The sequence below is a fragment of the Achromobacter sp. UMC46 genome (genome assembly GCF_014170335.1).
Classification (GTDB): domain Bacteria; phylum Pseudomonadota; class Gammaproteobacteria; order Burkholderiales; family Burkholderiaceae_B; genus Achromobacter.
This window is the reverse complement of record NZ_LZZS01000005.1, coordinates 336371-450602: the sequence shown is the minus strand read 5'-3', so window position 1 is coordinate 450602 and position 114232 is coordinate 336371. Positions and strand designations below refer to the sequence as shown.

The following is a 114232-nucleotide window of genomic DNA, read 5'->3' as shown; positions in this document are numbered from 1 at the left end:
TGGGCAGCCGGCTCAGGTTAAGCAGTGTGTTGGCGTAGGCTTCATAGACCGGCACACCGGGCTGATACAGCAAGGGCGGTTCGGCGCCCGGCGAAACGCCACCGGTCGGCGGTGTGCCGGGATCGGTCAGGGATGATCGCAGATACCAGCCGCCGTCGGCCGAGTCCTGTTGCAGGACGTAGCCGTAGGCGCCGGCCACCAGGGCCGGGCGGCCCTGGATGACATAGTCGCCGTTAGCCAAGTTGAACTGCCCCGCCGAGACCCCGTTGACCTGCACGATCTGTATGCCTCGTTGGGTCTGCGCCCCAACGCCTCCCATGTTCTGCACGTTGACCGGTGTCGCGCCCGCGGTGTCGCCCGTGACTACCAATTTATCGGTGGGCGAGTTGTCGCCGCCAAGCTGGGTGCGGATCTCCAGGTTCCCGCCCTGTGCCGCATAGTCACCGGCGACCGTCAGGATGCCATACCCGCTGCGCGGCCCCGGAGCGATCGTGCCTTGGTTGCCGGTCGCGCCGACGCGTCCCGTGCCGGTCAGCCTTGCTCCCGCCAGGACGTTCACCGGCCCGCCGAGCACGCCATCGACCTGCAATGTGCCAGCCTGGATATCGGTGGTTCCCGTGAAGGCGGCGCTGTTGCCCGACAAGGTCAACCTGCCGGCGCCCAGCTTATTGAGGCTGGAGGTTCCCGAGAACTCGGTCATCACGCCCACCTCGTACCCATTGGTGTCGAACGAGGCTCCCTCGCTTCCGATCGCCTGCGTCAGGAAACCATTCAGGAAATTGGCCTTGTCACGCCGAGCGCGCAGGACGCCGCCATCCAGGATGAAGGTGCCATTGCCGGCGCCCTTGATGACCGAGCCGGTCTCCAGCACGCCGCGGCCGCTCGCATCGCCAGTGAGGTTCAGCGTGCCTGTAGCGGTGCTGCTGACGGTAAGCCGCGTATCGCTGGTGGCAACCACCAGCCCGCCCTTGGCGATGTTCAACGTCCCAGTGCCTGCCGAGCCGATATCGATGCGATCGCTGGCGGTAAGCGTCGAGACATCGGCGGTCGTGCTCGATACGTTCACGGTGCCAACGCTGCCAGCCCGGAAGCCGATGTAGATCGTTGCGGCGGCGCCCGGCGCGGACGATCCGACGGTGCGCACGGCGGCGCCTTCCAGGACTTGCAGGTCGCCAAGGCCCTCGAAACCTACGTAGATATTGTTGAACGGGTTCCAGCTGGATGCATGTCCCAACACCGTTACGCTGCCCTGGCTACCGGGGCCGCCGCCGATCAGTGCCTGGCCGCTCTGGACGGTGCCGCCGTTGTCGATGTGCAGCGTACCGCTACCGTTCGCGCCGATTTCGAACGCGTAGGTCGTGTTGAGTTCCCAAGTTGATCCCGGCCCGGAAACGACAACGCTCCCGACGCTGCCGTTCTGGCCCCCAATGCTGCCCGATGTGCCTCGCGCGAAGCCGCCGTCCAGAATGCGGAGTTCGCCATTACTGCCAGACTCGTTGCCGATATACACCGGGGCCAGACTGGTCCAGGTGGACGGGGTGCCAAGGCCGTCACGGCCTGATACCGTAAGGGAGCCCACGCCGCCAGTGAGGTTGCCGATGAAGGCCCAATCGTTGACGACGGATCCGCCATTGCTGATGGTCAACGTCCCGTTGAGGGAATCGCCAACAATCAGATCGCCTCCGACTGTCCAATTCGGCGACTGGACCGCCCCAGGCGCAATCTCCCCAGTACTGGTAACTGACTGGGCATGGGCGGGAGGGGTGACACTGGCCGTGTAGAGTACGAAGGCTGCCGACGTTAACCAACCCGCCCTCATGCTATCGGTAGCGACCATGACAAATTTTCCTCAAATAGATACGTTATGTCTGGAAAAATTACATTGTGTCGCAGCGTATCGCCAGAAATAAAAAATCAAGAATGGCCAAGTGGTGGCTTGAACTCGCCGCGGGCCAAGCACTTATCCGCTAGTTCCTGACGAGCTTTGCTTGCCGGCAAGCTTTGCAAGTATTCCGATGTACACGTGGTGGCCCTTGGATCGCCAGATGTGGCCATGATGGTGCCAGGTGTGATGACCCAAGAAGCTCTTATCCCGTTCAACTCCCGCAGGAATCTCTGAAAGACTGGAATGATACGTATGGCCTTTCTTCAGATTTGTTGAACAGAAATAGACGGTCAAAACGTTCGTGTCCAGCTTGTAGGACGCAATAAAAAAGCGCCCCAGATTTGGGGCGCTGATCCATCTTCAGTTACGGTTTCGGGCCGTAGTCCGCGGTACGTAGCGGACGTGGCCCCCAGGCGGAGGCCGCCAAGAATTAGCTTCGTTCATCCATCCTGTTTCCCAGGCTTCGACTTTGCTGCGCCACTCTGCTATCGATTCCCCGGTATGACCGGGCATCTCGACTGCTCGATAGTAGGGGCAGTCCCACAACGTCAGTCCTTCGCGGGCGGCGCTGGCGCCCAGCTTTTGGATGTCTTCGCGGTGCATTGCCGTACCCTCCAAAAGTAGATGATCGGAAGGAAAGTATTGCGCAGGTCTGCAACTACTCGCAATAGTGTTGCGGCACTATCCGGGCTGGTATTACTGCTTGAGCCATTGCATTCATCGCCCTTGGTAGTCGCGCCGCCCGTCAATCTCTTCGAAACCGCACACCCACCATGCCGCAGTCGGACGAGAACGTCAGCAGCTCGGGCTGTAATAGGTCGGGGATCGCTCCCTTCTCTGTGGCGTCGAAAATTACTCAATAAAAACAGAGGGTTGTGCAGGGAAAATTCCCCAACAGGGGATTTCCTTATGCTTTTTCATTACTTCTAGTTATTTCAAGGGTTTGCCCGAGCGGTGCCGATACCCCTTTCCCGGATTAGCGCTTGCGTCCAGCGCCGTTCGGGGGCCGGATGAATGGTGCCATCGTTAGAGAAAGTAAGTGTGTGATACAAATGCCGGTTCCTGAATGCACTCATAAAGGCTGTAACGTGAAAAAGATGCTTTTGGCCGGCGCGATTGGCGCCTTCATATTGACCGGTTGCAAAATCGATGTCGAAACGAAGGTTCCGTTATCAGGCCTGATGTCAGAAGGGATAAAAGCCGGCAATGCAAATCTGCTGATCGAGGTGGCGGCCTGCAACGATCATAAGGACTCTCGAAACCCCTCCGACATGCTGATCAAGGTTCGCGATGCGGTGGCAAAGGCATTTCCTGTCGCGGTATACAAAGAGTGCTTCCGCAAGGAGTTCAACTCGTATGCCAACTTCGAGATTCCGGCCAATTATGGTCAAGGCAGCGACGCAGAATGGGCCGCGACCAAAGGCGTGCGCATCATGTCTCACCGCGCAAAGGACGGCACCTTCAGCATTTCGGCGGGCTTGCCCGAAGACGTTCGAAAGGGTTTAGAGGCGTCCAGCAAAGAGAAATACAAGATCGAAGCATTCAAGGTCGAGAATGTGCGGATGCATATCGCGTTCGGGAACGATACGGACCAAGACCTGAAGACGTTTGCTTTTGGGACATTCGTCCAAAACACGCCTGTTGTCGGATCAGAGCTGAGCATGCGCAAAGGTGCGACGTATAACTTCAGATTGTCCGACGTGGCCACCGCGTTGACTTTCCACGTCGGTCTTGGTCCGGTCGGGAGCACCAGTTTCCTTACCGTCTGGCCGCCGAACTGACGATTTCAGATACCATGAAGCATCCACACCCGGGAGGCTTCATGGATTGCTCTGTCGAAGGAAAGGTCGCTTTTACGGACGGCTATTCGTACCACTTCGCCACCGTGGACGACGCGCTGGCGTTTGCCGCCTGCGTGAAAAGCTCGCAACAGCCTGACCCGTGCGCGGCAACGCATGGCAGCACGCAGAAGGTCAAGCTGGAAGAGGTCAAGACGAAAGAGGAAGAGGACGAAGAAGAGCGAAACCGCTAGGGTTCGCTTCAACCGTTCATCCGGCGGGGCAGAGAAGAGACGCCCGTAAGCGTCCCAGCTCCCCGCTCTAGTGCTTGGGCAACACGAACTCCACCCGCCGGTTCTGCGCGCGTCCTTTCGGATTGTCGGCGCCATTGGCCAACGCATTGGGCTGCACGGGCCGGGTGTCCCCGTAGCCTTTGGCGGCCAAGCGCGCCTTATCCACGCCGTGATTCGCTAACCACTGCAATACGGCATTCGCCCGCTTCAACGACAGCGTCTGGTTATACGACGCGGTGCCCTTGGAGTCGGTATGGCCTTCAATGGCCACACGGGCCGGGCCAGCTGGCGCCGCCTGGATCGCGCGCGCAATATCCTTCAGGGCAGGTTCTGCCGCCGGCCGGATATCGGCCTTGTCGAAATCGAACAGCACGTCGCCCAGCATCGATACCGTGACGGCGTCCTTGTCCTGGCGCACGGATAAACCGTCGTGGCGGCCGGCCAGGTCGCCTATCTGCGCAGACAGGTCAGAAACGCCGCCGCCCGTGTCAGACGGAAACCCTTTCAGGTCCAATATCGTCGCGCGCAGGTCCAGTACTTCGGCTTTGTAGGGCGGTTCTTGCGCGTGGGCGCCGCTGGCCGCGAGCAGCAGCGCGGCAACGGCGGTCGACATGTTCCGGGCGGCGGCCATGGGCTATCGGTCGGTGATCTTGATGGCGTCGAAGGTTTCGACACCCGGTATCGTCAAGGACACTTCCGTAATTTCTTTAGGCGGCGCGGGGAATTTGCCCTGCCAGGCGCCGGCGATCGGGGCGTCTTTAGAGGTCTTGAGCACCAGTTTGGGATTGGTCAGCGGTTTATCGTTGCTGTCTTTCAGCAACAGGTGTTTTTTGTTGCCCGCAATGACATAGAAGCTGTCTTCGTAATCGTTTTGGGTGATCTGCGAATAGACCATCTCGGTCTTGCCGGGCACGATGGGTTTGAACCGGACCTTAAGGGTCAGGATATCGCCGCTGCGCACGGCTTCGACGACCTGGCCTTCGGCGCTGCCGGTCTCGGTCAGGCCCGTCGCCAACGGTTTGGCGGCCGTCGCATCGGCTGCGGCCTGGGCGTTGGCCGTATGGCCGAAAGTGGCTAGCGTCAGCATGGCGCCCAGCGCACAGGCCGCTACTGCGGGTCTGATCGGATTCACGATAAGTCTCCTTGATTCGCCCGGTCTAATCCAATGGGCGATGGTCGGCTTTCGTGTCGCATATTTCAATGCGATTATTTTCCAAATCGTTACCGTGATAAGGGGTGCGCGGCCACAGCGGGCACGGGTTTTCAGGTAGGAAGCGCAGGGGGCTTCACGCCATAATGGGGCGCAAGACGGCCCCGGCGAAAGAAACAAGTGGTTGTATTCTTTCGCCGCACTTTCGCAGTATTGCCGCAGGCGGGTCGAATATCTGCGGATATTGGCCGTCAACCGCCGCGATGCCCGCCGTGATAACGCGGCGCCGACATATTCCGCGGGCTTTCCTTGTGCTGGGCATTGGCCAGCGCCTTGCGCCGGGCCTCTTCTTGCAGGTGGTCCGCTTTGGCGCGGTCTTTCTCGGCGTGCGGGGAAACCGGAGCATCAGGCGTGGCTGATGCGGCGGGGGCGTGGGTCGGGCGGGAAGGTTGGGACGTCATGGTGCGTACCTTTTCAGGCGACGCGGCAAATGCCGTCCAACCACGTTACGCCTGGCGTGGCGGCGATTCCAGCTGCGAATTGCAACAGCGCGGAATGCCCGGTGTGCGCCAAGCCGGTAGACTGGCAAGCTCTTTTACGCGGCCGCCTTCATGCGGCGGCGCCCCGGCGCCCACGTCCCGCAGCCGGCTTGATAACCATAATCGGGGGATCCGAATCCATGAAAATAAGAAAACTCATCGAAGAACGACGCCGAGGCGAACGTGCCGCGGTCAGCGAACGCGCCGATCCTTCGGATGCCGATTTGCTGGCCGCGCTGGATCGGCTGGATGGCGCCGAATTCAGCTCGACCGCGTTCGTGACGGAAAACGAGACCGTCATGGCGGTTGGCGGCGGCAACGGGGCATACGTCGTATCCATCACGCTGGATGACGATGCGCGCATCTATACGCTGGTTGACCGGTCCAAGTCCGAAGACCACGACCAGAAGGTGGTCGTGGGCGGCCAGTCCGGCAGCTATCAGCAGTATCAGTGCGTGTGCCGCGATCTGGCCGTAGCGGCCATCCTGTATTTCCAGCAGCAGGGCGAGCCGTCGCCCGATCTGCAGTGGGTCAGCGAATAGGTCCAGGCAGCCGTCGGGTCACACCACCCGCGTCAGCACCTTTTCATCCCGGAACCAGCCGTCCAGGTTGGCGACCATCAAGTCGGCCATCGCGCGGCGTGTTTCATGCGTGCCGCTGGCGATGTGCGGCAGCAGCACCACGTTGTCCATCGCGTTCAGCGCGGCCGGCGTCGCCGGTTCGTGCTCGAACACGTCCAGGCCCGCGCCGGCGATGCGCTTGGCCTGCAAGGCGCGGACCAGCGCGGCTTCGTCCACGACCGTACCGCGCGCGATGTTGATCAACCAGCCCTGGGGCCCCAGCGCGTCCAGCACTTCGGCGTTCACCAGGTGGCGGGTCGCGCCGCCGCCGGGAACGGCCAGCACCAGAAAATCGCATTCGGCGGCCAAGGACATGATGTCCGGGCAATAGCGGTAACCGGCGGGCGCATCAGCGCGCGGCTTGCGGCTGGTGTAGAGGATTTCCATGTCGAAGGCCGCGGCGCGGCGGGCGATCTGCAGGCCGATGTTGCCCAGCCCCGCAATGCCGCAGCGCTTGCCGCTCATGCGCGTGCCCAGCGGGAAGCCTTCGTTCGGCCAGCGGCCGGCCCGCACGAAGCGGTCGGCCTCGGCGATGCGGCGGGGCGCGGCCAGCATCAACGCCAACGCCGTGTCGGCCACGCACGCGTCCAGCACGCCGGGCGTGTTGGTGACGACGACGCCGCGCTCCTGCGCGGCCGCCAGGTCGATGGTGTCGTAGCCCACGCCAAAACTGAAAATGCCTTCCAGCGCGGGCAAGGCGTCGATCAATTCACGCGTGGCGCCGAAGCGGCCGCTGGTGGCGATGCCGCGGATGGACGGCCCATGTTCGCGCAGCAAGGCTGCGGGGTCGGCGGCTTCCCACAAGCGGTGGACGCGGTAGCGGGACGCCAGGTCGGCCACCAGCTCGGGTAGCAGGGGGCCGACCATCAGCAGGTGGGCGGCGGAAGCGGGCAGGGGTTCTGTCATGGATACGGCTTTGAAAAAGGCCCGGTGAACGGGCCGGGTGGGATCAGTTGGTCTGGATGTTGCGGGTTTTGATGATCTGCCCGTAGCGTGCACGTTCGCTGGCGGCCAGCTCCTGCAACTGCTGCGGGGTAGAGCCGTGCGCCACGGCGCCCTGGGATTCCAGCTTGGTCTTCATGGCGGGGTCGGCGGCGACCTCGCGGATCGCCTGCGACAGCTTGTCGATCACGGCGGGTGGCGTGCCCGCCGGCGCCAGCACCGCGGTCCAGGAGCCGGATTGCGCGTTTTTGACACCGGCTTCGTCGATGGTCGGCACGTCCGGCATGGCGGGCGAGCGCGCGGCGCCCGTTACCGCCAGCGCCCGGAGCTTGCCCCCGGTGACGTAGGGCATGGTTTCCAACACCGAGGCGAACAGCATGTCCACCCGGCCCGCCATCAGGTCCGTCATGGCCGGACCGCCGCCTTTATAAGGCACATGCATCAGGTCCACCCCGGTGGCTTGCTGGAAGATCTCGGCAGACAGGTGCGGGGCGCCGCCGGTGCCGGAGCTGGCAAACGTGTGCTTGCCCGGTTCCGCACGCGCCAGCGTCACCAATTCGGCGACGTTCTTGGCCGGCAAGCCGGTCGGCACGACCAGCACGAAAGGCAGGTCCGAAAACAGCGACACGGGCGCAAACGCGGTGGCGGGGTCCGAGTGCAGCTTGTAGATCCACGGGTTGATGGCGAGCATGCCGGAATTGGCGAACAGCAGCGTATAGCCGTCGGCGGGTGACCGCGCCACCAGGTCGGCGGCGATCTGTCCGCCCGCGCCGGGGCGGTTGTCCACCACCACCGATGACGCCAGCTTGTCGCCCAGGGCGGCAGCCAGCAGGCGCGCCGAGATGTCGGTGCCCCCGCCCGGCGAGAAGGGGACGATCAGGTTGATCGGGCGCTCCGGATACCCGGCGGCGCTGGCGTTCCAGGGCAACGCGGCGGTGGCGGCCAGGGCCAGCGCCGCGGCGATGAGCCGGACGCGTTGGCGGGCGATGGGGGGTGTCTCCATGTCTCTTTTCTCTTTTTAGGCGTTGGGGGCGGCATCTGCCGCGGATGAAACGTGTTGCGAAAGCGCTCCTTTGGTTCCTGCGGGCCGGTGTGCGGCCTTGTCGCCGAGTATAGAAACGGCTGTTGATGGATAGCCGTTCGAGCTATAAATAGCATTGATCAATTCAAGAGTTGAATCGATGGAATTCCGTCAATTGGAGTGTTTCATCGCCGTCGCCGAGGAACTGCACTTCGGCCGGGCGGCCGAACGGTTGTGCATGACGCAGCCACCCTTGTCCCGGCAGATCCAATTGCTGGAACAGGATCTGGGCGTGACGCTGTTTGAACGCAATAGCCGGCAGGTGCTGCTTAGCGCGGCGGGCAGGCGGTTCCTGCGCGATGCACGGCATCTGCTGGAGTTCTCGGCGCGCGCGGCCGCGACGGCGCGGCGCACCTCAGGGGGCGAGGCCGGGCACATCACGTTGGGTTTCACCGCCGTCGCGTCGTATCGGCTGATGCCGTCGATGATCATGCAGGCGCGCAAGCTGCTGGCGGGCGTCGAGATCCAGCTTCGCGAAACCGTCAGCACCGATCTGGCGCGCCTGTTGCTGGCGCGTGAACTGGACGCCATCCTGGCGCGCAGCGTGCCGCAGCAGGCCGGCATCGAATCGCGGTTGATCGAACGCGAACCGCTGGTGCTGGCGCTGCCCGCCGGTTCCCCCTTGTGCGAACACGATACCGTGCCGTTGCGTCTATTGCAGGGCCAGCCTTTCGTGCTGTATTCGCCGCGTGAAGGCAAGTACTTCTATGACCGCATCGTGGGCGCTTTCGGGCTGGCCGACGTGCAGCCCGACTATGTGCAGCGGGCGGGGCAGACGCACACTTTGCTGGCGCTGGTGCGGGCGGGACTGGGCGTGGGCATCGTGCCGGATTCGGCGCGGGAGTTGCGGTTTGAAGGCGTGGAGTTCCGCCCGATCGGCCAGCGCGACCTTTACGCGGACATGTATCTGGCCTGGCACGCGCAGCACGACAATCCGGCGTTGGACGCGTTCCTGCAACGGGTGGTGGGCGTCGCGGCCAAGTGAGCCTTCCGTGGCCGCGACGGCGCCGTCACATCTGCATCTTCTTCTTGCCCAGCAAGGTCAGCGCCAGGCTCCTGCCTGTGCGCATGAAGGGGTAGAGCGCGGTCGACAGGCACCGGTTGCGGAAGACGGCGGCGTTGAAGCTGTTGAACAGGTCGTTGCCGGTGCTGATCAGCGCCAGCCGGTTGATGCAGTCGGCGCCCCAATAGTCCTGGCCGTCCAGGTGCAGCAGCATGCCTTGGTTCAAGTCGTACCCTTGGGCCTTGTACGCCACCGCCAGATCCGGGTGGTCGCGCATGTTGAGCAGATCGATCGGGCCCACGGCCTTTTGCAGTTGCAGCATCCGGACGTAGTTCGAGCAGAAGGGGCAGTCTCCGTCATACAGCAGGAAGTTCTTGGCGATGGCCATGGCGCACCCTATAGTTTGCGCGGGCGCGGAAAGCCCGCCCGCCTGTACCGATTAAAGCGCAATTCGCGCGAACACCCAAAGGGATGGCCCGAAGCTTGGGCATGGAGAAGATTCGCCTGGACCACTTCCCGGCGGTGCCGCTTGCCGGCGCACCGACGCCGATCCAGAAAATGGATCGTCTGGCTGCGGCACGGCCGAACCACCTGCAAGGCGTGCAGCGCTACGTCAAACCCGCGATCCGCGTGGATGGATCGCATCGAGGCGAACGCTACGGGGTGCCCACGCCAGGAATGTTCGGCGCTGTGACGGCCGGTGGCACGGTCCGAAGGTCGGCTGCTGGACCCGGTGTATAGCGGCAAGGCATTCGCAGGTTTGCTTGCCGATATCGAACAGGGCAAGCACGCACCCGGCAGCAATGTGCTGTTCGTCATGACCGGCGGCCCGCCGGGCCTCTTCGCCTATCGCAGCGCGTTCAAGACGGCGCTGGCGAATGGAACCGGCGTCGCCGACGGCGGTGGTTAAGCGGTCACGCTTCAGGCCCCGATCCCGGCAGCCCCGCAGGTCCCTGTTGGCCGCGCTGCGGCGCGCTGCGGTCCTGGGCCCGCCACCGCGCGCGAAGCACGGCGATGTGGCGCAGCGCCTTTTGCGACATCTTCCACCAGCCGAACGGCCGCGGGTCGGCCAGCATGCTCATGGCGCGGGCGTAGTCCAGGGTCAGCCCCGGCGTCCAGGCCATCGTGATGGCGCGCTTGCGGATCTGCGATGCCACCCACAGCTCGGGCGTCAGCAGCAGCCGGACCAGGACGCGCCATCCGGCCTGGCTGCCATGCAGGCGGCCGACCACGCCGTCCAGCGCGGCGTCCAGCGCGCGCGCTACCGAGCTTGAGCAGTTGCGGTGGGTCAGGTTGTAGGTGCTGTCCTGCCGGTATTCGTTCCAGAATGCGGCCAGCTTTTCGGCGTCGTAATTCCGGATGCGCACGCGCATGGTGGACGGGCACCAGGCTTTGGATTCGGTGGCGTAGTCCGGCTGGTACACGCCGGGGATATCGTTGTCGGGCGTGGCGCGCAGCAGGTTGCCGAACTCGTCGGGCGACCGGTCGATTTCTTCCTTGGGATACAGGCTGATGTAGATGCCCTCGGGGGACTCCAAAGCGGCGTGCCCGGTGGAAATCACCCCGTTCACATCGACGGCCGCGATGTAGCGGTCGACGACGGGGTAGGTGCGCGTTTCGGCCTTGGCCGACCCCGACGGCGTCCAGACGTGGACCGTAAGCGCCCGCTCGGAATCGGCGGGCGGGCCGTCCCAGACCGGTGTTGCGGCGGCGGGCGCGGCAGGCAGGTAATCAGACGAGTCGTTGGCCGCAAGGGCGGGATTCGACGCCAGGTGTTTGACGCGCCGCGCCAGCCACAGCAATTTCAGGCCCGCGATGGCCAGGAACAGCCCCAGGCAATACGGCACCGTGCCGACGTAATGCGTGGGGTAGGGCTGGAAAAAGAAGATGGCCAGCAAGATTTCGGCCACCCCGGCGCCAAAGGCATAGCGCCAGCGGTCGTAGCGCACGACATAGGCCGCCAGGCATTGCAGCACGCCGTCCATCAGGAACAGCGCGCCGAAAATCATCGACAGCACGAAATGCCCGTGGTGGTGCCCGATCAGGATCAAGCTGCCCGCCAGCAGCACGAACACGCCCTTGGTGTAGCGCAAGACACGCTGCCCGCCCACGCCGGACGAGGCGATCAAGAGCGTCGCCACCCCTTCAATGATGAAGAGCACGGCAAACGCATTCAAGGGGAAGTACAGGGCGTTGTCGAGCGCGTCGATGAAGACGAATATGCCTGACGCCAGGAAGATCGCGCCGACGGCGGATAGGGCGCGCCAGCGTTTGCGCAGATAGGGGACACCCAATAGCAGCAATACAAGTTGTGGCATGCAGCGATCCGGAGAGTGGGATGGTGAAGACGGACTCACCGCCCATGGTACCGAAACCCGCCGGATCCTGAACACGTTAATGCAGGGTCAATTCCATTCCGTCTCGATTGTCGTCGGCCACGCCAGGCTCATGGCGTAGGCGCGCACGTCTTGCGGCCACGTGGCAAGACACTGCGCAAAGCGATCGCGGTCTTCCGCGTACAACGCGCGCGTCGCTTCCTCGAAACCTGCCAGGTTGCCCGCCATGCTGGACATGAACCGGTAGGCGGCCTCTTGCCGTTGGCGCTGCTGGTCCCGCGCCTCGTTTTCGCGGCGCGCCTGTTCCACCAGTTTGCGCAGCGCCACCGAGGCGCCGCCGGGTTGCGCGCCCAGCCAGTCCCAATGGCGGGGCAGCAGGGTGACTTCGCGGGGCACCACGCCCAGTTTCGGCCTGCCGCGGCCTCGGGGCGCTGTTTCGGCCGCATCAGCGGCGGCGTCGGGTTCGGCGGCAGGCGCGTCTGCAGTCGGGGGCGGCGTGTGGCGCGCGATGATCTGCGCGTCGTCGCCGCTCAAGTCCAGGTCCGTCTGCTGGCCCGTGCCGTCCTGGAACACCAGCAGCGCCTGGCCATTCTGGCTGCCCTGCGCCTGTTTGACGGCTAGTGCCACCTCGGCCAACGGCCCGGCGGCAAGGATGCGGTGGCCTTCGAAGGCGGTGTAAGAGGGGGCAGAGGCGATGAGGTTCATGGCGATAAGGGCTTGATGCCCACGCTAAGAGTTAAGCAGGTTCGAATTATGATCCGGGTAAAAATATCCGTCAATATCATCCGGGTAAAATAAATTACCGGTGTCGTGAATCGTTGACGAATAATTAGGGCCGTATTGGTGCCGGATTGACGGCTTTCCCTGGCCCGTCAGGCTGCAAAAATTCCGTACAAACCTAGGGTCAACACCTAGTCAAAACATGCAAGCGGCGTATAATCTTGCTTTGCGCCCGGAGTTACCCATGCGTCTCGTTCAAAAAGCGCTCACCTTCGACGATGTGTTGTTGGTGCCTGCGTATTCCGAGGTGTTGCCGCGCGACACCTCCCTGGCCACGCGCCTGACTCGCAATATCAGCCTGAATATCCCGCTTGTGTCCGCCGCCATGGACACCGTCACCGAATCGCGTCTGGCCATCGCCATGGCGCAAGAGGGCGGCATCGGGATCATTCACAAGAATTTGTCCGCCGATGCCCAAGCCCGTGAAGTGGCTCGCGTCAAGCGCCACGAATTCGGCATCGTGATCGATCCGGTCACCGTCACCCCCCAGATGAAAGTGCGCGACGCCATTGCGTTGCAGCGCCAGCATGGCATCTCGGGCCTGCCGGTCGTCGAAGGCCGCAAGCTGGTCGGCATCGTGACCAACCGCGATCTGCGCTTCGAAGAAAACCTGGATCAGCCCCTGCGCAACATCATGACGCCGCAGGAACGCCTGGTCACCATGAAGGAAGGCGCCACGCTGGACGAAGCGCAGGCCCTGATGCACAAGCACCGTCTGGAACGCGTGCTGATCGTGAACGACGGCTTTGAACTGCGTGGCCTGGCCACCGTCAAGGACATCGTCAAGAACACCGAACACCCGATGGCCAGTAAAGACGGCCAAGGCCAGTTGCGCGTTGGCGCAGCGGTGGGCGTGGGCGCCGGCACCGAAGAGCGCGTGGAAAAGCTGGTTGCGGCAGGCGTCGACGTCCTGATCGTCGACACGGCCCACGGCCACTCAAAGGGCGTGCTGGAAGGCGTGCGCTGGGTCAAGCAGAACTACCCCAAGGTTGAAGTCATCGGCGGCAACATCGCCACCGCCGCCGCCGCGCGCGCGCTGGTTGAGTACGGTGCCGACGGCGTCAAGGTCGGTATCGGCCCCGGCTCCATCTGCACCACGCGTATCGTGGCCGGTGTGGGCGTGCCGCAGATCCATGCCATTTCCGAAGTCGCCAAGGCGCTGGAAGGCACGGGCGTTCCGCTGATCGCCGACGGCGGCATCCGCTACTCGGGCGACGTCGCCAAGGCGCTGGCCGCCGGCGCATTCGCCTGCATGATGGGCGGCATGTTCGCCGGCACGGAAGAAGCCCCGGGCGAAGTCGTGCTGTTCCAAGGCCGCTCGTACAAGTCGTACCGCGGCATGGGCAGCCTGGGCGCGATGACGGACGGCTCCGCCGACCGTTACTTCCAGGACCCGTCCAACAACGCCGACAAGCTGGTTCCGGAAGGCATCGAAGGCCGCGTCCCCTACAAGGGCAGCGTGCTGGCCATCATCTTCCAACTGGTCGGCGGCATCCGCGCCTCGATGGGCTACTGCGGCGCCGCAACCATTGACGACATGCGTACCAAGGCCGAATTCGTGGAGATCACCTCCGCCGGCGTGCGCGAGTCCCACGTACACGACGTACAGATCACCAAGGAAGCGCCTAACTACCGCGCCGACTGATCCAGTACAGTCAACCTCCATGCCACGCATTACGCACCGGCAGAATCGCGAAATCAATGCGCGGTTCTGCCGGTGCGGTTTTGTCGACGGGCCGCCCCTAGACAAAACAGCCCCCTCGGGGGGCAGCAAGCCCGCTCAGCGGGTGCGGCGTGGGGGCATTTTTTATTTCTAACGGGTAGAGTCTCCATGCACCAGCGCATCCTCATTCTTGACTACGGTTCGCAAGTCACCCAGCTGATCGCCCGCCGCGTGCGCGAAGCCGGCGTCTATTCTGAAGTCCACCCCGGCGACGTCGACGACGCCTTCGTGCGTGAACAGATGGCGCAAGGCCTGAAGGGCATCATCCTGTCGGGCAGCCACGCTTCCGCCTACGAAGAAGGCTCCATGCGCGTGCCCCACGCCGTGTTCGAGCTGGGCGTGCCTGTCCTGGGCATCTGCTACGGCATGCAGTCCATGGCGCAGCAATTGGGCGGCGTGGTCAGCTTCTCGGACCACCGCGAATTCGGCTATGCCGAAGTCCGCGCCCACGGCCACACCAAGCTGCTGGACGGCCTGGCAGACTTCACCACGCCTGAAGGCCACGGCATGCTGAAGGTCTGGATGAGCCACGGCGACAAGGTCACCGAGCTGCCCCCGGGCTTCAAGATCATGGCGTCCACGCCGTCGTGTCCCATCGCCGGCATGGCCGACGAAGACCGCCGCTTCTACGCTGTCCAGTTCCACCCCGAAGTCACGCACACCGTCCAAGGCAAGGCCATGCTGGCCCGCTTCGTGAACGAGATCTGCGAATGCCAGGGCGACTGGAACATGCCCGACTACGTCTCGGAAGCCGTTGCCCGCATCCGCGAGCAAGTCGGCGCCGACGAAGTCATCCTGGGCCTGTCCGGCGGCGTGGATTCGTCCGTTGCCGCTGCCCTGATCCACAAGGCCATCGGCGACCAGCTCACCTGCGTCTTCGTCGACCACGGTCTGTTGCGTTTGGACGAAGGCAAGCAGGTCATGCAGACCTTCGCCGAAAACATGGGCGTGAAAATCATTCACGTCGATGCCACCGCGCAATTCATGGGTAAGCTGTCCGGCGTCGCCGACCCGGAAGCCAAGCGCAAGATCATCGGCCGCGAATTCGTCGAAGTGTTCCAGGAACAAGCCGGCAAGCAGCAAAGCGCCAAGTGGCTGGCCCAGGGCACGATCTACCCCGACGTCATCGAATCCGCCGGCGCCAAGACGGGCAAGGCTACGTCTATCAAGTCGCACCACAACGTGGGCGGCCTGCCGGACACGCTGAACCTGCAACTGCTGGAGCCGCTACGCGAACTGTTCAAGGACGAAGTCCGCGAACTGGGCGTGGCCTTGGGCCTGCCGCCGCAGATGGTCTACCGCCACCCGTTCCCCGGCCCCGGCCTGGGCGTGCGGATCCTGGGCGAAGTGAAGCATGAATATGCCGAACTGCTGCGCCGCGCGGATGCGATCTTCATTGAAGAACTGCGTAATACCAAGGATGAAGCTAGTGGCTTGACCTGGTATGAGCTGACGTCGCAAGCGTTTGCGGTTTTCCTGCCGGTGAAGTCGGTGGGTGTGATGGGCGACGGGCGGACGTATGAGTATGTCGTGGCGCTGCGTGCCGTGCAGACGTTCGACTTCATGACGGCCGACTGGGCGCCGCTGCCGCATCCGTTGCTGGCTCGGGTTTCGTCGCGGATTATTAATGAAGTGCGCGGGATTAATCGCGTGGTTTATGACGTGTCGAGCAAGCCGCCGGCGACGATTGAGTGGGAGTAATCCTGCTGCAGTCCTTCGGTGAGTAAAAAAGGCGCTTCGGCGCCTTTTTTTATACTCAATCACTATCTGTCGGTTGGGGAAATGTAGTCTGACACCATAAATTATAGGGCGCTTCAGAGGACAGTCAGTAGGCTGACGCCTGGCTCAGTCACGGATTCGCATTAATATTGGATGGTGTAAAGGTTTTACAATGTCAAACTCTATTGCCCATCCGGTATTCGGGCGGAGCTTCTGAGAAAATGGTTCATGATTGACGAAAATCGGCGCATCCAATCCTTGGAGCGAGCTATGCTGCTGCTCGAAGCCATTGCTGCGGCAGGAGGCGAAGCGCGTTTGGTCGATCTCGCCGCGCAGCTCAACCTGCACAAGAGCACGCTGCATGGGTTACTCAACACCCTGGCCGCGATGGGATACGTTTCCCGCTACGGCACGCGCTACGCGCTCGGGTTGCGCCTGCGCGAGATTGCTCAGCCGTTGGCAGATGCCGATGCAGGCTTGCGTACCGCATTTGCACCCGCGTTGCGCGCACTGGCCGAGCGCAGTGGCGAGACCTGCTACCTAGCGGTGCCCTGCGGCACGCGGGAATACCTCTACATCGATGCCGTGGAAGGTCACGGTAGCCTGCGTGTGGCCAGCCCTCGTGGGCGGCGCGAAGGCTTGACCACATCGGCCATCGGCAAAGTCTTCCTCGCCCACGACCCCGCATTGTTACGCAGCCTGCGCCGGGCCGAATCAATGCCGGCGGCGCTGGAGAAGGAATTGGCAGCCATCACCGAACAGGGCTATGCCCTGGACTTGGAGGAAGCCGAACCGGGGTTGAACTGTCTGGCCCTGCCTCTGCGCCGTCAAGGGCGTGTCGTTGCAGCGCTTGGGGTGGCCGGGCCATCCCAGCGCCTGCGCAAACCAGCCCTATGCCGCTTGGCCGCAACAGCCATGCGAGAAATGTTCGACATTCTCAAACTTTAGTGGCCAACCGGCCAAAGAGCCTTTCCACGCAAGTCATTAGTGGGAATCATCGAAACCTCCTGCAATCTTTATGGAGTCTTCGCGATGTCTCACGCTTTGAACGAATCGACCATCCAGCACGTCATCGAGCGTGCCCAGACGCTCGCACGGGAACAGCACTTCGCCATCAACATTGCCGTCGTGGACGGGGCCGGGCTATTGCGAGGCTTCTTGCGCATGGATGATGCGGTGCCTGGTGCGATTGATGTGTCCATCAAGAAGGCCCGCACAGCGGCGCTGTTCCGTACCGACAGCTTGGAGCTTGGAGCGGCAGCCCAGCCTGGCGGCCCGATCTACACGCTGGAGGCTACCAATGGCGGCCTGATCAGCTTTGGTGGCGGCGTGGTGCTGCACGACGAACAGGGCCAGGCAATCGGCGCCGTCGGCGTCGCCGGCGCCACGGTCGAAGCGGACCAGGTCATCGCCTTGCACGCCGCAGGCCGCGCATGAGCCAAGCGCATCACACCCATCCCGGCGTCTGGGCGCTGGCGGTCACGGCGTTTGCCATCGGCGTGGCCGAATTCATCGTGGTCGGCGTGTTGCCAGCCATTGCTAACGACCTGGGTGTGCCGTTGGCGCGCGCCGGCGGGCTGGTTGGGCTCTACGCACTGGCGCTGGCGTTGGGCACGCCCATTGTCGTGCTGGCACTGGCGCGGCTGCCGCGCAAGCCGTTACTGCTGGCGCTGGTGGCGGTGTTCCTGGCCGGCAACCTGCTGTCGGCGCTGTCCGCAAGCTACGAACTGCTGCTGGCCGGGCGCATCCTGACCGCCGTGGCGCATGGCAGCTTCTTCGCCATCGGCGCCACCGTCGCGGCGCGGCTCGCGCCCGAGGGCCAGGCCAGCCGCGCAATCGCGGTGATGTTCGCTGGCTTGACCCTGGCGATGGTGATCGGTGTGCCACTAGGTAGCCTGATCGGCAACGCGCTGGGTTGGCGCCTGCCGTTCTTCGCAGTGGCAGTGCTGGCGGCACTGGCTTGGCTGGCGACAGCGCGCTGGGTGCCGGCGCTGCCGACGCCGGCGGCCGGCCCGGCGGGCAAGCAGTTGGCGTCGCTGACCAGCCCGACCATCCTGGCAATGATGGCCATTACCGTGCTCGGCTTCGGCGCGAGCTTCGCTGCCTTTACCTTCATCACGCCGATCCTGACCGAGATCACCGGCTTCTCGACGCATACGGCCAGCCTCCTGCTGGTGGTGTTCGGCATCGCCACGCTGGTCGGCAATCTCGCCGGCGGGCGCTGGGCGGCCAGCCTGGGCTGGGCGTTAGCGCTGCAGCGCATGCTGGCCGGACTGCTGCTGGTACTGGTGGTCTTAGCCGTGGCACTGCCTTGGAGGTGGGCGATGGTGCCGCTGCTGTTTGCCTGGGGCGTCCTCGCCTTCGGCATGTCGCCGGGCTTCCAGGCCGGCATGCTGGAGACGGCCCAGCGCTGGACTCCGCGCGCGGTGGATTTCGCCTCTGCGCTGAACATCTCGGCCTTCAACCTCGGCATCACCCTGGGCGAGACACTGGGTAGTGGCCTGGTCGCACAAGGACAGATGGCGATAACGCCGTGGGCCGGCGTGGCTCTGGTGCTGCTGGCACAAGCGCCGCTGTGGTGGTTGGCGCGAAGGCATGCACGCCCCGAAGTCGATCCCGTTCGATTACAAGGAGGATGAGGTGCGGGCTGTCGATCTCATCGTCGCGCTGCAAGCGTCGGAAGGACGCATCGAGGAACTGCACGACACGCTGCGGACATTGCGTGAAGCGAGTCTGGAAGAGCCAGGGTGCTTGGATTACCGGATTGCCCAAGGAAGCCATTCGGTCAACCGATTCTTCCTGCTCGAACGCTGGGCCGATGCCGAAGCATTGTTCCGACACGAGCATACGCAGCACTTCCTGGATGGAGCAGCGCGCGTGCGTGCGTGCTGCGAGTCTGTGGACCTCCAGCCGATTGCTTGGCTGCTGGAATGAGGATGCGTCTTGCGGTAAATAGAAAAGGCGCCTCGGCGCCTTTTCTATTCTCAATCATCATCCAGTGGCCGCAGAAATGTAGTCATGACACCATGGGCCGCCGGCTCTGGGTCAGCATCACCCCAGCAGTTCCTTCCGAACAATTTCCGCGCCTTCGCTCAGCGCCAGCAGCTTGCCTTTCGCAATAGCCCGCGACAACGGGGCCATCCCGCAGTTCGTGCACGGATACAGCTTGTCGGCGTCCACAAACTTAAGCGCCTTCCTCAGCGTATTGGCCACTTCTTCCGGCGTTTCAACCTTGTCGCTGGCCACGTCAATGGCGCCGACCATGACCTTCTTGCCGCGAATCAGTTCGAGCAGATCGATCGGCACGTGCGAGTTGTGGCATTCCAGCGAGATGATGTCGATATTGGATTGCTGCAGCTTGGGGAACGATTCCTCGTACTGACGCCATTCCGAACCCAACGTCTTCTTCCAGTCGGTGTTGGCCTTGATGCCGTAGCCATAGCAAATATGCACGGCGGTTTCGCACTTCAGGCCTTCGATGGCGCGTTCCAGGGTGGCAATGCCCCAGTCGTTCACTTCGTCGAAGAAGACGTTGAATGCCGGTTCGTCGAATTGGATGATGTCGACGCCTGCGGCCTCCAGCTCCCGAGCTTCCTGGTTCAGGATCTTGGCGAATTCCCAGGCCAGCTTCTCGCGGCTCTTGTAGTGGGCGTCGTACAGCGTGTCGATCATCGTCATGGGACCCGGCAGCGCCCATTTGATGGGTTGCTTGGTTTGCTGACGCAGGAACTTGGCGTCTTCGACGAAAACCGGCTTTTGGCGGCTTACGGCGCCCACGACGGTCGGGACGTTCGCGTCATAGCGGTCACGGATCCGGACGGTTTCGCGTTTTTCGAAATCCACGCCGCTGAGGTGCTCGACAAACGTGGTGACGAAGTGCTGACGGGTTTGCTCGCCATCGCTGACGATATCGATGCCGGCGTGTTGTTGTTCTTGCAGCGCCAAGAGCAGGGCGTCTTGCTTGCCTTCGACCAGCTCCTCGCCTTCCAATTTCCAAGGCGACCAGAGCTTTTCGGGCTGGGCAAGCCAGGAAGGCTTCGGCAAGCTGCCGGCGGTCGAAGTGGGCAGTAGTTTTTTCATGATCTGTAGTCTTGTATGTGTCGGGTGATTAGAGGGCGTAGTTGGCAGCCCAGCTTTCGAGCGTCTTTGCGTAAGGTTTGATGAAGTTCTCTTCCGTGAACTTGCCTTGCTTGACGGCCAGCTGGCTGCGTTCTTCGCGGTCATAGACAATCTGCGTCAACGAGTAGTCCTGGTTCTTCAGGCTTGGTTGATAGAGCTTGCCGGCTGCGGAATTGGCGTTGTAGATCTCGGGGCGATAGATCTTCTGGAACGTTTCCATCGTGCTGATGATGCTGATCAGCTCAAGATTGGTGTAGTGGCCAAGCAGATCGCCCTGGAAGTAGAAGGCCAACGGTGCCGCACTGCCCGGGGGCATGAAGTAGCGGACCTGCAAGCCCATCTTTTCGAAGTACTGGTCCGTCGGGGAGAATTCATTTTGCTGATATTCAACGCCCAGGATGGGGTGCTGATTTTCAGTGCGATGGTAGGTCTTGCTGCTGGACGCGCTGATGCAGATGACAGGCGGCTTGCTGAAGTGCGCTTTGTAAGTGCTTGAATTGACAAAGTGTTTGAACAGCTTGCCGTGCAACTCGCCGAAATTGTCGGGCGTGCTGAAGGTGGATTTATTGTTGTTGTGTTCTGACAGCAGCACGCTGAAGTCGTAGTCGCGCACGTAGGACGAGAAGTTGTTCCCGGTAATGCCTTCGATGCGCTCGTTGTTTGTCCGGTCGACGATATTGGTTTTCAATATCTCGATCAGCGGAAAAACGTCACTGCCGCCTTCGGCGCCGATGTTCATTTCAACGGAAATGATCTCGAGTTCGACCGCGTAGCGATCGCCCTTGGGGTTGTCCCAATGCGCCAAGCTATTGAAACGCCGGTCAATCATCCGCAGGGTGTTGCGCAAATTCTCTTGGCGACTCGTGCCCCGGGCCAGATTGGCAAAGTTGGTCGTGATACGCGTACCGTCTGACGGCTGATAGTTTTCATCAAAAGCAATGCTCTTGATGCTGAAGGTGAAATCTTTGCTCATGGTGATTGGGTGCGCTGGTGATTGTGAAAATTCTGCAGGGTGTGAAAGCCGGCCTTTATTAGGCGCAAGGATTGGGCGCAAGGGGTGAAAAATGCACCGCTTGGTTGGCGTCCCGGGTCTTTCTTTTAGGCTGCGACCGCTTCTTCCGCGGCGACAGATCGTGGCTGGCGCATCAATTCGATCAGGGGCAGTGCGCGTTGGACCGCCAGTCTGGCCCGCTCGATCAGGGCCTCGTCCTGCAGCCGGTAGTCGGTGAAATCCTTGTCGGTCGCGTAGACGCCCAGCGGCAAGGTGCGCGCCTGGAAGAAGCTGAACAGCGGCCGCAATTGGTGATCGATCATCAAGGCATGGCGTTCGCTGCCGCCGGTGGCCGCCAACAAGACGGGCTTGTCGATCAAGGCGTCCTGATGAAGGAAGTCGAAGAAGTGCTTGAACAGTCCCGTGTAGGAGCCCCGGTAGACCGGGGTTGTTACCACCAGGATGTCGGCTTGCTCGACCCGGCCAAGTTCCCGCTCCACCGAGTCGGGCAGTTGGGAGCGCCAAACCGCGCCAGCCAGTTGCGGGGCGAGTTGGCCCAGTTCGACCAGGTGTTGTTCGCAGGGGACCGCGTCGGCAATCAGGTCCAGCAGGTGCTCTGCCAGGGCCGCAGACTTCGAGGGGCGTTGCAGTCCGCCGGAAACGGCTACTAGACGGAGTGGACGTGTCATTTTTGCTTCACATGAATGGTTCTACGCGGCGCCGCCTCTGCTTTTGTGCAGGTGCAGCAACAAGCCGGAATCGCATACTAGGTGAGGGTAGTGATGAAGTAAAATGGTTTTATTTCACATATCCATGAGCGAGAATCATCTGAATGCTTGAGCGCATCCACCTCAGCATCGTCCAGCAGGTCGAAAAACAAGGGTCGTTGACGGCTGCCGCAGGCGTGCTGAACCTGACCCAGTCGGCCCTGAGCCACAGCATGAAGAAACTGGAACAGCAACTGGGCACCGACGTCTGGCTGCGTGAAGGCCGAAGCCTGCGCCTGACGCAGGCCGGCCAATACCTGCTGGCGGTGGCGAACCGCGTGCTGCCGCAACTGGACCTGGCCGAAGAGCGGCTGGGCCAGTTCGCGCAGGGCGAGCGCGGCGCGCTGCGCATCGGCATGGAATGCCACCCTTGCTACCAGTGGCTACTCAAAGTGGTTTCCCCGTATCTGGCCGCATGGCCCGATGTGGATGTGGACGTCAAGCAGAAGTTCCAGTTCGGCGGGATCGGCGCGCTCTTCGGCTACGAAATCGACCTGCTGGTCACGCCTGACCCGCTGTTCAAGCCGGGGCTGAAGTTCGAGCCCGTGTTCGACTACGAGCAGGTGCTGGTCGTGGCCAAGGGCCACGCCCTGGCAACGGCCGCGTACGTGAAGCCCCAGCAATTGAACCAGGAAGTGCTCATCAGCTACCCCGTGGACATCGAGCGCCTGGACATCTACAACCAGTTCCTGTTGCCGGCCGGTGTCGCGCCCAAGCGCCATAAAGCCATCGAAACCACCGACATCATGTTGCAGATGGTCGCCAGCGGCCGCGGTGTGGCCGCGCTGCCGCGCTGGCTGGTCGAGGAATACGCGGCCAAGATGGACGTGGTGCCTGTGCGGCTGGGCGTACGCGGCATCGCCAAACAGATCTTCCTGGGGGCACGCGAGGCGGATACCGCCATCGATTACGTGCGGGCCTTCATCGAACTGGCCCGCCTGCCGGTCACCACATCGTGAGCTTCACCGCAAGGCCCGGCAGCAGCATCATCGATGCCTATTCGTTGGAAGTCAGTGCAAAGGACATTCCTGCGCTGACCGCCGTGGCGCCTCGCATATTGCCCGGCTCAATGGTTTCCATTCCCTATCTGCCTCGCGAGGACAACGACGCGCGCCTGACCGCAGCGCAGGCCGTGCGCAGGCTCGGCTTTGAGCCGATGCCGCACCTTTCCGCGCGCCGCATCTCGTCGCTTGCCGAGCTTGATGCCTTCGTCAAGCGCGCGGTCGCTGAAGCCGGTGTCGAACGCTGCTTCGTGATCGCTGGGGATCCGTCCACCCCGATGGGGCCGTTTTCCGACAGTTCCTCGTTGATCGAAACCGGCGTTTTCGAGCGCTCGGGCATCAAGGTCGTCGGTGTGGGTGGCCATCCTGAAGGCCACCCGGCAATGAGCGCGGCTGACCGGTGGGATGTGCTTGAACGCAAGTGCGACAGCATCGGCCGGCGCGGCATGACGCCCTTGATCGTCACGCAGTTTGCGTTTGATGCCGACATCGTGTTGACCTGGTTGAAAGCCCTGCGTGAGCGCGGTATCGACCATCCCGTGCGCGTGGGCGTGCCGGGCCCCGCGGGCGTCGCAGTGCTTGCGCGCTATGCCGCCTTGTGCGGCGTCAGCGCATGCGCATCGATGTGGTCCAAGTACGGCATCTCGCTCGGCAAGCTGTTCGGCACGGCGGGGCCGGATGTTTTTGTCGATCGCTTGGCCGCCGGACTGACCGAAGCGCATGGAAAGGTGAGCCTGCATTTCTTTCCATTTGGCGGCATCGCACAGTCTGTGAAGTGGATAGAGCAGTATCGTGCTCGCGCCGAGCCCACAACGCGGTGAGACGATTGATCATTTGTATTGAGGTACCATCTTCCGGCCACTCCCCCTGAGAAAAGGAAAACATCTGATGCGCTTAAAGGCTCTTGCACTCTGCATGATGGTTGGATTCGCTAGTTCGGCCGCCGCACAAGACAGCACTCAATCATTGCAACAGGCCTTGAAGCAAATACCGCAGGCGGTGCTTACCGCGCCTGACGCGATGCAGATATTCTTTGTGGACACGCAAGCCTGGCAAGGGCTGGAGAAGGCCGGGCCGTCAGCGGATGGCATGCGCAGATTGGCCATGGCGCAATGGATCAGCCCGCTTCAATCCATTGGGTACGGCCTGGACCAATGGTCGGCCAACGCCAAAATCCCTTTTGATGAACTCTCTTATTTCGCCGCATTTGGCCAGGCGCCCGGCAACATCACCTATTGGGGGATGAAGGACGGGAAATCCGTGGGAAAGCTTGTTGATGGCCTCAAGCAGGCCGATTTCTCCGCGGTCGAGGGTGACGTCCCAGGCGTTCTCGCCAATGGCGAGGCCCAGAAGATGGACTTGAAGAAGGCCAATCCAAGAGACCCGTGGAGAGGCTCGATGGGCAAGGCAAGCTTTGTCCTGCCGTTGGATACCGCGTTGGTTCAGGCGCCAGCCGCAACGGGAATGAAAATGCTCGCCAAACCGACGCCGTCGGTATTGGACAGTGAAGTCGTTGCCGCCTCGGTTGCCGGTTTGAAGGAAGCCCTGGCTTCGGACCGTGGCCACATCGTGCAGGCTGCGGTCATCTCACCTGTTTTCGGCCTGGAAGGCGTCGATCCGGCGAAGGTACTGCCCGCCAATCCCGCAGACTTTGAAACCGCAAAGCGCAATCTTGAAGCTGCTGCGGCATCCAGCGCGCGTGGTATCCCGCCTTACTTCTCCGGCATCCTCGCAGACGCCCAGATCAACAACGTGCCCGCAGTGGTGATTTCGCTGGCTTACGCAGATTGCGCCAGCGCCAAGCAGGCCGTGGATGGCATCGGCGCGGCGTGGAAAGAAAGCATGGCGGGCGCGGTGGAAGCCAAGGTCTCCGGACGTCCTGTCCAGGCCGGCAATCTATGTGCCGCGGTCGTCAGCATGGTTTCCCCCAAAGCCGAGAATGCGGGGAACCCGATTCTGTCTCAGGTGATGAACCGCTATATGCAGCGCGATTTCAAGGTGCTGCAGATCGGCGCGTCGCGCTGATTGCCGGACGGGTCAGCGCGGGGTGAGGAAGTGCTTCATGCGTTCTACTTCCTCATCCAGCGCACTGCGGAAGGCAGCGCCTTTGGGGGCTGCGCCCGCCACATAACCGAACGCGGGCGCCAGGCGTCCTTCGTTCGCTGACACGTTGGCCCAGCCGATCACCTCGTCATGCCATAGCATCGGCAGCGCGTAGTAGCCGAACTGGCGTTGCGCCGGCGGCGTGTAGGCCTCGAATTTGTACGTCCAGCCCCAGAGTAGCGTGAAGCGGCGCCGGTCCCAGACCACGGGGTCGAACGGGGCGAGCAGCCGCAGCCGGTCATCGACCGCGTAACGGCGCGAGCGCGGGTTTTCGTCGGCGGGCCAGTACCAGGTCGTTCCATCGATGCGGCAGTTGGCCAGGTGCTCGCGCGCCAAGCGCAGCGCCGCCTGGATTTGCGCAGTCAGATGCGGAGCGCCATAGCCGAGCAACCGCAGCAGATAGGTCAGGCTGGCGGCGGGCAGCGGCGCATATTTGCGGACCACCAGGTCGATCAAGGTGGCGGCGCGGCGAACGCAGCCGGCGGGGCTGTCGTCCGCGGGCGGGTGCGCGGCCGCCTCGTAGATACGCGTTCCACTGTCGCGCCGTTTCACTCGCAGCAGGCCGCGGTAGTGCATGCCGTCCAGCAATTGCGTGCTGGCGTTGCTTGAACCGCCCCAATAATTTTTCACGCGCCCGTGTTGGAAGTGCTGATCGACTTGGCGCGGGTGGACCGCGCCGTGTTCACGCACGAAGGCCAGCACGTCGGCGGCTTTGCGCTCGGTCTCGGCATCCCAGGCCTTCCTGGCCTGGCGGGGATGCATCAGCGCCAGATGTTCGCTTGGCAGGAAGCCGTAGTTGACCAGGCAGTCTTCGTCGATCGCCAGCCGCGTGTAGCGGCGCTCCAGGTCGCCGGCGCGGTAGTCCTTGACGCGGTGACGCAGCGTCAGGTCCTGTGCCCGGGCGGGGGCGCGGATGGGGTCGGCCTGCACAAAGCCCAGCCGTCGGATCGCCGCCGGCAAGGTGACTGGCGTAAACAGGCTGCGCACGACCGCGTAGCGGCGCAGGTCTTCAAGGCGGGGTTCAGTAGGCATTTAGGAATTGAATCACAGTAAGAACAATGCCCGCTCGCCGTCAAACAACTCGAGGCGGTTTGGCGGCCGCAACGCGTAGCCTTGCGATCGAGTATGCCTGCCGCAACATTCGCGTGAACGCGGTGTCGCCGGGCATCATCAAGACGCCCATGCACGCCCCGGAAACGCATGGCGCACTGGCCGCATTGCATCCCATGAAGCGTCTGGGCGAGGTCGCCGACGTGACTCAGGCGGTACTCTATCTGGAGGACGCCGGTTTCGTGACCGGCGAGATCCTGCATGTGGACGGCGGGCAAGTCGCGGGCGCTTGACCGTCGAGAAGGCCCGGCCCTGCAACGATGCGTTTACACGGAGAGCAAGAGATGCCTTACGTAAATATCAAAGTCACCCGGGAAGGGACGGCGCCCGACGCGACGGCGCCCGACGCGACGGCGACCACGCCCGAGTAAAAGCGCGCGCTCATCAAGGGCGTCAGGGACTTGTTGTTCGAGGTGCTGGGAAAGCCGCACGCGTCGACCTTCGTCGTCATCGACGAGGTCGAAATGGAAAATTGGGGCGTCGGCGGCGTCACGGTGTCGGAATACCGCGCGCAACAGGCCAAGGGCGGCAAGTAGGTCCGCCATCAATCGGGTCCGTCTTTCGCGCCCGCCCCGTTCAAGAACAAGTCCATCATGGCCTGAAGCTCCCCGGAAAGTGACAAGCCCGGTACGCTAAGCCAGCGCAGCAATGCACCGAAGTACAAGTGATGGAACGATGTCGCAAGCTGGTCGGCGGGAAGGGAGGGGTCCAGCTCGCCCGCCTGCTGGCCGCCCGCAATCAGCTGTTGCCATGCGGATGCGATACCGCCGCTTCGCCGGTCATCGGTGGCCGCCATGTTCAGCAGCCGATGCCGAAGGTATGCCATCAGATAGGTCGGATGCTTCTCGCACCAATCCGCTGACGCGCTCAGGATGCACCAGACCCGGTCCCTGAACGTCTTGCACCGGCTGACCGCATCCTGCAGGCCAGCCAGGTCGCGTTCAAGCTCCGCATCTACCCAATAGGCAAGCACGGCTTCCTTTGTGGGGAAGTGGTTGTAGAGCGTTCGTTTGGCGACATCGGCCTCTGCGGCAATTTGCTCCATCGTCACCGATTCGTAGCCGTGAGCGTCGAAGAGGGAGGCTGCGGTGCGGGTCAGATGGTCAAGCATCTGAAGCCGCTTGCGTGCTCGGCGTCCCGGGTCGTCGGTCTGATCCATCGCCTGAATTCCATTAAAGTGCACGAATTGCAAAAGTATACGTCGTGCACTACTATGCGTCCACTTACGGTGCCAGGTTTGGAAAGGGCGAACCATGAAACTTGCTGTCGTGACTTACGGGACCGAGGGCGATGCACGACCCCTTGCGGCGCTATGCCGCGCCCTGATGGACGCCGGGCACGAAGCCAGGCTGTTGGCCGACCGCTCCACGTTGAGTTCGGCGCACGCGCTGGGCGTGCCTTGCGGGGCGCTTTCGGGGGATATCCGGCAAGCGCTGATGCCAGGCGAAGCCCTGTCCATCGCAGTGCAAGAAAAGGGCGGCTTCAACCGCACGGCCAAGGCGCTGGCGGAAATCGCCAACACCCACACGTCGGCCTGGATGCGGGAGGTGCGTGACGCAACGGAAGGATGCGACGCCATCATCGTGTCGGGGCTGGCGGCCTTCGTCGGCTTGTCGGTGGCCGAATACCGCGGCATCAAGGCAATCGGCGCGGGGCTGATTCCCATCACGCCCACCGCCGATTTTCCATCCCCCTTTCTTCCTCCCGCCAAGGTGCCGCACTGGCTCAACCGGGCAAGCCATCGCCTGGTCAATGGATTGCTGTGGCACGCGTTTCGGAAGAAAACCAATGCGGCCCGGGCGAATGTCTGCGGCTTGAGCCCGAGAAAAAAGGTGTGGACCGATCACCCTATGCTGTACGGCTTGTCGCCGAGCCTGCTTGCCCAGCCGGGCGACTGGCCGGGCAACGCGCGGGTGTGCGGCCAATGGAACATGCCGGTTGAGGCGTGGGCGCCGCCTCAGGACCTGGGCGACTTTCTGGCAGCGGGCGAGGCCCCCCTCTATATCGGATTCGGAAGCATGGCGGGCTTTGACCGGCGGAATTTCCTGGACACGCTGGTCAACGCGGTCGGGGGCCGGCGCGCATTGTTCTATCCCGGTTGGAGCGGCATGGAGACGGCCGCGCTGCCCAAGAACTTCTTCAAGATCGGAGAAGTGCCCCATCATTGGCTGTTCCCGCGCACCGCCCTGGTCGTCCACCACGGCGGTGCGGGGACGACACACTCGGCTGCAAGAGCCGGGGTGCCGTCGGTGGTGCTTCCTTTCGCCGGCGATCAGTTCTTCTGGGCGCACAGGCTCCGGCAGTTGGGCGTCGCGGCAGCGCCTGTAAGGGGCAAAAGGGTTGGCGCCGCCGAACTCAGGCAGTCGATCGATGCCGCGGCGCGCGACGACGTGCGAGTCCGCGCGCGCGAGCTTGGCCTGAGGATGGCCGGCGAGGATGGACTGGGCACGGCGGTCGCGGCGATCGAAGGACTATTGCGCGGCTGACGCTGGCGCCTGCACGGCGCGGCCGACAGGCACCAGTTCCCGCCACCATGCTTCACCCGCGTGGGGCGCGTTCAGATCCACCCGCTCGCCCATTTCAGGCGTGGTCAATGCCACGCCTTTCGTGGAAGCCAGCTCGGCGACCCGTTCAAACGGTTCCTGCCAGGCATGCATTGCCAGGTCGAACGTGCCGTTATGGATCGGCAGCAACCACCGGCCGCGAAGATCCAGATGGGCCTGTAGCGTCTGCTCCGGCTGCATGTGCACGTAGGCCCAGCGCTTGTCATACGCGCCGGTCTCCATCAGCGTCAAGTCGAACGGGCCGAAGGCGTCGCCGATGGCCTTGAAGCCGTCGAAGTAGCCGGTGTCGCCGCTGAAGAACACGCGCAGGTCGTCGTCCTGGATCACCCACGAGGCCCACAGGCTGCGGTCGCTGTCGGTCAGGCCGCGGCCCGAGAAATGCTGGGCCGGGGTGGCCGTCAGCCGTAGTCCCTCGACCTGGGTCGACTGCCACCAGTCCAGTTGTTCGACCTGTTCGGGATCGATGCCCCAGGAGATCAACTGGTCGCCCACGCCCAGCGGGGTGATGAAGCGGCCTGTCTTGCCGGCCAACTGCATGACCGCCGCATGGTCCAGATGGTCGTAATGGTTGTGGGACAGGATGATCCCGGCAACGGGCGGCAGATCTTCAATGGCGATGGGCGGCGCGTGAAAGCGTGCCGGACCGGCCCATTGCACGGGGGAGGCGCGCTTGGAGAAGACCGGGTCGGTCAGCCAGTACTGGCCGCGCAGTTTCAAGAGCACGGTGGAATGGCCAAGGCGGTACAGGCTGCGGTCGGGGGCGGCGTCAAGCTGGGCGCGAGTTAGCGCGCGGACCGGAATGGGTTGGGCGGGAACCGTGCCGGTGGGCTTGTCGAACAGGAATGCCCACGTCAATTTCAGGCCATTCCAAAAGCCCATGGGCGGGCGAGGCGATACGTTGGTGAAGCGGCCGTCGCGGTGCTGGGGCGATTCCGGATAGCTCGGCTGGGTGCACTGGAGGTAGGCGGTAGTGGCGGTCACGGCAAGAATTCCAAGCAGAAGGAAGGCAAGGACGGAGACGGAGAGGCGCTTCATGGAAGGCGTCTTAAATGTAGACTGCACAGTGTAGTTTCGTTATCCGAAAAAGTACACTGTGCGGTGTAAAATGAGGTTTCCCTGTCTTAGGCCACCTTTCTCAGGCCGCCCCATGCCCACTCCGCCACAACGTCTGACTGATCGGAAACGCGAGGCCATCATGCGTGCGGCCGTCGATGAATTCCGCACGGCCGGATACGAGGCCACGAGCATGGACCGCATCGCCGCCGCAGCGGGCGTGTCCAAGCGCACGGTCTACAACCATTTCCCCAGCAAGGACGCGTTGTTCGGGCAGATGCTTGAGCAGTTGTGGAATAGCAGCGCGGACGGCGTCGATATGGCGTACCGCGCCGATCTGCCGCTGGATCGGCAACTGAAGCAGCTGCTGATGCAGAAGCTGGAATTGTTGGGGGATTCGAACTTCATCGATCTGGCGCGCGTGGCGTTGGCCGAGATCATCCATTCCCCCGAGCGGGCGCAGGATATCGTGTGCCGCATGGGTGAAAAGGAAAGCGGGGTGACGGCCTGGATTCAGGCCGCCATCGCGGACGGGCGCCTGGCCGAAGTCGATCCCGACTTTGCCGGTCACCAATTGCAGGGGCTGGTTAAAAGCTTCGCGTTCTGGCCACAGGTCACGCTGGGGCAGGCGCCCCTGAGCCCGGAAGCGCGCAAGCGGGTGGCGGATTCGGCGGTGGCGATGTTCCTGGGCTGCTACGCGCGCGGCAGCAAGCCCTAGGGCACGGCCGTTACCCCTGCCGGCTCATGATGCTCAACGCCACGGCCTCGGCGATCTTGATGCCGTCCACGCCCGCCGACAAGATGCCGCCCGCATAGCCGGCGCCTTCGCCTGCCGGGAACAAGCCTTGGGTGTTGATGCTTTGCAGCGTCTCGTTGTCGCGCTTGATGCGAATCGGCGACGACGTGCGCGTCTCCACGCCCGTCAGCACGGCGTCGTGCATGCCGTAGCCCTTGATGCTCTTGTCGAAGGCGGGCAGGGCCTCTCGGATGGCGGTAATGGCAAAGTCGGGCAACGCGGTAGCCAAGTCGGTCAGGTGTACGCCCGGCGTGTAGGACGGTTGCACCGAGCCGAATTCCGTCGACGCCTTGCCCGCGATGAAGTCCCCCACCAGCTGTCCCGGTGCGCTGTAATCGCCGCCGCCCAGCTCAAACGCCCGCGATTCCAGCGCGCGTTGAAAATCCACGCCGGCCAGCACGTGTTCCGGGTAATCCTGTTCGGGTGAGATCCCCACCACAATGCCCGCGTTTGCGTTGCGTTCGTTGCGCGAGTACTGGCTCATGCCATTGGTGACGACGCGATTGGGTTCGGACGTGGCCGCCACCACCGTGCCGCCCGGGCACATGCAGAAGCTATACACCGACCGTCCGTTGCTGGCGTGGTGAACCAGCTTGTAGTCGGCCGCGCCCAGAATCGGATGGCCGGCGTTCGGGCCGAAACGCGCCTTGTCGATCAGCGATTGCGGGTGCTCGATCCGGAAGCCGACCGAGAACGGCTTGGCTTCCATGAACACGCCTTGGTCGTGCAGCATTTGGAAGGTGTCGCGCGCGCTGTGGCCGATAGCCAGCACGACGTGGTCGGCCTCGATGTGCTCGCCGTTGGCGAGCGTCACGCCCGTGATCTGGCCGTTCTCGCGTTGCACGGTTTCCACTTTGCTGGAGAACCGGACTTCGCCGCCCAGTTTGGTGATGGTGTCGCGCATGACTTCCACCATGCCCACCAGGCGGAACGTGCCGATGTGCGGTTTGCTGACGTACAGGATTTCTTCCGGGGCGCCGGCCAGCACGAATTCCTTGAGCACTTTTTCACCGTAGTGCTTGGGGTCTTTGATCTGGCTGTATAGCTTGCCGTCCGAGAAAGTCCCCGCGCCGCCTTCGCCGAACTGCACGTTCGACTCCGGGTTCAGCACGCGCTTGCGCCACAGGCCCCACGTGTCTTTGGTGCGCTCACGCACCGCTTTGCCGCGCTCCAGGATGATGGGTTTGAAACCCATCTGCGCCAGGACCAGCCCGGCAAACAAGCCACAGGGGCCGGTGCCGATGACGATGGGGCGCTTGGCCAGGCCTGCTGGGGCTTGGGCGACGAACTTGTATTCGGTGTCGGGCGTGGGCTTGACGTGGCGGTCGTCATGAAACCGCTGAAGCAGCGCCGCTTCATTTTCAACGTCGATATCCAGCGTGTAGGTCAGCAGGATATTGGTCTTTTTGCGCGCATCGTAGCTGCGCAGGAAGATGGTGAAGCCGTGCAGGTCGCTGGCCGGAACGCCCAGTTTTTTCAGAATCGCAGCGGGCAATTCTTCGGGGGTGTGGTTCAACGGCAGCTTGATTTCAGACAGTCGCAACATGCGTGGGTCCAGATGGATGGGCGATCACAACGTCGCCAAACCGGGAATTGTACTGGACGGCAGGGCGGCGGCAGAGGATACACCCGATGTATCCCGCCGGGTGCGGCCGGCGGGATGCACGCAGAGGGGCCGAGAGGATTCGAACGAATACGACTCGATTTTGCTCCGTTTCCTAGGGACCTGATGAGACCGTATCACTAAAGTAATGCCTGTCGATCGCATTCGTTGTGGCGGCAAAAAAACCGATGGCAAAACGATGCCTGCACTGAATAAGCGGTGCACGCATGGTGGATGCTTGTTCACTGCAAGCCTTTACGGTCGTGGCAGTTAATCCCTCAGTATCAGGAATCAAAAAATGAAAAGTAGCACTCTCGCATCCTTGTCCGCAGCCGGCGCGTTGGTGGTGGCGTTGGCGCCGGGCGTCTCGCACGCCCAATGGGATGGCCAAGTCAAATTCGTGGGCAAGATCAGCGACGTCACTTGCCTGATCAACGGCAACGCGCCTGGCATGAACAACATTCTTGAAGTGCCCATGGGTGAATACGCGCCCAACCACTTTAGCGGCATTGGCGTGAAGGGCGACTCCGAACCGTTCAATATCAGCTTGACTGCCGGTGGCGGGGCAGTGTGCTCTAGCAGCGCGACCGCCCGCGTCGCCTTTGACAACGATTCTGTCCACGTTGACAAGAGCTCTGGCAACCTGATGATCTCCAGCACCTCGCCCGCTCAGGGCGTGCAGATCGAGATCTATGATGCCGGCAACGGCAGCACGGGCAAGATTCATCTGGGCAACCGCCAAATGGCTCCCCAGGAAGTGGCGCTCACCGCTGCGGGTGGCACTCTTTCCTACACGGCCAATTACGTCTCGACCGCTGCGGCCGTCCTGCCGGGCACGGCCAATTCGATTATTCCGTTCATGGTTGCGTACGAGTAATCGACGGCTGAGTCAGTAGGAGTCGTAATCATGACGCTAGTTGTGCGTAGTGTTTTTTCTGCTGTGGTGGCTGGCGTCATGGCCTGGGCAGCTTGCGCCGGTTCGGCGCAAGCTGCCTTGGTGCTGATGGGAACCCGGGTCGTATACCCGTCCGATGCCAAGGATGTTTCCATCCGGGCACGCAACGAGGGTTCTGAACCCATGCTGACACAGGTGTGGGTGGACGATGGCAGCGCGGGCATCGCGCCGGCAAATATGGTGGTCCCATTCATGGTGTCGCCGGTTCTGACTCGAATTGACCCTAACTCCAGCGCCCTGATCCGCTTGACCTATATCGGCGGTCAACTGCCGGATGACCGGGAATCCCTGTTCTACCTGAATGTGCTGGAAGCGCCGCCACGCAGCGATTCCACCACGTCGGCGATGTTCAGCTTCAGAACTCGTATCAAGATTTTCTTCCGGCCAGCGGCTCTGCGCGACGGCCACGAGGACGCACCCGCCGCGCTCGAATGGAATCTGGTCGGCTCGGGGGGAAGCAGGGCGCTAGAGGTCAAAAACCCGACGCCATTTCACGTGTCCATGTCTTCCATCGAATCGGTGGTTGGCGGAAAGCGCACAAGCATCGGTAATGGGATGGTCGAGCCCTATGGTACTCAGCGCTTCAAACTGCCCCAGGGCATCGGCGCCGGCACCGGCAAGATTCGCGTGGACTACGAAGCGATCAACGATTTCGGCGGCCGTCATACGTTGACACGCGAGTTGACGCGCTAGACCCATCTGGTCGCGACGCTTCAGCGGCCAGACCACTAAAGCATTTGTATCTGGATGGTTGGCATGTACGCTTCACTGCGGGGAAAGACACGTCTTGTGATTGGCCGGAGTAGGGACGAGCACTGTTGCGGTAATGCAGAATCGCGGCTAAAGCCCAGGCGGTTGTTCGTAGCGTTGGCGCTGGCTTGCAGTTCCGGAGCCCAAGCCGTGGAACCCACGCGGCACGTCCAGTTCGATCCCCAGGTTCTTATGCCTGGGGTCGGGGGAGACACCATCGACCTTTCCCGCTTTGAGCGCAGTGGCGTTGTTGCGCCGGGGCAGTACCGGCTGGAACTCTACGTCAACGGCAAGTGGCGCGGTACGCAGGATATCGAGTACCGCGGTTCACAGGCGCTTGGCGGGCAGCCCTGCTACGACGTGGGCTTTCTGGAGCGCGCAGGCCTGGATGTTCAGCGCAGCGCCCGCAATGCCGCGGAGCAAGGCCGGGTGCCGCTGGGCGACAGCCCGGTTTGCGAGGCCCTGGACCAATTCGTGCCCGGCGTTTTGGTCAAGACCGATTTGGGTGAGCAGCGGCTGTATCTGACCGTGCCGACCTACTATCTGCGTACCGAATTGGCCGACAACTACGTGGATCCAAGCTATTGGGACAGCGGCATCACGTCGGGCAGGCTGAACTACAACGCTAATGCCAACACCGTGGAAAACCGCGGGAATCGCTACACGCGGGCCTATGCAGGCTTGAATGCAGGGCTGAACGTGGGCGCTTGGCGCTTGCGTCACATGGGGTCGTTGACGTGGGGCTCCAGGGGCGCTGGCGCGGACTATCAGCGCGGGCAGACCAATCTTAGTACCGACATCCCGGCATGGCGTTCGCAGCTGCGTATCGGCGAAACCTCCACCAATGGCGATTATTTCGACGCGGTATCGTTTCGCGGCGTGAATATCAGTAGTGACGAGCGCATGCTTCCACGAAGCCTTCGCAACTACGCGCCGGTGATACGCGGCACGGCGTCCACCAATGCGTCGGTATCGGTGTATCAGCGCGGATTCCTCATCTACGAGGTCACGGTGCCGCCGGGGCCGTTTGCCATCGATTCTCTACAGGCCGCAGGTTTCGGCGGGGATCTCGAGGTCAAGGTCGTCGAAGCCAATGGCGAGGAGCGCCGATTCATCGTGCCCTTCGCCACGGGCGTGGAGCTCTTGCGCCCGGGTACAACGCGCTATTCGGTCTCGGTCGGTCGCGCGATGTCGTCGGTCAACCGCAGCAGCGGTCAAAACATATTCGAAGGCGTCATCCGGCGAGGCCTTACCAATATGGTGACCGGCTACGGCGGCCTGGCGGCCAGCGACTACTACGGTGCGGCGATGGGTGGGATGGCGCTCAATACGTCGTTGGGCGCATTTGGCGGCGATGTGACCGTGGCCAGCGCGAACCTGCCGGAACAATCCAGCATTTCCGGTTCCAGCTATCGCTTTGCCTACAGCAAGAATCTTCCAAACAGCGGAACCAACTTTTCATTGGCGGCCTACCGGTACTCCACGAGCGGCTATGTGGGTTTCAACGAGGCGATCGCCATGCGCGATGCGGGTCGAGGCAGACACTATGGCGACCTCGGCCGTCCACGCAATCGTTTCGACCTAAATATCAGCCAGCGCCTGGGGGCATCTGGTGGAACGCTATACGCCAGCGGAACCGCAACACAGTACTGGAAGCGCTCTGGCAGTGCCGTGAACTACAGCATGGGGTACTCCAACCAGTGGCGCGATGTGTCCTATTCGTTCAGCGTGCAGCGATCGCAAAGCATATGGCCTGGAAGCGCTGTATACAGGGCGGGCCGTGAGAAGAACACGGTGCTGGCGTTCAACATCTCTTTTCCTTTGGGCCGCTCCGCACGTGCGCCTGTGATGAATACGTTCGTCAGTCGCGACAACCAGGCTGGCACCAACGTGACCACGGGCGTCGGAGGAACCCTGGATCAAGCCGGTGATCTTTCGTATTCCGTGTCCGCTTCCCGAGACACCCGTGCCGGCAGCAATTCGGCCAACGGCAGCCTGGACTACCGGGCGCCGATGGCCAGCGTGGGTGCCAGCGTTTCCCAGGGAACGGGCTACCGCCAAGGCACCTTGCGGGCCAACGGAAGCGTGCTGGCGCACCAAGGCGGGCTGACATTTGCGCCCATGATGGGCGAAACCGTGGGGCTGCTGTACGCGCCGGATGCCGAGGACGCCCGAGTCGGTTTCGGGCAAAGCAAGATCGACAGCCGTGGGTATGGCCTGATTTCAAGCCTTTCCCCCTACCAGATCAACACCGTCGAGCTGAACCCGGGCGACATGTCAGATGACGTGGAATTGATGAACAGTTCCCGCACCGTGGCGCCGCGCGCGGGGGCGGTTGTGCTGCTTTCTTATCCCACTCGGCGTGCGCGGCCCGTGCTGATCGACAGCACGCGGCCCGATGGCAGCACGCTTCCGTTTGGCGCGGAAGTGTTTGATGTTGCCAGTGGCGAGTCCATCGGAGGGGTGGGCCAAGGCAGCCGCATTGTCATGCGGGCGGCGCAAGACCAAGGTTCCATTCGTGTGGAGTGGGGCGGCAAGCCCGAGCAGCAATGCCAGATCGAGTACGAATTGCCGCAACGCGCCAAAAGCGTCAAACAAGACGGCTTCGACACGCTGCAACAGACCTGCCACCCGGTTCCCGTGCAAGCACAGCCGATGTCTCCGCTGGCGCGCCGATGAGCACATTCAACCGCGTCTTCCCCAAGCGATGGTCGATAGGATGGCCGCTATTGCTTCTGTGCCTGCCGATGGCGGCTGCATGGGCCGACCTGGCCGTCAGCGGCACGCGCTTCGTCTACCGCGAGGGGGAAAAGCACGTCTTGGTTCCTCTTAGCAACACCGGCGAAGCCCCCGTTCTTGTGCAGGCCTGGCTAGACCACGATGGCGCTGAAGCGGACCTTAGCCGCCTGCAAGTGCCATTCGTGCTGATGCCTACGCTGTTCAGAATCGACCCCGGCGAACGTAAAGCGTTGCAGTTGCGGTATACGGGCGAGGCGCTGCCGCAAGATCGGGAGACGGTCTTGCGGATCAACCTTCGGCATACGCCATCCACCGGCCAGTCAGAGAACAGGCTGCAGGTGGTGTTGAGCTATGTGATGAAGGTGCTGTACCGCCCCAAAGGCCTGCCGGGCACGCCCCAGGATGCGCCAGGACAGGTGCGATGGACTTACCACCACGGGACGGCGCAGGACGCGCCCTACCTGCAGGCCGAGAACCCCACTCCGTACAGCGTGTCCTTGGCGACCGTCCGCATTCGCGGCAGACAGGGATCCACCGAATTGAGGGGCCTGACCCTCATGCCGAAAGCGGTTGAACAGTTTTCCCTTCCCCTGGACATGGCCGCGCCGTCCCCGGCGGGCGACACGCTGGAATTTGAGGCCGTCGACGACCTGGGCCTTGTCGTGCCCGGCACGGCAACGCTGCGCGCCGCATCCCGCCGCTAACGATTTCTATGCGTCCCGGCCCAGCGGGAAGGGGCGGACGCCACCTCTTGGAGTACATCAGCGATGAAAACAGTCTCAATTCTTCCTCGCCTTGGACGGCACGGCCGGCAACTGGGCTTGGGCGTCGTGCTTATTGCGGCTTCGGTAGGGGCGGCGCAGGCTCAACCCCGCGATTACTACCTACGCTCTTGCTCGCTATTCCAATTTTCCGCCAGCCCGGTCGGGGGGGCGACCCCGTGGGTCAAGACGGGCCTGGATACGTCTACCGTTGACAACGTTATCGCCACGCGCACGTTGAGCCTGAGCTCCGAGGGGACTTTCGTGCGTCAAGACGTCACGGGGGCCAAGCCCAAAATGCTCATCGGTGGAAGGTGGGCGGGAGGGCCTCCGTATGCGGGTTCCCTTATTCCGACCAACGTGAAAGGGTTGGGCATTCGCGTCAAGAAAGGCTCCGCCGTGGTCAAGGCGGAGCGAATGGATGATTTTTTGACGCTGTATACCGCCAGGATCAGGTCCTCGCTCCCGCCGTTGGAAGTAGTGAGCCGCAAAGAGCAATATGGCACTTCGATCGAGATAGAGCTGGTGGTGATAGGGGATGTGGCGCCAGGCATACACACTGTGACGGGTCTGGATCCCGGGTGGAGCAGCACAGTGTTTGAAGCCGTGACGCTGCAGCGGCCCGAGGCATCGGCACCGGACGTGGGTGCACATTTGGTTGCTCCCCTTGACGATGGACCCGTGCCGCCGGGAGGGGGCGTCCAGTGCTACCAGCGCCTGGAATACGACGTCTCGGATATGTTGACGCTGGAGGGCGGGGGACCGGTTATCGAGGCCACGTGTACAGTGGACGCCAAATTCACAGGCGCGGGGTTCACGCTGCCGATGAACACCCACCGCGTCAGCGATTTTCCGAACGATGGCGATGTTGGCCGGCAGGTTCCCTTCAGTGTGTCGGTAAATAGTTGCGCGGCCGGGGCCAAACCCAGGATTGCGTTCAATGCACAGTACGGCTTGGTGCCGGGCGCCTCGGGCAGCGTCCTACAGCTCAAAGACGCGGGTCACGTGGGGGTCGCAAAGAATCTTGGCATTATCCTTACCCGGGCCGGGCAATCTTCTGCGTTAAGTATTGGTGATGGCCCTGGCGCCGTTGGCACCAAGTACGATTTTGACAACATTCCTGCCTCGGGCGTTGCTGCCAATGCCATGGCTGAGATCGCCTTGGAAGCCCGTTACAAGCGGGTAGATCAGTCCGGCGTGCGCGGTGTCCAGCCCGGCGCCGCCATTAGCCAAGTCAATTTCAAGATTTTCTATGATTGAAGACTGAACGCATATCGGCTGAGCGGTAAGGGAAACTTGGCCGCCGCGTTGTCGCGGCGGCCAAAGCGTTCATGCCGGCGCAACCGCGCCGGCCGGTCAACCCGCCTTTATCACCAAGACATATCGATCATGCCGTAGTTGGCGCCCGCCAGCGGTACCTGACTTGCAGAGGCAGACACGGTGTTGCCCAGCATCGCGCCAGCGTTGACCCCCACAAGCGCCCCGAAGGTTTGGCTTTGGCCGGGGGCGAAGTCTACCTGGGTGGATGTTTGGGAATAGGTGACTTGGCCTTCGTTCAAGCCGACCAGCCCGCCCATCGTCATGCCATACCCCCAATAAGAAGACCAGCCCGATTGCGCGCCTGTGACGCGGCCGGTGGCGGAAGAGTAGTCGATTATGCCTCGCAGCAGATTGTGGCCCACCAGGCCCCCGACTGTGGCGTAAGAGTCGCCCGCCACGATACCGCTGGCGTACCCGGCCGTTATCGTTCCCGAGTTTTGCCCCGCCAATCCACCTGCCACGCTGTAACTGCCGGCTTGCACGGCGCTGGACGAGCTTGAGCCCGAAATGTGTCCGCGGTTCTCTCCTACCAGACCGCCTATCGTGGCGTACTCACCCGCGCGGACATCGGCGACGCTTGAGACACCGTATTCAATGGTGCCGGCGTTGGCCCCTACAAGGCCCCCGATGCGGGTGCCCGAGTTGGGGTAAAAGGCGTTGACCGTGGCGCTGCTGGCCACGCCGTTCTGGATTAAGCCACCCTCGCCGTTGTAGCCGACCAGACCGCCGATGTTGCGGGCATTCTGGTTATCTTCGACGCCGTCGCCACTGGCCTGAACATTGCGCAAAGTGCCGTTGTGGTTGGCGCCGACCAACCCGCCTGTGTTTGCGCCGTTGTAGTTGTCGACCTTGCCGGAGGCTGTGGAGTCTGAAACGGTGCCACCGGTATTCAGGCCAATCAATCCGCCGATGGTGCTGTCTGTAGTGCCCACGACTTGGCTGCTGCTATGGCCTTGGGTGATAACGCCGCTGTTGATGCCGACCAAGCCACCTGCATTGTTGGCGTTCGACGCGGACACCATTCCCGAACTGTTGACGTTGTCGAGCTTACCGCTGTTGTGGTTCAGCCCCACCAGCCCGCCGATATTGCGCTTGGCGCTGTAGGAAACGACCGACGATGTACTGCCCGAATTTTGGATGACGCCGCCGTTGTTGGCGCCAGCCAGCCCTCCCATTCCGCCCCGGTCGTTAAGCAGCAGGTTTCCGCTGACCGTGCCGGACGTATGGCTGTCGAGGATGGTGGCCAGGGAGGACAAGCTTGCCTGGTTGATGCCGACCAATCCGCCCAGGGTGTGGGTTGCCGAACCACTATAGACCTCCCCCGCGAACGTCGAATTACTGATGGTGCCGCCGTCGTTGGTGCCGACCAGGCCGCCCGTGACGTTGAAACGATAATTGTCGCCATAGACGGTGGTGGCGGAGACGCGCACGTTGTCGATCAGGCCGGCGTTGCGGCCAGCCAGGGTACCCACGGACAGGGGCATGGCGCCGGCGTTGGATGAACTGACGGCCATGGAGGTCAGGGCCAGATTGCGGATAATGCCGGCCGAGGACGAAAATAATCCGACGTTGCCGCCACCATTGACCACATTGAAGCCGGTCAGCGTGTGGCCCAGGCCGTCGAAGGAACCGTTGAAGGTGCCGTAGGCGCCACCGATCGACTGGAACATGTCCGTGCCGTGCAAATCCACGCCCAACACGTAGCGACCGTTAAGGTTGCGGTTGACGGCTTGCAGATCTTGCTGATTCTGGATGATGTTGTGAGGAATGTCGTTCGACAGGAAAGCGGTGCCGTCCCCGTTCAAGGTGATGTTGGCCTGGGATCCGCCCAAGAAATAATTGGCGGATGCCGGGTTTGAGGCGCTTGGACCGGTGCCGTTAGCGGCAGTGGTGGTGTTCAACGCAAGGCGGTTGCCACTGCCGCTTAACTGGATCTGGTCGTTGATCTGGATGCGATCGTCCGCCTTGAGGAGCAGCGCGCTTCCCGTGCCGTTCGTTGCCACGGTGCTGTTCAGAACCGTCTTGCCCGAGGCGCCGTGTTGCGCGTTCAGCGTCAGGCTGTTGCCGCTGCTCCAGTTGACGGGCGCGTTGACCTCCACGTCGCCGGCAGTGCTGGCCAGTTCGATGTTGTTATCGGCCAGGTTGCGGTTCAGCGTGTTGGCGTGAATCGTCGCGTCGACGATGGCGGGGGTGTCTTTTTCGACCTTGACTTCGCTAGCGGTGATCTTGACGTTGCCGGTATAGCCATTGATGGCTCGGGTATCGAAGGTGGTGCCCAGGCGGACACGAACACGCTGACCGGAGGCTTCGATGGCGCCGCCGTTGCCAGGGCCGGTGAACGCATTCGCGGTAAGCCGGCCGGCCACGTCCACGACGCCTCGAGCGCCCCCGTCCAGCACGATTTTGCCAGAGGTGTTGTTCAGCATGTTGGCTTCGATGATGCCGGTATTGTTGACGACCGTCGTCAAGGGCGAGGCATTTGCGTGCCTGGCCTTTAGCAACACTTGCCCGTCGCTGGCCTGGATCATCCCCGCATTCTGCGCCAGGGCATGGGTGGACGCGGCATTGACTTCCAGCTTGAGCAGGCCGCTTCCCATGCTGACGGTGAAGCGGTCTCCCGCGCCCAGGGCGACCGTGCCGCCATTGGCGCGGATCATGCCGCTGTTGAGAGCGCGCGCGCCCAGAAACACCACGTCACCGCCCTGGGCGGTGATCCGCGCGCCGTTGTTCTCGACGAAGTTAGTCCCGCCGCCTTCGAAAACGAATTCGCCGTTGGTGTTGTTGTAGAAAAGATCGGGGTTGACCGATCGTGTCGAGGCCACCAGCCCGCCCACGTTCACCTGAGCGCCCGAGTTGAAGACGATGCCCTGGGGATTGACGATAAATACCTTGCCGCCCGCATTGAGACTGCCGTTGATGAGGGAACGGTCGCTGGCAGGCACGTAGTTCAGGACCATATCGCTGGCCCGCTGGTTGAAGGTGAGGCGTTCTCCGTAGTCGACGCCGAAGCTGTTCCAGTTAATGACGGCCTTGGGCGTGGTCTGGCCGACGACCATATCCTGGCCGATGGTCTGGATGTTGGCCGTGCCATGGGTCACCACGCCGCCAGCGGGCAACGCATGCGCCGCAGGCATCATCGCCGTCAGGCCGAGCACGACTGCCGCCATGACGCCGGCACGTACGCCGGAGCAGCTGGACTTGCCACGTTGCTTGGCGGATTCGCCAGCGACGCTCCAGCATCCCTTGGATTCATTCCATACCACGGTATAGGACTTGTTCATGTCTTCCTTCTTGCAAGTGACGCACGGGGAAATGTCCGTGCAGGGTTGAAAAAACGCGTGACGCGTCGGGATCAAAAAAGACGGGTGGCCTGGAACCACAAGCGCGGTTCGCGTTTGGGGCCTTCTTGTCGATAGTTGTTCTGCTCCAGCGGCCATGCTGCGGTCAGCGTGATCTGGTGCTGGCGGCCGGTCTGGATCAGGCTCACACCTGTGGCCGACAGATGCTGGCTGTTGCGGCCGCTGGCCCACGGGCGCTTGTTGAGCCGCACGGCGCCCTTGTCGACGAAGGCGGCAAGCTGCAAGCCGGGAAAGGGCAGGTAGCGCAGGTCCAGACTGCCTTGCCAGCCTTCGTCGCCGCTGGCGGCGCCGTTGGGAAAGGCGCGCACGCCGAAGGGGCCGCCCAGGCTGAACTTCTCGGAGCTGTCCAGGTTTTTGGATGCCAGTTGCGCGCTGAATTGCGCGGACAACATGAAAGGGCCCGGCAGGTTCTGCAGCCGCAGCAGGGTGATGTTGGCCTTGCCGAACCGGCCGGCCGCGCGGCTGTACAGGCGGTCGCCTTGGCGGCTGTTGGCGTCGCGCAGCTGCAGCGAACCGATGCCGTAGGACAGGTACATCGCGCTACGGCCGCCGCCCCAAAGGCCATCGTCGCGGCTGCCGTTCAGGGACGCCGTCCACAGGCCGACATGCTTGCGGTTGACGACTTCAAACAAATCCATGGCGTCGCGCATGCTTTTGTCGTCATACTGCAGCTGGGCCTGCAGCGTGAGGTTGCGGCTGCGCAAGAGCGGCCGCTGCACGAACAGGCTGACGATCGAGGCCTTGCCGTGCGCTTCCAAGAGGTCGAAGTCCCGGCCTAGCTGATAGCGCATGTTGGAGACGCTGGCGCCGAGTCGCGTCAAGCTGGATCCGACCGGCACCTGGTAAGCCGCGCGGTAGTAGCGCTGCTTCTTGTCGCTGCTCAGCAGCCGCAGGTTCAACTGATCGCCCAGGCGCAACGGGCTATTCACGTCCAGAGTGCCGGCCAGGCGGAATTCACCGGTGTAGTAGCCGCCGAAGTTGTCGACGTCCAGACTGCCCGCCCTCAATGGGCCGGGCTCGGCATCGATGAACAGTTCGGTGGAGCCGGGGGCCTTGCCGGGCCGCAGCGTGCCTTGGATCTGGACGCCGGGGATGTCATTGACGAGCATCAGACGGTTGTCCAGCGCCTCGAGGTGCACGGCGTCGCCTTGGCGCAAAGGGGAAAGCGCGCGGATCAGGACCGAGTCGCTGACGCGGGTCTGGTTGTTCAGCGCGACGCCGTCGTAGACGCCTTCCTGGATGGCGATCTGAACCACGCCATCGACGATGTCTTGCGGGGGCAGATAGGCGCGGGCCAGCAGGTAGCCATGGTCTTGATAGAACTTGGTGATGCGGTCGGTGGCGGCGCGCAGGCCATCAAGGCTTTGTTCGGTGCCTGGCAGGTCCGCCAGCAGTTGCTGCAATTCCGTATCATCGAAAACCTGATTGCCGCGCAGCTGAAATCCGCTGACGGGCACGCCGGGGCCTTCCGATTGACCGGTGGCCAAGGGCCGGGATGACGGGGCGGTGACGTCCAGGCTGGGTTGCGAAGCCGGAGGCGAAAATGCGGGGAGGGTCGATTCAAGCTCTTTGAGCGCCCGGCCGGCGTCGGGGATTTGGGCCGGGGCCGCGAACGGGGGCAGCGTCAATAGCAAGCCGACCGTCAATCTCCAGCGCAATCCAGCCGTGGAGAAATTTGGCGGGATGGGATTCGATCGCCCAGGAAAAGCCTTTCGGCGCACTGCCGCCAATGAATCTTGAAATATCACTTAGTTCTACCCGCTGTTTGCAGCGGCCCTTTATTGGTTTTGTCATTACCGTGAGCCGATCGCAGACGCGTTTACCCTGGCGTGCGATGCCAGTTGGGTGCGTGGAAAACAATGCGGGGCTCGAATTATTTGGCGGACGGCGTGTTAATCGCGATTCGGTCGCCACGGATGATGACTATAGGTTTTTGTAGGACTAAGAGAGTTAGGAATAATACGAAATTGATGAGTTGGCTGTTCGAAATTAAAACCAGTAAATTTGCGGTTGTTTTTGGTAATATTTTTAAAATCTATTGAATTACCCGCTTTTTTGTCGCGTCGTGTTCAATAAGTGTCAGCGGGAGGCAGGTTTTGTCTTATTTTTCATGTGGGTAGATGGCGTTGTCGTCGAGTGCAAATATGCTTAAGGGATGGTGCTCGTCTACAATAAATTTGGAATAATTGTTCCTCCCTTGATATGGAAGAGTGCATTGGCGTCTGAAAACGATATATGTGTCGTGATTGTCGATGACCACCCGGCGGTGTCGCTGGGTGTGGTGTCGGTGTTAAGTGAGAAAGCCGGCTTCGTGGTCGTGGGGCAAGCTGCGGATTCGACCGGGTTGGTGGATTTGCTTAATGAAAAACCCTGTGATGTGCTGATTTCCGACTTTTCGATGCCGGGAGGGAAGTATGGCGATGGGTTGGCGCTTATCGCCTATCTGGAACGGTCCTACCCGACGCTGCGTACCGTCATCTACACCATGTTCGATAGTCCGATATTGGTATGGGCGATGGTGCGGCAGAACGTCATGGGGATTGTCAGCAAATGCGATTGCCCCAGTCATTTGATTAATGCCGTGCGGGCGGTATACGCCGGGCGGCAGTATTATTCGCCGGTGATAAAAGAATTGCTGCTGAATAACATGCAGATGGGGGGCGAGGGCAGGCTGACGCCGCGCGAGGCGGAAGTCGTTCGTTTGTTCTGCGCGGGGGGAACCATCACCAATATTGCTGAAATGGTGCACCGGAGCGTGCAGACGATCAGCACCCAGAAGCGAAGCGCGATGCGCAAGCTAGGCGTGACGACGGATGCCGATTTGATCCGTCATGTGTTGGGCAATGGGATGAACACGTCGATAGACATGGCGGGCGCCGAGGGCGTGCGGCGCCTGCGTTAGAAGAATTCGTCCAGCAGGCAATAGAACCTGATGCGCTGCGCGTCGGGCGCAATGCCATATGCGCGGAAGAAGGGGGGCACCCATTGCTCGCCCACATTGCGGGCGATGCTGCGCGCCGCCAGCGCCAGGTCTTGAAATCGGTCGGCGATACCTAGACGGCCGCAGTCGATGAAACCCGTGAATTGGTGGCCGTCGACCATGAAGTTGGGAAGACAGGCGTCGCCGTGCGCAACCACCGGATCGCGCGCCGTGGGGCAGCTTGACAGCAGTTCAGCCAGCACCTGGCTGGCCGATTGCCCCAGCCGTTCATCGTCGAAATCCGCTTCGTCGACAAGCCCGGCGTCGACGTGGCGCTTTGCCTGCGCGATGCGCGCCTCCAGCCGGTGATCGAACGGGCAGGTTTCAATCGGCAGGTGGTGCAGGTTGCGCAATGCCGTGGCCAACACGCCAATGATCTGTGCGGGCGCCAGGGCGGCGCTGGCCAAGTCGCGGCCGCGAATCGCAGTCATCAGCAGCCAGTGGCGGTCGCCTTCCATCGCGGTATCCAGCACGTGCGGGGCTGGCTGGCCGACCTGCGCCAACCAGCGCAGCCGGTCGATCTCGTCCGGCAATTCGCTGACGCCGCCGGCAAGTTCCGACTTCAGGAAAAGGTCTGGCCGATTGGGGCGTCGCACGCGGAACACGTCTGCGCGCGACTCGCCAATGGATTGTTGTTCTACGGAGGCATGGGCGAAGTCTCCGCGCCATTTGGCGGGGAGGGTGATGCGGTTGCTTTCCGTGGCGTTGAACGATTCCATTGGTTTACCGATTCACAAGGCGGCTCCAGAGCGAGCTTCGACATGATAATCAGACTTGGCCAACGCGTGGCGCTATCCGCGGCTGGACTCGCTTTCATACTGTTGCCATGCCTCGCGCGCGCTGGCGCCCTGGTGGATCATCGCCATCAGCGCGCGCACCACGGCCGACGGATTGCCGTGCTGGTAGACGTTGCGTCCATACACAAGGCCGACCGCGCCCTGGTCCAGCAATTCCCAAGACCGGCCGAATACGCGCTGCAGGTCTTCGCGGCCGCCGCCCCGCACCAGCACGGGGCAGCGCGCCGCCTGGACCACGCGGTGGAAGTCGCGGGTTTCGGTCGTGGGGTCGGCCTTGACGATGTCGGCGCCCATTTCGCGCGCCAGTCGGACGAGCGTCACGATTTTCTCGGCGTCGCCGTCCACCATGTAGCCGCCGCGCGCGGAGTGGGGCGCCATGACCAGGGGCTCGATCATCAGCGGCATGCCGTAGCGGTCGCAGTCGGCGCGGACGCGCGCGATGTTGGACACGCATTGGCGGAACAAGTCGGGCTCGTCGGGCAGCATGAACAGGTTGACGACGACGCAGGCCGCGTCCATCTGCACGGCGGGCAGCACCGGGTCTTGCGTGTTCTGCAGCACGGCCCACATCACGCGGTGCGTGGTGGCGTTATAGGGGTTGCCCATGTCCAGGCGCATGACCAGCGCGGGCTTGTCGCGCCCCGGGCGCTGTTGCAGCAGCCCGGCCTGGCCGTAGTTGAGCTGGATGGCGTCAGGGCGCGCCGCGGCCAATTGGTCCACGACGGCGGGCATGTCTTCCAGGCCGTCCAGGAATCCGGGTTCGTTGCAGACGCCGTGGTCGACGGCGATGTCCAGGCAGCGCCCGGCGGTCAGCAGGCGGTTCAGGCGCGCTTCTTTGTTGTGCGTCATTGAGGTTTCCTTGTCCGTCAGTCCAGGGTTGCAAGATGGCGGGCGGCGGCCGCGTCGATGGCGGCGAGGGCGGCCGTATCCAGCTTGAGGTCGGCCGCACCGGCGTTCTGGATCGCCTGCGCGGGCGTGCGGGCGCCGCACAGGGCGGTGCTGACGCCGCCCTGCCGGGTGGTCCACGCGATCATCAACTGCGCATACGAGCAGTCCAGCTGTTGCCGCAGGGGCGTCAACGCGTCGAAGAACGTTTTCAGCCGCAGGCGGTTGGCGGCGGAGAAGCGCGGGTTGCCGGCACGCTGGTCGTCGCCCGTGAATTGCCGGCCGGGGTCGATCGGGCCGGCCAGGAGGCCCAGCGCCAGCGAGGAATAGCCCAGCGAGGCCACGCCGTGGTCGCGGCACGGGGGCAGCAGCGTGGATTCGATGTCGCGGTCGATCAGGCTGTAGCGTTCCTGGATGGCGTCGACCGGGCCATGGCGCAGGTATTCGGCCAGCGTCTCGGGCGTGGCGTTGCTGATGCCGATGGCGCGGATCTTGCCCTGGCGCTTCAGGTCCAGCAGCGCATCCATGGTTTCCGCGACCGGCGTGGTGCTGTCCTGCCAGTGGGTGATGTAGAGGTCGATGTAATCCGTTTGCAGGCGGGCCAGGCTCTGTTCCACTTCATGGAAGAGGGATGCGCGGCCCAGGTGGCGATGCACGGGTTTGCCGTCTTCGTCGAAGAAGTGCACGCCCTGTTGCGTATGCCACACCAGCCCGCATTTGGTGGCGATGACGGCTTCGTGCCGGCGGCCTTTCAGGGCCGTGCCGACCAGTTGTTCGGCGTGCCCCAGGCCGTAGGCGGGGGCGGTGTCGATCAGGCGCACGCCGGCGTCCACGGACGCGCGGATGGCGTCGATGGCCGCGGCGTCATCGCTGCCGCCCCACATCCATCCGCCCATGGCCCAGGTGCCCAGGCCGACGGTTTCGCATTCGATGCCGGACGGGCCCAGAGTGGTGGTGTTCATCGGTGTCCTTTCTTCACGTTCATAAGATGGTCGACGGTGACGGCGGCCAACAGGATCAAGCCCTTGACGACGTCTTGCCAGTACGGCGAGACATCCAGCAGGATCAGGGAACTGGTAACGACCGACAGCAGGGCCAGCCCCAGTACGGCGCCCAGGACCGTGCCCGAGCCGCCCTTCAGGCTGGCGCCGCCGATCACCACGGCGGCGATCACGTTCAGTTCCATGCCCATGCCGAAGGTGGGCGTGGCGGCGCCGAAGCGCGCGGTGTAGACCACGCCCGCCAGCCCCGCCAGCGTCGAGCACAGCACGGTCACCCAGAACTTCACGCGGCCCGTGCGGATGCCGGAGTACAGCGCGGCCTTTTCATTGCTGCCGGTATAGAACACCTTGCGCAGCAGCGCGGCGCGGCGCAGGGCGACGTCGCTGACGATGACGATCGCGGCGAAGATCAGGATGACGGCGGGGATGCCGCCGATGACGCCCTGGCCGATGAACTTGAACTGCGCGGGCAGCGAGAACAGCGACTGCGGCGTGCCTTGCGTGATGGCCAGCGACAGGCCGCGCACGATCACCATGAACGCCAGCGACGCGATGAAATGGCTGAGCCCGATGCGCGTCACGCACAGGCCGATCAGTGCGCCCACGACGCCGCTTGCCGCGATGGCCGCCAGGCTGGCGGTCCAGGGGTCGGCGCCCATCAGGAAGAGCTTGCCGGTGATCACCATGGCCATGCAGACGACGGAGCCCACCGACAGGTCGATGCCGCCTACGATCACCAGCAGGGTCATGCCGACCACGACGATGCCTTCAATGGAGAACGACAGCAGCATCGCGCGGATGTTCTCCCAGGTCAGGAAATGCGGCGACGCGAAGCTCATGCCGATGGCAAGCAGCGCGATGATCAGCAGCAGGCCGGCTTCGCGCATGCTGGCCAGCCGGTGGCGCAACGGGGGGGCGGCGGCGTGGCGCAGAGGGGCCAGACCGCCGTCGGGCAGCAGGGCGGCGTCGGCCGCGGGGGAAGGTTTGAGTTCGGACATCAGTTCGTCTCCTGGGCGCTGAGGCCCGAGGCCAGCCTCAGCAGCCGTTCTTCGGTCATGTCGCTGGCGGCCAGTTCGCCGGCCAGCCGGCCGTCTCGGATCACCAGCGCGCGGTCGCACAAGCCGATGATTTCCGGCAGTTCGGACGAGATCACGACCACGCCCACGCCCTGGCCGGCCAGCTCACGCAGGATGTGGTGGATCTCGGATTTGGCGCCGACGTCCACGCCGCGGGTGGGTTCGTCCATCAGCAGCACGGCGGGATTCGTCGCCAGCAGTTTGGCGATCGCCACCTTCTGCTGGTTGCCGCCCGACAGGCTGGCGGCGTCGATGGCTACGCCGTCGGACTTGAGCTTGAGCCGCGCACCCAGTTCCGTGGCCAGGCGGCGTTCCGCGCGCCGCCGCAGCAGGCCGAAACGCGAACTGATGCGGGCGAGCGCCATCGACGAGATGTTCTGTTCGATGGGCAGTTCCAGGAACAGGCCGGCGGCCTTGCGGTCTTCGCTGAGGTACGCGATGCCATGGCGCAGGGCGTCGCCGTAGCGGCGTATCCGCAAGGGTTTGCCGCGCAGCCGCACCACGCCGCGGCGGGCGCGACGCAAGCCGCACAAGGTTTCGGCCAGTTCGGTGCGCCCCGCGCCCATCAGGCCGGAGATACCCAGGATCTCGCCGCGTTTGAGCGTGAAGGAGATGCCGTGCACGCAGACCCCGTCCGCAATGCCGTCGACCTCCAGCAAGGGGGCGGCGGCATCGTTCTCTGCCTGTTTCGGGGGGTAGTAGCAGCCCAGGTCGCGCCCGACCATGCTGCGCACCAGCGCATCGGGCGTCAGGCCGGCGAGGGGGGCTGAGAGCACGTCGCGGCCGTCGCGCAGTACGGTGACGCGGTCGCAGTGCTGGAAGATCTCGGCCATGCGGTGGCTGATGTAGATGATGCCGATGCCCTGCGCTTTCAGGTCGTGCAGCACGCGGAACAGGGCGGCCGATTCCACTTCGGTCAGCGCCGCCGTGGGTTCGTCCAGGATCAGGACCTTGCAATCCAGGGTCAGCGCCTTGGCGATTTCGACCAGTTGCTGGCTGGAGATGCCCAGATCGTCCACACGCAGGGCGGGGTCGATCTGCTGGCCCAGCCGCGCCAGCACCTGCGAGGCGCGCGCGTTCAGGCTGGCGAAGTCCATCCACGGGCGCGTCCGGGAAGCGATCTCGGGCATGAAGATGTTCTCGGCCACCGTGGCGTCGCCGCACAGCGCGATTTCCTGGTGGACGAGCCCGATGCCCAGCCGCATGGCATGGGCCGGGCCGTCGATGACCACGCGTTCGCCGTTCAGGCGGATCTCGCCTTCGTCGGGCGCGTGGATGCCGTCGATGATTTTCATCAACGTGGATTTGCCGGCGCCGTTCTCGCCGCACAGGGCGTGGATCTCGCCCCGTCGCAGCGAGAAATGCACGCCGGCCAGCGCGCGCGATGCCCCGAAACGCTTGGCGATGCCGTGCAGCTCCAGCAGGGGCGGTTGCGCGGTCATTCGTTGATGCCCTTGGTGCCGCGGCGCGCCAGGTACTTGTCCCAGTAAAAGTCGTCGGCGTTGGCCTTGCTGACGATGGACAGGCCGTTGTCCAGGAAGGGCACGGCCATCGGGTTGGTGCCGTTGCGCTTGGCGTCGTTCATCGGGTCGATCAGTTGCTGGTTGCGCGCCAGGAACAGCAGCATCATGCCCATGTAGCCCTGCACGCCCTGGTTCGGATTGACGGATCCGTAGACTTCGCCCGACTTGATCATGTCCAGGATCTTGGCGTTCACGTCGCAGCACAGGACCTTGATGTTCTTCTTGGTCTCGATGCTGGCCTGCGCCGCGCCCAGCGCGGAATTGGCCTCGGGCATGAACAGCGCGGCCAGGCCCGGATTGGCCTGCGCCAGGCTCAGGGTCGCCTGGTAGGCCTTGTTGGGATCCTGGTTGCTGGCGGCGCGGCCCACCAGCTTCATGCCGGGGTGCTGGGTCTTCATGCGGTTGATGAAGGCGGCGATGCGGCGGTCGTGGTTGTCTTGCCCGGGGTTCTCCAGCACGGCGTAGTCGCCTTTGCCGTTGAGCGCGGCGGCGATCGCATCGGCCGCCTGCGCGCCTTCGCGTTCGTTGTCCGACGTGACGAATGACACCCGCTTGGAATTGGGGGAGTCGGCCGCGAAGGTGACCACGGGAATCCCCATCGCGGCGGCGCGGTTGATGGGTTCGATGAACGGGTCGGGGTTCATCGGGTGCAGCAGGATGCCGGCGGGCTTGCGCGCAAGCTCCTGTTCGAACGAGGCCAGCTGCTTGTTGACGTCGTACTCGGGCGTGCCCGAATAACGCGTCTTGACGCCTAGCGTATGGCCCAGCTGCTTCATCATTTCATACACCGGGAACCAGTACTCCACCCCGGACACCATCACGTTCATGACGTAGACGTCGGTGGCGGCGCCCTTCAGGCCCGTGCCCGGCGAGGCCGGCGCGTTTTGCGCAAAGGCATTGGCTCCTGCCAGGCTGGCGCCCGCAGCGGCTACGGTCTTCAAGAAATCTCTTCTCATGTTGCGCTCCTTTTCCTCGCATTGATCCATTGCCTGCTGGCGTGGATACCCGGTGGTGGGCCTGATTGGCTCAACTAGTTGTTATGACATCGACTGAACTATATGGCAGGCGAATTATTTCTTTTACTAGGGGAAACACTGCTATCCTGCCGAAAATATCTGTAGACAATGTCATAACATGAAAGCCGACATATTCCTGGGTATCGACATGGGGTCCACGGGCTTGAAGGCAGTTGCCTTCGAGGCCGGGACGGGGGTCACGCTGGCCGCTTCGGGGGGCGCATTGCCTTACCTGCATCTGCCTGGCGGGGGCTGCGAACTGCGCGCGGACGCCATCGACGCGGCGCTGATGCAGGCGCTGCGCGGCGTGGCCGAGCAACTGGGCCCGCGTGTGGCCGACGTGCGCGCGCTGTGCTGCACGGGGCATGGCGCGGGGCTGTACGCGCTGGACGAGCGCGGCGATCTGCTTGCGGGGCGCGCCGTGGCCTCGACCGACCAACGGGCCGCCGGCCGCGCGCGGATGCTGGCGCAGCGGCATGGGGACGCCCTGTATCAGGAAGTGGGCTGCCGGCCGTGGGCGGGCCAGCCCAGTCTGGTCGCGGCGGAATTGTTCGATGCGGAAGGGGGCGGCCACCGGGCGATACGCCGCCTGTTGTTCGCCAAGGACTATCTGGGGTTCCTGTTAAGCGGAGAAATCGCGACCGATGCCAGCGACGTCAGCACCGCTGGCTTGCTGAACCTGGACACCGGAACCTGGTCGGCGTTGGCGTTCGAGGCGGCGGGCCTGGCGACATTGATTCCGCAGGCCTTGCCGCCGATCGTGCCCACGGGCACCGTGATCGGGCACTTGCTGCCGGCGCGCGCCGCTGCGTGCGGATTGCCGGCCGGCTTGCCGGTCGCCATGGGCGCCATCGACCTGCTGGCGTCGTTGTCCGCGGTGGGCGCCGTGAAAAACGGCCATGCGGTCGCCGTGTTCGGCACGTGGTGCGTGAACGCGGTGGTGGCGGCCGCGCGCGCGCCCAAACCAGAGGTCGGCGCGATCGTGCGCCATGGCCCGGCGGCGGCGCGGCTCTATCTTGAGAACAGTCCATCGTCCATGGCGAACGTGGCCTGGCTGGCGCGCACACTGCAGTTCGAGGACGCGGCCGCCGTGGTGGATTGCGCGATGACGGTGCCGCTGGGCGCGGCGGGCCTGCGCTTTCTTCCGTTCATCAACGGGGGCGGCGTGGCGGCTGGCGCGACGGCGGGATTCGTGGGTTTAAAGGGGCATCACGGCCGCGCGCACATGGCGCGGGCGGTGGTCGACGGGGTGGCCGCCTTGCATGCCTGGCACCTGAAGCGGCTGGCCGCGCATGGCCTGGGCGAGCCGGGCCGGGTGGCCGCCTTGGGCGGTGGCGCGCGGGATCCGCGGCTGGTGCGCCTGCTGGCGGATTTCCTGGGGCATCCGGTGGAGCGCTGCGGCGACGACGAGACCGGCGCGCGCGGGGCAGCCGGCTATGCGGCCTTGTCGTGCGGGGCTCGCGCGGACGAAGCCTTGCCGGTACGCTGCGTGGCCGAGGCGCCGGATGCGGCGGCCGCGCAGGCCCACGCGGCGTTCCATTCGGAATTCGAAACGCTGATCGGCAATATGGCGCCGGCGTTCGGGCAATTGGCGGAGCGTGCGCCATGACGACGGCCGCCTTGCCTTACGTGCGTCCCGCGGCGTTGGCGGGCCGTCACTTTTCAACCGTGATCGTCGGCGCCGGCATCAACGGCGTGGGCGTGTTCCGCGATTTGTCGCTGCAAGGGGTGGACTGCCTGATCGTCGACAAGGGTGACTTCGCGGCCGGCGCCAGCAGCGCGCCGTCGCGGATGATCCATGGCGGCTTGCGCTATCTGGAAAGCGGCGCGTTCGCGCTGGTGGCCGAAGCCACCCGCGAGCGCAACCGGCTGTTGCGCAACGCGCCGCATCTGGTGCGTCCGCTGGAAACGGTCGTGCCGCTGTCCAGCCGCTTCGGCGGCTTGCTGGGCAGCATGCTGCGCTTTGCGGGGTTCAAGGCGTCGCCGGGCGCGCGCGGCCTGTTCGTGGTGGCGTTGGGCCTGCGCCTGTACGACCGGTTGGGCCGGCGCCAACGCGTGATGCCCGAACACCGCATTGCCAGGGCCTCGGCCGCCGACGGCGCCTTGTTCCGAGATTCGGTGGGGTGGACGGCCACGTACTTCGATGCCTGGATCAGCCATCCCGAATGGTTGATCCTGGAACTGATGGCCGACGCGCATGCTGATCAACCTGCCTCGCTGGCCGCCAATTACTGCAACGTCACGGCTTGCCGCGGCAAGACGTTGAGCCTGCGCGATGAGATCACCGGGGAAACCGCCGAGGTCACCGCCGACAGCGTGGTCAACGCCACGGGCGCGTGGCTGGACCGGTCGGCTGGCGTGCTGGAGGGCGCGGGATCACGGGTCATGGGTACGAAGGGCTCGCACCTGATCCTGGACCATCCCGCGCTGCGCGAGGCGCTGGGTGGGCGCATGGTGTATTTCGAAGCGTCGGACGGCCGGGTCTGCATCGTCTATCCCTTCATGGACCGCGTGCTGGTCGGCTCCACCGATATTCCTGTGGAGGATCCCGATCAGGCGGCCACGGATCCTGCCGAGATCGATTACCTGCTGGACGTGCTGGGCGAGGTGTTCCCGCGGCTGCGTTTTGCGCGCGGTGACGTGGTCTACACTTACGTCGGCGTGCGTCCGCTGGCGTATTCGGATGCCGACAAGCCCGGCCAGATATCGCGTGACCACGCGGTCGTGGTCGACCCGCCGAACGCCGTGCGCAAGGTGCCGCTGGTGTGCCTGGTGGGCGGCAAATGGACCACGTTCAGGTCGCTGGCGGAATTGGCCGCCAACCAGGTGCTGGCGCAGTTGGGCCGGCCGCGCTTGCGCCTGACCGATGCGTTGGCCATCGGGGGCGGCGCGGACATGCCTGCGGACGGAGTGGCCAGGGAACGACTGGTCGACGCGATCCAGGCGCGCTCCGGCCTGCCGCGCGAACGCGTCGATGGGCTGGTCAGCCGGTATGGTTCGCGCGCCGATCTGCTGGCGCAGGCGTTTGCCGGCGCGGGCGATGTTCCGCTGCGGCATGCGCCGGACTATTCCGAAGCCGAGATCCGCTCGCTCTGCCGCGAGACCGGCGTGCAGCATCTGGCCGATCTGGTGATCCGCCGGACCTTGCTGGCGATACGCGGCCGCGTCACCGACGGTTTGCTGGCCGAATTGGCCGATCTGGCCGCGGCAGCGCTGGGCTGGACGGACACGCGCCGGCGCGACGAATGGCTGGCTTGCGCCGCTATCCTGCGCGACCGGCATTTTGTAGAGTTTGATTCGACTTCTAGCCTTATCACGACATGAGCAGCCCCATTCCGACCCAAGACGTTTTGGACCGCAGCGCCGGCGCCCCGCTTTGGACGCAGTTCCGCGATGTGGTGCGCGGCAAGATCCTTCAGGGGGAGCTGGCGGTAGGAGCCAAGCTGCCCACCGAGGCCGAATTCGGCGAACAGTACGGCATATCCCGCATCGTGGTCAGGGAGGCGCTGGCGGACCTGGTGCGCAACGGCCTGATCTACAAGATCCGCGGGCAGGGCGCCTTCGTGTCGGCGCGCGAACGGGACGAGGATTTCGTGTCGACAGTGCTGGGCTTTTCCGACGAGATGGCGCGCAAGGGCCGCACGGTCCGCACCCGGGTGCTGGTGCAGGAACTGCGCGCGCCGACCGCGCAGGAAGCCACGGCGCTGGCGCTGGCCGAATCCGACATGGTGGTGGCGCTTAAGCGGCTACGCAGCGTGGATGGCGAATTGCAATTGCTGGTGGAGACCGCTGTGCCGGCGGATCTGGCGCCAGGCCTGCACCGCACGCGCCTGGAGAACCGTTCGCTGTACGACGTGCTGCGCCGCCAGTACGGATTGCGCATCGTGCGGGCGGAACGTTGGATCGATGCGGTGGCGCCGGATGCGTCGACCTGCGAACTACTGGCCATGGCCAGCGCCGAACCGCTGCTGCGCATCGAGTCCATCGCCTATGGATCGAATGGCCGGCCGCTGGAGTACTACCGTGCGTTGCATCGTTGCAAATCCAGCCGGCTGCATGTCCAGACCACGACCTGAGGCGCGGCTTGCGCGGTCAGAACAGGTTCAGCGCCTGCGCCACCCATAGCGCAAGCCCGATGGCGATGCCGATCAGCAGCGTGCGGCGCAGCCCGCCGCCCGCGCGCACCGCGCCCGGCGACAAGGAGGGGTCGCCAGCGGCCATGCGCACGGCGGCGTCGTCCACGGGGGCGGTGCGCACCGGATTGGCGGAGTCCCGGTCCGGGCTGTCGGTCTCTATCGTGAACGCGGGCTTGTTTTTGTGGCCGGCCAGGTCGCCGGCCAGGTCTTTGACGTCGATGCCGGCGTTCGTCAGCATGTCCCACAGGCCGCCCAGGTCCTTGCCGCTGCGCAGCGCGTCGATGCGTTCGCGCTCGGCGCGCGGGACCTCGTCCAGGCTGTCGTACTTGCGGCCGTTCACCGTGACCGCGCCGTCCTTGATCTCGACCTTGAAGACCTCCCCGTTTTCAAGACCGGAGTAGCTCCATTCCTGGCTGACAGTGACGCCGTCCAGCTTGCCGTCCAGCAATTCCTCGATGTTGACGCGCTGCTCGGGCGTGAGGTCCGTGGTGGAGCTCCAGCTGCGCGTGGTCGTCGAACTGCGCCAGGTCTTCGTCTTGTCATTCATGGGGGGATCCGTTGCTGTTCCTGTCGCGAAATATACAGAATCCGTTCACCCGCTTGTCAGAAAAGCCCGCTTTTGCGGGCTTCTTACATTGTCCTTAAAGCAAAAGACATTCTCATGTCAAGAAATTAGAACTGATATGGTCGTATGAGCGGATCAGATGGTCGAAAAGGCGCATAATGCCAAGCACCTTCTCTTATGTCCCTTTTCAAGAGCAGGTTCGATTTTCTGTAAGCAAAGAGCGTGTTGTCACTAGCTCGGCAGTTCGTGTTTCCAGGTTTCATGTTCGGTAGCGCGCTAGGACAACTTGGAGTATTCACGGAGATGTCTATGACAGAAGATGCAAAGCCGCGCCGGCGGTTTCTGCAAGCGCTGGCCATTGTGCCGGCGTCGACGATGGCGGTAGGCGCGTTGACCACGGCCTGTACCAGCGGCGATGACGGCAAGGCCGCCCTGGCGGCCAAGCCCTACCAGCCCACCTATTTCACCCAGCCCGAATGGACCTTCATCGTGGCGGCCGTGGATCACCTGATCCCCGCCGACGAGTACGGTCCGGGCGCCATTGCCGCGGGCGTGCCCGAGTTCATCGACCGCCAGATGGAAACGCCCTTCGGCCACGGCAAGCTCTGGTACATGCAGGGTCCGTTCCATACCGACCAGGTGCCCGAGCTGGGCTACCAGTTGAGCCAGAATCCCCGCGAGGTCTACCGCCACGGCATCGAGGCCTGTAACGCCTGGTGCGTGAAGACGCACGGCAAGGTGTATGCCGAGCTGGATAAAGGCTTGCAGGAGCAGATTCTGAAGGATCTGCAAGGCGGCAAGATCGAGTTCGACAGCGTGCCCGCCAAGACGTTCTTCAGCTTCCTTCTGTCCAACACCAAAGAAGGTTTCTTTGCCGACCCGATCTACGGCGGCAACAAGAACATGGTGGGTTGGAAGATGGTGGGCTTTCCCGGCGCGCGTGCCGACTATATGGACTGGGTTGACCAGCCCAACGTGAAGTACCCCTATGGCCCCGTGTCGATCTCTGGGGAGAAGGGTTAATCATGGCGATCAAAAAAGAGAAAGTGGATGCGGTACTGGTTGGCTTCGGCTGGACCGGCGCGATCCTGGGCCAGGAACTGACCGAAGCGGGCTTGCACGTGCTGGCGCTGGAACGCGGCGGCATGCAAGACACCCCGAAGGACGCCGAATACCCCAAGGTGATCGACGAGCTGTCGTACTCCGTGCGCGGCAAGTTGTTCCAGGACCTGTCGAAAGAAACCGTGACCATCCGCCACGGCGTGGATGACGTTGCCGTGCCTTACCGCCAGAACGGTTCGTTCCTGCTGGGTACGGGCGTGGGCGGCGCGGGCTTTCACTGGAACGGCATGCACTATCGCGTGTTGCCGGAAGAGCTGGAACTGCGCACGCGCTACGAAACCCGCTACGGCAAGAAGTTCATTCCGGAAGGCATGACCATCCAGGACTTCGGCGTGACCTACGACGAACTGGAACCGTACTTCTCCAAGTTCGAATACGTGTGCGGCACGTCGGGCAAGGCCGGTAACCTGAACGGCAAGATCGTTGAAGGCGGCAACCCGCTGGAAGGCAAGCGCAGCAAGGAATATCCGTTGGCGCCGCTGGCCACCACCTACGGCGCGCAGTTGTTCGAGAAAGCCGCGCGCGAGGTTGGCTTCAACCCGTATCCGGCACCCGCGGCCAATGCCTCGGGCCCGTACACCAACCCCTATGGCGTGCGTCTTGGCCCCTGTAATTTTTGCGGCTTCTGCGAAAACTACGGCTGCTACATGTATTCGAAGGCATCGCCGCAGACGACGATTCTGCCGGTGCTGTTGAAGAAGCCGAACTTCGAGCTGCGCACGCAATCGCAAGTGATCAAGGTCAATCTGGATTCGACCGGCAAGAAGGCAATCGGCGTGACGTACATCGACGCCGAAGGCCGCGAGATCGACCAGCCGGCAGAGCTGGTGATCCTGTCTGCCTACCAGATGCACAACGTGCGCCTGCTGTTGTTGTCGGGCATCGGCAAGCCGTATGACCCCAAGACGAACGAAGGCGTGGTCGGCAAGAACTATGCGTACCAAATGAACGGCGGCGTCAACGTGTTGCTGCCCAAGGGTACGCAACTGAACCCCTTCATGGGTACGGGCGCGGGCGGCGTGGGCATGGACGACCTGAACGGCGACCAGTTCGACCACGGCCCGCTGGGTTTCGTGGGCGGCGCCAGCATCCGCCACGTGCGTACTGGCGGCCGTCCCATCAAGCAGACGCCGACGACGCCGGGCACGCCCTCCTGGGGCACCGCCTGGAAGGCCGGCGTGCAGGACGCGTACCAGCGCTTCATGACCATCGGCATTTCCGGTTCGGTGATGTCATACCGCGACGCTTACCTGTCGCTGGACCCGACCTACAAGGACGCCTTTGGCCAACCGCTGCTGCGCATGACGTTCGACTGGCACGACAACGAGTTCGACATGCTGGGCTACATGGGCAAGCGCATGGAGACCGTGGCGAAGGCGATGAACCCCGAGAAGCATTTCGTGGCGGTGCGCAAGAAGGGCGCGCGCTACGACACGCGGGTCTACCAGAGCACGCACAACACCGGCGGCGCGATCATGGGCTCGAACCCCAAGGAAAGCGTGGTCAACAAGTACCTGCAAAGCTGGGATGTGCCGAACGTGTTCGTGATGGGCGCCTGCGTGTTTCCGCAGAACATGGGCTACAACCCGACGGGGCTGGTGGGCGCGTTGGCTTACTGGGCCGCGCAGGCAATTCGCGACCAGTATCTGAAGAACCCCGGCCCGCTGGTCCAGGCTTAAGGAGACGGAACAATGTTTAAACAAACCATTGTTGCGGCCTTCTCGGCCCTGGTCGCAAGCGCGGCGTTCGCCGCCGACGGCATGCCGGCCGCGGCCGATGCGCAGATGATCAAGCAGGGCGAATACCTGTCGCGCGCCGGTGACTGTATTGCCTGCCATACGGCCAGGGGCGGCAAGCCCTTTGCGGGCGGCTTGGGCATCGAGTCGCCGTTGGGCACGATCTATTCGACCAACATCACGCCCGATAAAGACACCGGCATCGGCAACTACACGTACGAAGACTTCGACCTGGCCGTGCGCCACGGCAAGGCGCGCGACGGCCATTCGCTGTATCCGGCCATGCCGTACACCGCGTACGCCAAGGTCACGCCGGATGACGTGAAGGCGCTGTACGCCTACTTCATGCATGGCGTGGAGCCCGTCAAGCAGGAAAACAAGGACACGGATATTTCGTGGCCGATGTCGATGCGCTGGCCCTTGACCGTGTGGCGCTGGATGTTTGCGCCGGACGTCGTCAGCGGCCCGGCCGCCAGCGACCTGAAGGGCGCTGACCGCGAAACCTTGCTGCGCGGCCAGTACCTGGTGGAAGGCCTGGGCCATTGCAGCACCTGCCACACGCCGCGCGGCGTCGCCTTGCAAGAAAAGGCGCTGAGCGATGCGGACGGCTCTGCCTTCCTGTCGGGCGGCGTGGTGGAAGGCTGGCTGGCCAAGAACCTGCGCGGCGACGTTGCCGACGGCCTGGGCAGCTGGACGAAGGAAGACATCGCCGTGTTCCTGAAGTCTGGCCGCAACGGCCATTCGGCGGCGTTCGGCGGCATGGCGCAAGTGGTCGAGGACAGCACGCAACACTTGTCCGACGCCGATCTGAACGCCATTGCGGTGTATCTGAAGAGCTTGCCGCCGGTCAACAAGGACGCGAAGCCGCTGGCCTACGACGAGTCCGTGGCGCAGGCGCTGCGCACGGGCAAGGATAAGGGCGACGGCGCGATGGCGTTCCTGAACAACTGCGCCGCCTGCCACCGCAGCACCGGCAAGGGCTACACGGAAACGTTCCCGCAGTTGGCGTTGAGCTCGACGGTGAATTCCGCCGATCCCGCCTCGCTGATCCACATCGTGCTGAAGGGCGCGCAGATGCCGGGCACGACGGCGGCGCCGACGGCTTACGCGATGCCGGGCTTCGACTGGCGCATGACCGACAAGGAAGTCGCCGACGTGGTGACGTTCGTGCGGTCCAGCTGGGGCAACAAGGGGGCGGCAGTCAGCGCGTCGGATGTGGCCAAGGTCCGTAAGGACGTGGGGGCGGCCGCGCAGCCCGCGCGATAACGCGCCCGGCGGTTCCACCTGACGGCGGCGCCGGAAAGCCCAGGCTTTCCGGCGCCGCTTTTTTATTTGACCATCGGCCCGTGTCGGACGGCAAGCGCGCCTTCATATCGGGTAGTTCCCGCAGTCAAAGCGGAAATAAATTCTGCACGATGAAGTCTACGAACACCCTGATTTTGGGCGACAGATGTCGGCTGGAGGGCCACAGGATTCGGAATGTGGTGCGGTCTTGGTTGTAGTCGTCCAGCACAGTGATCAGTTTGCCTTCGTCCATTTGACGACGCACGGCGATGTCAGGGACACAGGCAATACCAAGACCTTGTTCGGCAAAGCAGATTTGCGGGTCCAGAGAATTCGTCACCATGCTGCCTGACAGATCCATGGCAAGGGGTTGTCCGTCCCTGCTCAAAGGCCATACATCCGTTTTGCCGGTGGTGGGATACCGGTACAGCAGGCAGGCGTGGTCGGCCAAGTCTTCAGGTTGCTGTGGGAGTCCGGCCCGCTGGAAATAGTCGGGAGCTCCGACGATGACCCTTCGATATGCGCCGAGGACCCGCGCCATCAATCGGGAATCGCTGGGTTCCCCGGTACGGATCACGGCGTCGAAGCCCTCTTCGATCACTTCGACCAACCGATCCGAGCAGTCGATGTCCAGCGCGACGTCGGGATAGCGCCGTTGGAAGGCCGCCAGCTTGGGCATGAACAACGTGCCGACCGAGGGCAGGCTGATGCGCAGCTTGCCCTGAGGGGCGCTTTGCGTTTGCAGGAGTTCGGCTTCGGCCGACTCGACCTCGCAAAGGATACGGCGGCAGCGCTCCAGAAACAGGGCGCCTTCCGGCGTCAGGCTGATGGTGCGCGTAGAACGGTGGAACAGACGAACTCCCAAACGTTCTTCCAGCCGCGCGATGGCTTTGCTGACTGCCGATGCGGAGATCCCCAACTGTTGCCCGACCGCCGTAAAGCTGCGGGACTCGCCCGCGCGTACGAAGACATCAAGAGAACCAAGACTTTCCATTTGAGCCCATCAATTGATGACATATGTGTCACATATATTTTTCACTGTAGCCTATTTTTCTTTTGTTCGTCTCCCGGCACCATGGGTACTAATGCTCGGCAAAGAGCCAGAACGACTTCGATTTGAGGAATTGTGTTTATGAATCAGACCACCGCATCTGCCCTGCACAAGAGTACCGAGCGATTGCCCTTAGGTGCACTGCTTGCCTTGGCAATGGCAGCCTTCATCACGCTGCTGACCGAGATCATGCCGGCCGGATTGCTTTCTTCTATTGCGCAAGGCTTGAACGTCTCTGAAAGCCTCGCGGGTCAGTTCATTACTGCCTACGCGGCGGGCGCGCTGGTCGCAGCCATCCCGGTGACCAGCCTCACACAAGGCATGCGGCGGCGCCCATTGCTATTGACCGCCATCTTTGGTTTTGCTGCGGTCAACCTCGTCACCGCGCTTTCCGATAGCTATGGTGTCTCATTGGTGGCACGCTTTTTCGCCGGCGTTTTCGGCGGCATCGTCTGGTCGCTGCTGGCCGGCTATGCGATGCGCATGTCGCCGTCGCATCTCAGTGGTCGGGCCATTGCGATATCCGGCGCCGGCGCGACCATCGCTTTGGTGCTCGGTGTGCCGCTCGGAGCGTTGCTGGGCCGCGCCATCGGCTGGCAAGGCGCGTTTGGGCTGATGAGTGCCCTGGCACTGTTGCTCATCGTGTGGATCATCGCCCTCGTCCCCGACTTTCCTGGCCAAACCAGGGCGCAGCGGCAAACGCTTTCCAGTGTGTTTTTGAAAACCGGCATTCGCGCCGTGCTGTTTGTTGTCTTTACCTTCGTTGTTGCCCACAACATTTTCTATATCTATATCGAGCCTCTCCTCGAACCTTCCGGCCTGTCTGCCAACGTGGATATCGTCCTGTTCGTCTTCGGACTGGGTTCGATAATCGGCCTGTGGTTCGTCGGTGCAATGATCGATCGTCGTCTGCAATTTCTTGCCTTGGCAAGCATCATGATCTTCGCCGTAGCGTCCCTGTTGCTGGGCCTTTGGGGCGATCTTTCGCAGGTGGTCTATCCGTCCGTGGCGGTCTGGGGGCTCGCTGTCGGCGGCTTTGCCACGATCACTCAAACAGCCTTGTCTCGGTTCGCCGGCGAGTCGGTTGACGTGGCGCAATCCATGTACACAACGGGCTGGAACTCCGCGGTGGCCAGCGGCGGCGTTGTTGGCGCAATGTTGCTTGATCGGTCAGGCGTGGCGTCCTTTGCATGGGTCGTTATCGGAATTCTTGCGGTCTCGTTGTTGGGCATCGTCTTCGCCATGAACAGGGCCTTGACGACCAAGAACTGAGATTTCTTGCCGGCCCATCCGGCGAACGCGCAGGCAGGCGCCGGCTACGTCCGCCTGCTATGATTACTGGATAAAACCCCAGTTATCCGGCCCGGCCGATGTTTCCCCCGCACCGTTACTACTACCTTCACAATTTTCAGCGCGCGCTGGCGTGGGTCTCTGATCGCTACGGCGACCTGCTCGACGCGGGCGAACGCCGTTTCCTGGATGACTTCCAGGCGCTGCCGCAAGCGTCGCAGGCGTTGATGGTGCGCATGCTGATGCGGCGCGGGCCGTGGTTCCGCGCCAGCCGGCTGGTCTACGAAGAAATCGACAGTACGCCGGACGCCGCCGCGCCCTTGCGGGCGTTGGGCTGGCTGGACGCCGACGCGCCGATGACGCTGGACGAGCTCTTCGGCCTGCATACCAAACCCGAGCTTTGCCGCATGTTCGCCAATGCGCCGGTCAAGCCTTCGGCGCGCAAGGCCGATCTGCTGGAGGCCGTGCGCGCCCAGGCGGAGGGCCCGCAGCCGTATGCGGCCTGGAACCCCCAGGCGGGCGAACCCGTGTGGCGCGTGATGGTGGGCGACCTTTGCGAACGTTTCCGGCTGATGTTCTTCGGCAACCTCTACCAGGACTGGTCGGAATTCGTGCTGGCCGACCTGGGCGTGTTCCAGTACGAGGTTGTGCCGTTCGAGGCGTCGTCGCGGGCGTTTCAGACGCGTGCGGACGTGGACGGCTACCTGGCTTTGCAGGCGTGCCGGGCGGCGCTGGACGACGGGGCGGAACTGGACGCCTTGCTGCAGGCGCTGGACGGTTGCGCCAGCCAGAACCCCTGGCTGGAAAAGCGCCGCGCCAAGGTGCTGCTGCGGATCGGACAGACGTGCGAGCGGGCGCAGGACTGGCCCGCGGCGCAGCGCGTCTACGAACGTTGCGCGTATCCGGGCGCGCGGCATCGCCGCATCCGCGTCCATGAACGCATGGCGCGGTTTGACGAGGCCTTGGCGTTGGCCTTGCAGGCGCAGGCCGCACCCGAAAGCGAAGAAGAAAGCCAGCGGCTGGCGCGCATGCTGCCGCGCCTGTACCGGGGCACGGGGCAGGGCGCGCCCGCGCGGGCGGCGGCCCCCGCCTTGCTGCGCACGGATCTGGCTCTGCCGCGGCCGCTTGAGCCGACGGCGGTGGAGTACGTCGCCCGGGACCATCTGCATCAGGACGACGCGCCGGTGCATTACGTCGAGAACGCGCTGATCAATTCGCTGTTCGGCCTGCTGTGCTGGCCCGCCGTCTTCGCGCCGGTGCCGGGCGCGTTCTTTCATCCCTTCCAGCGCGGCCCGGCCGACCTTGACGCGCCGGATTTCCACGAACGCCGCAAGGCCTTGTTCGCGGCGTGCCTGGCGCAGCTGGACACGCCGGCCTACCGCGAGGTGATCCTGCGGCGCTATGCGGAAAAATCGGGCGTGCAGACGCCGTTCGTGTTCTGGGGCGCCTTGTCGGACACGTTGCTGGCGCAAGCGCTGGACTGCCTGCCTGCCGCGCATTTGAAGTTGTACTTCACTCGGCTGCTGCGCGATGTGAAGACCAATCGGTCCGGTTTGCCGGACCTGATCCGTTTCTGGCCGGCAGAGCGCCGCTATGAACTGGTCGAAGTCAAAGGGCCCGGCGACAAGCTGCAGGACAACCAGATCCGCTGGTTGCAGTATTGCGTGTCGCACGGGATGCCGGTGCGCGTCTGTCACGTCAGTTGGCAGGAGGTCGCGGCATGAGCTACGCCGTGGCAGTGCGCGCGCTGTGCGAATTCACGGCGCGCACGGGCGATCTGGACTTGCGTTTCACGCCGGCGCCGAGCGGGCTGGAGGGCATGGCGGGCCATGCGATGGTGACGGGCCGGCGCGGCCCCGCCTACGAGACCGAGGTGGCGCTGTCCGGCCAGCACGAGAACCTGCTGGTGCGGGGGCGGGCCGACGGCTACGACCCCGTGGCCAACCAGCTGGAAGAGATCAAGACGTACCGGGGCCAGTTGGACAGCGTGCGCGAGAACCACCGCGCGGTGCATTGGGCGCAGGCGCGCGTCTACGGACATCTGCTGTGCCAGTCGCGCGGGCTGGCGCAGGTGCGCGTGGCGCTGGTGTATTTCAATGTGGTCACCGAAGAAGAGACGGTGCTGGTGGAAACGCACGAGGCGCCGGTGTTGGCCGCCTTCTTCCAGGAACAATGCAGCCGTTTCCTGGGCTGGGCCAAGACCGAGCTTGCGCATCGCCAGTCGCGCGATGCGGCGCTGGAGAAGCTGGCGTTCCCGCACGGTGAATTCCGCGCCGGGCAGCGCGACCTGGCCGTGGCCGTGTACCGCACGGCGCGCGACGGCCGGTGCCTGATGGCGCAGGCGCCAACCGGTATCGGCAAGACGCTGGGCACGATCTTCCCGCTGCTCAAGGCCAGCCCCGGCACGGGCCTGGACAAGATTTTCTTCCTGGCGGCCAAGGGGTCGGGGCGCGGGCTGGCGGTTGAAGCGTTGGATACCGTCAATGCGCAGCCGGCGGCGCCCGGGCTGCGGGTGCTGGATTTGCAGGCGCGCGACAAGACCTGCGAGCACCCGGATCTGGCTTGCCACGGGGATTCCTGCCCGCTGGCGAAAGGCTTTTACGACCGTCTGCCGCAAGCCCGCGAAGCGGCGTTGCGACACGTCCGGCTGGACGCGCCCACCGTGCGCGCCACGGCCCGCGAACACCAGGTCTGCCCGTACTACCTGTCTCAGGAGCTGATCCGCTGGAGCGACGTGGTGGTCGGCGACTACAACTACTACTACGACGCCACGGCGATGCTGTACGCCATGACGCAGGCCTATCAGTGGAAGGTCGCGGTGCTGGTGGACGAGGCCCACAATCTGGTGGACCGGGCGCGCCGCATGTACACGGGCGAACTGGATCAGGCGTCGCTGTCCGCGGCGCGCCATGCCGCGCCCAAGGCGCTGAAGAAGACGCTGGATGGCTTGCAGCGGTCGTGGAACGCGCTGAACAAGAAGCAGGCGGAACGCTATCAGGCGTATGAGATGGTGGCCCCGGGCGTGCTGGCCGCCGTGCAGAAGGCCGTGGGCGCGATCATGGAGCACATGGCCGAGTCGCCATTGCCGCAGGACGATCCGGTGTTGACGTTCTACTTCCAGGCGTTGCAGTTCATGCGACTGGCCGAGCAGTTCGGCCCGCATGCGCTGTTCGACGTGACGTTGTCGGACGTGGGCGTGGCCAGCGCTAAGACGCGGCCGTCCACCTTGTGCGTGCGCAACGTGATTCCGGCGTCGTATCTGGCGGCGCGTTACGCGGCGGCGCATGCGACGGTGCTGTTTTCCGGCACGTTGAGCCCGCAGCAGTTCTACCGCGACACGCTGGGCATGCCCGCCGACACGCCATGGATCGACGTGGCCGCGCCTTTCCAGGCGGAGCAACTGGCGGTGCGGGTGGTCGGCAACGTTTCGACGCGCTATCGGGACCGCGAACGGTCGCTGGCGCCCATCGTCGACCTGATCGCCACGCAGTACGCCGAGCGGCCCGGCAACTATCTTGGGTTTTTAAGCAGCTTCGACTATTTGCGCCAGGTGTCCGACCTGATGCGCGAACGCCATCCGGCGGTGCCGATCTGGCTGCAGACGCCGGGCATGGACGAACCCGGCCGCGCGGCGTTCCTGGCCCGCTTCACCGAGACCGGCCAAGGCGTGGGTTTCGCGGTGCTCGGCGGCGCGTTTTCGGAAGGGGTGGACTTGCCGGGCAGGCGCTTGATCGGCGCCTTCATTGCCACGCTGGGGCTGCCGCAAGTCAATCCCGTGAACGAAAACATGAAGCGGGCCATGGACTTGCGCTATGGCGAAGAGAACGGCTACGACTACACCTACCTGTATCCGGGCATGCAGAAGGTGGTGCAGGCCGCCGGCCGGGTGATCCGCACCGAGCAGGACGTCGGCACGGTCCACCTGATCGACGACCGCTACCGCCGCGCCAAAGTGCGTGGCCTGCTGCCCCGTTGGTGGCGGGTGGACTGATCCCGCTTATTGCGCCGCCGCCACGCCGTCGCGGGCGAGCGCCGGGCGGCGACGGCCCAGCAGCGCATAGATGGCCAGCGCCGTCAGCACCGCGATGCCGGCCAAGCCGTGCAGCACGTGGCGGAAGGCGTCGTTATAGCTTTGCTGCAGCAGGTCGGCGGCGCCGGGCAACAAGGCCGCGGCTTCGTGCAACTGGCCCAGCGCCGCGCGGTTGGCGGCCATCAGGATGGCCTGGCCGTCGGTTGCGGCGGGCAGGGCGGCCGTCAGCGGTATCTGGATCAATAGAGCCAGCAGCGCGCTGACGACGGCGATCGCGATGCCGTCCGCTGACACGCGCACCGTGTTGAAGATGCCGGTGGCCATACCGACGTTGCGCGGCGCGACGACGCTGACGGCCATCGCGTCCATCAGGCCCCAGGGTACACCGATGCCGACGCCGATCAGGCTCATCGGCAACCAAAGGCCGGCGGCGCCCGTGGCCATGGTGTCGGCCAGCCAGACCAGGCCGGCGGCCACTGCCAGCAAGCCGGCCGCGGACAGGACGCCGGGGTTGAACCAGCGCGTCAGCAACGCGGCCAGGAACGGCACTACCAGCAGGGGCGCCGCCAGGCCGATCATCAATTGGCCGGCAGCCAGCGCGCTATAGCCGTCGATGCCGATGAAGCGGCCCGGCAGCACGGCGATCAACACGATGAACAGGAATGCGGGCGACGCGGCCAGTACCTGCACGCCGACAAAGCGCGGGTCGCGGAACAGGCTCAGGTCCAGCATGGGCCGGGCGGCGCGCCGCTCCACGCGCACGAAGGCCACGGCCAGCACGGCGGACGCCAGCAGGGCGCCGATGACGTGCGCGTCGGTCCATCCGGCTTCGGGCGCCAGCAGCATGCCGTAAGTGAACAGGCCCAGCGCGCCGGTGAAGCTGATGGCGCCCGGCCAGTCCAGCCGGCCTTGGGCGGCGCCTGCCGTCGGGCGGACGCTGACGGCCACCATGACCGCGCCCAATACGCCGACGCCGCCGGTCGCCAGGAACACCCATTCCCAGCCGGCGGTCTCCACCATCCAGCCCGAGGCCAGCGGCCCGAACGACAGGCCGATGCCGAACGTGGTGCCCAGCAGGCTGAAGGCGCGGGTGCGCGCCACCCCATGGAACAGCGGCGCCAGCGACGACATCGCGGCAGCGAACGCGGCGGCCCCGCCCATGCCCTGCATCAGGCGCAGGACGTCGATCCAACCTGTGGTGGGCATGAGGGGGATGGCGAAGGTGGTAGCGCAGAACCCCGCCAGGCCCAGCAGCCAGACCCGGCGCGGGCCATACAGGTCGGTCAGGCTGCCGGACACCATGATGACGCTGCCGTACGCCAGGATGTAGCCGTTCAGGATCCAGTTCAGTTCCACGGGCGTGCCGCCCATCGCCTGGCTGATCGATGGAAGGACCACGGCGGGGCCGGTGAAGCACAACGGGATGAGAAGCGCCGTGAGGCAGGCGGACAGCAGTTGCAGCCAGCGATGGCCGGTGGCGGGGGAGTCGGGAAGATGCATGGGCGTGCCAGTTCAAGCAAGGATGCCGCGCGGCGGGATTGCGGGGCGGCGACAGGATAGCGGCAAGCTTAGGCGGCACCGAATAAAAGAAAAATAGGCTAGGATTCCGAATATTCAGGACAAAGATGTCCGTAATGGGGTTTGGGAATGGATAGTCTGGGCGGCATCGGTGTCTTCGTGCTGGTCGCGGAAACGCGCAGCTTCTCCGAAGCGGGCCGGGTGCTGGGCGTGTCCTCGTCGGCTGTGGGCAAGAGCGTGGCGCGCATGGAAGAGCGCTTGAAAGTGCGGTTGTTCCATCGCAGTACGCGCCATATCGCGCTGACGCCCGAGGGCGAGAAATTCCTGGAACGCTGCCGCCGCATCCTGTGCGAGGTCGAAGCCGCCGAACTGGAACTGTCCGAAGCGGCGGATGCCCCCCACGGCAAGCTGCGGGTCAGCCTGCCGCGCTACAGCGGGCTGTTCGACACCACCATCGCCAGTTTCATGCGCCAGTATCCGGACGTGGAATTGGACTTGGAATTCACGGATCGGATGGTGGACGTGATCGGCGAAGGCTACGACGCCGTGGTCCGCACGGGCGCCATGGACGATTCCGGCCTGAAGCGCCGCCGCCTGGGGCCGTTCCGGCGGGTGCTGGCCGCGTCACCCGACTACCTGCATCGGCACGGCACGCCCAAGCGCGCGGCCGACCTGCTGCGCCACGCCTGCCTGCATTACCGTTATCCGGCGACGGGCCGGCTGGAGAAATGGCCGCTGAAGCTGGGCCCGGACGTGCAATCGCCCGAATTGCCGCTGACGCTGGTCTGCAACAGCGTCGAAATGCGGATATCCCTGGCGGTGGGCGGGCAGGGCATCGTCTGCCTGCCGGACTTCACGATCCGCCGCGAACTGGCGTCGGGCCAGTTGCAGGTCGTGATGGATGACCGCACGCGCGGCAGCGGCACGATGTGGGCGCTGTGGCCCGCCAGTCGCCACGCGTCGCCCAAGCTGCGCGTGTTCATCGACCATCTGGCGCAACATCTTTTTCCCTGAGCCCGGGCGAAGCGGCCTTGTAGGATGATGATCGTCATATTAATATGACAATCATCATCTAAAGGCAAGGCCGGTCATGCGCTACGACAACGGACACAAGCGGGAAACGCGGATACGCATTCTGAAAACGGCGGCCGACGCGGTGCGCGCCGACGGCCCCGACCGCGTCGGCGTGGCCGCCGTGATGCGGCAGGCCGGCATGACGCACGGCGGTTTCTACGCGCACTTCGAATCCAAGGATGCCCTGGTCGAAGCCTCTATCGAACACATGTTCGACGAGGCGCTGGCACGCGCCCAAAAGCGCCTGGACGGCCGCACGCCGGCCGACGGCCTTGCCGCCTACGTGGACAGCTACTTGTCGGATGCCCATCGCGAGGCGCGAGCCCACGGTTGCCCGCTGGTGGCGCTGGCGTCCGACTTGCCGCGACAGTCCGAATCCTGCCGCGAGGCCTATGCCGCCGGCATGCGGCGGCTGGTGCAGGCCTTGGCCGAGCGGCTGGCCACGGCCGGCTACGCCGATCCGGAACCGCTGGCCCGTTCGGTGCTGGCCGAACTGGTCGGCGCCGTATCCCTGGCCCGTTGCGAAACCGATCCGCACCGGGCGAATGCCATGCTGGCGGACGCCCGCCGGCTCTTGAAGGCCCGGCTGGGCCTGGAGCAATGCTGATGACATCCCACTCGACCCCCCACCGCGAACCGAGCCTGGTCGACGAGACCGGCGCGGGCCTGGACGGCCTGGCGCAACTGCGCGCCTTGCTGGCGTCCGGCCGCAAGCCCGGCATCATGGTGACGCTGGACTTCGACTTCGTGGAAGTGGATACCGGACGTGCCGTGTTCGCCGGCACCCCGGGGCCCCAGGCCTACAACCCGATCGGCACGGTGCATGGCGGGTACGCCGCTACGCTGCTGGATTCGGCTTGCGGCTGCGCCGCGCACTCCCAACTGACGGCCGAGCAGGCCTACACCACACTGGAACTGAAAGTGGCCTATCACAAGGCCATCACGCGCCACAGCGGCTTGCTGCGCGCGGAAGGCAGGGTTTTGTCGATGGGCCAGCGCGTGGCCTACGCCGAGGCCAAATTGACGGATGCGCAGGGCCGCCTGCTGGCCTCCGCCACGTCCACGTTGCTGGTGTTCGCGCGGCCGGCGACGGCCGTTGCCGCGGGTTGAAAAGCGGGCTGAAAAAGGAACCGCCATGATTGAGCGGACGGGTCTAAGCGGGCGAACCTAAGCGGGCGAATCTAAGCGGGCGAATCTAAGCAGGGTATGGGCGGCAGAGCTTGCCGGGCGGGCGCGTTCCGCCCGGTTTGCGTAGTATGTCGGTTGCGCCGGACGGTTTGCCGCCGGCGCCTAAAACGACAAACCAGGAGACCGCATGCCCCCCGTCACGCCGGCCGCGCCCGCCAGCTTGGATCCTATCGTCGCCATGCAGGCGCACGCCCTGTCGGAGGCGATCCGGCGGCGCGAACTGTCCTGCGTCGAGGTCATGCGCGCCTATCTGGCGCACATCGACCACGTTAATCCCAAGATCAACGCCATCGTCGCGCGCCGCGACTCGGATGAACTGTTGCGCGAGGCCGCGGAACGCGACGCGCAACTGGATGCCGGCCAATGGCTGGGCTGGATGCATGGCATGCCGCAGGCCCCCAAGGACCTGACGGCGGTGCGCGGCATGGTCACCTCCATGGGGTCGCTGGTCTACAAGGATCTGGTCACGCCGCACGATTCCATCATCGTCGAACGAATGCGGGCGTCCGGCGCCATCTTCATCGGCCGCAGCAACGTGCCGGAGTTCGGCCTGGGATCGCACACCTACAACAAGGTCTACGGCACCACCGGCAATCCCTACGATCCCTCCAAGACGGCCGGCGGCAGCAGCGGCGGGGCAGCCGCCGCCCTGGCCGCCCGCATGCTGCCCGTGGCCGACGGCAGCGACTTCGGCGGGTCGCTGCGCAACCCGGCGGCCTTCTGCAACGTCTACGGCATGCGCCCGTCGGCGGGCCGCGTGCCTTCTGGCCCCGCGCCTGAAGTGTTCTTGAAGCAGCTGTCCTACGAAGGGCCGATGGGCAGGACGCCGCGCGACGTGGCGCTGCTGATGTCCGTGATGGCGGGCCACGACAAGCGCTCGCCGCTGTCGCTGCGCGACGACCCGGCCCAGTTCGCCGCGCCGCTGGACGCCGATTTGCGCGGCAAGCGCATCGGCTGGCTGGGCGATTGGAACGGCTATCTGGCGATGGAGCCGGGCATCCTGGACCTGTGCGGCCAGGCCCTGGCCACGCTGGGTTCCGCCGGGTGCGACATCGTCGACTACCAGGTGCCTTTCGCCGGCGACCGGTTGTGGCGCATCTGGCTGGCGCACCGCCACCTGATGGTGGGCGGGCAGTTCCACGCGCTGGTCGACAACCCCGAGACCCGCAAGCTGGTCAAGCCGGCGCTGATCTGGGAAGTGGAAGGGCTGGCGGGCATGACGGCGCGGCAGGTCTACGAGGCCTCGCAAGAGCGCAGCGCCTGGTATCAGACCGTATTGCGCATGTTCGACGAGGTGGATTTCCTGGCCGTGCCGTCGGCGCAGGTCTTTCCGTTCGACGCGTCGCTGGACTGGCCCAAGCAGATCGCCGGGCGTCCCATGGACACCTATCACCGCTGGATGGAGACCGTGACGCCGTGGACGCTGGCCGGCTGCCCGGTGATCAGCGTGCCGGTCGGATTCAATGCGCAGGGCTTGCCGATGGGCATGCAGCTGGTAGGGCCGCCCCAGGCTGACCTGGATGTGCTGCGCCTGGCGCATGCCTATGAGCACGCCAGCGACTGGGTGGGGGCGCGGCAACCGGAAGCCTTGTGGCGCGAATCTGCTTGAAAAACGGCTCCGGTACGCACTGTCACCGTAAAATACAAGGCCTTGTAAGCGGACTTTGCTTTTTTCCGACGAACGGGCCTGTTCATCAGGGTTTCCCTTGCAATGTCGTGGCTGACCGGCCAGGCCTTTGCAATAATTAGTCAAATACCTGCACAAAGGGCTCCCGGCATGAAGAACCTGACACTCCGCCAGCGCATCCTGGCCAGCTTCCTGGTCATCCTCGCCATCATGGCGCTGATGGTGGTGGTGGATTACCGGCGCTTGCTGCACATCGAGGAAGAAGTCGCCACGATCAATACCGACGCGGTGCCGGGCATCTACTACAGCACTTCGATACGCTCGTCCTGGTTTGCCGGCTTCGTGGTGGTGCAGGACGCCTACAACTCGGATACCGATCGGGAACGCCGCGTCGCGCTGGAGACGTTGCCCAAGAACGACCAGCAGTTGGAAGAGAACATCGTGCAGTACCGCCGCACGATCTCGCGCGGCGACGATCGCAAGATGTTCGATGACTTCGAAAAGGAACTGCAGGAGTACAAGCGTATCCGCGCCGAAATCCTGTCGGTGGCCGCGGCAGGCGATATCGCCCAGGCGCAGGCGCGCATCAAGGCCGAACTGCGGCCGGCCTTCTACCAGGGCCGTGACATCCTGGCCAAGATGGTGGCCGAAAACAAGAAGCAGGCGGACGAGTCCGCGGTCAGCATCCAGAAGTCCGTCGACACGGCCGAAGCCGGCATGCTGATCTCACTGGCGCTGGCGATCGCCGCCGCCATCGTATGCGGCTTTTTGCTGATGCGGGCCATCGCCAACCCGATGCGCGATATCGTCAAGACGCTGGAGTCCACAGGCGGCGGCGACCTGACGCGCCGCCTGTCGCTGGCGCGCAAGGATGAATTCAACGCCATCGAAACCGGTTTCAACGGCATGGTCGATGAATTGACGGGACTCGTGGGCAAGACGCAGCGGTCGGCCGTGCAGGTGGCGACGTCGGTTACCGAAATCGCCGCGACGTCCAAGCAGCAGCAGGCGACGGCGTCTGAAGTGGCGGCCACCACGACCGAGATCGGCGCGACCTCCCGAGAGATTTCCGCGACGTCGCGCGAACTGGTCCGCACCATGACCGAAGTGTCCAGCGCCGCCGAACAGACGGCATCGCTGGCGGGCAGCGGGCAGGTCGGATTGGCGCGCATGGAAGACACGATGCGCAACGTGGTCGGCGCGGCCGGTTCGGTAAATGCCAAGCTGGCCATCTTGAACGAGAAGGCCGGAAATATCACGCAAGTGGTCACCACGATCACTAAAGTGGCGGATCAGACCAACCTCTTGTCGCTGAACGCGGCGATCGAAGCCGAGAAGGCGGGCGAATACGGCCGCGGCTTCGTCGTGGTGGCGACCGAGATCCGCCGCTTGGCCGACCAGACCGCTGTCGCGACCTACGACATCGAGCAGATGGTGCGTGAGATCCAGTCGTCGGTGTCGGCGGGCGTGATGGGGATGGACAAGTTCTCTGAAGAAGTGCGCCGCGGCATGGCCGATATGCAGCAAGTGGGCGAGCAGCTGTCGCAGATCATCCAGCAGGTGCAGACGCTGGCGCCGCGCGTGCAGATGGTCAATGAAGGCATGCAGGCGCAGGCGACGGGCGCCGAACAGATCAATCAAGCCTTGCAGCAGCTGAGCGACGCCGCCCAGCAGACGGTGGAATCCCTGCGCCAGTCCAGCCTGGCCATCGAAGAGCTGACGCTGGTTGCCAACGACCTGCGCAGCGGCGTGTCGCGTTTCAAGGTGTGAGCCCCGCCATGGCAGCGCTGGCCCCTTCTTTGCCCGAGCCGGGTGCCGCGCTTGCCGCGGCGCGGCGGCTGTACCTGCTGTTCCGCATCGGCGAAGACCGCTATGCCCTGGATGCGGCGGACGTGGTTGAAGTGCTGGGCCTGCGCGCGCTGAAACAGGTGCCGTCCACGCCGGAATGGGTGGCCGGCATGCTGGACCGCCGCGGCGTGCCCGTGCCGGTGATCGACATGAGCGCGCTGGCCGGCCACGGCGCCGCGGTCAGGGTGACCAGCACGCGTCTGGCGCTGGTGCGCTTTCGCCCGGATGCGGGGGCGGGAACGGGCGTGGACGCGGAGGGCCGTTTGCTGGGTTTGATCCTGGAACAGGCGACCGAAACGGTGCACTACGACCCGGCCGCGTTCCGGCCATACGGACTGGACAACGCCGGCGCCCGGTACCTGGGGCCCGTGCTGAGCGATGCACGCGGCATGGTGCAGGCCGTCAAGGTGGGCGACCTGTTGCCCGCCCCGGTGCGGACGCTGCTGTTTCCTGCCGCCAACAGCCATGAAGGCGAGGCTTCGCCATGACGCTCGTCGACGAATTCAGCGCCTTGCTCAAGCGCAAGATGGGCTTGGACAGCGGGTCGATCGGCAAGGCCGCGGTCGAACGCGCGGTCCGGCACCGCATGGGCGCGGTGAACGCGGCGGACGAAGGCGACTATCTGATGCGGGTGCAGACCTCGCCTGCCGAAATGCAGCAGTTGATCGAAGCCGTGATCGTGCCGGAAACCTGGTTTTTCCGCTATCCAGAGTCGCAGGCTGCGATGGCGGCGCTGGCATGCGAACGTTTGTTTGCCGCAGGCACGACCGACGACCGCGTGCTGCGCGTGCTGAGCGTGCCGTGTTCCAGCGGCGAAGAGCCGCACTCCATCGCCATGGCCTTGCTGGACGCCGGTGTGCCCGCCGCCCGCTTCCAGGTGGATGCGGTGGACATCAGCGAACGCATGGTCGAGTTCGCGCGGCGAGGCGTGTATGGCCGCAATTCCTTCCGCGGCGACGATCTGGCGTATCGCGACCGCCACTTCACCGAGACGGCCGACGGCTATCAATTGTCGGCGCTGGCCAGGGAGCGGGTGCGCTTTCAGCAGGGAAACCTGTTCGACGCCAACTTGCTGCTGGGCGCCGCGCCCTACGATTTCGTGTTCTGCCGCAACTTGCTGATCTACTTCGATGCCGCCACGCAAGAGCGGGCGGTGCAGGTGCTGCGGCGCTTTACGCGCGGCGACGGCCTGATTTTCGTGGGGCCTGCCGAGACCAGCCTGATGACGGCGCGCCGCTTGCCGACCGTACCGATGCCGCGGTCTTTCGCCTTTTCGGCGCAGGCCATGCCGCCGCCCGCCGAGACCTACTCGCCGCCCAAGCCGATCGTCCACGCCTGGACGCCGCCGCGGCGGCCGGTGTCGCAGCCGCCAGCCCCGCGCCTGCCCGTGCCGCACGCCGCGATTACGCCGGCACCGGCCGCACCTGAGCCGGCCGCAGGCGTTAGCACCGCCGACGCCTCCTTGCGCAAGATCGAGGCGATGGCGGACCAGGGGCGCGTGCAGGACGCCTTGGCCCAATGCCGGGCGCATCTTGAAATCCATGGCGCCAGCGCCGACGGGCTGCATCTGCTGGGCCTGCTGCAAGACGCGGCCGGTGATGCGCGCGAAGCGCAGGCCGCCTACCGCAAGGCGCTGTACCTGGACCCGACCCACCGCGAAGCGCTGCTGCATCTGGCCGCGCTGATCGCGTCGGCGGGCGACGTGGAAGGCGCGCGCCGCCTGCAAGCGCGCGCGGCGCGACAGGAGGCTCGACGTGAGTGAATCCATTGCGCTGCTGTCCGATGTGGACGACTGCTGGAACCGCATCGGCATCCGGGGCGACAAAAGCTGCGGACAGCTGCCTGGGCATGTGCATTGCCGCAACTGTCCAGTCTACGCGGCGGCGGCCAAGCGCATCCTGGACCGCCTGCCGCCGCAGATGGACGTGCAGGACCATGAGCCGGAACGGGTCGAAAGCGCCCGGTTGTCGTCGCTGCTGGTGTTCCGCCTGGGACGGGAATGGTTGGGCCTGCCCACGCGGTCGCTGGACGAAGTGGCGGGTACGCGCCCGGTGCTGACGTTGCCGCATCGCCGGGATCCGGCGGTGCTGGGGGTGACTAACGTGCGCGGCACGCTGACCGTCTGTGTTTCGCTGGCGAGTCTGCTCAGCCTGGAAACCGGGGTGGCCGACACGCGCGAGCGGACCGCCGCCCGCATGCTGATCTTCGGCGGCGCGGGCCGCGCGGTGGTGCTGCCGGTGGACGAAGTGGAGGGCATTCACGCCGTGGACCTGGAGGCGCTGGAACCCTTGCCGGCGACCGTGGAGGGCGCAAGCTTGAAGTATTCACGCGGCTTGGCGCGTTGCGGCGGCCGCAGTGTGGGCGTGTTGGACGAGAATTTGCTGATGCAAGCTTTGGAACGGAGCCTGGCGTGAATCCGGACGAGATGCGCGACGCGTCGCTCCTCGAGCTGTTCCAGCTTGAGACCCGCACGCAGGTGCAGGTGCTGAACAACGGCCTGCTCGCGTTGGAACATGACCCGACATCGGCCGCCCAACTGGAAGCCTGCATGCGTGCGGCACATTCGCTGAAAGGGGCGGCCCGCATCGTGGACCTGCACCCGGCGGTGCGTATCGCCCATGCCATGGAAGACTGCCTGGTGGCGGCGCAGGAAGGGCGCTTGCGCTTGCAGGCGACCGACATCGACGCCTTGCTGATGGGCACGGATTTGCTGCAGCGCGTGGCCACGCCGGGCGTCGAGCTGGGCAGCGAGATCGATGAACTGGTCGCCCGCCTGAGCAACGCGCCCAATGCGCCGCCCGTGGCGCCTGCCGCGCCGCCGCGTCCGCCCCGGCCCTCGGATTTCCTGCCGCCCATCAAGCGCGCGGACGACCCGCCGGAAGCGCCGCCCGAGGCGCCTGCGGCCGTGTTTGCTCCGCCGCCGTCGTCGCAAACGATGGTGCGCCGGAGTTCGGATCAAGGCCTTTCCGAAGGCGAACGCGTCCTGCGCGTGACTGCGGATACGTTGAATAAACTGCTGGGCCTGTCCAGTGAAACGCTGGTGGAATCCCACTGGATCGGGCCCTTCGGCGCGTCGATGCTGCGGCTGCGGCGCATGCAGTCCGGGGCGGCGCAGGCGCTGGATGGAGTGCGCGCGGCGCTGGCCGGCCAACAGGTGGACGCGCGCGTCCAGGCCGCGCTGGACGATGCCCAGCGCATCGTCGGGGAGTGCCAGCAGGAGCTGGTGCAACGCACCAGCGAAGTCGACGAGTTCGGTTGGCGCATGAGCCATCTGGCGCAGCGCTTGTACGACACGGCGCTGGCCTGCCGCATGCGGCCATTCGGCGACGGGCTGGGCGGCATGGCCCGCATGGTACGGGACCTTGGCCGTTCGCTGGGCAAGCAGGTGCGCCTGGAGATCGAGGGCGACGCCACGCAAGTGGACCGCGACATCCTGGAAAAGCTGGATGCGCCCTTGATGCATCTGCTGCGCAACGCGGTGGACCACGGCATCGAAATGCCGATGGACCGCATGGACGCCGGCAAGTCGCCGGAAGGCTTGATCAAGCTGGTGGCGCGCCATGCGGCCGGCATGCTGCTGATTGAACTGAGCGACGACGGGGCGGGCATATCGCTGGACCGCCTGCGCGTCGAAGTCGTGCAGCGCAAGCTGACGAATGCCGAAACGGCGGCTCGCCTGAGCGAGGCGGAACTGTTGGAATTCCTGTTCCTGTCGGGCTTCAGCACGCGCGGCGAAGTCACCGAAATCTCGGGCCGCGGCGTGGGCCTGGACGTCGTGCAGACCATGGTGAGGCAGTTGCGCGGCGCGGTGCGCATCCATCAGACGACTGGGCAGGGCACCCGCTTCGTGCTGGAAATGCCCTTGTCGCTGTCGGTGGTGCGCAGCCTGCTGGTGGAGGTGCAGGAAGAGATCTACGCCTTCCCGCTGGCCTACGTCAGCCATGCCTTGCAGGTGCGCTCGGAAGATATCGAACAGCTGGAAGGCCATCAGCATTTCCGCTTCATGGACAAGCAGATCGGCCTGGTGTCCGCGCGCCAGATCCTGCGCGCGGGCGAGCCCGCGCCGTCGGCGGAATCGGTAGCCGTCGTGGTCGTGGGCGATCACGACAAGCTTTACGGCATTGCCGTGGATCGCTATGTGGGCGAACGCACGCTGGTGGTGCAGCCGCTGGACCCGCGCCTGGGCAAGGTGCAGGACGTGATGGCGGGCGCCTTGATGGACGACGGCACGCCGCTATTGATCCTGGATGTCGAAGACATGCTGCTGTCGGTCCAGAAACTGATCGAAGGCGGGCGGCTGACGCGTGTTGACGGCGGGGGGGCGGTCGTCCAGGCGCGTCGCCGCAAGCGCGTGCTGGTGGTGGACGATTCCCTGACGGTGCGCGAGCTGGAACGCAAGCTGCTGCTGAACCGCGGCTTCGAGGTGGCCGTGGCGGTGGACGGCATGGACGGCTGGAACATGCTGCGTGGCGAGGATTTCGACCTGGTCGTGACCGACGTCGACATGCCCCGCATGGACGGCATCGAACTCGTGTCCCGGATCAAGGGCGACCCCCGCTTGCAAAGCCTGCCGGTGATGGTAGTGTCGTACAAGGACCGCGAAGAAGACCGGCGGCGCGGGCTGGATGCCGGCGCCGACTACTATCTGGCCAAGGGCAGCTTCCACGACGATGCGCTGCTTGATGCCGTCGAAGACTTGATCGGAAAGGCACTCACGTGAGAATAGGGATCGTCAACGATCTGCAAATGGCGGTCGAGACCATGCGGCGCGCGATCGCGTTGGAGCCCGGGCTGGAAGTGGCCTGGGTCGCGTCCGACGGCGAACAGGCCGTGGCGCAGTGCGCCCGCGACCGCCCCGACGTGGTGCTGATGGACTTGATCATGCCGGTGATGGACGGGGTCGAGGCTACCCGCCGCATCATGGCCGAATCGCCGTGCGCCGTGGTCGTGGTGACCGCCGACGTGGCCCGTCATACCGCCCGCGTGTTCGACGCGATGGGTTATGGCGCGCTGGACGCGGTGGACACGCCGGTGGTGGGCGATGCCGACATGCGCACGGCCGCCGCGCCGCTGCTGCGCAAGATCCGCAATATCGGCTGGCTGATCGGCCGCTACGGCAACCGTCCGACGCTGACCCCGGTCGGCAAGACGGCGCCCATGCCCACCTCGCAGCGCTTGCTGGTGATCGGCGCGTCGGCGGGCGGCCCGGCGACGCTGGCGCAACTGTTGCGTGACGTGCCGCTGGATTTCCCTGCGGGGATCGTGCTGGTGCAGCATGTGGACGCGTCGTTCGCGGCGGGCATGGCGGATTGGCTGAACGATCAGGTACTGTTGCCGGTGCGGCTGGTGCGGGAAGGCGAACGGCCCGTACCCGGGCAGATCCTGCTGGCGGGCACCGACGACCATCTGCATTTGCTGGCCGACGGCACGCTGCGCTACACCGAAGACCCGAAGGAAAGCTTGTACCGGCCGTCCATCGACGTGTTCTTCCACAGTGTGGCGCAGCATTGGCGCGGCACCGCGGTGGGGGTTTTGCTGACAGGCATGGGGCAGGATGGCGCGCGCGGGCTGAAAGCCATGCGCGAACGCGGATGCCTCACCATCGCGCAGGACCAGGCCACCAGCGCCGTGTACGGTATGCCCAAGGCGGCGGCGGCCATGCAGGCGGCCGTTGAAATCAGACCATTGAACCAAATCGCTCCCCGCTTGATCCAGGCGTTCGCCTGAGCGGCCCGATATTGCTAGACATCAAGGAATCACTATGCACCCTCCCATTGACAGCTCGCCCGCCGCGGACCTGAATTCCCACGCGGCCATGGTCTTGCTTGTCGACGACCAGGTGATGGTCGGCGAAGCGATCAGACGGGCGCTGGCCACGGAGGGCAACATCGATTTCCACTATTGCTCGGATCCCTACAAGGCGCTGACGGTGGCGATCCAGACGCGGCCCACCGTCATTCTGCAGGATCTGGTGCTGCCGGGCGTGGACGGCCTGAGCCTGGTACAGGAATACCGCAACCATCCCGTCACGCGCGACATCCCCATCATCGTGCTGTCCACCAAGGAAGATCCGGCCATCAAGAGCGCGGCCTTTGCGGCCGGCGCCAACGACTATCTGGTGAAGCTGCCCGATTCCATCGAACTGGTGGCGCGCATCCGCTACCACTCGCGGTCCTACCTGGCGCTGGTGCAGCGCGACGAGGCCTACCAGGCCCTGCGCCAAAGCCAGCAGCAGTTGCTGGAAAGCAATATGGAACTGCGCCGCCTGACGAATTCCGATGGCTTGACCGGCCTGGGCAACCGCCGCTATTTCGACGAATACCTCAACGCCGAATGGCAGCGCGCGCGCCGCGACGGCCGCGAGATCAGCATGCTGATGATCGACGTGGACCACTTCAAGTCCTACAACGACACATACGGGCACATCGCGGGCGACGAAGCGCTCAAGCGCGTGGCCAACACCATTTTCGCCAGCTGCGACCGGTCTACCGACCTGGCGGCGCGTTTTGGCGGGGAAGAGTTCGCGCTGGTGCTGCCGGGCACGCCCGCGGGCAGCGCGAGGCTGGCCGCCGAGAAGCTGCGCCGCGCGGTCGAAGCCATGCAGATTCCGCAGAAGGACACGGGCTCCGGCCCGTGGTTGACCGTCAGCATCGGCACCGCCACGGCGGTGCCGACCCAAGATCAGCCGTGCACCGACCTGATCCTGGTGGCCGACCGCGGGCTGTATCAGGCCAAGCGCCAGGGACGCAACCGCGTTGTGCCCGGCCAGATGCCGCCGGTGGCGGAATAGGCGGCAAGCCCTCGCGAACGGGCAGTGGCCTCTGCGGCCTACAGATGCAGTTTGGTCGACGACTTCACTTCATGCATCGACAGCGTGCTTAGCAGTTCCTTCACGCCGGGAAGCGTGCGCAGGCGGTTGCGCACGAATTCGGAATAGGCATCGAAATCGCGCGCCACGATATGCAGCAGGTAGTCGTGTTGGCCGGTCGTGTTGTGGCAGGCCAGCACTTCGGGCATGGCCGCCACAGCGGCCTCGAACGCGTGGCACAGCTTTTCGCTGTGGTTTTCCAGCGAAATGCTCACGAACGCCACCACGCCCATCCCCAACGCGCGGCGGTCAAGAATGGCCTGGTAGCCCTGGATGACGCCCGACGTCTCCAGCCGCTTCAACCGCTTCCAGCAGGGCGACGCCGACAGCGAGACGCGCTCGGCCAGCTCCGCGTTGCTCAGGCGGCCATCTTCTTGAAGGATTTTCATGATTTTCCAATCGATCGCGTCAAGTTGATGTAACAAGGAAGTGTCTTTCATAAATTGGTTCTGATGGGAAACAACGTTTCTCATTATCCCGGTCTTGTGACTGAAATGGAAAGAATATTGGGTTGGCCTGCGCCCATACTGCAAGACATCCCGAGGCGGCCGGCGCTATCGTCATCGAATGCGATACGCGCCTGCCCGGTCGGCTGGAACCCCAGAGAAAGAGGCACACCATGACGTATTCGACCTATCACAAGAAAGAACTCTTCGGCCGTCCCCTGCATGCCGAGACGCAGATGATGTCGTATGGCTACGACCCCTTCCTGTCGGAAGGCGCGGTCAAGCCGCCGGTGTTCCTGACGTCCACGTTCGCCTTCCGTTCGGCGGAAGACGGCGCGGCGTTTTTCGATCTCGTGTCCGGGCGCAAGCCGTTGCCGCAGGGCGAATCGGCGGGGCTGGTGTACAGCCGCTTCAATCATCCCAACCTGGAAATCGTGGAAGACCGGCTGGCCCTGCTGGACGGTTCCGAGGACGCCGCGGTGACGTCAAGCGGCATGGCCGCGATCAGCGCGGTGCTGATGGCGTTCCTGCGCCCCGGCGACCAGCTGGTGCAATCGCTGCCGCTGTACGGCGGCACCGAGACGCTGATCGCGAAGATCTTCCCGGAATGGGGCATCGGGTCGCATCCGATCCAGGACGGCTTGTCGCCCAAGCACATGCGCGCCGCGCTGGAAGCGGCCGCGGCCAAGGGGCCGGTGCGCGTGTTCTATGTGGAGACGCCGGCCAACCCCACCAACTCGCTGATCGATTTCGAGGCCATGAAGAACGAGCTGGATGCGTTTGAAACGCGCCACGGCTACCGGCCGATCTCGGTGTGCGACAACACGCTGCTGGGCCCCATCTTCCAGAAGCCCGCCGAGCATGGCGTGGACCTGTGCGTGTATTCGCTGACGAAATACGTGGGCGGCCACAGCGACCTGGTGGCGGGCGCCGTCACGGGTTCCAAGGAATTGATCAAGAAGGTGCGCGCGATCCGCAGCGCGTTCGGCTCGCAGCTGGATCCGCATTCGTGCTGGATGATCACGCGGTCGATGGAGACGGTGGTATTGCGCATGAAGCAGGCGGCGCGCACGGCCACGAAGGTGGCGCAATGGCTGGCGGGCAACCCGTATGAAAAGGTGCGGATCTTCCACCCCGAGGTGATGGCGGACCGCGCCTATCAAGAGGTCTACAAGCGCCAGTGCACCGGGCCGGGCTCGACGTTCGCGTTCGTGCTGGAAGGCGGGCGCGAACGCGCCTTCCGCTTCATCAATGCGTTGCACCTGTTCAAGTCGGCGGTCAGCCTGGGCGGCACCGAATCGCTGGTCTGCCATCCGGCGTCGACTACGCATTCGGGCGTGCCGGCGGCCGAACGCGACGCGGCGGGCGTGTCGGAAGGGCTGATCCGCGTGTCGATCGGGCTGGAGCACGAAGAAGACCTGATCGCCGACATGGACAACGCTTTCCGCAAGCGCTGACCGGGCGATTCGCCAGGCCGGGCCTGGCGCGCGCCGTCCGGCAGCCGGAAGACGCCTAGGCGGTCTGCGCCGGCCGGCGCGTGCGGTTCAGCAGCACGAATGCGGCGGTGGCCAGCAGCATGACCGTGGCGGTCGCGATCACCACCGCGTAGCCGGTATCGAAGGCCGACTTGGCCACCTGCGTCAGCGTTGCCGCCAGATTCGCCGGCAGGCCCTCGGCCACCAGTAGCGCATCGTCCAGGCTTTCGCGCACCGTCGCAGCGTGGGAGACGCCTGCGGGCACGTCCAGCGTCTGCGCATAGACCCCGGTCAGAATCGACCCCAACAGCGTCACGCCCAGGGCGCCGCCCAGTTCATACGACACCTCTTCGATAGAGGCCGCCATGCCCGCGCGTTCCGGCGTGGCGCTTTGCATGATGGAGCTGGAGGCCGCCGTCATCGTGGCGCCGATGCCCACGCCCAGCACGGTCAGGCTGGCCATCTGCGCCATGAACGAACCGTCATAGCTCCACAGGTAGCCGCCCATGCCGGCGCCCGAGACGGTCAGCGCCAGGAACATCAGGCGGGGGCCGTTCAAGTAGGCCAGCAGCCAGCCCGCAAGCGGACCCGCGACGAAGGCGGCGATGGGTAGCGGCAGGATGTAGAGCGCGGCCTCGATCGGCGACATGCCCAGCACCAGTTGCAGGCGTTGGCTGACCGCCAGTTCCATGCCGAACAGGGCGGCGCCCGCGAACAGCGCGGCGGCCACGCCCGAGCTGAACGTGGCATTTCGGAAAATGGCGAAGTCGATCAGCGGGTACGGGCGGCGGCGCTGGCGGCGCACGAATACCGTCAGCATCGCGACGCCTGCGGCGCAAGCCAGGCCCGCGTGCAGCCACGACGTGGAGGCCTTGCCCAGCTCCTTCAGCGCATAGGCGCAAAGGATCAGCCCGGCCATGACCTGCAGCGAACCGGCCAGGTCCCAGGGCCGCGCGGCGCTGGGCCGGCTGGCGGGAATGCAGCGCCAGGCCAGCGGCAGCGCCAGCAGCACGATCGGCACGTTTATCAGGAACACCGAGCCCCACCAGAAATGCTCCAGCAGCACGCCGCCCACGACGGGGCCCAGCGCCGCGCCGCCGGAGGCGACCGAGGCCCAGATGCCGATGGCCACGGCGCGTTCGCGTTCGTCGGCGAAGGTCAGGCGGATGATGGACAGCGTGGCCGGCATCATCATGGCCGCGCCTACCGCCAGCAGCACGCGCGCCGCGATCAAGGCGGCGGCGGCCGGCGAATACGCGGCGGCCAGCGAGGCCACACCGAATACGGCCAGGCCCATCATGAACAGGCGCTTGTGGCCCAGGCGGTCGCCCAGCGTGCCCATGCCCAGCAGCAGGCCCGACACGACCAGCGCGTAGACGTTCACGATCCACAATTTGGCCGACGCGCTGACGCCCAGGTCATGCGTGAGCCGGGGCAAGGCGGTGTACAGCACCGTCATGTCCACCACGATCAACAGCAAGGCGATGGACACGATGGCCAGCACCAGCCAGCGGCGCGGATCGGCCGTGGCGACAGCGTTCGAATGAGTCCGCTGCATAGTTCTACTCCTGTGAGACGACTGGAATCCGGGCAGCCGCCTTATCACGGCGCCGGCTCCAAGGCAGGCATTATTCATCTGAATATTTGCCAAAAGAAGTTTGATTCCATCTATAAAATAGATGGAAAGAAGGAGGCGCCATGCAATGGACCCTGGATCAACTCCGCCAATTCGTCGCGGCGGCGGAGGCGGGCTCGTTTTCAGCCGCGGCGCGCGGGCTGGGCCGCGCCCAGTCCGCCGTCAGCACGTCGGTCGGCCTGCTGGAAGCGGACCTGGGCGTGGAATTGTTCGACCGGTCGCGGCGCAACGCCACGCTGACCCCCGTGGGCGAGGTAATGCTGCAAGAAGCCCGCGAACTGCTGCGCCAGGCGGGCGGCCTGGATCAGCGCGCGCTGTCGTTTGCCGCCGGGCAAGACGCGCGGTTGTCGATCGCATTGGATGAGGCATTGCCGTATCAGGTGCTGGGCGCGCTGGTGCTTGAGCTTGCGGCGCGCTTTCCCGCACTGGAATTGACGCAGCTGAACGGCACGGCGACCGAAGTGGCCGACTACGTGCTGCAAGGCCGCGCCAGCGTCGCCTTCCACTTCGACCGCGGCGATCCCGGCAGCGCCTTCGCGCACCGCTATCTGGGCAATGTCGAGCAGGCCGTCTTCGTGGCGTCGGGGCATCCGCTGGCCGCGTTGGCCGAGGTGACGCGCAGCGATCTGGCGCGCTACCGGCAGCTGGTCATGCAGATGGAGGGGGTGGACGATGTGGTGCTGAGCCCGGCCGTGTGGCGCACCGACAGCTTCTACAGCATCGCCGGCATGGTGGCGGACGGTTTGGGCTGGGCGATCCTGCCCTTGAACATCGCGGAATACGAGAGCTTCCGCACGACGCTTACGCGCGTGCCATGCGCGGGCTTGTCGTTGCCGATGCTGTCGGTGCGGACCCTATGGCTGCAAGGCGCGTCGCTGAGCGCGACTGAGGCCTGGCTGCAGCAGCGCATGGGTCAACTGCTGGGGCCGGGAAGCTGGCGCCGCCCGGGGCCTTGACTGGCCTTAGCTCAACAGGGCGGTGACCAGGTCGCCGCCGGCCTGGCCGTCTTCCGTGAAGTTCAGCGCCGTCTGGACGTGTTCCAGATGTTCGTCCATCAGCGCGCAGGCGCGCGCCGTGTCGCCCGCGCGGGCGGCCTCGACGAAGGCATGGTGCTCTTGCGACGAACAACTGGCGTCGTGCGAGCTTTGATACAGCACGGTGATCACGGCGCTGCGCGCGGACAGCTCGCGCAGCATGCCCGTCAGCACCGAATTGCCGACGGCTTCGGCCAGCAGGATATGGAAATGGCCCAGCAGGTGGTTGCGCTTCTGCACGTCTCCGCTTTCCAGCGCGCGGCGTTCTTCGGCCAGATGGGCGTCGATGCGGCGGTAGTCGGCGGCGGTGGCTGAGGCCACGAATTCCTTGGCCAGCGCGGCCTCGAGGATGCGGCGCACCGCGTAGACCTCGCGGGCTTCGTTCGCATCCGGCTTGCTGACGAAGGCGCCCTTGTCGGGCACGATATTGATCAGCTTGTCCTTGGACAGCATCAGCAGCGCCGCGCGGATCTTGGTGCGGCTGACCTTGTAGACCCGCGCCAGCGCTTCTTCGCGCAGGCGGGTGCCGGGCGGTAGCTTGTGCGCCACGATGGCGGCGGCCACTTCGCTGGCGATATCGTCGGCGCTGGGATCTGGCTGGACTTCCTGGGTCATGGGGCGCGGCAGCGGCTGCCGGGAGGGAAAAACCATCGGGCAGCCAGTCTATCAAAAAGCCGAACAGGAAAGGCAGACATTTTTTGTATACAAAAAAGGCCGGCACGTCCCGCACGGCGCTTACCGCCCGTCAGCGCGCGTGGAACGCGGCCGGTTCGAAGCGCCCCAGGGCGTCAAGCAGGCGCGTCCAGGCTTCGACGCCCTGGCGGATCGACGACAGGCGGAAGAACTCATTGGGCGCATGCACGTCTTCGTCGGGCAGATTGAAGCCGAACATCAGCGTATCGATGCCGAGCATCTCCTTGAAGACGGAGGTGATGGGGACGCTGGCGCCCAGCCGCACGTGGATCGGCGTTGGCCCGCCGGGCGTTTGCAATACGGCTTCAGCCGCCGCGACCAGGGGATGCCCGGCGGGCAGCGTGGCCGCGGGCGACCCCGAATTCATCGCCACCACGTCCAGCCCGCAGCCGGCCGGACAGCGGGCCTGCAAGTGCGCCAGCACGGCCTGGATGATCTGCGCGGGGTCCTGGCCTTCCACGATGCGTACCGTCAGCTTGGCCTGGGCTTCGCAGGGGATGATGGTCTTGATACCCACGCCGGTGTAGCCGCCCCACATGCCGTTCACGTCCAGCGCCGGGCGCAGGGTGATCCGTTCGCGGGGGCTGTAGCCCGGCTCGCCGTGCGAGGCGCCGCCCACGTCGGTGAAGAAGGCGGCCTCGTCGTAGGGAAAGGCCGCGGTGTCCTGGCGTTGGCGCGGCGTCGGGGCCTCGGCGCCGGCGTGGAAACCGGCCACCGCGACGCTCCCGTCGTCGCCGTGCAGGGTCGTCAGCAGGGCCGCCATCTCGTGCAGGGCGTTCCTGACGCCGCCGCCGTAGCGCCCGGAGTGCAGGTCCTTGGACGCGGTGCGCAGCTTGATCTCCAGGGCGGCATTGCCGCGCGCGCCGGTATTGATGGTGGGCGTCGTGGCGCTGGCGCGGCCGCCATCGGCAGACAGCACGGCGTCCGCGGTCAGCAGGCCGGGGTAGCGGTCGATCAGCGGGCGCAAGGTCGGGCTGCCCGTTTCCTCTTCGCCTTCGATGAACACCTTGATGTTGACCGGGCAGGCGCTTCGAGTGGTCAGGAAAGCGAACAGGACTTCAAGCGCCACGGTGGTCGACCCTTTGACGTCGGACGTGCCGCGCGCATAGAGGCGGTCGCCGATTTGGGTGGGTTCGAAGGGCGGGGTGCGCCAGAGGTCGACGGGGTCGGCGGGCTGGACGTCGTAGTGGCCATAGATCAGCAGCGTCGGGCGGCCCGGCGCACCCATCCATTCGCCATACACGGCGGGTTCGCCGCCGCCGTCCAGCAACTGCACCTGTTGCAGGCCTTCGGCCCGCAGCCGTTCGCACAGGAAACGGCGGGCGTCGTCCATGGATCCGGCGTAGGCGGGGTCGGCGCTGACGCTGGGGATGCGCAGGTAGTCTTTGAGCCACGCTTCGATCTGCGGCTGGCGGGACGCCAGATGGGTCAGGACGGGGGCAAGGGAATCGGTCATGGGATAGTCCGGAAGGAAAGGAGGGCGGCGCGGGCCGGGGGGGCGGGCCGCGTGGCTGCCGCGTTGTGGCGCTGGGTCATCGCTGCATGATCGTTGCGTCGTTGGCGCTTAGTCGCCATGGAAGCCGCTGCGCCGCACCAGGTCGGCCAGGCCGGCTACCTGCTCGGCGTAGAAGGCGTCGCCTTCGGCCAGCGTCTGCGGGCCGAACAGGATCTTGCCTTGCGCCTCCAGCGTCTTGCGGGCGGCCGGGTCGCGCAATGAGGCCTGCACGGCGGCGTGCAGCTTTTGCATTGCGGCGGCGGGCGTGCCTTTCTTCACCAGATAGGCGGTCCAGATGGTGTAGTTGAAGTCCTTCAGCGTGGCGCTTTCCTGCACGCTGGGCACGTCGGGCAAGGCGGACAGGCGTTCCCGGTTCAGCGTGCCGATGATCTTCAGCCGGCCCTCGCGACGCAGGTCTTCGTAGTTCGCCTGATACGGCATGATGGCGAAATCGATCTGGCCGCCGGCCATGTCGGTGATGAGCGGCGCGCCGCCGCGATACGGGATGTGCGTCAGTGCGACGCCGGTGCGGGTGGCCAGCGCCGCGGTGATCAGGTGGATCATCGACCCCGCGCCGCCCGACCCGTAGGTCAAGGGTACGCTGCGCTGGCGCGCCAGCGCGACCAGCTCGTCCACATTGGCCGCGCCCAGGTCCGCGCGCGTCACCACCACGTAGGGCGAAGTGGCCACCGGCGCCACGAACTGGAAGTCCTCCGGCTTGTAGGTGACGGACTTGTTGGTCAGCCCCGCCAGGATCAGTTCGTTGGGCGACCCCTGGAACACGGTATAGCCGTCGGCCTTGGCGTTCAGCACGCGGTTGGCGCCCAGCGCGCCATTGGCGCCGCCCAGGTTTTCGACCACCACCTGCGCGCCCAGCGCCTGCGACATCGACCCCTGCACGGCGCGGGCGGTGATGTCGCTGGCTGCGCCCGCCGGGTAGGGCACGAGCAGGGACACGGGCCGGGCGGGATAGTCTTGCGCCTGGGCGCCGGCGCCCAGTCCCGCAAGGCCCGCCGACAATACGGCGGCGGCGATCATCAGATTCTTTTTCATGGCATTCCCCTTGTGATGGATCCGAGTGCTGGATGGGATGCTAGAAGCCGGGGTTTCATCTGTCCAATCGATTGATTGGCTGATTACAATGCGTTTTGTGCATGATCACGTGCGGCAGCGCCGGCATGTGGTTCACCTGCCTATGATCAACCGGGCCCGGCCATGAACCTTTCTCAGCTTGCTCATCTGGCGGCGCTTCTGGAGACCGGCTCGTTCACGCGGGCGGCCGAAGCGCTGCACTTGTCGCAACCCGCGTTCAGCCGCAGCATCCAGCTGCTGGAGGGCGAACTGGGCCCGCTCGTCGACCGCATCGGCAAGCGCAACGAACCCACGCCGCTGGGCCGCCTGGTCGGGCAGCGGGCGCGCCGCGTGCTGGCCGAGGTAGAGGAAATCCGCCGGGAAGCCGAAATGCTGGCGCAAGGCGAAACCGGCGCCATCCGGCTGGGATTGGGCGCGGCGCCCAGCGCCTTGCTGAGCGTGCCGCTGATGCGGCATCTGCTGGACCAGTACCCGAAACTGCGCGTCAAGCTGTCGCGCGGCCCGACCGAATCGCTGCTGGTCAGCCTGCGCGAGCGCACGCTGGATGCGCTGATCGTGCATATCCGCACGCTGGACAACGAAGAAGACCTGGATGTGGCGCCGATGCCCGCGCTGGGCTCGGGGTTCGTCTGCCGGCCGGGCCATCCGCTGCTGGACAGGCGCGGCGCGGCGTTGCCCGACGTCTTGCGCTATCCCGTCGTGTCGACGGGATTAAGCCCCGAAATCCGGCGGCGGCTGGCGGGCGCCGCCGCGCCGGCCGGCTTCGAACTGCACATGGAATGCGAAGACATTTCCCACCTGTTCGATATCGTCGAACGGTCGGACGCGGTCTTCCTCGGGGTGCTGGCGTCGGCGCGCGAGCGGGTGCAAGCGCAACAGCTGGTCCGCCTGCCGCCGCCGCCGGATTTCGAGATCCAGGCGCACTTCGCGTTCGTGGCCTTGCGTGGCCGCAGCATCAGCCCGGCCACGCGCATCACCCGGGAACGCTGTTTCCAGATCATCCGGGAAGCAGCGGGCCCCTAAGCTCCTAAGCGTCTAAGCTCCTCGGCCTAGTCTTTCGCCATCAGCCCCAGGTACTCGATCAGGCCCTTTTCCTTCACGTAGGTGGCCTGGGCCCAGTCCTTGTAGTCCTGGCTGTTGCGGTAGGCCGGTTCCTGGTTCAGCTGCTTCATGACCTCCACGCTGGCCGGATCGAACAGGGCCTTCTTGAACGCGTCATGCAGCGTCTTCACGACGGCCGGGTCCATGCCCTTCGGGCCGGCCAGGCCATAGGGCGAGGTGGACACGACCTTGTAGCCGAGCTCCTGCGCGGTGGGCACATCGGGCCAGCGCGTGGTGCGCTTGTCGCCGAACGTCACCAGCAGCCGCATCTTGCCGGCATCGACGAACTGGTCCCAGCCCGTGGCGTCGCTTTGCGCCATGACGTGGCCGCCCAGCAGCGCCTGCTGCATGTCGGCGTTGCCCTTGAACGGCACGTGGTTCAGCTTGACCTTGGCGTTGATGGCGATTTCCTCGATCAGCAGATGCGGCGACGAGCCGATGCCGGTGGAGCCGTAGTCGATCTTGCCGGGGTTCTGGCGCGCGGCCTCGATGTACTCGTTGAATGTCTTGTAGGGCGAATCCGAACGCACCGTGAAGCCGAAGGTGTAGCCCGACAGGCCGATGATGAAACTGAAATCGTTGATGGGGTCCCAGCTGCTTTTCTGCATGTAGGGCATGCGCAGCATCGCCAGCGTGTACAGGCTGATCGTGTAGCCGTCCGGCTTGGCCGTGCGGGCCATCGTGGCCGTGCCCAGCGTGCCGCCTGCGCCAGGACGGTTTTCGACGATGACCGGCTGCCCCAGGTACTTGGAGGCATCCTGCGCCACGATGCGCATGTGGCGGTCGGTGGAGCCGCCGGCCGGGAAGGGCACGATCAGCGTGACAGGCTTGGTGGGGAACGCGGATTGCGCGCCGGCGGAAAGCGGCAGCGCGGCACCGGCGGCGGCGAACAGCAGGGCGCCCAGGCAGGCGCGTCGCAGAGGCTTCTTGAGCATGGGGTTGTCTCCAGTGGTGTTGTTATGGCTTGTGGTGGTGCGTGGAACGGTGGCGGCTCAGTCGCGCAAGGCGACCTTCACCGGCAACCGCGCCAAGGCGTCGCGCAACTGCTCCTTCAGCGGCGCGGGCGTGCCGGGCGACGCTTCGACGGCGACGTCCGGTTGCGCATCGGCCAGCACGCGGAAGATCTTGCCGTCTTCCGTCAGGCCAGCCGCTTGCAGGGTGCGCGCCACCACGGCCTCCACCGACACGGCGGTGGCCAGGCGGCGCAAATCGGGCTTGTAGATCTTGCCCACGTTGGTCATGGGCATGGCGTCCAGCACGATGACGCGTTTGGGCCGGGCCGGCCCTTCGTCCACATGCGCGGCGGCATAGGCGACAAGCTCGGCTTCTGTCGCCTGGGCGCCTTCGGCCAGCGTCACGAAGGCCACGGGCAATTCGCCCGCGTAGGCGTCCGGCGCGCCGACCGCAGCGCACAGATGCACCGCCGGATGCGTGGCCAGCGCGTCTTCGATGGTCTTGGGGTCGATGTTGTGGCCGCCGCGGATGATCAGGTCCTTGGCGCGGCCCTGCAGGTGCAGCCGGCCCTGTTCGTCCATGAACCCTACGTCGCCGCTGATCAGCCAGCCGTCTTCGGTGAAGGCGCGCGCGGTGTCTTCGGGGTCGAGGAAACCGGGGATCACATTGGGTGCCTTGAAGAGCACCATGCCGGCGGTGCCAGCGGGCAGGTCGCGCGCCGCCTGGCCCGACGGGACGTCCAGGCCCACGATCCGCACCTGCACGTAGGGCAGCGGGAACCCCACGCAGTTCACGGGGAATTCCGAACCGGGCGGCGTGATGGACGAAATGCCGGCCATCTCGGTCATGCCCAGGCTTTCATTCACATGCAGCCCGAACAGGCGCTTGAAGCGCGCGGCGAGTTCGGCCGGAAGCGGCGCCGCGCCTGTGCGGCAATAGCGCAGCGAAGAGATGTCGGCGCCGTCCAGCGGCACGTCGGCCAGCGCGGCAAGGATGGTCGGCACGCCTTGCAGCGAGGTAGCGCGGTGCTTTTCCACCAGCCGCCAGTAGTTGCGCAGCACATCGCGGTTGCGCAGCAGCATCGTGGTGGGAATGACGGTTTCCACGCCGGCCGACAAGGCGGCCAGCGATGCCGGCAGCACGCCCGCCACGTGGAACAGCGGGTAGCCGTTGATGACCACGTCGCCCGGTCCGGCGTTCTGCAACTGCACGGCGGCCCAGGCCGTGAAGACCTGGTTGGCATGGGTGTGGATGGCCAGCTTGGGCGCGCCGGTGGTGCCGCCCGTGTGGAAGTACGCCGCGACATCGCTGGCGCGGATCACGCGTTCGCTCAGCAGGCGGTCGGCGGGTTGCGCCGAGCGGTTGGCATTGAAGTCCAGCGCATAGTCCGGCAAGGCGGGGCGGGCCGACAGGGGCTCGTCCAGCGGCGCCACGCGCAGCAGCGTCTGCAGCGTGGGGACGCGTTCGCGCAGCCGCAAGGCCTTGGACCAGGTGCCGCATTCGGCGTCCGACCCATAGGCGATCAGCACCTTGGCGCGGGCCGTCGTCATCAGGGACGCGAGCTTGTCTTCGGTCAGCAGCGGATTCAGCGGCTGGACGATGCCGGCGGCCTCGCCGCCCCATAGCGCCAGATGGTATTCCAGGCAGCCGGGCAGGATCACGCCCACCGCGTCGCCCGCGCGCACGCCCAGGTCATGCAGCAGGTTGGCCGTCTGATGGATGCCGGCCAGCAATTCGCGGTAGCTCCAGCGCACCGCCTCGTCTTCCGGCCCAGCCGTGCGCAGGAAGGTCAGCGCGGTCTTGTCGCCGAAGGCCGCGGCCGAATTGCGGAAGATCTCGTAGGTGCTTTGCACCGTCAGCGTTTCGTCCAGCGGGCGCGATTGCAGCCGTTGGACGTCGGCGGCGCTGCGCACCGGGAAGGGCGCCGCAAACGGGCGCGACAAGGGCGGGGCGGTGTAGGCCTGCGTCATGTCTGGCGTCCTCCGTTCAAACCTGCCCCAGCGCGATGTAGCGGCGCAGGTGGTGGTCTTCGTCGCCCAACTGGTGGTCGATCATCACGAGGCGCTTGGCGTAGTGCGCCAGCGGCAGTTCCCAGGTCATGCCGATGCCGCCGTGCAGTTGGATGCTTTCTTCGGCCACCAGCGTGCCGATGCGGCCGATGGTGTACTTGGCTGCGGACAGCGCGCGTTCCCGGGTGACGCGTTCGGGATGGTCGAGCGCGGCGGCGGCGTTGATCACCGCCGAACGCGCCTGCTCGATCTCCAGCAGCAGGTCGGCCATGCGGTGCTGCAACGCCTGGAAGCTGCCGATGGGTGTGCCGAACTGGCGCCGCGTGCGCAGGTATTCCAGCGTTGCGTCGCGGGCGCAATCCATGGCGCCCACGGCTTCCGCGCATACGGCCAGGATGCCGCGGCCGGTGGCGCGTTCCAGCAGCGCGTACCCCGCGCCGGCCTCGCCCAGCAACGCCTCGGGGGCGAGTTCGACGTTGTCGAGCGTGACTTCCGCCGCGCGTCCGCCGTCGATCAGGCCATAGCCGCGTACCGACAGGCCGGGCGTGCCGGCGCTGACCAGGAACAGGCTGATGCCCGTTTCGTCGTCTTCCGCGCCCGACGTGCGGGCCGACACCAGGAACAGGTCCGCATGTTCGCCCGCAGTCACGACCGCCTTGGCGCCGTTGAGCACCCAGCCGTGGCCCGCGCGGTCGGCGCGGGTGCGTGCCTGCGCCAGGTCATAGCCCGATTCGGGTTCGGCGTGGGCCAGCGAGGCGGTGAGGGCGCCGGCGATCAGGCCGTCCAGTGCCTCGCGCTGCGCCGGCGTGCCGGCGGCGGCGATGGCGCTGCCCACCATCAGCGCATCAAGGAACGGCTCCACGACCAGTCCGCGGCCCAGCGCTTCGAATACCACCGAGATATCGAATCCGGCGCCGCCCAGGCCGCCGTCGGCCTCGGTGAACAACGCGCCGATGGCGCCCAGTTCGGCGTAGCGGCGCCAGAACTCCACGCTGTAGCCCTGGGGCGATTGCGCGTGGCGCTCGCGGGTGGCGAAGTCGTACTGCTCGGTGACAAAGCGGCGCAGCATGTCGGAAAGCATGCGCCGGTCTTCGGTATGTTCAAAATTCATGGCCGGCCCTTACAGTCCCAGGATCATCTTCGAGATGATGTTCTTCTGGATTTCATTGGAGCCGCCGAAGATCGACAGCTTGCGGTTATTGAAATACTGCGCCGCGGCGCTGTCGGCGCCTTCCGGGCCGATGGGCGGAGCGTCGTAGCCGTCATGCAGCGCCTCGGGCACGAAGGGGCGCGCATAGGGGCCCATGGCGCGGCGGTTCAACGCCGTGATCTCTTGCCGGATCTGCGTGCCGCGTATCTTCAGCATCGAGCTTTCCGCGCCCGGCGCGCCGCCGCCGGCCACCGCCGCCACGACGCGCAGATTGGTGGTGCGCATATTGGCCAGTTCGATCTCGACGCGTGCCAGGCGGGCGGCGAAGTCGGGGTCTGCGGCCAGCGGGCGGCCGTGCTTCTTCTGCCGGGCGGCAACGGCTTTCAGGCGTTCCAGCGCGGCGGTGGATTGGCCCACGCCGGCGATGTTGGTGCGTTCATAAGTCAGCAGGTACTTGGCGCAGGTCCAGCCGCGGTTCTCTTCGCCCACCAGGTTCTCGACGGGCACGCGCACATCCGAGAAGAACACTTCGTTGACTTCGTGTTCGCCGTCCAGCGTGATGATGGGGCGCACTTCCACGCCGGGGCTGTTCATGTCGACCAGCAGGAAGCTGATGCCTTCCTGGCGCCGGCCTTCCTGCGAGGTGCGCACCAGGCAGAAGATCATGTTGGCGTACTGGCCCAGCGTGGTCCAGGTTTTCTGGCCGTTGACGATGTAGCTGTCGCCGTCGCGCACGGCCGTTGTCTTGACGGCGGCCAGGTCGGAGCCCGCACCGGGTTCGGAATAGCCCTGGCACCACCAGTCGCTGCCGTCCAGGATGCGCGGCAGCCAGTATCGGCGCTGCGCGTCGTTGCCGTACTTGATCAGCACGGGTCCCAGCATGCTCAGCCCGAAGGGCACGATGCGGGGGGCTGCCGCCAGCGCGCATTCGTTGTCGAAGATGAACTTCTGCGTGGCGCTCCAGCCGGTGCCGCCGTATTCCTCGGGCCAGTGGCTGGCCAGCCAGCCTTGCTGGTTCAGGATGGCGTGCCATTCGACCATGTCGGCGCGCGCCAGCAGTTTGCCCTGACCGACCTTGTCGGACAGGCGCCGGGGCAGCTTGGCGGCCAGGAACGCGCGCACTTCATCGCGGAAGGCGTTTTCTTCGGGGGTGAATTCCAGATCCATGTCGATCCTCAGTAGATTTCGAACAGGCCGGCCGCGCCCATGCCGCCGCCGATGCACATCGTGACGACGGCATAGCGGGCGCCGCGGCGGCGGCCTTCGATCAGCACATGGCCGGCCAGGCGCGCGCCGGTGACGCCGAAGGGGTGTCCCAGCGCGATGGAGCCGCCGTCCACGTTCAGGCGGTCCATCGGGATGCCCAGCTTTTCCTGGCAGTACAGCGCTTGCGACGCGAAGGCCTCGTTCAGTTCCCACAGGTCGATGTCCTGCACCTTCAGACCGTGGCGGGCCAGCAGCTTGGGCACGGCATAGACGGGGCCGATGCCCATTTCGTCCGGCTCGCAACCGGCGATGGCCAGGCCGCGGAAGGCGCCCAGGGGGCGGATGCCGGCGCGTTGCGCGTCGCCTGCTTCCATCAGCACGCAGGCCGCCGCGCCGTCGGACAGTTGCGACGCGTTGCCGGCCGTGACGAACTGGCCGTCGCCGCGCACGGGGGCCAGGCCGGCCAGCGCTTCATAGGTGGTGCCGGGGCGGTTGCAGGTGTCCTTGTCCACCGTCACTTCGCGTTCGCTGACGGCGCCGGTCGCGCGGTCGGTGACGGACATGGTGGTGGTGACGGCGATGATCTCTTCGCGGTAGCGGCCGGCGGCCTGCGCGGCTTCGGTGCGCGCCTGGCTCTGCGCGGCGAAGCGGTCCTGGGCTTCGCGGCTGATGCCGTAGCGGGCCGCCACGATGTCGGCGGTCTCGATCATGGGCAGGTAGAGCTCGGGCTTGTTGGCCACGATCCAGGGGTCCATGCCGCTGACGCCGTCGTCGCGGGAGCGGATCTGCGACACCAGCTCCACGCCGCCCGCGATCACGGCGGGCGCGCCGTCCATCACAATGCGGCCGGCGGCCGAGGCGATGGCTTGCAGGCCGGAAGCGCAGTACCGGTTGACGGTGGCGCCGCCGACGCTGACGGGCAAGCCGGCGCGGATCACCGCCTGGCGGCCGATGTTGCGGCCCGTGGCGCCTTCGGGATAGCCGCAGCCGATGAAGGCGTCTTCGATCAGCGCCGGGTCGATGCCGGCGCGATCGACAGCGGCGCGCACCGCATGCGCGGCCAGCGTGGGGCCGGCGATCAGGTTGAATTCACCGCGCCCCGCCTTGGTGATGGGGGTGCGGGCGGTAGAGACGATAACGGCTTCGCGCATGGGAGCGTCCTGTGGAATGGGGGCGAATCGAAAACAGGGGGGTCGGAGTCCGCGGGTCAGGCCGCCTGGTTCAGGCTGGCGAAGTCACGGCCGGACTCGGCCAACTGCACGAGCAGCGGCGACGGCTTCCAGAACGCCGGGTCTTCCTGGGCGTAGCCGCGGATGTCGGCCAGCACGCGGTCCAGGCCCACGCTGTCGGCGTAATGCATGGGGCCGCCGCGATAGCGCGGAAAGCCATAGCCGGACAGGAACACCACGTCCACATCTGACGGGCGCAGCGCGATACCCTGGCGCAGCACGTTGGCCGCTTCGTTGATCATGGCGGCCAGGTAGCGGCGCTGGATGTCTTCGTGCGTGAACGGGCGCGGCGTGACGCCGGCGCGGCGGCGCTCTTCGTCGATGATGGCCAATACCTCGGGGTCGGGCGAACCGACGCGCGCGCCATCGGGATACAGATAGAACCCGCGGCCGGTCTTCTGGCCGAACCAGCCGCGTTCGCACAGGCGGTCGGGAATCTGCACATAGCGCAATGCCGGGTCGCGCGTGGCGGCGCGGCGCTTGCGGGTCGCCCAGCCGATGTCGCCGCCGGCCAGGTCCGCCATCTGGTACGGCCCCATCGGGTAGCCGAATTCGCGCACGGCCGCGTCGATGTCATACGGCGACGCGCCGTCTTCCATCATCATGTCGGCCGCCTGTCGGTGCACAGCCAGGATGCGGTTGCCGATGAAGCCGTCGCACACACCGGCGCGCACCGGCGTCTTGCGCAGCCGCCGCGCCAGTTCGAAGCCGGTGGCCACTGTGTCCGGCGCGGTGTGGTCGCCCACCACGATTTCCAGCAGTTTCATGATGTTGGCGGGCGAGAAGAAGTGCAGCCCCAGCACATCGGCGGGTCCGCGCGTGGCGGAGGCGATGCGGTTCACGTCCAGGTAAGAGGTGTTCGTGGCCAGCACGGCGCCGGGCTTGGCCACGCGGTCCAGTTGCGCGAAGACGGCAAGCTTGACGTCCATGTCCTCGAACACGGCCTCGATGATCAGGTCGGTGTCGTCCAGCGCGTCATAGGTGGTCGCGCCGGTAAAGCGCGCCATGCGGCCGTCGCGCTCTTCGGGCGTGATCCGGCCTTTCTTGACCAGCAGGTCGTATACGTGGGCCACGCGCGCGCGGCCGCGTTCCAGCGCGGCCTCGTCCTGTTCGACCATCACGACCGGCAGGCCCGCATCCAGCACCGACACGGCGATGCCCGCGCCCATCGTGCCGCCGCCCACCACGCCGATCTTTTCCAGACGGCGGGGCCGCGCTTCCTTCAGTTCAGGGATCCTGGCGGTCTCGCGTTCCGCGAAAAAAGCGTGGACCAGGCCGGCCCGCTGCGGGCTTTCCAGGCATTGCAGGAACAAGGCGCGCTCGGTGCGCAGGCCTTCGTCGAAGGGTTGCTCGATGGCGGCGCGCACGGCGTCGACGATCTTCGCGGGCGAGTACAGGCCGCGCAAGGTCTTGGCGACCTGCTCGGCGGCAGCGGAGGCTTCCGACAACGCCGCGGCCTTGTCGGCCAACGCGGCCGTGGCATCGCGGCTGCGGCGGGGGCCGGCGCCGTCCGCCAGCAATTGGCGGGTGTAGGCCAGCCCCGTGGCCAAGGCGTCGTCGCCTTCGCCGATGGCGTCGACCAGGCCCGCTTTCAAGGCGGCATCGGTCGACAGGTGCTTGCCCGACAACATCAGGTCCAGCGCCGCGCGCGCGCCGATCAGGCGAGGCGTGCGCTGCGTGCCGCCGGCGCCCGGCAACAGGCCTAGATTCACTTCAGGCAGGCCCAGCTTGGCGCTCGGCAAGGCCACGCGGTAATGCGCGGCCAGCGCCACTTCCAGCCCGCCGCCCAGGGCGGCACCGTGCAGCACAGCTACTACGGGCTTGCCGCTGGCTTCGATCTGATTGCACACGTCGGGCAGGGCGGGCGGCTTGGGCGGCTTTCCGAATTCACGGATGTCGGCGCCCGCGATGAAATTCTTGCCGGCGCCGACCAGCAAGATGGCGCGCACCTGCGGGTCGGATTGCGCCGCGTCGACGGCGGCGGCCAGATCACGGCGCACGTCGGCGCTCAGGGCATTGACGGGAGGGTGGTCAACGGTGATGACCAGGATGTCTTCGTCGCGGCGCGTGTGGGCGGCGCCGGCAGGGTTCTTGTCCGTCATGGGACCTTGTCTCCAGTAGGGCGTCCGCCGTGGGCGGCGCCTGGCGGGCCAGGAACGGCTCGTCTCTTATTTCCTTATTCTTTCCCAGTAAAGATGTCTTGACAATGGCATCCGGAATTGACATGGCGGATAATAAAATTTGACAATGACGGTGGAGGAGCCCCGATGGACACCAAATCCCTGACATTGCTGGTCGAAATCCTGGATGCCGGCAATCTGAGCGAGGCCGCGCGCCGCCTGAAAATGACGCGCGCCAACGTCAGCTATCACCTGAACCAGCTGGAGCGCTCGGTAGGCATGCAGCTGGTGCGGCGCACGACGCGGCACGTCGAAGCCACCGAGATCGGGCTGAAGCTGTATCAGCATGGCCGCAGCATCCAGGATGAACTGGTGGCCGCCCGCGAATCCGTCGAGACGCTGGGCAAGACGCCGCAGGGAAAAGTGCGGCTGAGCGTGCCCAGTGGATACGGGCAGTTCGTGATGACGCCCTGGCTGCTGGAATTCAAGCAGGCGTATCCGGACATCGTGCTGGACGTGCTGTTCGAGAACAGCGTGGACGACCTGCTGCGCGACGAAGTGGATATCGCGGTGCGCATCATGTCGGAACCGCCGCAGAACCTGGTGGCGCGCGAACTGGGCATGGTCCGCTATATGGCATGCGCTTCCAAAGCCTACGCCGACGCGCGCGGGCTGCCTCAGCGCCCCGAAGACCTGGCGGGCACGCCGGTCATCAGCGCGGCCGTCATCGGCCGGCCGTTGCGGCTGTCGGCCTATTACGGCGGCCAGCCGCGCCAGCACGTGGTGCTGGAACCCACCGTGATCTCCCGCAACTACGCCTTCCTGCGCGACGCGATCCGCGCCGGGCTGGGGGTGGGGGTGGTGCCGGACTACGTCGTGCACGACGACATCGCGCGCGGCGAACTGCTGGCCGCGCTGACCGATTGGCGGCTAAGCATCTTCGGCCGGGGCATGTACATGCTGTACATGCCGAACCGGCACCATCCGCGCGCGATCTCCATGATGATCGAATTCATCCTGGACCGCGCGCAGCGCGCCCATGAAGGCCAGGCGGGCTTGCTGGCCGTGGGCTGAGACTGCGTCAGGCACGCTACTTGCTGTCCGCTCTCGATAATCGATTGCGGGGGCAAGATGGAAATCACGACACCGCTGGCGGCGCCGCCGGACGCGGAGGAACGCGCGAAGCCGGAAGCATCCGCCGGCGCCGACGAGGAGGCTGCGAGCCCCGCCGAAGAGAAAGTGACGGTCCAGGAGGCGGGATTGATCCCCGACGCTCCGCCGGATACGCCTTATGTCTGGGCGCGCGGCGCCTGCCTGACCACGCTGACCGTCCTGGCGGTGCTGTTCACCCTGAAGCTGGCGCAGGAATTCATCGTGCCCGTGGTGATGGCGATTGTCGTGGCGTATGCGCTGGACCCCATCGTCAGCCTGATGGGGCGCGCCCGGGTGCCGCGCGCCATCGGGATCCTGATCCTGATGTCCGCGATCGCCACCGGGCTGGCGGGCCTGGCCTACGTGACACAGAACCAGGTCGGTTCCATCGTGCAGGCGCTGCCTGAAATCTCCGGAAAACTGTCCCGTACCTTGGCCGGCATTTCCAGCGGCGACGGGTCCTTCTTTGAAAAGCTCAAGGGTGCGGCCGGCGTGCTGCAGGACAGCGGCGGCATCGTGCCTGGCCAGCAAGTGGTCGTGGCCAAGTCCGATTCCGGCCTGAGCGATTTCCTGCTCTGGGGCTCCAAGGGCGTGGCCGCCTTTGTCGGGCAGGCGACCATGAGCGTGTTCCTGGTGTTCTTCCTGTTGTTGTCCGGCAATGCGTTCAAGCGCAAGTTCGTGAAGGTGGCGGGCAAGACGTTGTCGCAGAAGAAGATCAGCGTGCACATGCTGGACCAGATAAACAGCGCCATCCATCGCTACATGGCGATGATGCTGGTGACGAACCTGGCGTTGGGCCTGATGTCGTGGGCGGCGTTCCGCCTGCTGGGCCTGGAGAACGCGACGACCTGGGCGGTGGTGGCCGGCGCACTGCACATCATTCCGTATTTCGGTCCGCTGCTCACGGCGGTGGGCACGGGGATCGCCGCCCTGATCCAATTCGGCGAGATCGGCCCGGCGCTGGCGGTGGCCGGCAGTTCGGTGGCCATCGCCTTGGTGATGGGCGTGGTGGTCACCACCTGGATGTCCGGCCGCATTGCCAAGATGAACGCCGTGGCGGTCTTCATGCTGCTGCTGTTGTTCACCTGGCTGTGGGGCGTGTGGGGGACGTTGCTGTCGGTGCCGCTTGCCTTTATTGCGAAGGTGGTCGCGGACCATATCGAAGGGCTGGAGGCGGTGTCGGAGTTCCTGGGGGAATAGGCCCTGCAAGCCCGGCTTGCTGGCGGCCGCAGGAGGGATGCGATGAATATCGAAGCCGTCTGGTTCCTGCTGATCGGTGCGTTGTTCGTGCTGATGGCGGTGTCCAAGCGCCTGATCGATGCGCTGCCCATGACCGGTGCCATGGTGTATCTGGCAGTGGGCTTTCTTATTGGTCCGGCGGGGTTGGGGCTGCTGACACTGGATTTATACGGCGACAGCCACTTGTTGCGCTTGGCGACTGAAGCGGCGTTGCCCGTTTCGCTGTTCGCCGTGGGCATGCATTTGCGCGTGGCCTGCGGGCATCCCTTGTGGCGCCTGCCGTTGCGCCTGGCGGCGTTGGCCATGCTGTTGACCATCGCGCTGATGACGGCGTTCGGCATGGGCTTGTTGGGGCTGGGCTTGGGGGCCGCGCTGATTCTGGCGGCGGCATTGGCGCCGACGGACCCGGTGCTGGCCAACGAATTGCGCCCGCGTGAAGCGGGCGACGACGAACCGCTGCGCTTTGCCTTGTCGGGAGAGGGCGGCGCCAACGATGGCGCGGCATTTCCTTTTGTGGTCTTGGGCATTGCCCTGTGCAACGCCGGGCCGGCGGGGCTGGAGCAGCCGTGGCCGCTGGCGGCCGCCCTGATCTGGGGCGTGGCGAGCGCGGTGGGCATCGGCTGGTTAATGGGCACGCTGGGCGAACGTTTGATCGCCATGCTGCGGATCCGTTATGGAAATGCCCTGGGGCTGGACGAGTTCCTGGCCCTGGGTTTGATGGCGCTGTGCTACGGGGCGACCTTGCTTGCGCACGGCTACGGCTTTCTGGCGGTCTTCTGCGCCGGGGTGGCATTGCGCCAACAGGAGCTGCGCGCTACCGGCAGCGGCCGGACCCCGCGTGCCGTCTTGCAGGAAGTGAAGCCCGCCGAAAGCGAAGCAAGCACGCAAGACCCGCGATTGGCCCACGCCCACCTGGCGGAATCGATGATGGCGACGTCGGTGGGATTGGAACGCTTCGCCGAATTGGCACTGATGCTGGTCATCGGCTGCGTGGTGTCGGCGCATTGGCGCGACATCCTGGGCTGGACCCCGCTGCTGGTGGCGGCCGTGCTGTTCATGGTGGTGCGGCCGGCCAGCGTGATGCTGGCGCTGGCCGGGTCTTCGATGGACAGGCGCCAGCGCGGATTGGCAAGCTGGCTGGGCGTGCGCGGCGTCGGTACGTTCTACTACTTGTTGCTGGCGGTGGAGCAGGCGCCACATGGCGTATCCCGGGCGCTGGCGCCATTGCTGCTGGCCGCCATTGTCGCGTCCGTGCTGGTGCACGGCATCTCGGCGTCACCGTTGATGCGGTGGTACTACTCGCGGCGATCTGCCCGGCCGCGCCGCGGCAAGGCGTCGCGGCCGGCGTAGACGGCCGCCGCGCCCAGTTCGCGCTCGATGCGCAGCAGCCGGTTGTACTTGGCCGTGCGGTCGGAGCGTGACAGCGATCCGGTCTTGATCAGGCCGCAATTGGACGCTACCGCCAGGTCGGCGATGCTGGTGTCTTCGGTCTCGCCCGAGCGGTGCGACATCACGGCGCCGTAGCGCGCGCGGCGGGCGATTCCCAATACCTCCAAGGTCTCGCTCAGCGTGCCGATCTGGTTGGCCTTGACCAGGATGGCATTGCCGATCCCCGCAGAGATGCCGGCGTCGAACAGGCGGGGGTGGGTGCAGAAGACGTCGTCGCCCACCAGCAGGCAGGTGTCGCCCAGCCGTGCGCCCAGGGCCTGCCAGCCGGCCGGGTCGTCTTCGGCCATGCCGTCCTCGATGGATGCGATGGGGTAGGCGCGCACCAGCTCGGCCAGGTAATCCACCTGCTGTTCGCGGCTGCGCACCACGCCTTCGCCTTGATAGCGGTAGCCCCCATCGGTGTGGAATTCGCTGGCGGCGGGATCCAGGGCCAGCGCGATATCCGTGCCCGGGCGCAGTCCGGCCTGCTCGATGGATGCCACGATGAAGTCCAGGGCTTCCGGGGCGCTGCGCAAGACCGGGGCGAAGCCGCCTTCGTCGCCCACGTTGACGCTGTGGCCGGCCGCCAGGAGCTTGCCGCGCAGGGTGTGGAAGACTTCGGCACCCATGCGGATGGCGTCGGCGAAGGTGTCCGCGCCCACCGGCAAGATCATGAATTCCTGGAAATCCAGCGGATTGTCGGCGTGGGCCCCGCCGTTGATGATGTTGATCATGGGGACCGGCAGCACTTGCGCCTGCACGCCGCCCACGTGGCGCCACAGCGGCAGGGCGCGGCCGGCTGCGGCCGCGTGCGCCACCGCCAGCGAGACGCCCAGCATGGCGTTGGCGCCCAGGCGGCTTTTGTCCGGCGTCCCGTCCAGCCTGATCATGATCTGGTCGATGGCGGCCTGCTGATCCGCGTGCTGGCCCAGCAGCGCGTCCCGCAGTTCGGTATTGACCGCGCACACGGCGCGCAGCACGCCACGGCCCAGGTAGCGCTTGGGATCCCCGTCGCGCCGCTCCAATGCTTCATGCTGGCCGGTCGAGGCGCCCGAGGGCACCAGCGCCAGACCGCGTGCACCGCCATCCAGTCTGACTTCGACCTCGACGGTGGGGTTGCCGCGGCTGTCCAGCGCCTCGTGGGCGGCGATATCGATGATGTGCATAGATGACTCCGATATGTCAGGTTTTTAGGGAAGCTACGTGAGCTTTATCCCCGCGCGATGCCGTGCAATACTGCACGGCATCGCGTTCGCAATGGGGTTACAGCCGATATCCTAAGAAGCGGGCGTGTTTTGGAAAATGCCGTTTTTCTATTCATTCGTCAGTTTTTCTGACATAAGGATCATGCCGTGCGCCAATTGCCGCCCCTATCCGCCGTTCGCGCATTCGAGGCCATCGCCCGCACGGGCTCGGTCACCCGGGCCGGGCAGGAGCTCTGCCGCAGCCACGGCGCGGTCAGCCGGCACTTGAAGCTGCTTCAGGAACACGCCGGCGTGCCGCTGTTCGACAAGGACGGCACCGGGCTGAAGCTCACCCCCGCGGGCGCGACGTTCTACGCGTCAGTTCGCGCATCTTTCGACCAGTTGGAGGGCGCCTACGAACGTCTTGGCCGCGAAGCCATGGGCCCCGGCTTGCATGTCGCATGCAGCGCCACTTTCGCGATGCGCTGGCTGGTGCCGCAATTGGCGGTGTTCTATCGCGGGCATCCCGATATCCGCATCCGGCTGTCGATGACGTCTGCCCGTGAAATGCGCAACGAGGGCGCGGACCTGCTGCTGGCCTGGGACCTGTCGGGCTATACGGACGCCGACCGGCGACGCGCGCTGATGCTGGCGCCCGTGCGCTTCGGCGCGGTCTGCACGCCCGCCTATGCACGCCGCGCGGCGTCGGACCGCGTGCGCATCGCCCACGAGTACACCTCCAGCGCGTGGGACCAATGGGAGGCCATCACGGGCGACGCCGTCGCGGCCGCCGGTCAGCTGGCGTTCCCGCATACGCATCTTTGTATCGAAGCGGCGTTGTCGGGGCTGGGCGTCGCGCTGGTGGAGAAGCGGCTGATCAGCCGCGAGCTGGAAGAAGGCGTGCTGGTTGCGCCATTCGGCTTCGTGCCGTTCGACGGCGGCTTGCGCGCGTTGCCCGCCGCCAGCCGGGGACGGTCGGAACAGGCGGACGCCTTCGTGGCGTGGCTGCGCGCGGCGCTGGCGGAACCGGCCGCCTAGCAGGGTGGAAAGCACCCCGGCGCGGTCTGCTCGCGCCGCCTGTTGGTATGCTGACGCATCGCCTTGCCGGATCCTTCATGCCCGAACCGTCCCGTTCCCCGACATCGTCAGCCCCGCATTCCGCGTTGGCGTCCGACGTGCGCCGCACGCAGTTGCGGCGCATGAAGATCGCCGCGCTGGCGTTGCTGGCGGCCATGATCAGCGGTTTCATCACCAGCCATGTGATGGGCGGGCAGGGCGCGTGGGCCTGGGTGCGGGCGTTTTGCGAGGCGGCGACCGTGGGCGCGCTGGCAGACTGGTTCGCGGTGGTGGCGTTGTTCCGCCGGCCGATGGGCTTGCCGATCCCGCACACCGCCATCATCCCCAGCAACAAGGATCGCATCGGCGACAACCTGGCCGTGTTCGTCCGTGATCATTTCCTGGACCCGGACACCTTGATGGAGAAGCTGCGGGTGTTCGACCCCGCCGCGCGCCTGTCGCGCTGGCTGATCCGGCCGCGCCAGGCGCATGCCTTGAGCGACGGCGCCCGCCGCGTGGCCCTGCAGACGCTGGACCTGCTGGACGACCAGGCCGTGCGAGGCGTCATCCAGGAATTCGTGGTGAAGAACCTGCGCCGCTGGGACGCGGCGGGCACCGTGGGCGAGGTCCTGGGCCTCTTGACCCGCGACGGGCGCCATCAGGAGCTGCTGGACGCGGCCATGGAGCGGCTGGGCGGCTACCTGGGCGAAGACGACGTGAAGGAACGCGCATCGACCCTGCTGGTGAAGTTCGCCCGCAAGGAGTGGCCGCGCATCATCGCCGCGGTCGACGTGATCAAGTCGGTGGACGGCATTGCCGACAACCTGGCCGACCGGCTGGCCCTGGCGCTGGTGCAGGAAGTGCGCGACGTCCTGTCCGAACCCGACCACCCCGTCCGGCGCGACTACGAGGCCTGGGTGCTGAACTACATTGAGCGGCTGAAATCCGATCCGGCCCTGTCGGCGCAGGTCGAAGACCTGAAGCAGCGGGCCATCGATCATCCCAAGGTGCAGGAGTACGTGCAGGGCCTGTGGGACGACATCCATGCCGCGCTGCGGCGCGACCTGTCGGACGAGGATTCGGCCCTGGCCCGGCACCTGGAAAGCGCCTTGCTCGCGCTGGGCCGCAAGCTGGGCGAAGACCCGGGCCTGCGCGACGCCATCAACAACCACGTCCTGGGCAGCGCCCGCCGCCTGACCGGCCGCCTGCGCATCGGCGTGACGGAGCATATTTCGCGCACCGTGAAAAATTGGGACGAACGCCACCTGGTCGACGAGCTGGAACTGAGCGTGGGGCGCGACCTGCAATACATCCGCTTCAACGGCACGCTGGTGGGCGGGCTGATCGGCGTGGCGCTGCATGCGCTGGTGCTGCTGGTCAATCGTTAACAGGCCTGATCGCTTGTATCAGGAATGAAGATTGCTGGCAGACCGGGCGGCGCCGGTGCTATTGTCATTGGCGCCCCTGGCTTGGGCGGCGTCGTCCGCGCCGGGCCGGGCACCCGCACTTCGCGTGCATGATTCCAGGAGGCACTTCATGAAGAAAATCTCGATGCTTGTCGCGGCGCTGGCAATGGCGGGCGCCTCGAGCGCCGCGCTGGCCGAAGACGTCTCGATGTCGTTCCTGACGGCCGACGGCATAGGCAAGAGCGCCGGCACGATTTCGCTGAAGGACACCAAAGGCGGCTTGCAGATCACGCCGCATCTGAAGGGCCTGCCTCCGGGCGAACATGGTTTCCACGTGCATGAGAAGGGTTCGTGCATGCCGGGCATGGTGAACGGCCAGATGGCCCCGGGCGGAGCGGCCGGCGGCCACTTGGACCCCAAGGGCACCAAGGCCCACAAGGGCCCGATGGCGACCGACGGCCACCAGGGCGACTTGCCCTTCATCGTGGTGGGCGCCGACGGCACCGCCAAGAAGGCGGTCGTGGCGCCCCACCTGAAGCTGGCCGACGTGAAAACGCATGCGGTCATGGTGCACGTGGGCGGCGACAACTATAGCGACACGCCCGCGCCGTTGGGCGGCGGAGGCGGCCGCCTGGTTTGCGGCGTCGTGAAGTAGGCGTGGACCGCGCGGCGGCGGCCGCCGCAGCGGCCGTTCAGGCCGTGCCGTTACGGCCGTGCAGCCGGTAGCCTTCGCGGCCGGCAAGCCGGTCGTAGTAGGCGGCGACCGCCGGCAGGGCGGGCTTGTCGAAAGGCGTGGCGAACCACCGGTTCACCGATAGCCCCACGGGAATGTCCGCCAGCGCGCGGCCAGGTAGCGGATGATGCTGTTGGACTCCCACAGCACGAAATCGCCGTCCTGGATGACGGGCACCATGCCGTTGGGGTTCAACGCCAGGAATCGCGGGTCGCTGGTGGGCTGAAAGCCCGCGCCCCAATCGTCACGGGTGAAAGGCAGGTTCAGTTCAACACACGCCCATAGCACTTTGCGCACGTTGATGGATGACGCTTTACCCAGTATTTTCAGCATCTTGCATGCTTGGCCGGTGTGGAAGAATTCAGGCAGTCTAGCGACCGCCCGGACCGGCCGCCAGATACAGATCCAGGCGGCGCCGTGCGTAACAGCGCGGATGGCAAGGGCGGGTGCCGGGATGAATTCAGGCGCCTGCCGCCTCGGGCTGGTGGCGAAGCCGGCGCACCGGGGACGCGAACAGCACCAGGAACTGCACCAGGAATCCCGCCGTCGATACCCACAGGCAGGCGTCCAGGCCAATGCGGGCGGCCAACGTCGCGCCGATCAGCGCACCGACGGGACGGGCGCCGAACGTGGCCGTCAGGATCACGGCCGACACGCGGCCCAGCAGCGCATTGGGCGTTACCGCCTGACGCAAGGTGGTGGTGGTGATGGTCCAGAGGATGGGGCCGGCGCCGAACAGGAAAAACCCCACCCCCGCCCAGACGCCCGACGGCAAGGCCAGCGTCGACAGCAGGATGGCGCTTGCCGCCAACGCCGACAGCGGCCCCGAGGCGATCATCGCGCCGAACGACAGCCGGCGCGCCAGCCACGGCGCGGCCAGGGCGCCTGCCAGCATGCCGCCGCCATACACGCCCAGCGTGATGCCCACGCCGGCGGCCGACAGGCCCAGGCGTTCGATGGCGTAGACGACGTAGACGGCCTGCAGCACGAACCACGCGGTGTTGAAGAACACGGCGGTCGCCAGCACCGGCCGCAACAGCGGATGCGTGCCGACAAAAGCCGCGCCTTCGCGCAGTTCGGCCCACAAGCGCCGCCGGGCAACGGGCTTGGGCGCGTCGGCGGGCAGGCCGGCCAGCAGGGCCGCGGCCAGCAGCGACAGCGTGGTGGCGATCACATAGGCGACTGGCGCGCCCATCCAGCCCACCAGCGCACCGCCCGCCGCGGGACCCGCGGAAAACGCGCTGCTGCGCGCCAACTCCAGCCAGCGGTTGGCGCTGGCCAGATCGCTGGCGGGCACGAGCCGGGGCACCAGCGCCGGCGCCGCCACGTTGTAGGCCACCGTGCCGACCGCGCCCAGGAAACCCAGCGCCGCCAGCCAGCCCAGGCCCAGTCCGCCCATCCCCAGCAGCGCCAACAGGCCCAGCAGGCTGGCCGCCCGCACGCATTCGGCGGCCGTCATCAGGGCCCGGCGCGACATCCGGTCCGCCAGCACGCCGGCCGGCAGGGACAACAACAGGAACGGCAGGGTCTGCGCGGTTTGCAGATAGCCCGTCTGCGCGGCTGTGGCGCCCAGCGCCAGCACGGCGACCAGCGGCGCCGCCGCCAGGGCCATCTGTTCGGAAAACTGGGCGGCCAGGTTCGAGGCGGCCAGACGGCGGAAGGCGGAGGGCAGGGCAGGCATGGGTGACGCCCGCTGCGGGCGCTGTAAACGGCAAGGGCACGATCATGATCGTGCCCTTGGCGGCCTGCACTCCGGTCCTTGCGGCCGGTTTGGCGTCTGCACGGATGCGCGCAGCGCGTGAAACGGTCAGGGGATGGGCGGATAGTCGCCGTAGCCGTCCGGCCAGGGCGTCAGCACTTCGTATCCCGTTTCGGTCACGACGACCATGTGCTCCCATTGCGCCGACAGCGAGCGGTCTTTGGTGACCACGGTCCAGCCGTCCGGCATCTGCTTGGTCGCGGGCTTGCCGGCGTTGATCATGGGTTCGATCGTGAACATCATGCCGGGCTGCAGGACCAGGCCTTCGCCGGGGCGTCCGTAGTGCAGCACTTGCGGCTCGTCGTGATAGATCTGGCCGATGCCGTGGCCACAGTATTCGCGCACGATGCTGAAATGCTCGCGGTGCGCGACCGTCTGGATGGCATGGCCGATATCGCCCAGCGTGGCGCCGGGCTTGACCGCCATGATGCCGGCGCGCGTGGCTTCGTAGGTGGTGTTGACCAGGCGGCGAGCCAGCGGGCTGGGCTGCCCCACGTAGTACATGCGGCTGGTGTCGCCGAACCAGCCATCCTTGATGACGGCGACGTCGATGTTCAGGATGTCGCCGTTCTTCAGGACCTTGGCCGACGGGATGCCGTGGCAGATGACATGGTTGACCGACGCGCAGATCGTCTTCGGAAAGCCGTGATAGCCGACGTTGGCCGGAATCGCCTTCAGCACGTTCACGATGTATTCGTTGCAGATGCGGTCCAGCTCATCGGTGGTGACGCCGGGGCGCACGTGTTCGCCGATCATGTGCAGCACTTCCGCCGCCATGGCGCCGGCCTTGCGGGCCATGTCGATGTCGGCGGCGGACTTGATGGAAACCTTCTTCGCCATTTACGCGGCCTCCTGCTGGGCAGCGTCCGGTAAGCGCCGCGACAGCGACGCGATGGCGAAGCCTTCGCCCTGTTCGATGCGGATCAGCAATTGGCAGATGTCCGCGTGGCGCAGTTCGGGATAGAGCTCGGACAGCATGCCGATGCGCATCCAGTGTTCGGCCTGGGAATTGATCGAGCGGCTGAGGGCGCCGCTGGCGACGCGCAGATTCTCATGCATCTGCTCGGAGATTTTGACGAGACCCATGTGGGAATGATCCGTATATGGTTTGTATATGGATCGTATCTTACTGCGTGGCGGGAGGCGGTGCAAATCGGCCGTTCAATCGGGCGCTTCGACGCCCGCCTCAGCGCGTCCTGGCGCGCGGCTTCTTGGCCGTTTCCGTCTTGGTCGTGCCGGTCTTGGCGCCAGCCTTGGTTGTCGCAGTCTTGGCCGCGCCCGGGCGGACCGCGTCTTTCGCCGCAGGCGCCGTCGCCACGTGGACCTGCTCCATCCACATCAGCGCGTCCGTATACGACAGGAACTGCTGCAGATAGCCCGGCGACAGTTCGCGCATCAAGGACAGCGCGCGGTGCACCAGCTGATTGGAATTCAGCGGGCCGGCGTTCTTGTGGACCTGTTCCTGCGATTGGCGTACCTGGCGGTCGGCGCTGACCCGCGACCAGACGCCGCGGAAATAATCCAGCATCTGCACGTCGGGATAGGTGGCCCGCAGGCCCAGCGTGTCGCGCGTCCAGCCGCTGACGCCGCCGGGCGGATCCGGGTCGGCCAGGTAGTCGATCAGGCCGGCCAGGGCGCCGGCGCTGCGGGCGGCGTCCGAGGCGTCGGCATCGGCGGCCGCGGAATCGGCCGCCAGCCGGCTTTCATAAGCTTGCAGCAGATCGACCAGTCTTGCGTCCAGCAACTGGCGCGCCGGGCCGTCCAGCGCAGCGGTGCGCCGGGCCATCGCGTCCAGGAAACGGAAGCGCACCGGGTCGGCGCGGTCGGCCCCGCTGTCGCGCCAGGCGTCCAGCGTCGCCTGCGCGTCGCGCGCGCCGCCAAAGCTGCCGTCACTGCCCACGCGGCTTTTCCGGGTCGTTGGACGGCTTGGGAATCGGCGTGATCTCCACGCGGCGGTTCTTGGCGCGTCCCGCTTCGTCGACGTTCGACGCCACCGGCTGCTCGGAACCGAAGGCGGCGGCGAAGACGGTGGAGGACGGCACGCCTTCGTCGATCAGCGCCCGCGTGACCGTCAGCGCGCGTTGCGCCGACAGGTCCCAGTTGTCCGCAAAGCGGCGGTTGCCTTCACGCACCTGCTGGTCGTCGGTATAGCCGCTGACCATCAGGATTTCGTCATGGGTCTTCAGATAGGCGGACAGGGGTTCGATCAGGGTCTTCAGGATCTCGCGGCCTTCGGGCTGCAACTGGTCGGAGTTCAACGCGAACAGCACGCTGCCGCTGATGCCGATGCGGCCGTTGATCAGCGTGACGCGGCCGGCCGCCAGCGGGCCCGCCAGCGCCTGTTCCAGCGTTTCGCGCCGCTGCGTTTCTTCCTGCCGCTGCTTGACCTCTTCTTCCAACTGCGTCGACAGTTGCAGCTGCACGCCGATCACGCTGACCAGGATCAGCACGAAGGCGCCCAGCAGCACCGACATCAGGTCGCCGAAGACGGCCCAGGCCGGTGCGGTCGCCTCTACGCCGCCGTCGATGTCCTCGCTCATGCGGCTTCGGCTCCGGCGGTGGCGCGCTGGATGGCCAGCTGCTGCAGGTTTTCGATGATCTGCTTTTGCGACATCAGGCTCAGGTCGACCACTTCACGGGCCTGCGCCACGTAATAGGACAACTGCTCGTCGCCGCGCGCGATGGACTTGTCCAGCGCTGCTTCGATGCGTTGCAGATGGGCCACCAGCTTGTCGTTGGACTCGCCGAACAGTTGCACGGCGGTGCCGAACGATTCGCCCAGGCTGGCCACTTCCACGGCGCTGCTGGTGACTTGCGCTGCCACGTCCGCGAGCTTGCCGGTTTCGGCTTCGACGCGGTCGGTGAACTGCGTGCCGACGCGTTCCAGCAGCTCGGCCGACGAGGCGACCAGCGCGTCCACGGCCGTGCGTTGCTCGGCAGCCGTGTGGTTCACGGCGGTAAGCAAGGTGTCCAGCGTGTCGAGCAGTCGGTTGCGCTCTTCCAGCATGTCGTTGTCGCGCACCATGCTGTCGGACAGCTTCTGGCGCAGTTCGCCGATGACGTCGGCGGCCGCTTTGGGGGCTTCCGAGGCGGCTTGCACCAGGCGGCCGATTTCGGCGATGGTGTCGCTGGCGTGCGCCTGCGTCTGCGACGTGATGTCGTGGGCCGTCTGGGCCAGCGTGTCGCAGATCTGCTGCTGCTGGCTGGCGGTGGCGGCACCGGCCTGTTCCCATTCCTGGCGCAGTGCGTCGGCCATGGCGGCCAGCTTGCCGGTCCAGGAGGCCAGGCGCGCTTCGTCGTTGGACGCCAGCGCCGCTTGCAGGCCGGCGTGCGATTGGTCCAAGGTGCGCAGCAGCGATGCCGAGTGTTGCTCGAACGCGGCCGCGGCGGTTTCCAGGGCCTGGCGGTTGCCGGCCGCCAATTGCTCGCCCACCTGTTCCTGGCGCGTCTGCGCATCGGACCAGGCCTGCGTGACATGGCTTGCCATCTTTTCCAGGCGTACGGACACGTCCTGCAGCAGGCTGGCCTGCGCCTCGGTCTGCGCGGTGATGTCGCGGGTGGCCTGGGTCAGCGTGTTGCTCAGGGCCTGTTGGCGGTCGGCGGCTCGCACGCCGGCCAGTTCCCATTCCTGGCCCAGCGCATCGGCCATCGCGGACAGCTTGCCGGTCCAGGCGGACAGGCGTGCTTCATCCTTTGCGGCCAGGGCGGCTTGCAGGTCCGCATGCGACTGGTCCAACGTGCGCAAGAGCGCAGTCGAATGCTGCTCGAAGGCGGCGGCGGCGGTGGCCAGGGCCTGCTGGTTGTCCGCGGCCAGTTTTTCGCCGACCTGTTCCTGGCGCGTCTGCGCGTCGGTCCAGGCTTGGGCGACTTCGCGCGCGGCCGTCTCAAGGCGGGTCGACACCGTCTCCAGCAGGCGGGCTTGCGCCTCGTTCCGGGTGGCGACGTCTTGCGCGGTCAATGCCAGCGTGTCGCTGATTTCCTGCTGGCGGGTGACGGTGTGGTCGCCAGCCGCCTTCCATTCCTGTCCCAGCGCCGCGGCCATCGCGGCAAGCGTGCCGGTCCAGGCGGACAGGCGTTCTTCGTCCTTCGCCGCCAGTGCGGCTTGCAGGTCCGAATGCGACTGGTCCAACGCGCGCAAGAGCGACGCCGAATGCTGCTCGAACGCGGCGGCGGCGGTGGTCAGGGCCAGTTGGTTGTCCGTGGCCAGTTTTTCGCCGACCTGTTCCTGGCGGGACAGCGCGGTGTTCCATTGGTCGGACACGCGGGTGGCCGCCGTTTCCAGGCGAGCGGACACGCTTTCAAGCAGCAGGGCCTGGGCCTCGGTCTGGGACGTGACGTCGCGCGCGGTGCGGGCAAGCGAATCCGTCCAGGCGGTCAGGCGTTCGTGGTCGCGGGCAGCCAAGGCCGCCTGCAGGTCCGCGTGCGACTGGTCCAGCGTGCGCAACAGCGACGCCGAATGCTGCTCGAACGCGGCGGCGGCGGTGGTCAGGGCCTGTTGGTTGTCCGCGGCCAGTTTTTCGCCGACCTGTTCCTGGCGGGACAGCGCGGCGTCCCAGCGTTCGGACACGTTGTTCGCCGCCGCTTCCATGCGCGCCGACACGCTTTCCAGCAGGCTGGCTTGCGTGGCAGCCTGGGCATTGATGTCGCGCACGGTCTGGGCCAGCGTGTCGCTGATGGCCTGCTGGCGGTCGGCGGCTTGAGCGCCGGACTGCTGCCATTCCTGGCGCAGGGTGGCGCCCATGGCTCCCAGCGTTTCGGTCCAGGCGGCCAGGCGTTGCTGGTCGCGCGAGGCCAGCTCGGATTGCAGCAGGGAATGCGATTGGTTCAACGTGCGCAGCAACGACGCGGAATGCTGTTCGAAACTGGCGGCCGCCGCGGTCAGTGCCTGCAGGTTGTCGCCCGCCAGCTTTTCGCTGACGCGTTCTTGCCGCGACAGCGCGGACGTCCAGGCGTCGGACATGTCGCCCGAGGACGCTTCCAGCCGCGCGGAGACGCCGTCCAGCAGGGCGGACGAGCGCTGTTCGAAGGTCTCGGCAAAGCGGTCCAGCGACGCGCGCAGGTCCTGGGCCAGCGTTTCGCTTGCGCGTTGCTGACCGGCCAGGGCCTGGTTCCAGATGTCGGCCACATTGGCGGTGGACGCCTGGAAGCCCGAGGTAAGGCTGGCCAGCTGCTGCTGCACGGCCTGCGTCACGGTGTCTTGCAGACTGGCCGTTTCGCGCGACAGGCTCTCCATCGTGGCCTGCACGACGGGCTGCAGGGCTACGCCGGCGGAACGCGCACTTTCCGCCACGCCTTCCTTCATGGACTGTTCCATCACGGACGCCAGGCGCGCATAGGCGGCCTCGGCCTTGCCCTGGAACACGTCCTGGCTGGCAAGCTGCCGGTCATTGATGGATTGGGTCTGCTTTTCCATGTTTTGCATCATGGCTTGCAGGCGGTCGACCAGCGTCGGCATGGCGTCGGCTTGGCGCTGCATCACTTCGGCTTGCCGTTGCAGCAGCTTGAAGGACTCTTCCCGCTGATAGCTTTGCGAGTAGACCCGCAGGGTCGTCGCGATCTTCGTATCCAGCAGTTGCGCGGCCAGCACGCGTTCGCGGCGGCACAGCGCGGCCAGCAGGCCCAGCATGGCGGACGTGGCCACGCCGGCGATGGACGTGCCGAACGCGAAGCCCAAGCCCTTGACCGGCGCGGCCAGCGACGCGCGGATGGCGCCCAGGTCGGTGGCGCTTTCCAGCGCCATGCCGGTGCCGCGCAGCATCACGACCATGCCCAGGAACGTGCCCAGCATGCCCAGCAACACCAGCAGGCCCACCAGATAAGGCGTGAGCGCCGGGCCGGGCAGTCCGACCCGCTCGCCTTCCACCCGCAGCCGCGCCGCATTGCGCAGGCTGGGATGCAACTGGTCCAGCCAGGATCCCAGGCTGGCCGGCGCTTCGGTCAGGCCGGTGGCCGACCGCGCGAGACTGGTGGTGGCTTGCTGGTAGCGCAGCAGCTCCACCGTGCCCGCCAGATAGCAGACGCCGATCAGCAGCGTTACGGCCAGCGCCAGCGGGTTGGTGCCCGCATAGCCTGCGCCGATCCAGCCCACGACGGCCAGACCGGCCAGGAAAACCACGAAATTGATCAGATACTTGGACATAGTGTCCCGGTTAGCTGGCGCGAAGGGCGGCAAGCAGCCCT

General features: G+C 65.2%; 101 protein-coding genes and 2 pseudogenes (2 of these 103 cut by a window edge). 54 read left to right on the top strand and 49 right to left on the bottom strand.

Annotated features, from left to right (window positions below):
* The 3 genes from A9973_RS09810 to A9973_RS31310 all read right to left on the bottom strand — a co-directional run.
* Positions 1–1837, bottom strand: partial view of an autotransporter outer membrane beta-barrel domain-containing protein gene (locus tag A9973_RS09810; RefSeq protein ID WP_183013566.1) — the 5' portion only. The gene continues 875 nt to the left of window position 1, outside the view; 1837 of the gene's 2712 nt are visible here — the first part of the coding sequence; its start codon is at positions 1835–1837; its stop codon lies beyond the left edge, outside the window.
* A 77-nt stretch (positions 1838–1914) separates the two neighbouring features.
* Entirely contained in the window at positions 1915–2055 is a 141-nt protein-coding gene (trbK, locus tag A9973_RS31365) for an entry exclusion lipoprotein TrbK (RefSeq protein ID WP_183013565.1), read from the bottom strand.
* Between the two features lie 190 nt (positions 2056–2245).
* Complete coding sequence (locus tag A9973_RS31310; RefSeq protein ID WP_304503357.1) at positions 2246–2488, bottom strand: CrpP-related protein; 243 nt, start codon at positions 2486–2488, stop codon at positions 2246–2248.
* A gap of 485 nt (positions 2489–2973) precedes the next feature.
* On the opposite strand from A9973_RS31310, the gene A9973_RS09800 reads away from it, so the two are divergent.
* Both A9973_RS09800 and A9973_RS09795 read left to right on the top strand, forming a co-directional pair.
* The gene (locus tag A9973_RS09800) at positions 2974–3666 is read left to right on the top strand and encodes a hypothetical protein (RefSeq protein ID WP_183013564.1); all 693 of its coding nucleotides are present in this window, start codon (positions 2974–2976) and stop codon (positions 3664–3666) included.
* A 41-nt stretch (positions 3667–3707) separates the two neighbouring features.
* Positions 3708–3917, top strand: a complete 210-nt coding sequence (locus tag A9973_RS09795) for a hypothetical protein (RefSeq protein ID WP_183013563.1) — start codon at positions 3708–3710, stop codon at positions 3915–3917.
* A 67-nt stretch (positions 3918–3984) separates the two neighbouring features.
* Here the strand turns inward: A9973_RS09795 and A9973_RS09790 are convergent, their stop codons facing one another.
* The 3 genes from A9973_RS09790 to A9973_RS09780 all read right to left on the bottom strand — a co-directional run bounded on the left by A9973_RS09790 (position 3985) and on the right by A9973_RS09780 (position 5567).
* Positions 3985–4587, bottom strand: coding sequence for an OmpA family protein (locus tag A9973_RS09790; protein ID WP_183013562.1), 603 nt, complete (start codon positions 4585–4587; stop codon positions 3985–3987).
* Positions 4588–4590: 3 nt separating this feature from the next.
* Complete coding sequence (locus A9973_RS09785; RefSeq protein WP_370539471.1) at positions 4591–5088, bottom strand: hypothetical protein; 498 nt, start codon at positions 5086–5088, stop codon at positions 4591–4593.
* A gap of 269 nt (positions 5089–5357) precedes the next feature.
* On the bottom strand, positions 5358–5567 hold the full coding sequence (locus A9973_RS09780; RefSeq protein ID WP_183013561.1) for a hypothetical protein: 210 nt from the start codon (positions 5565–5567) through the stop codon (positions 5358–5360).
* Positions 5568–5785: 218 nt separating this feature from the next.
* On the opposite strand from A9973_RS09780, the gene A9973_RS09775 reads away from it, so the two are divergent.
* Positions 5786–6187: a hypothetical protein gene (locus tag A9973_RS09775; RefSeq protein WP_183013560.1), complete on the top strand. Its 402-nt coding sequence runs from the start codon at positions 5786–5788 to the stop codon at positions 6185–6187.
* Between the two features lie 18 nt (positions 6188–6205).
* Here the strand turns inward: A9973_RS09775 and A9973_RS09770 are convergent, their stop codons facing one another.
* Both A9973_RS09770 and A9973_RS09765 read right to left on the bottom strand, forming a co-directional pair.
* On the bottom strand, positions 6206–7171 hold the full coding sequence (locus A9973_RS09770) for a 2-hydroxyacid dehydrogenase (RefSeq protein WP_183013559.1): 966 nt from the start codon (positions 7169–7171) through the stop codon (positions 6206–6208).
* A gap of 43 nt (positions 7172–7214) precedes the next feature.
* Positions 7215–8210, bottom strand: coding sequence for a tripartite tricarboxylate transporter substrate binding protein (locus tag A9973_RS09765; RefSeq protein WP_183013558.1), 996 nt, complete (start codon positions 8208–8210; stop codon positions 7215–7217).
* A gap of 178 nt (positions 8211–8388) precedes the next feature.
* Here A9973_RS09765 and A9973_RS09760 point away from each other — a divergent pair, with 178 nt between their 5' ends.
* On the top strand, positions 8389–9273 hold the full coding sequence (locus A9973_RS09760) for a LysR family transcriptional regulator (RefSeq protein WP_183013557.1): 885 nt from the start codon (positions 8389–8391) through the stop codon (positions 9271–9273).
* A gap of 25 nt (positions 9274–9298) precedes the next feature.
* On the opposite strand, the gene A9973_RS09755 is transcribed toward A9973_RS09760, so the two are convergent.
* Complete coding sequence (locus A9973_RS09755) at positions 9299–9679, bottom strand: DCC1-like thiol-disulfide oxidoreductase family protein (protein WP_183013556.1); 381 nt, start codon at positions 9677–9679, stop codon at positions 9299–9301.
* Between the two features lie 101 nt (positions 9680–9780).
* Here A9973_RS09755 and A9973_RS30960 point away from each other — a divergent pair, with 101 nt between their 5' ends.
* On the top strand, positions 9781–10032 hold the full coding sequence (locus tag A9973_RS30960) for a hypothetical protein (RefSeq protein ID WP_220805461.1): 252 nt from the start codon (positions 9781–9783) through the stop codon (positions 10030–10032).
* 19 nt (positions 10033–10051) lie between these two features.
* Positions 10052–10201, top strand: coding sequence for a hypothetical protein (locus A9973_RS09750; RefSeq protein WP_255469101.1), 150 nt, complete (start codon positions 10052–10054; stop codon positions 10199–10201).
* 4 nt (positions 10202–10205) lie between these two features.
* Here the strand turns inward: A9973_RS09750 and A9973_RS09745 are convergent, their stop codons facing one another.
* Positions 10206–11609, bottom strand: coding sequence for an HdeD family acid-resistance protein (locus tag A9973_RS09745; RefSeq protein ID WP_183013555.1), 1404 nt, complete (start codon positions 11607–11609; stop codon positions 10206–10208).
* A gap of 87 nt (positions 11610–11696) precedes the next feature.
* Entirely contained in the window at positions 11697–12332 is a 636-nt protein-coding gene (locus A9973_RS09740; RefSeq protein ID WP_183013554.1) for a DUF2239 family protein, read from the bottom strand.
* A gap of 259 nt (positions 12333–12591) precedes the next feature.
* Here A9973_RS09740 and guaB point away from each other — a divergent pair, with 259 nt between their 5' ends.
* From guaB to A9973_RS09710, 6 genes are all read left to right on the top strand, one after another.
* Entirely contained in the window at positions 12592–14052 is a 1461-nt protein-coding gene (gene guaB / locus A9973_RS09735; protein WP_006224233.1) for an IMP dehydrogenase, read from the top strand.
* Between the two features lie 186 nt (positions 14053–14238).
* Positions 14239–15831: a glutamine-hydrolyzing GMP synthase gene (guaA, locus tag A9973_RS09730; RefSeq protein WP_183013553.1), complete on the top strand. Its 1593-nt coding sequence runs from the start codon at positions 14239–14241 to the stop codon at positions 15829–15831.
* 246 nt (positions 15832–16077) lie between these two features.
* Positions 16078–16797 carry an IclR family transcriptional regulator gene (locus A9973_RS09725; protein WP_183013552.1) on the top strand — a complete coding sequence of 240 codons (720 nt, stop codon included), beginning with the start codon at positions 16078–16080 and terminating at the stop codon, positions 16795–16797.
* 84 nt (positions 16798–16881) lie between these two features.
* A complete protein-coding gene (locus A9973_RS09720) occupies positions 16882–17286 on the top strand; it encodes a heme-binding protein (protein WP_183013551.1) in 405 nt (134 codons plus the stop codon).
* Positions 17283–18488, top strand: coding sequence for an MFS transporter (locus A9973_RS09715; protein WP_183013550.1), 1206 nt, complete (start codon positions 17283–17285; stop codon positions 18486–18488). The genes A9973_RS09720 and A9973_RS09715 overlap by 4 nt, the downstream gene beginning before the upstream one ends.
* Positions 18445–18783 carry a putative quinol monooxygenase gene (locus A9973_RS09710; RefSeq protein WP_183013549.1) on the top strand — a complete coding sequence of 113 codons (339 nt, stop codon included), beginning with the start codon at positions 18445–18447 and terminating at the stop codon, positions 18781–18783. Before A9973_RS09715 ends, A9973_RS09710 begins: the two co-directional genes overlap by 44 nt.
* A gap of 117 nt (positions 18784–18900) precedes the next feature.
* On the opposite strand, the gene A9973_RS09705 is transcribed toward A9973_RS09710, so the two are convergent.
* The 3 genes from A9973_RS09705 to msuE all read right to left on the bottom strand — a co-directional run bounded on the left by A9973_RS09705 (position 18901) and on the right by msuE (position 21648).
* On the bottom strand, positions 18901–19929 hold the full coding sequence (locus A9973_RS09705; RefSeq protein ID WP_183013548.1) for a methionine synthase: 1029 nt from the start codon (positions 19927–19929) through the stop codon (positions 18901–18903).
* 28 nt (positions 19930–19957) lie between these two features.
* Positions 19958–20941, bottom strand: a complete 984-nt coding sequence (locus tag A9973_RS09700; protein ID WP_183013547.1) for a DUF1852 domain-containing protein — start codon at positions 20939–20941, stop codon at positions 19958–19960.
* A 125-nt stretch (positions 20942–21066) separates the two neighbouring features.
* Positions 21067–21648 (bottom strand): FMN reductase, encoded by a 582-nt coding sequence (gene msuE / locus A9973_RS09695; RefSeq protein ID WP_183013546.1) that lies wholly within the window; start codon positions 21646–21648, stop codon positions 21067–21069.
* A gap of 143 nt (positions 21649–21791) precedes the next feature.
* Here msuE and A9973_RS09690 point away from each other — a divergent pair, with 143 nt between their 5' ends.
* The 3 genes from A9973_RS09690 (at position 21792) to A9973_RS09680 (ending at position 24752) form a co-directional block, all read left to right on the top strand.
* On the top strand, positions 21792–22685 hold the full coding sequence (locus A9973_RS09690) for a LysR family transcriptional regulator (RefSeq protein WP_183013545.1): 894 nt from the start codon (positions 21792–21794) through the stop codon (positions 22683–22685).
* Positions 22682–23548, top strand: coding sequence for a methylenetetrahydrofolate reductase (locus tag A9973_RS09685; protein WP_370539470.1), 867 nt, complete (start codon positions 22682–22684; stop codon positions 23546–23548). The genes A9973_RS09690 and A9973_RS09685 overlap by 4 nt, the downstream gene beginning before the upstream one ends.
* A gap of 67 nt (positions 23549–23615) precedes the next feature.
* Positions 23616–24752, top strand: a complete 1137-nt coding sequence (locus tag A9973_RS09680) for a hypothetical protein (protein WP_183013544.1) — start codon at positions 23616–23618, stop codon at positions 24750–24752.
* A gap of 12 nt (positions 24753–24764) precedes the next feature.
* Here A9973_RS09680 and A9973_RS09675 read toward each other — a convergent pair whose 3' ends face one another.
* The gene (locus tag A9973_RS09675) at positions 24765–25862 is read right to left on the bottom strand and encodes a DNA glycosylase AlkZ-like family protein (RefSeq protein ID WP_183013543.1); all 1098 of its coding nucleotides are present in this window, start codon (positions 25860–25862) and stop codon (positions 24765–24767) included.
* 47 nt (positions 25863–25909) lie between these two features.
* On the opposite strand from A9973_RS09675, the pseudogene A9973_RS09670 reads away from it, so the two are divergent.
* Together A9973_RS09670 and A9973_RS31360 are read left to right on the top strand one after the other, a co-directional pair.
* Positions 25910–26173: pseudogene (locus tag A9973_RS09670) on the top strand (SDR family oxidoreductase); the annotation flags it as partial.
* A gap of 150 nt (positions 26174–26323) precedes the next feature.
* Positions 26324–26476 carry a 4-oxalocrotonate tautomerase family protein gene (locus A9973_RS31360; protein WP_370539474.1) on the top strand — a complete coding sequence of 51 codons (153 nt, stop codon included), beginning with the start codon at positions 26324–26326 and terminating at the stop codon, positions 26474–26476.
* 8 nt (positions 26477–26484) lie between these two features.
* Here A9973_RS31360 and A9973_RS09660 read toward each other — a convergent pair whose 3' ends face one another.
* The gene (locus A9973_RS09660; protein WP_183013542.1) at positions 26485–27099 is read right to left on the bottom strand and encodes a TetR/AcrR family transcriptional regulator; all 615 of its coding nucleotides are present in this window, start codon (positions 27097–27099) and stop codon (positions 26485–26487) included.
* 94 nt (positions 27100–27193) lie between these two features.
* Here A9973_RS09660 and A9973_RS09655 point away from each other — a divergent pair, with 94 nt between their 5' ends.
* Positions 27194–28426, top strand: coding sequence for a glycosyltransferase (locus A9973_RS09655; RefSeq protein ID WP_183013541.1), 1233 nt, complete (start codon positions 27194–27196; stop codon positions 28424–28426).
* Here the strand turns inward: A9973_RS09655 and A9973_RS09650 are convergent.
* A complete protein-coding gene (locus A9973_RS09650; RefSeq protein ID WP_183013540.1) occupies positions 28412–29539 on the bottom strand; it encodes an MBL fold metallo-hydrolase in 1128 nt (375 codons plus the stop codon). The two genes, A9973_RS09655 and A9973_RS09650, sit on opposite strands and share 15 nt — an antisense overlap.
* A gap of 112 nt (positions 29540–29651) precedes the next feature.
* Here A9973_RS09650 and A9973_RS09645 point away from each other — a divergent pair, with 112 nt between their 5' ends.
* A complete protein-coding gene (locus A9973_RS09645) occupies positions 29652–30275 on the top strand; it encodes a TetR/AcrR family transcriptional regulator (protein WP_183013539.1) in 624 nt (207 codons plus the stop codon).
* Between the two features lie 10 nt (positions 30276–30285).
* Here A9973_RS09645 and A9973_RS09640 read toward each other — a convergent pair whose 3' ends face one another.
* On the bottom strand, positions 30286–31899 hold the full coding sequence (locus tag A9973_RS09640) for an NAD(P)/FAD-dependent oxidoreductase (protein ID WP_183013538.1): 1614 nt from the start codon (positions 31897–31899) through the stop codon (positions 30286–30288).
* A gap of 355 nt (positions 31900–32254) precedes the next feature.
* Between A9973_RS09640 and A9973_RS09635 the strand changes: the two genes are divergently transcribed.
* The 5 genes from A9973_RS09635 (at position 32255) to A9973_RS31355 (ending at position 38421) form a co-directional block, all read left to right on the top strand.
* Positions 32255–32833 carry a fimbrial protein gene (locus A9973_RS09635; RefSeq protein WP_183013537.1) on the top strand — a complete coding sequence of 193 codons (579 nt, stop codon included), beginning with the start codon at positions 32255–32257 and terminating at the stop codon, positions 32831–32833.
* A 30-nt stretch (positions 32834–32863) separates the two neighbouring features.
* Positions 32864–33604: a fimbria/pilus periplasmic chaperone gene (locus tag A9973_RS09630; protein WP_255469100.1), complete on the top strand. Its 741-nt coding sequence runs from the start codon at positions 32864–32866 to the stop codon at positions 33602–33604.
* Positions 33605–33811: 207 nt separating this feature from the next.
* Positions 33812–36340, top strand: coding sequence for a fimbria/pilus outer membrane usher protein (locus A9973_RS09625; protein WP_370539469.1), 2529 nt, complete (start codon positions 33812–33814; stop codon positions 36338–36340).
* A complete protein-coding gene (locus A9973_RS09620; protein ID WP_183013536.1) occupies positions 36337–37104 on the top strand; it encodes a molecular chaperone in 768 nt (255 codons plus the stop codon). The genes A9973_RS09625 and A9973_RS09620 overlap by 4 nt, the downstream gene beginning before the upstream one ends.
* Positions 37105–37425: 321 nt before the next feature.
* On the top strand, positions 37426–38421 hold the full coding sequence (locus A9973_RS31355) for a fimbrial protein (RefSeq protein ID WP_183013535.1): 996 nt from the start codon (positions 37426–37428) through the stop codon (positions 38419–38421).
* 110 nt (positions 38422–38531) lie between these two features.
* Here the strand turns inward: A9973_RS31355 and A9973_RS09610 are convergent, their stop codons facing one another.
* Complete coding sequence (locus A9973_RS09610) at positions 38532–41762, bottom strand: GLUG motif-containing protein (protein WP_183013534.1); 3231 nt, start codon at positions 41760–41762, stop codon at positions 38532–38534.
* 71 nt (positions 41763–41833) lie between these two features.
* Positions 41834–43474, bottom strand: a complete 1641-nt coding sequence (locus A9973_RS09605; RefSeq protein ID WP_255469099.1) for a ShlB/FhaC/HecB family hemolysin secretion/activation protein — start codon at positions 43472–43474, stop codon at positions 41834–41836.
* Positions 43475–44082: 608 nt separating this feature from the next.
* Here A9973_RS09605 and A9973_RS09600 point away from each other — a divergent pair.
* Entirely contained in the window at positions 44083–44742 is a 660-nt protein-coding gene (locus A9973_RS09600) for a response regulator (protein WP_370539468.1), read from the top strand.
* Here the strand turns inward: A9973_RS09600 and A9973_RS09595 are convergent.
* The 6 genes from A9973_RS09595 to A9973_RS09570 form a co-directional block, all read right to left on the bottom strand.
* The gene (locus tag A9973_RS09595; RefSeq protein WP_183013532.1) at positions 44739–45539 is read right to left on the bottom strand and encodes an APH(3')-II family aminoglycoside O-phosphotransferase; all 801 of its coding nucleotides are present in this window, start codon (positions 45537–45539) and stop codon (positions 44739–44741) included. The genes A9973_RS09600 and A9973_RS09595 overlap by 4 nt on opposite strands.
* Positions 45540–45611: 72 nt before the next feature.
* Entirely contained in the window at positions 45612–46466 is an 855-nt protein-coding gene (locus tag A9973_RS09590) for a class I fructose-bisphosphate aldolase (RefSeq protein WP_183013531.1), read from the bottom strand.
* Between the two features lie 17 nt (positions 46467–46483).
* Entirely contained in the window at positions 46484–47464 is a 981-nt protein-coding gene (locus A9973_RS09585) for an aldo/keto reductase (protein ID WP_183013530.1), read from the bottom strand.
* Positions 47461–48501 (bottom strand): ABC transporter permease, encoded by a 1041-nt coding sequence (locus tag A9973_RS09580; protein ID WP_183013529.1) that lies wholly within the window; start codon positions 48499–48501, stop codon positions 47461–47463. The genes A9973_RS09585 and A9973_RS09580 overlap by 4 nt, the downstream gene beginning before the upstream one ends.
* Positions 48501–50021, bottom strand: coding sequence for a sugar ABC transporter ATP-binding protein (locus tag A9973_RS09575; RefSeq protein ID WP_183013528.1), 1521 nt, complete (start codon positions 50019–50021; stop codon positions 48501–48503). Before A9973_RS09575 ends, A9973_RS09580 begins: the two co-directional genes overlap by 1 nt.
* Positions 50018–51058 carry a substrate-binding domain-containing protein gene (locus A9973_RS09570; protein WP_183013527.1) on the bottom strand — a complete coding sequence of 347 codons (1041 nt, stop codon included), beginning with the start codon at positions 51056–51058 and terminating at the stop codon, positions 50018–50020. Before A9973_RS09570 ends, A9973_RS09575 begins: the two co-directional genes overlap by 4 nt.
* A gap of 178 nt (positions 51059–51236) precedes the next feature.
* Here A9973_RS09570 and A9973_RS09565 point away from each other — a divergent pair, with 178 nt between their 5' ends.
* The 3 genes from A9973_RS09565 to A9973_RS09555 are packed head-to-tail and all read left to right on the top strand — an operon-like array spanning position 51237 to position 55194.
* Entirely contained in the window at positions 51237–52727 is a 1491-nt protein-coding gene (locus A9973_RS09565) for an FGGY family carbohydrate kinase (RefSeq protein WP_183013526.1), read from the top strand.
* Complete coding sequence (locus A9973_RS09560) at positions 52724–54442, top strand: glycerol-3-phosphate dehydrogenase/oxidase (RefSeq protein ID WP_183013525.1); 1719 nt, start codon at positions 52724–52726, stop codon at positions 54440–54442. The genes A9973_RS09565 and A9973_RS09560 overlap by 4 nt, the downstream gene beginning before the upstream one ends.
* Entirely contained in the window at positions 54439–55194 is a 756-nt protein-coding gene (locus tag A9973_RS09555; RefSeq protein WP_183013524.1) for a GntR family transcriptional regulator, read from the top strand. Before A9973_RS09560 ends, A9973_RS09555 begins: the two co-directional genes overlap by 4 nt.
* 16 nt (positions 55195–55210) lie before the next feature.
* Here A9973_RS09555 and A9973_RS09550 read toward each other — a convergent pair whose 3' ends face one another.
* Complete coding sequence (locus A9973_RS09550) at positions 55211–55801, bottom strand: hypothetical protein (protein WP_183013523.1); 591 nt, start codon at positions 55799–55801, stop codon at positions 55211–55213.
* A 327-nt stretch (positions 55802–56128) separates the two neighbouring features.
* Between A9973_RS09550 and A9973_RS09545 the strand changes: the two genes are divergently transcribed.
* The 3 genes from A9973_RS09545 to A9973_RS09535 are packed head-to-tail and all read left to right on the top strand — an operon-like array spanning position 56129 to position 59943.
* Positions 56129–56842, top strand: coding sequence for a gluconate 2-dehydrogenase subunit 3 family protein (locus A9973_RS09545; RefSeq protein WP_183013522.1), 714 nt, complete (start codon positions 56129–56131; stop codon positions 56840–56842).
* Between the two features lie 2 nt (positions 56843–56844).
* Complete coding sequence (locus tag A9973_RS09540; RefSeq protein WP_183013521.1) at positions 56845–58620, top strand: GMC family oxidoreductase; 1776 nt, start codon at positions 56845–56847, stop codon at positions 58618–58620.
* A gap of 12 nt (positions 58621–58632) precedes the next feature.
* Positions 58633–59943 (top strand): cytochrome c, encoded by a 1311-nt coding sequence (locus A9973_RS09535; RefSeq protein WP_183013520.1) that lies wholly within the window; start codon positions 58633–58635, stop codon positions 59941–59943.
* A gap of 124 nt (positions 59944–60067) precedes the next feature.
* On the opposite strand, the gene A9973_RS09530 is transcribed toward A9973_RS09535, so the two are convergent.
* Positions 60068–60955 carry a LysR family transcriptional regulator gene (locus A9973_RS09530; RefSeq protein ID WP_183013519.1) on the bottom strand — a complete coding sequence of 296 codons (888 nt, stop codon included), beginning with the start codon at positions 60953–60955 and terminating at the stop codon, positions 60068–60070.
* A 138-nt stretch (positions 60956–61093) separates the two neighbouring features.
* Here A9973_RS09530 and A9973_RS09525 point away from each other — a divergent pair, with 138 nt between their 5' ends.
* The 3 genes from A9973_RS09525 to A9973_RS09515 all read left to right on the top strand — a co-directional run bounded on the left by A9973_RS09525 (position 61094) and on the right by A9973_RS09515 (position 66293).
* Positions 61094–62284, top strand: a complete 1191-nt coding sequence (locus A9973_RS09525) for an MFS transporter (protein ID WP_183013518.1) — start codon at positions 61094–61096, stop codon at positions 62282–62284.
* Positions 62285–62382: 98 nt separating this feature from the next.
* Positions 62383–64026 (top strand): VRR-NUC domain-containing protein, encoded by a 1644-nt coding sequence (locus A9973_RS09520; RefSeq protein ID WP_183013517.1) that lies wholly within the window; start codon positions 62383–62385, stop codon positions 64024–64026.
* Positions 64023–66293 (top strand): ATP-dependent DNA helicase, encoded by a 2271-nt coding sequence (locus A9973_RS09515; RefSeq protein ID WP_183013516.1) that lies wholly within the window; start codon positions 64023–64025, stop codon positions 66291–66293. The genes A9973_RS09520 and A9973_RS09515 overlap by 4 nt, the downstream gene beginning before the upstream one ends.
* Before the next feature lie 6 nt (positions 66294–66299).
* On the opposite strand, the gene A9973_RS09510 is transcribed toward A9973_RS09515, so the two are convergent.
* On the bottom strand, positions 66300–67832 hold the full coding sequence (locus tag A9973_RS09510) for an MFS transporter (protein WP_183013515.1): 1533 nt from the start codon (positions 67830–67832) through the stop codon (positions 66300–66302).
* Positions 67833–67979: 147 nt separating this feature from the next.
* Between A9973_RS09510 and A9973_RS09505 the strand changes: the two genes are divergently transcribed.
* From A9973_RS09505 to A9973_RS09455, 11 genes are all read left to right on the top strand, one after another.
* Complete coding sequence (locus A9973_RS09505; protein ID WP_183013514.1) at positions 67980–68864, top strand: LysR family transcriptional regulator; 885 nt, start codon at positions 67980–67982, stop codon at positions 68862–68864.
* Positions 68865–68940: 76 nt separating this feature from the next.
* Positions 68941–69531: a TetR/AcrR family transcriptional regulator gene (locus A9973_RS09500; RefSeq protein WP_183013513.1), complete on the top strand. Its 591-nt coding sequence runs from the start codon at positions 68941–68943 to the stop codon at positions 69529–69531.
* Positions 69525–70034: a PaaI family thioesterase gene (locus A9973_RS09495; RefSeq protein ID WP_183013512.1), complete on the top strand. Its 510-nt coding sequence runs from the start codon at positions 69525–69527 to the stop codon at positions 70032–70034. The genes A9973_RS09500 and A9973_RS09495 overlap by 7 nt, the downstream gene beginning before the upstream one ends.
* A 205-nt stretch (positions 70035–70239) precedes the next feature.
* A complete protein-coding gene (locus tag A9973_RS09490; protein WP_183013511.1) occupies positions 70240–71721 on the top strand; it encodes an amidase in 1482 nt (493 codons plus the stop codon).
* A 168-nt stretch (positions 71722–71889) separates the two neighbouring features.
* Positions 71890–73509: a methyl-accepting chemotaxis protein gene (locus tag A9973_RS09485; protein ID WP_183013510.1), complete on the top strand. Its 1620-nt coding sequence runs from the start codon at positions 71890–71892 to the stop codon at positions 73507–73509.
* A gap of 8 nt (positions 73510–73517) precedes the next feature.
* A complete protein-coding gene (locus A9973_RS09480) occupies positions 73518–74075 on the top strand; it encodes a chemotaxis protein CheW (protein ID WP_183013509.1) in 558 nt (185 codons plus the stop codon).
* Positions 74072–75349: a protein-glutamate O-methyltransferase CheR gene (locus tag A9973_RS09475; protein ID WP_183013508.1), complete on the top strand. Its 1278-nt coding sequence runs from the start codon at positions 74072–74074 to the stop codon at positions 75347–75349. Before A9973_RS09480 ends, A9973_RS09475 begins: the two co-directional genes overlap by 4 nt.
* The gene (locus A9973_RS09470) at positions 75342–76001 is read left to right on the top strand and encodes a chemotaxis protein CheW (protein WP_183013507.1); all 660 of its coding nucleotides are present in this window, start codon (positions 75342–75344) and stop codon (positions 75999–76001) included. Before A9973_RS09475 ends, A9973_RS09470 begins: the two co-directional genes overlap by 8 nt.
* A complete protein-coding gene (locus A9973_RS09465; protein ID WP_183013506.1) occupies positions 75998–78307 on the top strand; it encodes a hybrid sensor histidine kinase/response regulator in 2310 nt (769 codons plus the stop codon). The genes A9973_RS09470 and A9973_RS09465 overlap by 4 nt, the downstream gene beginning before the upstream one ends.
* Positions 78304–79314 carry a chemotaxis response regulator protein-glutamate methylesterase gene (locus A9973_RS09460; RefSeq protein ID WP_183013505.1) on the top strand — a complete coding sequence of 337 codons (1011 nt, stop codon included), beginning with the start codon at positions 78304–78306 and terminating at the stop codon, positions 79312–79314. Before A9973_RS09465 ends, A9973_RS09460 begins: the two co-directional genes overlap by 4 nt.
* Before the next feature lie 34 nt (positions 79315–79348).
* Positions 79349–80377, top strand: coding sequence for a PleD family two-component system response regulator (locus tag A9973_RS09455; protein WP_183013504.1), 1029 nt, complete (start codon positions 79349–79351; stop codon positions 80375–80377).
* Positions 80378–80415: 38 nt separating this feature from the next.
* Here the strand turns inward: A9973_RS09455 and A9973_RS09450 are convergent, their stop codons facing one another.
* Positions 80416–80895 carry an Lrp/AsnC family transcriptional regulator gene (locus tag A9973_RS09450; RefSeq protein WP_183013503.1) on the bottom strand — a complete coding sequence of 160 codons (480 nt, stop codon included), beginning with the start codon at positions 80893–80895 and terminating at the stop codon, positions 80416–80418.
* Positions 80896–81074: 179 nt separating this feature from the next.
* Between A9973_RS09450 and A9973_RS09445 the strand changes: the two genes are divergently transcribed.
* Complete coding sequence (locus tag A9973_RS09445) at positions 81075–82358, top strand: cystathionine gamma-synthase family protein (protein WP_183013502.1); 1284 nt, start codon at positions 81075–81077, stop codon at positions 82356–82358.
* A 55-nt stretch (positions 82359–82413) separates the two neighbouring features.
* Here A9973_RS09445 and A9973_RS09440 read toward each other — a convergent pair whose 3' ends face one another.
* Complete coding sequence (locus tag A9973_RS09440; RefSeq protein ID WP_183013501.1) at positions 82414–83934, bottom strand: MFS transporter; 1521 nt, start codon at positions 83932–83934, stop codon at positions 82414–82416.
* Between the two features lie 140 nt (positions 83935–84074).
* Here A9973_RS09440 and A9973_RS09435 point away from each other — a divergent pair, with 140 nt between their 5' ends.
* The gene (locus A9973_RS09435; protein ID WP_183013500.1) at positions 84075–84968 is read left to right on the top strand and encodes a LysR family transcriptional regulator; all 894 of its coding nucleotides are present in this window, start codon (positions 84075–84077) and stop codon (positions 84966–84968) included.
* 6 nt (positions 84969–84974) lie between these two features.
* On the opposite strand, the gene A9973_RS09430 is transcribed toward A9973_RS09435, so the two are convergent.
* The 3 genes from A9973_RS09430 to A9973_RS09420 all read right to left on the bottom strand — a co-directional run bounded on the left by A9973_RS09430 (position 84975) and on the right by A9973_RS09420 (position 88287).
* Entirely contained in the window at positions 84975–85661 is a 687-nt protein-coding gene (locus tag A9973_RS09430; RefSeq protein ID WP_183013499.1) for a GntR family transcriptional regulator, read from the bottom strand.
* A gap of 130 nt (positions 85662–85791) precedes the next feature.
* The gene (locus A9973_RS09425) at positions 85792–87195 is read right to left on the bottom strand and encodes a M20/M25/M40 family metallo-hydrolase (protein WP_183013498.1); all 1404 of its coding nucleotides are present in this window, start codon (positions 87193–87195) and stop codon (positions 85792–85794) included.
* Positions 87196–87303: 108 nt separating this feature from the next.
* The gene (locus A9973_RS09420) at positions 87304–88287 is read right to left on the bottom strand and encodes a tripartite tricarboxylate transporter substrate binding protein (RefSeq protein WP_183013497.1); all 984 of its coding nucleotides are present in this window, start codon (positions 88285–88287) and stop codon (positions 87304–87306) included.
* A gap of 162 nt (positions 88288–88449) precedes the next feature.
* Here A9973_RS09420 and A9973_RS09415 point away from each other — a divergent pair, with 162 nt between their 5' ends.
* Positions 88450–89349, top strand: a complete 900-nt coding sequence (locus tag A9973_RS09415) for a LysR family transcriptional regulator (protein ID WP_183013496.1) — start codon at positions 88450–88452, stop codon at positions 89347–89349.
* Positions 89350–89375: 26 nt separating this feature from the next.
* On the opposite strand, the gene A9973_RS09410 is transcribed toward A9973_RS09415, so the two are convergent.
* Genes A9973_RS09410 through A9973_RS09385 form a run of 6 tightly spaced genes read right to left on the bottom strand, consistent with a single transcriptional unit; the run spans position 89376 to position 98077 of the window.
* Positions 89376–90362 (bottom strand): tripartite tricarboxylate transporter substrate binding protein, encoded by a 987-nt coding sequence (locus tag A9973_RS09410; RefSeq protein WP_183013495.1) that lies wholly within the window; start codon positions 90360–90362, stop codon positions 89376–89378.
* A gap of 57 nt (positions 90363–90419) precedes the next feature.
* Positions 90420–92351 carry an acyl-CoA synthetase gene (locus A9973_RS09405; RefSeq protein ID WP_183013494.1) on the bottom strand — a complete coding sequence of 644 codons (1932 nt, stop codon included), beginning with the start codon at positions 92349–92351 and terminating at the stop codon, positions 90420–90422.
* A 16-nt stretch (positions 92352–92367) separates the two neighbouring features.
* Entirely contained in the window at positions 92368–93501 is a 1134-nt protein-coding gene (locus A9973_RS09400) for an acyl-CoA dehydrogenase family protein (RefSeq protein ID WP_183013493.1), read from the bottom strand.
* Positions 93502–93510: 9 nt separating this feature from the next.
* On the bottom strand, positions 93511–94707 hold the full coding sequence (locus tag A9973_RS09395) for an acyl-CoA dehydrogenase family protein (RefSeq protein WP_183013492.1): 1197 nt from the start codon (positions 94705–94707) through the stop codon (positions 93511–93513).
* An 8-nt stretch (positions 94708–94715) separates the two neighbouring features.
* A complete protein-coding gene (locus A9973_RS09390) occupies positions 94716–95897 on the bottom strand; it encodes an acetyl-CoA C-acyltransferase (protein WP_183013491.1) in 1182 nt (393 codons plus the stop codon).
* A gap of 56 nt (positions 95898–95953) precedes the next feature.
* Positions 95954–98077: a 3-hydroxyacyl-CoA dehydrogenase NAD-binding domain-containing protein gene (locus A9973_RS09385; RefSeq protein WP_183013490.1), complete on the bottom strand. Its 2124-nt coding sequence runs from the start codon at positions 98075–98077 to the stop codon at positions 95954–95956.
* A 165-nt stretch (positions 98078–98242) separates the two neighbouring features.
* On the opposite strand from A9973_RS09385, the gene A9973_RS09380 reads away from it, so the two are divergent.
* The 3 genes from A9973_RS09380 to A9973_RS09370 are packed head-to-tail and all read left to right on the top strand — an operon-like array spanning position 98243 to position 101836.
* Positions 98243–99169 (top strand): LysR family transcriptional regulator, encoded by a 927-nt coding sequence (locus tag A9973_RS09380; protein ID WP_183013489.1) that lies wholly within the window; start codon positions 98243–98245, stop codon positions 99167–99169.
* A gap of 57 nt (positions 99170–99226) precedes the next feature.
* A complete protein-coding gene (locus A9973_RS09375; RefSeq protein ID WP_255469098.1) occupies positions 99227–100447 on the top strand; it encodes an AI-2E family transporter in 1221 nt (406 codons plus the stop codon).
* 42 nt (positions 100448–100489) lie between these two features.
* Positions 100490–101836: a cation:proton antiporter gene (locus A9973_RS09370; RefSeq protein ID WP_183013488.1), complete on the top strand. Its 1347-nt coding sequence runs from the start codon at positions 100490–100492 to the stop codon at positions 101834–101836.
* On the opposite strand, the gene eno is transcribed toward A9973_RS09370, so the two are convergent.
* A complete protein-coding gene (gene eno / locus A9973_RS09365; protein ID WP_183013487.1) occupies positions 101782–103080 on the bottom strand; it encodes a phosphopyruvate hydratase in 1299 nt (432 codons plus the stop codon). The genes A9973_RS09370 and eno overlap by 55 nt on opposite strands.
* A 186-nt stretch (positions 103081–103266) precedes the next feature.
* Between eno and A9973_RS09360 the strand changes: the two genes are divergently transcribed.
* From A9973_RS09360 to sodC, 3 genes are all read left to right on the top strand, one after another.
* On the top strand, positions 103267–104136 hold the full coding sequence (locus A9973_RS09360; RefSeq protein WP_183013486.1) for a LysR substrate-binding domain-containing protein: 870 nt from the start codon (positions 103267–103269) through the stop codon (positions 104134–104136).
* A gap of 77 nt (positions 104137–104213) precedes the next feature.
* A complete protein-coding gene (locus A9973_RS09355; RefSeq protein WP_183013485.1) occupies positions 104214–105542 on the top strand; it encodes a DUF445 domain-containing protein in 1329 nt (442 codons plus the stop codon).
* Positions 105543–105690: 148 nt separating this feature from the next.
* Positions 105691–106215: a superoxide dismutase family protein gene (gene sodC, locus A9973_RS09350; protein WP_183013484.1), complete on the top strand. Its 525-nt coding sequence runs from the start codon at positions 105691–105693 to the stop codon at positions 106213–106215.
* A gap of 37 nt (positions 106216–106252) precedes the next feature.
* On the opposite strand, the pseudogene A9973_RS09345 reads toward sodC, so the two are convergent.
* The 8 genes and pseudogenes from A9973_RS09345 to A9973_RS09310 form a co-directional block, all read right to left on the bottom strand.
* Positions 106253–106626 (bottom strand): annotated as a pseudogene (locus A9973_RS09345) (glutathione S-transferase).
* Between the two features lie 127 nt (positions 106627–106753).
* Positions 106754–107974: an MFS transporter gene (locus A9973_RS09340; RefSeq protein WP_183013483.1), complete on the bottom strand. Its 1221-nt coding sequence runs from the start codon at positions 107972–107974 to the stop codon at positions 106754–106756.
* Between the two features lie 126 nt (positions 107975–108100).
* Positions 108101–108892, bottom strand: a complete 792-nt coding sequence (gene map / locus A9973_RS09335) for a type I methionyl aminopeptidase (RefSeq protein WP_183013482.1) — start codon at positions 108890–108892, stop codon at positions 108101–108103.
* Entirely contained in the window at positions 108893–109138 is a 246-nt protein-coding gene (locus A9973_RS09330) for a ParD-like family protein (protein ID WP_183013481.1), read from the bottom strand. It abuts the gene before it with no gap.
* A 100-nt stretch (positions 109139–109238) separates the two neighbouring features.
* On the bottom strand, positions 109239–109952 hold the full coding sequence (locus A9973_RS09325) for a DUF2894 domain-containing protein (protein WP_183013480.1): 714 nt from the start codon (positions 109950–109952) through the stop codon (positions 109239–109241).
* A complete protein-coding gene (locus A9973_RS09320; protein ID WP_183013479.1) occupies positions 109942–110592 on the bottom strand; it encodes an OmpA family protein in 651 nt (216 codons plus the stop codon). Before A9973_RS09320 ends, A9973_RS09325 begins: the two co-directional genes overlap by 11 nt.
* A complete protein-coding gene (locus tag A9973_RS09315; RefSeq protein WP_183013478.1) occupies positions 110589–114191 on the bottom strand; it encodes a DUF802 domain-containing protein in 3603 nt (1200 codons plus the stop codon). The genes A9973_RS09320 and A9973_RS09315 overlap by 4 nt, the downstream gene beginning before the upstream one ends.
* 10 nt (positions 114192–114201) lie before the next feature.
* A protein-coding gene (locus A9973_RS09310) for a DUF3348 domain-containing protein (RefSeq protein ID WP_183013477.1) crosses the window boundary here: on the bottom strand, positions 114202–114232 show its end. 791 nt of this gene lie beyond the right edge of the window; 31 of the gene's 822 nt are visible here — the last part of the coding sequence; its start codon lies off the right edge, out of view; its stop codon occupies positions 114202–114204.

Bases quoted from the DNA above. Each gene is read 5' to 3' on its own strand.
- trbK (WP_183013565.1), bottom strand. From the start codon at position 2,055: ATGGCCACATCTGGCGATCCAAGGGCCACCACGTGTACATCGGAATAC.
- A9973_RS31310 (WP_304503357.1), bottom strand. From the start codon at position 2,488: ATGCACCGCGAAGACATCCAAAAGCTGGGCGCCAGCGCCGCCCGCGAA.
- A9973_RS09795 (WP_183013563.1), top strand. From the start codon at position 3,708: ATGGATTGCTCTGTCGAAGGAAAGGTCGCTTTTACGGACGGCTATTCG.
- A9973_RS09790 (WP_183013562.1), bottom strand. From the start codon at position 4,587: ATGGCCGCCGCCCGGAACATGTCGACCGCCGTTGCCGCGCTGCTGCTC.
- A9973_RS09780 (WP_183013561.1), bottom strand. From the start codon at position 5,567: ATGACGTCCCAACCTTCCCGCCCGACCCACGCCCCCGCCGCATCAGCC.
- A9973_RS09775 (WP_183013560.1), top strand. From the start codon at position 5,786: ATGAAAATAAGAAAACTCATCGAAGAACGACGCCGAGGCGAACGTGCC.
- A9973_RS09770 (WP_183013559.1), bottom strand. From the start codon at position 7,171: ATGACAGAACCCCTGCCCGCTTCCGCCGCCCACCTGCTGATGGTCGGC.
- A9973_RS09765 (WP_183013558.1), bottom strand. From the start codon at position 8,210: ATGGAGACACCCCCCATCGCCCGCCAACGCGTCCGGCTCATCGCCGCG.
- A9973_RS09760 (WP_183013557.1), top strand. From the start codon at position 8,389: ATGGAATTCCGTCAATTGGAGTGTTTCATCGCCGTCGCCGAGGAACTG.
- A9973_RS09755 (WP_183013556.1), bottom strand. From the start codon at position 9,679: ATGGCCATCGCCAAGAACTTCCTGCTGTATGACGGAGACTGCCCCTTC.
- A9973_RS30960 (WP_220805461.1), top strand. From the start codon at position 9,781: ATGGAGAAGATTCGCCTGGACCACTTCCCGGCGGTGCCGCTTGCCGGC.
- A9973_RS09745 (WP_183013555.1), bottom strand. From the start codon at position 11,609: ATGCCACAACTTGTATTGCTGCTATTGGGTGTCCCCTATCTGCGCAAA.
- A9973_RS09740 (WP_183013554.1), bottom strand. From the start codon at position 12,332: ATGAACCTCATCGCCTCTGCCCCCTCTTACACCGCCTTCGAAGGCCAC.
- guaB (WP_006224233.1), top strand. From the start codon at position 12,592: ATGCGTCTCGTTCAAAAAGCGCTCACCTTCGACGATGTGTTGTTGGTG.
- guaA (WP_183013553.1), top strand. From the start codon at position 14,239: ATGCACCAGCGCATCCTCATTCTTGACTACGGTTCGCAAGTCACCCAG.
- A9973_RS09725 (WP_183013552.1), top strand. From the start codon at position 16,078: ATGATTGACGAAAATCGGCGCATCCAATCCTTGGAGCGAGCTATGCTG.
- A9973_RS09720 (WP_183013551.1), top strand. From the start codon at position 16,882: ATGTCTCACGCTTTGAACGAATCGACCATCCAGCACGTCATCGAGCGT.
- A9973_RS09715 (WP_183013550.1), top strand. From the start codon at position 17,283: ATGAGCCAAGCGCATCACACCCATCCCGGCGTCTGGGCGCTGGCGGTC.
- A9973_RS09710 (WP_183013549.1), top strand. From the start codon at position 18,445: ATGCACGCCCCGAAGTCGATCCCGTTCGATTACAAGGAGGATGAGGTG.
- A9973_RS09705 (WP_183013548.1), bottom strand. From the start codon at position 19,929: ATGAAAAAACTACTGCCCACTTCGACCGCCGGCAGCTTGCCGAAGCCT.
- A9973_RS09700 (WP_183013547.1), bottom strand. From the start codon at position 20,941: ATGAGCAAAGATTTCACCTTCAGCATCAAGAGCATTGCTTTTGATGAA.
- msuE (WP_183013546.1), bottom strand. From the start codon at position 21,648: ATGACACGTCCACTCCGTCTAGTAGCCGTTTCCGGCGGACTGCAACGC.
- A9973_RS09690 (WP_183013545.1), top strand. From the start codon at position 21,792: ATGCTTGAGCGCATCCACCTCAGCATCGTCCAGCAGGTCGAAAAACAA.
- A9973_RS09680 (WP_183013544.1), top strand. From the start codon at position 23,616: ATGCGCTTAAAGGCTCTTGCACTCTGCATGATGGTTGGATTCGCTAGT.
- A9973_RS09675 (WP_183013543.1), bottom strand. From the start codon at position 25,862: ATGCCTACTGAACCCCGCCTTGAAGACCTGCGCCGCTACGCGGTCGTG.
- A9973_RS09660 (WP_183013542.1), bottom strand. From the start codon at position 27,099: ATGGATCAGACCGACGACCCGGGACGCCGAGCACGCAAGCGGCTTCAG.
- A9973_RS09655 (WP_183013541.1), top strand. From the start codon at position 27,194: ATGAAACTTGCTGTCGTGACTTACGGGACCGAGGGCGATGCACGACCC.
- A9973_RS09650 (WP_183013540.1), bottom strand. From the start codon at position 29,539: ATGAAGCGCCTCTCCGTCTCCGTCCTTGCCTTCCTTCTGCTTGGAATT.
- A9973_RS09645 (WP_183013539.1), top strand. From the start codon at position 29,652: ATGCCCACTCCGCCACAACGTCTGACTGATCGGAAACGCGAGGCCATC.
- A9973_RS09640 (WP_183013538.1), bottom strand. From the start codon at position 31,899: ATGTTGCGACTGTCTGAAATCAAGCTGCCGTTGAACCACACCCCCGAA.
- A9973_RS09635 (WP_183013537.1), top strand. From the start codon at position 32,255: ATGAAAAGTAGCACTCTCGCATCCTTGTCCGCAGCCGGCGCGTTGGTG.
- A9973_RS09630 (WP_255469100.1), top strand. From the start codon at position 32,864: ATGACGCTAGTTGTGCGTAGTGTTTTTTCTGCTGTGGTGGCTGGCGTC.
- A9973_RS09620 (WP_183013536.1), top strand. From the start codon at position 36,337: ATGAGCACATTCAACCGCGTCTTCCCCAAGCGATGGTCGATAGGATGG.
- A9973_RS09610 (WP_183013534.1), bottom strand. From the start codon at position 41,762: ATGAACAAGTCCTATACCGTGGTATGGAATGAATCCAAGGGATGCTGG.
- A9973_RS09595 (WP_183013532.1), bottom strand. From the start codon at position 45,539: ATGGAATCGTTCAACGCCACGGAAAGCAACCGCATCACCCTCCCCGCC.
- A9973_RS09590 (WP_183013531.1), bottom strand. From the start codon at position 46,466: ATGACGCACAACAAAGAAGCGCGCCTGAACCGCCTGCTGACCGCCGGG.
- A9973_RS09585 (WP_183013530.1), bottom strand. From the start codon at position 47,464: ATGAACACCACCACTCTGGGCCCGTCCGGCATCGAATGCGAAACCGTC.
- A9973_RS09580 (WP_183013529.1), bottom strand. From the start codon at position 48,501: ATGTCCGAACTCAAACCTTCCCCCGCGGCCGACGCCGCCCTGCTGCCC.
- A9973_RS09575 (WP_183013528.1), bottom strand. From the start codon at position 50,021: ATGACCGCGCAACCGCCCCTGCTGGAGCTGCACGGCATCGCCAAGCGT.
- A9973_RS09570 (WP_183013527.1), bottom strand. From the start codon at position 51,058: ATGAGAAGAGATTTCTTGAAGACCGTAGCCGCTGCGGGCGCCAGCCTG.
- A9973_RS09565 (WP_183013526.1), top strand. From the start codon at position 51,237: ATGAAAGCCGACATATTCCTGGGTATCGACATGGGGTCCACGGGCTTG.
- A9973_RS09560 (WP_183013525.1), top strand. From the start codon at position 52,724: ATGACGACGGCCGCCTTGCCTTACGTGCGTCCCGCGGCGTTGGCGGGC.
- A9973_RS09555 (WP_183013524.1), top strand. From the start codon at position 54,439: ATGAGCAGCCCCATTCCGACCCAAGACGTTTTGGACCGCAGCGCCGGC.
- A9973_RS09550 (WP_183013523.1), bottom strand. From the start codon at position 55,801: ATGAATGACAAGACGAAGACCTGGCGCAGTTCGACGACCACGCGCAGC.
- A9973_RS09545 (WP_183013522.1), top strand. From the start codon at position 56,129: ATGACAGAAGATGCAAAGCCGCGCCGGCGGTTTCTGCAAGCGCTGGCC.
- A9973_RS09540 (WP_183013521.1), top strand. From the start codon at position 56,845: ATGGCGATCAAAAAAGAGAAAGTGGATGCGGTACTGGTTGGCTTCGGC.
- A9973_RS09535 (WP_183013520.1), top strand. From the start codon at position 58,633: ATGTTTAAACAAACCATTGTTGCGGCCTTCTCGGCCCTGGTCGCAAGC.
- A9973_RS09530 (WP_183013519.1), bottom strand. From the start codon at position 60,955: ATGGAAAGTCTTGGTTCTCTTGATGTCTTCGTACGCGCGGGCGAGTCC.
- A9973_RS09525 (WP_183013518.1), top strand. From the start codon at position 61,094: ATGAATCAGACCACCGCATCTGCCCTGCACAAGAGTACCGAGCGATTG.
- A9973_RS09520 (WP_183013517.1), top strand. From the start codon at position 62,383: ATGTTTCCCCCGCACCGTTACTACTACCTTCACAATTTTCAGCGCGCG.
- A9973_RS09515 (WP_183013516.1), top strand. From the start codon at position 64,023: ATGAGCTACGCCGTGGCAGTGCGCGCGCTGTGCGAATTCACGGCGCGC.
- A9973_RS09510 (WP_183013515.1), bottom strand. From the start codon at position 67,832: ATGCATCTTCCCGACTCCCCCGCCACCGGCCATCGCTGGCTGCAACTG.
- A9973_RS09505 (WP_183013514.1), top strand. From the start codon at position 67,980: ATGGATAGTCTGGGCGGCATCGGTGTCTTCGTGCTGGTCGCGGAAACG.
- A9973_RS09500 (WP_183013513.1), top strand. From the start codon at position 68,941: ATGCGCTACGACAACGGACACAAGCGGGAAACGCGGATACGCATTCTG.
- A9973_RS09495 (WP_183013512.1), top strand. From the start codon at position 69,525: ATGCTGATGACATCCCACTCGACCCCCCACCGCGAACCGAGCCTGGTC.
- A9973_RS09490 (WP_183013511.1), top strand. From the start codon at position 70,240: ATGCCCCCCGTCACGCCGGCCGCGCCCGCCAGCTTGGATCCTATCGTC.
- A9973_RS09485 (WP_183013510.1), top strand. From the start codon at position 71,890: ATGAAGAACCTGACACTCCGCCAGCGCATCCTGGCCAGCTTCCTGGTC.
- A9973_RS09480 (WP_183013509.1), top strand. From the start codon at position 73,518: ATGGCAGCGCTGGCCCCTTCTTTGCCCGAGCCGGGTGCCGCGCTTGCC.
- A9973_RS09475 (WP_183013508.1), top strand. From the start codon at position 74,072: ATGACGCTCGTCGACGAATTCAGCGCCTTGCTCAAGCGCAAGATGGGC.
- A9973_RS09455 (WP_183013504.1), top strand. From the start codon at position 79,349: ATGCACCCTCCCATTGACAGCTCGCCCGCCGCGGACCTGAATTCCCAC.
- A9973_RS09450 (WP_183013503.1), bottom strand. From the start codon at position 80,895: ATGAAAGACACTTCCTTGTTACATCAACTTGACGCGATCGATTGGAAA.
- A9973_RS09445 (WP_183013502.1), top strand. From the start codon at position 81,075: ATGACGTATTCGACCTATCACAAGAAAGAACTCTTCGGCCGTCCCCTG.
- A9973_RS09440 (WP_183013501.1), bottom strand. From the start codon at position 83,934: ATGCAGCGGACTCATTCGAACGCTGTCGCCACGGCCGATCCGCGCCGC.
- A9973_RS09435 (WP_183013500.1), top strand. From the start codon at position 84,075: ATGCAATGGACCCTGGATCAACTCCGCCAATTCGTCGCGGCGGCGGAG.
- A9973_RS09430 (WP_183013499.1), bottom strand. From the start codon at position 85,661: ATGACCCAGGAAGTCCAGCCAGATCCCAGCGCCGACGATATCGCCAGC.
- A9973_RS09425 (WP_183013498.1), bottom strand. From the start codon at position 87,195: ATGACCGATTCCCTTGCCCCCGTCCTGACCCATCTGGCGTCCCGCCAG.
- A9973_RS09420 (WP_183013497.1), bottom strand. From the start codon at position 88,287: ATGAAAAAGAATCTGATGATCGCCGCCGCCGTATTGTCGGCGGGCCTT.
- A9973_RS09415 (WP_183013496.1), top strand. From the start codon at position 88,450: ATGAACCTTTCTCAGCTTGCTCATCTGGCGGCGCTTCTGGAGACCGGC.
- A9973_RS09410 (WP_183013495.1), bottom strand. From the start codon at position 90,362: ATGCTCAAGAAGCCTCTGCGACGCGCCTGCCTGGGCGCCCTGCTGTTC.
- A9973_RS09405 (WP_183013494.1), bottom strand. From the start codon at position 92,351: ATGACGCAGGCCTACACCGCCCCGCCCTTGTCGCGCCCGTTTGCGGCG.
- A9973_RS09400 (WP_183013493.1), bottom strand. From the start codon at position 93,501: ATGAATTTTGAACATACCGAAGACCGGCGCATGCTTTCCGACATGCTG.
- A9973_RS09395 (WP_183013492.1), bottom strand. From the start codon at position 94,707: ATGGATCTGGAATTCACCCCCGAAGAAAACGCCTTCCGCGATGAAGTG.
- A9973_RS09390 (WP_183013491.1), bottom strand. From the start codon at position 95,897: ATGCGCGAAGCCGTTATCGTCTCTACCGCCCGCACCCCCATCACCAAG.
- A9973_RS09385 (WP_183013490.1), bottom strand. From the start codon at position 98,077: ATGACGGACAAGAACCCTGCCGGCGCCGCCCACACGCGCCGCGACGAA.
- A9973_RS09380 (WP_183013489.1), top strand. From the start codon at position 98,243: ATGGACACCAAATCCCTGACATTGCTGGTCGAAATCCTGGATGCCGGC.
- A9973_RS09375 (WP_255469098.1), top strand. From the start codon at position 99,227: ATGGAAATCACGACACCGCTGGCGGCGCCGCCGGACGCGGAGGAACGC.
- A9973_RS09370 (WP_183013488.1), top strand. From the start codon at position 100,490: ATGAATATCGAAGCCGTCTGGTTCCTGCTGATCGGTGCGTTGTTCGTG.
- eno (WP_183013487.1), bottom strand. From the start codon at position 103,080: ATGCACATCATCGATATCGCCGCCCACGAGGCGCTGGACAGCCGCGGC.
- A9973_RS09355 (WP_183013485.1), top strand. From the start codon at position 104,214: ATGCCCGAACCGTCCCGTTCCCCGACATCGTCAGCCCCGCATTCCGCG.
- sodC (WP_183013484.1), top strand. From the start codon at position 105,691: ATGAAGAAAATCTCGATGCTTGTCGCGGCGCTGGCAATGGCGGGCGCC.
- A9973_RS09340 (WP_183013483.1), bottom strand. From the start codon at position 107,974: ATGCCTGCCCTGCCCTCCGCCTTCCGCCGTCTGGCCGCCTCGAACCTG.
- map (WP_183013482.1), bottom strand. From the start codon at position 108,892: ATGGCGAAGAAGGTTTCCATCAAGTCCGCCGCCGACATCGACATGGCC.
- A9973_RS09330 (WP_183013481.1), bottom strand. From the start codon at position 109,138: ATGGGTCTCGTCAAAATCTCCGAGCAGATGCATGAGAATCTGCGCGTC.
- A9973_RS09320 (WP_183013479.1), bottom strand. From the start codon at position 110,592: ATGAGCGAGGACATCGACGGCGGCGTAGAGGCGACCGCACCGGCCTGG.
- A9973_RS09315 (WP_183013478.1), bottom strand. From the start codon at position 114,191: ATGTCCAAGTATCTGATCAATTTCGTGGTTTTCCTGGCCGGTCTGGCC.